This window comes from Millisia brevis NBRC 105863, from assembly GCF_001552615.1.
In the GTDB taxonomy this organism is placed as follows: domain Bacteria; phylum Actinomycetota; class Actinomycetes; order Mycobacteriales; family Mycobacteriaceae; genus Millisia; species Millisia brevis.
Window position 1 is genome coordinate 1 of the sequence record NZ_BCRN01000007.1, and the last position, 115,343, is coordinate 115,343.

100 protein-coding genes and 1 pseudogene are annotated in these 115,343 nt (G+C 70.3%); 40 read left to right on the forward strand and 61 right to left on the reverse strand.

Translation table 11 applies throughout. The features are described 5' to 3' along the window. The gene (gene dnaE, locus MB1_RS11490; protein WP_084351571.1) at positions 1–3,552 is read right to left on the reverse strand and encodes a DNA polymerase III subunit alpha; all 3,552 of its coding nucleotides are present in this window, start codon (positions 3,550–3,552) and stop codon (positions 1–3) included. Between the two features lie 290 nt (positions 3,553–3,842). Continuing rightward, positions 3,843–4,802 (reverse strand): EamA family transporter RarD, encoded by a 960-nt coding sequence (gene rarD / locus MB1_RS11495; protein WP_084351573.1) that lies wholly within the window; start codon positions 4,800–4,802, stop codon positions 3,843–3,845. A 174-nt stretch (positions 4,803–4,976) separates the two neighbouring features. Between rarD and MB1_RS11500 the strand changes: the two genes are divergently transcribed. Next, positions 4,977–5,534, forward strand: a complete 558-nt coding sequence (locus MB1_RS11500; protein WP_245650143.1) for a DUF971 domain-containing protein — start codon at positions 4,977–4,979, stop codon at positions 5,532–5,534. Positions 5,535–5,722: 188 nt separating this feature from the next. On the opposite strand, the gene MB1_RS11505 is transcribed toward MB1_RS11500, so the two are convergent. The 3 genes and pseudogenes from MB1_RS11505 to lspA all read right to left on the reverse strand — a co-directional run. Next, entirely contained in the window at positions 5,723–6,445 is a 723-nt protein-coding gene (locus MB1_RS11505) for a hypothetical protein (RefSeq protein WP_066906945.1), read from the reverse strand. 2 nt (positions 6,446–6,447) lie between these two features. Further along, a complete protein-coding gene (locus MB1_RS11510; protein ID WP_066907381.1) occupies positions 6,448–7,356 on the reverse strand; it encodes an RluA family pseudouridine synthase in 909 nt (302 codons plus the stop codon). A 293-nt stretch (positions 7,357–7,649) separates the two neighbouring features. After that, positions 7,650–8,195 (reverse strand): annotated as a pseudogene (lspA, locus tag MB1_RS25080) (signal peptidase II); the annotation flags it as partial. A gap of 231 nt (positions 8,196–8,426) precedes the next feature. On the opposite strand from lspA, the gene MB1_RS11520 reads away from it, so the two are divergent. After that, a complete protein-coding gene (locus MB1_RS11520; protein ID WP_157084025.1) occupies positions 8,427–9,353 on the forward strand; it encodes a hypothetical protein in 927 nt (308 codons plus the stop codon). A 32-nt stretch (positions 9,354–9,385) separates the two neighbouring features. On the opposite strand, the gene MB1_RS11525 is transcribed toward MB1_RS11520, so the two are convergent. Beyond that, positions 9,386–10,336: a carbohydrate kinase family protein gene (locus MB1_RS11525; protein ID WP_066907384.1), complete on the reverse strand. Its 951-nt coding sequence runs from the start codon at positions 10,334–10,336 to the stop codon at positions 9,386–9,388. A 155-nt stretch (positions 10,337–10,491) separates the two neighbouring features. Between MB1_RS11525 and MB1_RS11530 the strand changes: the two genes are divergently transcribed. Next, the gene (locus MB1_RS11530; protein ID WP_066907387.1) at positions 10,492–11,520 is read left to right on the forward strand and encodes a sugar-binding transcriptional regulator; all 1,029 of its coding nucleotides are present in this window, start codon (positions 10,492–10,494) and stop codon (positions 11,518–11,520) included. Between the two features lie 23 nt (positions 11,521–11,543). On the opposite strand, the gene MB1_RS11535 is transcribed toward MB1_RS11530, so the two are convergent. From MB1_RS11535 to MB1_RS11545, 3 genes are all read right to left on the reverse strand, one after another. Continuing rightward, on the reverse strand, positions 11,544–12,749 hold the full coding sequence (locus tag MB1_RS11535) for an SfnB family sulfur acquisition oxidoreductase (protein ID WP_066907390.1): 1,206 nt from the start codon (positions 12,747–12,749) through the stop codon (positions 11,544–11,546). A gap of 140 nt (positions 12,750–12,889) precedes the next feature. Beyond that, positions 12,890–13,999: a dimethylsulfone monooxygenase SfnG gene (sfnG, locus tag MB1_RS11540; protein ID WP_066906950.1), complete on the reverse strand. Its 1,110-nt coding sequence runs from the start codon at positions 13,997–13,999 to the stop codon at positions 12,890–12,892. A 62-nt stretch (positions 14,000–14,061) separates the two neighbouring features. Further along, on the reverse strand, positions 14,062–15,189 hold the full coding sequence (locus MB1_RS11545; RefSeq protein ID WP_066907393.1) for an LLM class flavin-dependent oxidoreductase: 1,128 nt from the start codon (positions 15,187–15,189) through the stop codon (positions 14,062–14,064). Positions 15,190–15,648: 459 nt separating this feature from the next. On the opposite strand from MB1_RS11545, the gene MB1_RS11550 reads away from it, so the two are divergent. The 4 genes from MB1_RS11550 to MB1_RS11565 all read left to right on the forward strand — a co-directional run bounded on the left by MB1_RS11550 (position 15,649) and on the right by MB1_RS11565 (position 19,928). Continuing rightward, entirely contained in the window at positions 15,649–16,938 is a 1,290-nt protein-coding gene (locus MB1_RS11550; RefSeq protein WP_066906952.1) for an acyl-CoA dehydrogenase family protein, read from the forward strand. 18 nt (positions 16,939–16,956) lie between these two features. Further along, positions 16,957–18,288 carry a styrene monooxygenase/indole monooxygenase family protein gene (locus tag MB1_RS11555; protein WP_066906954.1) on the forward strand — a complete coding sequence of 444 codons (1,332 nt, stop codon included), beginning with the start codon at positions 16,957–16,959 and terminating at the stop codon, positions 18,286–18,288. A gap of 81 nt (positions 18,289–18,369) precedes the next feature. After that, positions 18,370–19,140, forward strand: a complete 771-nt coding sequence (locus tag MB1_RS11560) for an MBL fold metallo-hydrolase (RefSeq protein ID WP_245650145.1) — start codon at positions 18,370–18,372, stop codon at positions 19,138–19,140. A gap of 20 nt (positions 19,141–19,160) precedes the next feature. After that, positions 19,161–19,928 carry a sensor domain-containing protein gene (locus MB1_RS11565; protein WP_169801642.1) on the forward strand — a complete coding sequence of 256 codons (768 nt, stop codon included), beginning with the start codon at positions 19,161–19,163 and terminating at the stop codon, positions 19,926–19,928. Between the two features lie 198 nt (positions 19,929–20,126). On the opposite strand, the gene MB1_RS11570 is transcribed toward MB1_RS11565, so the two are convergent. Together MB1_RS11570 and MB1_RS11575 are read right to left on the reverse strand one after the other, a co-directional pair. Next, complete coding sequence (locus MB1_RS11570; RefSeq protein WP_369406863.1) at positions 20,127–20,627, reverse strand: WKL family lipoprotein; 501 nt, start codon at positions 20,625–20,627, stop codon at positions 20,127–20,129. 237 nt (positions 20,628–20,864) lie between these two features. After that, positions 20,865–21,431, reverse strand: coding sequence for a TetR/AcrR family transcriptional regulator (locus MB1_RS11575; RefSeq protein ID WP_066906964.1), 567 nt, complete (start codon positions 21,429–21,431; stop codon positions 20,865–20,867). 91 nt (positions 21,432–21,522) lie between these two features. Here MB1_RS11575 and MB1_RS11580 point away from each other — a divergent pair, with 91 nt between their 5' ends. Then, positions 21,523–23,079 carry an MFS transporter gene (locus tag MB1_RS11580; protein WP_084351583.1) on the forward strand — a complete coding sequence of 519 codons (1,557 nt, stop codon included), beginning with the start codon at positions 21,523–21,525 and terminating at the stop codon, positions 23,077–23,079. A 53-nt stretch (positions 23,080–23,132) separates the two neighbouring features. Here MB1_RS11580 and MB1_RS11585 read toward each other — a convergent pair whose 3' ends face one another. The 21 genes from MB1_RS11585 to mraZ all read right to left on the reverse strand — a co-directional run bounded on the left by MB1_RS11585 (position 23,133) and on the right by mraZ (position 49,514). Continuing rightward, entirely contained in the window at positions 23,133–24,596 is a 1,464-nt protein-coding gene (locus MB1_RS11585) for a DNA polymerase IV (RefSeq protein WP_281190007.1), read from the reverse strand. A gap of 4 nt (positions 24,597–24,600) precedes the next feature. Then, entirely contained in the window at positions 24,601–27,780 is a 3,180-nt protein-coding gene (gene ileS, locus MB1_RS11590) for an isoleucine--tRNA ligase (protein ID WP_066907399.1), read from the reverse strand. Positions 27,781–28,108: 328 nt separating this feature from the next. Beyond that, the gene (locus MB1_RS11595) at positions 28,109–28,312 is read right to left on the reverse strand and encodes a hypothetical protein (RefSeq protein WP_066906970.1); all 204 of its coding nucleotides are present in this window, start codon (positions 28,310–28,312) and stop codon (positions 28,109–28,111) included. A gap of 139 nt (positions 28,313–28,451) precedes the next feature. Then, a complete protein-coding gene (gene wag31, locus MB1_RS11600; protein WP_066906973.1) occupies positions 28,452–29,315 on the reverse strand; it encodes a DivIVA-like cell division protein Wag31 in 864 nt (287 codons plus the stop codon). A 235-nt stretch (positions 29,316–29,550) separates the two neighbouring features. Further along, complete coding sequence (locus tag MB1_RS11605; RefSeq protein WP_066906976.1) at positions 29,551–29,838, reverse strand: YggT family protein; 288 nt, start codon at positions 29,836–29,838, stop codon at positions 29,551–29,553. A 166-nt stretch (positions 29,839–30,004) separates the two neighbouring features. Then, positions 30,005–30,658 (reverse strand): cell division protein SepF, encoded by a 654-nt coding sequence (locus MB1_RS11610; protein WP_066906979.1) that lies wholly within the window; start codon positions 30,656–30,658, stop codon positions 30,005–30,007. Further along, the gene (locus MB1_RS11615) at positions 30,655–31,530 is read right to left on the reverse strand and encodes a YggS family pyridoxal phosphate-dependent enzyme (protein WP_084351585.1); all 876 of its coding nucleotides are present in this window, start codon (positions 31,528–31,530) and stop codon (positions 30,655–30,657) included. The genes MB1_RS11610 and MB1_RS11615 overlap by 4 nt, the downstream gene beginning before the upstream one ends. Further along, the gene (gene pgeF / locus MB1_RS11620; protein WP_066907402.1) at positions 31,527–32,231 is read right to left on the reverse strand and encodes a peptidoglycan editing factor PgeF; all 705 of its coding nucleotides are present in this window, start codon (positions 32,229–32,231) and stop codon (positions 31,527–31,529) included. The genes MB1_RS11615 and pgeF overlap by 4 nt, the downstream gene beginning before the upstream one ends. A 63-nt stretch (positions 32,232–32,294) precedes the next feature. Further along, positions 32,295–33,518 (reverse strand): cell division protein FtsZ, encoded by a 1,224-nt coding sequence (gene ftsZ / locus MB1_RS11625; protein WP_066906986.1) that lies wholly within the window; start codon positions 33,516–33,518, stop codon positions 32,295–32,297. Positions 33,519–33,788: 270 nt separating this feature from the next. Continuing rightward, positions 33,789–34,445 (reverse strand): cell division protein FtsQ/DivIB, encoded by a 657-nt coding sequence (locus MB1_RS11630; RefSeq protein WP_245650146.1) that lies wholly within the window; start codon positions 34,443–34,445, stop codon positions 33,789–33,791. Positions 34,446–34,447: 2 nt separating this feature from the next. After that, a complete protein-coding gene (murC, locus tag MB1_RS11635; protein WP_084351587.1) occupies positions 34,448–36,067 on the reverse strand; it encodes a UDP-N-acetylmuramate--L-alanine ligase in 1,620 nt (539 codons plus the stop codon). Beyond that, positions 36,064–37,176, reverse strand: coding sequence for an undecaprenyldiphospho-muramoylpentapeptide beta-N-acetylglucosaminyltransferase (murG, locus tag MB1_RS11640; protein ID WP_066907408.1), 1,113 nt, complete (start codon positions 37,174–37,176; stop codon positions 36,064–36,066). The genes murC and murG overlap by 4 nt, the downstream gene beginning before the upstream one ends. Before the next feature lie 94 nt (positions 37,177–37,270). Then, on the reverse strand, positions 37,271–38,773 hold the full coding sequence (gene ftsW, locus MB1_RS11645; RefSeq protein WP_066906992.1) for a putative lipid II flippase FtsW: 1,503 nt from the start codon (positions 38,771–38,773) through the stop codon (positions 37,271–37,273). Beyond that, positions 38,770–40,377 carry a UDP-N-acetylmuramoyl-L-alanine--D-glutamate ligase gene (gene murD, locus MB1_RS11650; RefSeq protein ID WP_084351589.1) on the reverse strand — a complete coding sequence of 536 codons (1,608 nt, stop codon included), beginning with the start codon at positions 40,375–40,377 and terminating at the stop codon, positions 38,770–38,772. The genes ftsW and murD overlap by 4 nt, the downstream gene beginning before the upstream one ends. A 72-nt stretch (positions 40,378–40,449) precedes the next feature. Next, positions 40,450–41,535, reverse strand: a complete 1,086-nt coding sequence (gene mraY / locus MB1_RS11655; RefSeq protein ID WP_066906994.1) for a phospho-N-acetylmuramoyl-pentapeptide-transferase — start codon at positions 41,533–41,535, stop codon at positions 40,450–40,452. A 6-nt stretch (positions 41,536–41,541) separates the two neighbouring features. Next, entirely contained in the window at positions 41,542–43,158 is a 1,617-nt protein-coding gene (locus tag MB1_RS11660; RefSeq protein ID WP_066906996.1) for a UDP-N-acetylmuramoyl-tripeptide--D-alanyl-D-alanine ligase, read from the reverse strand. Continuing rightward, positions 43,155–44,744 (reverse strand): UDP-N-acetylmuramoyl-L-alanyl-D-glutamate--2,6-diaminopimelate ligase, encoded by a 1,590-nt coding sequence (locus MB1_RS11665; RefSeq protein WP_066907411.1) that lies wholly within the window; start codon positions 44,742–44,744, stop codon positions 43,155–43,157. Before MB1_RS11665 ends, MB1_RS11660 begins: the two co-directional genes overlap by 4 nt. A 154-nt stretch (positions 44,745–44,898) precedes the next feature. Beyond that, positions 44,899–46,806, reverse strand: a complete 1,908-nt coding sequence (locus MB1_RS11670) for a peptidoglycan D,D-transpeptidase FtsI family protein (RefSeq protein ID WP_084351591.1) — start codon at positions 46,804–46,806, stop codon at positions 44,899–44,901. After that, the gene (ftsL, locus tag MB1_RS11675) at positions 46,803–47,825 is read right to left on the reverse strand and encodes a cell division protein FtsL (RefSeq protein ID WP_066906998.1); all 1,023 of its coding nucleotides are present in this window, start codon (positions 47,823–47,825) and stop codon (positions 46,803–46,805) included. The genes MB1_RS11670 and ftsL overlap by 4 nt, the downstream gene beginning before the upstream one ends. Continuing rightward, complete coding sequence (gene rsmH / locus MB1_RS11680; RefSeq protein WP_066907000.1) at positions 47,822–48,850, reverse strand: 16S rRNA (cytosine(1402)-N(4))-methyltransferase RsmH; 1,029 nt, start codon at positions 48,848–48,850, stop codon at positions 47,822–47,824. Before rsmH ends, ftsL begins: the two co-directional genes overlap by 4 nt. 220 nt (positions 48,851–49,070) lie before the next feature. Continuing rightward, complete coding sequence (mraZ, locus tag MB1_RS11685) at positions 49,071–49,514, reverse strand: division/cell wall cluster transcriptional repressor MraZ (protein WP_066907003.1); 444 nt, start codon at positions 49,512–49,514, stop codon at positions 49,071–49,073. Between the two features lie 889 nt (positions 49,515–50,403). Between mraZ and MB1_RS11690 the strand changes: the two genes are divergently transcribed. The 4 genes from MB1_RS11690 to MB1_RS11705 are packed head-to-tail and all read left to right on the forward strand — an operon-like array spanning position 50,404 to position 54,083. Further along, entirely contained in the window at positions 50,404–51,468 is a 1,065-nt protein-coding gene (locus MB1_RS11690) for an ABC transporter substrate-binding protein (protein ID WP_066907006.1), read from the forward strand. Positions 51,469–51,521: 53 nt separating this feature from the next. Next, the gene (locus MB1_RS11695) at positions 51,522–52,358 is read left to right on the forward strand and encodes an ABC transporter ATP-binding protein (RefSeq protein ID WP_066907009.1); all 837 of its coding nucleotides are present in this window, start codon (positions 51,522–51,524) and stop codon (positions 52,356–52,358) included. Next, a complete protein-coding gene (locus tag MB1_RS11700; protein ID WP_066907012.1) occupies positions 52,348–53,184 on the forward strand; it encodes an ABC transporter permease in 837 nt (278 codons plus the stop codon). The genes MB1_RS11695 and MB1_RS11700 overlap by 11 nt, the downstream gene beginning before the upstream one ends. Next, complete coding sequence (locus tag MB1_RS11705) at positions 53,184–54,083, forward strand: ABC transporter permease (RefSeq protein ID WP_066907015.1); 900 nt, start codon at positions 53,184–53,186, stop codon at positions 54,081–54,083. Before MB1_RS11700 ends, MB1_RS11705 begins: the two co-directional genes overlap by 1 nt. 259 nt (positions 54,084–54,342) lie before the next feature. Here the strand turns inward: MB1_RS11705 and MB1_RS11710 are convergent, their stop codons facing one another. Both MB1_RS11710 and MB1_RS11715 read right to left on the reverse strand, forming a co-directional pair. Continuing rightward, positions 54,343–54,753: an SCO2097 family morphological protein gene (locus MB1_RS11710; RefSeq protein WP_066907017.1), complete on the reverse strand. Its 411-nt coding sequence runs from the start codon at positions 54,751–54,753 to the stop codon at positions 54,343–54,345. 262 nt (positions 54,754–55,015) lie between these two features. Continuing rightward, positions 55,016–55,432, reverse strand: a complete 417-nt coding sequence (locus MB1_RS11715; protein ID WP_066907018.1) for an SAV_6107 family HEPN domain-containing protein — start codon at positions 55,430–55,432, stop codon at positions 55,016–55,018. Positions 55,433–55,631: 199 nt separating this feature from the next. On the opposite strand from MB1_RS11715, the gene MB1_RS11720 reads away from it, so the two are divergent. The 5 genes from MB1_RS11720 to MB1_RS11740 all read left to right on the forward strand — a co-directional run bounded on the left by MB1_RS11720 (position 55,632) and on the right by MB1_RS11740 (position 60,824). Continuing rightward, positions 55,632–56,240 carry a GNAT family N-acetyltransferase gene (locus tag MB1_RS11720; protein ID WP_066907020.1) on the forward strand — a complete coding sequence of 203 codons (609 nt, stop codon included), beginning with the start codon at positions 55,632–55,634 and terminating at the stop codon, positions 56,238–56,240. Between the two features lie 11 nt (positions 56,241–56,251). Then, on the forward strand, positions 56,252–57,853 hold the full coding sequence (locus MB1_RS11725) for a phytoene desaturase family protein (protein ID WP_066907022.1): 1,602 nt from the start codon (positions 56,252–56,254) through the stop codon (positions 57,851–57,853). Continuing rightward, entirely contained in the window at positions 57,850–58,764 is a 915-nt protein-coding gene (locus MB1_RS11730) for a carotenoid biosynthesis protein (RefSeq protein WP_084351593.1), read from the forward strand. The genes MB1_RS11725 and MB1_RS11730 overlap by 4 nt, the downstream gene beginning before the upstream one ends. A gap of 62 nt (positions 58,765–58,826) precedes the next feature. Continuing rightward, positions 58,827–59,480, forward strand: coding sequence for an LppM family (lipo)protein (locus MB1_RS11735; RefSeq protein WP_066907420.1), 654 nt, complete (start codon positions 58,827–58,829; stop codon positions 59,478–59,480). Positions 59,481–59,669: 189 nt separating this feature from the next. Then, the gene (locus tag MB1_RS11740; RefSeq protein ID WP_245650147.1) at positions 59,670–60,824 is read left to right on the forward strand and encodes a glycosyltransferase family 2 protein; all 1,155 of its coding nucleotides are present in this window, start codon (positions 59,670–59,672) and stop codon (positions 60,822–60,824) included. Here MB1_RS11740 and MB1_RS11745 read toward each other — a convergent pair. Next, positions 60,765–61,709 carry a methylenetetrahydrofolate reductase gene (locus MB1_RS11745; RefSeq protein WP_245650159.1) on the reverse strand — a complete coding sequence of 315 codons (945 nt, stop codon included), beginning with the start codon at positions 61,707–61,709 and terminating at the stop codon, positions 60,765–60,767. The genes MB1_RS11740 and MB1_RS11745 overlap by 60 nt on opposite strands. Before the next feature lie 201 nt (positions 61,710–61,910). Between MB1_RS11745 and MB1_RS11750 the strand changes: the two genes are divergently transcribed. The 3 genes from MB1_RS11750 (at position 61,911) to MB1_RS11760 (ending at position 66,295) form a co-directional block, all read left to right on the forward strand. After that, entirely contained in the window at positions 61,911–62,984 is a 1,074-nt protein-coding gene (locus MB1_RS11750) for a polyprenyl synthetase family protein (protein ID WP_066907025.1), read from the forward strand. Continuing rightward, positions 62,981–64,498 (forward strand): phytoene desaturase family protein, encoded by a 1,518-nt coding sequence (gene crtI, locus MB1_RS11755; RefSeq protein WP_066907028.1) that lies wholly within the window; start codon positions 62,981–62,983, stop codon positions 64,496–64,498. The genes MB1_RS11750 and crtI overlap by 4 nt, the downstream gene beginning before the upstream one ends. 162 nt (positions 64,499–64,660) lie before the next feature. Continuing rightward, positions 64,661–66,295, forward strand: a complete 1,635-nt coding sequence (locus tag MB1_RS11760; RefSeq protein ID WP_169801644.1) for an alpha-(1->6)-mannopyranosyltransferase A — start codon at positions 64,661–64,663, stop codon at positions 66,293–66,295. A gap of 35 nt (positions 66,296–66,330) precedes the next feature. Here MB1_RS11760 and MB1_RS11765 read toward each other — a convergent pair whose 3' ends face one another. Next, positions 66,331–66,699: an Rv2175c family DNA-binding protein gene (locus MB1_RS11765; protein WP_066907429.1), complete on the reverse strand. Its 369-nt coding sequence runs from the start codon at positions 66,697–66,699 to the stop codon at positions 66,331–66,333. 218 nt (positions 66,700–66,917) lie between these two features. Here MB1_RS11765 and pknB point away from each other — a divergent pair, with 218 nt between their 5' ends. Next, entirely contained in the window at positions 66,918–68,837 is a 1,920-nt protein-coding gene (gene pknB / locus MB1_RS11770) for a Stk1 family PASTA domain-containing Ser/Thr kinase (protein ID WP_084351654.1), read from the forward strand. A gap of 42 nt (positions 68,838–68,879) precedes the next feature. Here pknB and MB1_RS11775 read toward each other — a convergent pair whose 3' ends face one another. Together MB1_RS11775 and MB1_RS11780 are read right to left on the reverse strand one after the other, a co-directional pair. Then, entirely contained in the window at positions 68,880–70,265 is a 1,386-nt protein-coding gene (locus tag MB1_RS11775; RefSeq protein WP_066907034.1) for a class II 3-deoxy-7-phosphoheptulonate synthase, read from the reverse strand. 183 nt (positions 70,266–70,448) lie between these two features. Continuing rightward, positions 70,449–70,931, reverse strand: coding sequence for a polyadenylate-specific 3'-exoribonuclease AS (locus tag MB1_RS11780; RefSeq protein ID WP_066907037.1), 483 nt, complete (start codon positions 70,929–70,931; stop codon positions 70,449–70,451). Between the two features lie 34 nt (positions 70,932–70,965). On the opposite strand from MB1_RS11780, the gene MB1_RS11785 reads away from it, so the two are divergent. Then, positions 70,966–72,246, forward strand: coding sequence for a glycosyltransferase 87 family protein (locus MB1_RS11785; RefSeq protein ID WP_066907040.1), 1,281 nt, complete (start codon positions 70,966–70,968; stop codon positions 72,244–72,246). Here the strand turns inward: MB1_RS11785 and MB1_RS11790 are convergent. From MB1_RS11790 to MB1_RS11840, 11 genes are all read right to left on the reverse strand, one after another. Then, positions 72,182–72,949: a lysophospholipid acyltransferase family protein gene (locus tag MB1_RS11790; RefSeq protein ID WP_066907042.1), complete on the reverse strand. Its 768-nt coding sequence runs from the start codon at positions 72,947–72,949 to the stop codon at positions 72,182–72,184. The genes MB1_RS11785 and MB1_RS11790 overlap by 65 nt on opposite strands. A gap of 137 nt (positions 72,950–73,086) precedes the next feature. Beyond that, positions 73,087–74,118, reverse strand: a complete 1,032-nt coding sequence (locus MB1_RS11795) for an ROK family protein (protein WP_066907044.1) — start codon at positions 74,116–74,118, stop codon at positions 73,087–73,089. Beyond that, positions 74,099–74,671: a hypothetical protein gene (locus MB1_RS11800; RefSeq protein WP_066907047.1), complete on the reverse strand. Its 573-nt coding sequence runs from the start codon at positions 74,669–74,671 to the stop codon at positions 74,099–74,101. Before MB1_RS11800 ends, MB1_RS11795 begins: the two co-directional genes overlap by 20 nt. Further along, on the reverse strand, positions 74,668–75,885 hold the full coding sequence (locus tag MB1_RS11805; protein WP_084351595.1) for an ArsA family ATPase: 1,218 nt from the start codon (positions 75,883–75,885) through the stop codon (positions 74,668–74,670). The genes MB1_RS11800 and MB1_RS11805 overlap by 4 nt, the downstream gene beginning before the upstream one ends. A gap of 9 nt (positions 75,886–75,894) precedes the next feature. Beyond that, a complete protein-coding gene (locus MB1_RS11810) occupies positions 75,895–76,365 on the reverse strand; it encodes an SRPBCC family protein (protein WP_066907052.1) in 471 nt (156 codons plus the stop codon). A 66-nt stretch (positions 76,366–76,431) separates the two neighbouring features. Beyond that, on the reverse strand, positions 76,432–76,806 hold the full coding sequence (locus tag MB1_RS11815; RefSeq protein WP_066907061.1) for a polyketide cyclase / dehydrase and lipid transport: 375 nt from the start codon (positions 76,804–76,806) through the stop codon (positions 76,432–76,434). A gap of 71 nt (positions 76,807–76,877) precedes the next feature. Further along, the gene (locus tag MB1_RS11820; RefSeq protein ID WP_066907064.1) at positions 76,878–78,005 is read right to left on the reverse strand and encodes a glycosyltransferase family 4 protein; all 1,128 of its coding nucleotides are present in this window, start codon (positions 78,003–78,005) and stop codon (positions 76,878–76,880) included. Between the two features lie 43 nt (positions 78,006–78,048). Then, a complete protein-coding gene (locus tag MB1_RS11825; RefSeq protein WP_157084026.1) occupies positions 78,049–79,380 on the reverse strand; it encodes a hypothetical protein in 1,332 nt (443 codons plus the stop codon). Positions 79,381–79,424: 44 nt separating this feature from the next. Beyond that, positions 79,425–80,486, reverse strand: coding sequence for a C40 family peptidase (locus MB1_RS11830; protein ID WP_066907071.1), 1,062 nt, complete (start codon positions 80,484–80,486; stop codon positions 79,425–79,427). Between the two features lie 286 nt (positions 80,487–80,772). After that, positions 80,773–81,333: a C40 family peptidase gene (locus MB1_RS11835; protein ID WP_245650148.1), complete on the reverse strand. Its 561-nt coding sequence runs from the start codon at positions 81,331–81,333 to the stop codon at positions 80,773–80,775. 332 nt (positions 81,334–81,665) lie between these two features. Further along, on the reverse strand, positions 81,666–81,959 hold the full coding sequence (locus MB1_RS11840; RefSeq protein ID WP_084351597.1) for a hypothetical protein: 294 nt from the start codon (positions 81,957–81,959) through the stop codon (positions 81,666–81,668). A 135-nt stretch (positions 81,960–82,094) separates the two neighbouring features. Here MB1_RS11840 and MB1_RS11845 point away from each other — a divergent pair, with 135 nt between their 5' ends. Then, a complete protein-coding gene (locus MB1_RS11845; protein WP_439646937.1) occupies positions 82,095–83,813 on the forward strand; it encodes a DEDD exonuclease domain-containing protein in 1,719 nt (572 codons plus the stop codon). A gap of 19 nt (positions 83,814–83,832) precedes the next feature. Here MB1_RS11845 and trpD read toward each other — a convergent pair whose 3' ends face one another. Continuing rightward, positions 83,833–84,897: an anthranilate phosphoribosyltransferase gene (gene trpD / locus MB1_RS11850; RefSeq protein ID WP_066907080.1), complete on the reverse strand. Its 1,065-nt coding sequence runs from the start codon at positions 84,895–84,897 to the stop codon at positions 83,833–83,835. 79 nt (positions 84,898–84,976) lie between these two features. Continuing rightward, positions 84,977–85,495 carry a hypothetical protein gene (locus tag MB1_RS11855; RefSeq protein ID WP_439646938.1) on the reverse strand — a complete coding sequence of 173 codons (519 nt, stop codon included), beginning with the start codon at positions 85,493–85,495 and terminating at the stop codon, positions 84,977–84,979. 178 nt (positions 85,496–85,673) lie between these two features. Between MB1_RS11855 and ctaE the strand changes: the two genes are divergently transcribed. The 4 genes from ctaE to qcrB all read left to right on the forward strand — a co-directional run bounded on the left by ctaE (position 85,674) and on the right by qcrB (position 90,078). Continuing rightward, complete coding sequence (ctaE, locus tag MB1_RS11860) at positions 85,674–86,285, forward strand: aa3-type cytochrome oxidase subunit III (protein ID WP_066907086.1); 612 nt, start codon at positions 85,674–85,676, stop codon at positions 86,283–86,285. A 92-nt stretch (positions 86,286–86,377) separates the two neighbouring features. Then, positions 86,378–87,211 carry a cytochrome bc1 complex diheme cytochrome c subunit gene (qcrC, locus tag MB1_RS11865; protein ID WP_066907089.1) on the forward strand — a complete coding sequence of 278 codons (834 nt, stop codon included), beginning with the start codon at positions 86,378–86,380 and terminating at the stop codon, positions 87,209–87,211. Further along, positions 87,208–88,398, forward strand: coding sequence for a cytochrome bc1 complex Rieske iron-sulfur subunit (qcrA, locus tag MB1_RS11870; protein ID WP_066907092.1), 1,191 nt, complete (start codon positions 87,208–87,210; stop codon positions 88,396–88,398). The genes qcrC and qcrA overlap by 4 nt, the downstream gene beginning before the upstream one ends. A 3-nt stretch (positions 88,399–88,401) precedes the next feature. Beyond that, positions 88,402–90,078 carry a cytochrome bc1 complex cytochrome b subunit gene (gene qcrB / locus MB1_RS11875; protein ID WP_066907095.1) on the forward strand — a complete coding sequence of 559 codons (1,677 nt, stop codon included), beginning with the start codon at positions 88,402–88,404 and terminating at the stop codon, positions 90,076–90,078. A gap of 92 nt (positions 90,079–90,170) precedes the next feature. Here the strand turns inward: qcrB and MB1_RS11880 are convergent, their stop codons facing one another. Beyond that, positions 90,171–90,770 carry a TetR/AcrR family transcriptional regulator gene (locus MB1_RS11880; protein WP_066907098.1) on the reverse strand — a complete coding sequence of 200 codons (600 nt, stop codon included), beginning with the start codon at positions 90,768–90,770 and terminating at the stop codon, positions 90,171–90,173. 76 nt (positions 90,771–90,846) lie between these two features. Here MB1_RS11880 and MB1_RS11885 point away from each other — a divergent pair, with 76 nt between their 5' ends. Next, positions 90,847–91,575 carry a hypothetical protein gene (locus tag MB1_RS11885; RefSeq protein WP_157084027.1) on the forward strand — a complete coding sequence of 243 codons (729 nt, stop codon included), beginning with the start codon at positions 90,847–90,849 and terminating at the stop codon, positions 91,573–91,575. A gap of 84 nt (positions 91,576–91,659) precedes the next feature. Here the strand turns inward: MB1_RS11885 and MB1_RS11890 are convergent, their stop codons facing one another. Both MB1_RS11890 and ctaC read right to left on the reverse strand, forming a co-directional pair. Beyond that, complete coding sequence (locus tag MB1_RS11890; protein ID WP_066907105.1) at positions 91,660–92,076, reverse strand: cytochrome c oxidase subunit 4; 417 nt, start codon at positions 92,074–92,076, stop codon at positions 91,660–91,662. A gap of 28 nt (positions 92,077–92,104) precedes the next feature. Further along, the gene (ctaC, locus tag MB1_RS11895) at positions 92,105–93,196 is read right to left on the reverse strand and encodes an aa3-type cytochrome oxidase subunit II (RefSeq protein ID WP_245650149.1); all 1,092 of its coding nucleotides are present in this window, start codon (positions 93,194–93,196) and stop codon (positions 92,105–92,107) included. Between the two features lie 316 nt (positions 93,197–93,512). Here ctaC and asnB point away from each other — a divergent pair, with 316 nt between their 5' ends. Next, positions 93,513–95,441: an asparagine synthase (glutamine-hydrolyzing) gene (gene asnB, locus MB1_RS11900; RefSeq protein WP_066907108.1), complete on the forward strand. Its 1,929-nt coding sequence runs from the start codon at positions 93,513–93,515 to the stop codon at positions 95,439–95,441. A gap of 109 nt (positions 95,442–95,550) precedes the next feature. Here asnB and MB1_RS11905 read toward each other — a convergent pair whose 3' ends face one another. Further along, positions 95,551–96,519, reverse strand: a complete 969-nt coding sequence (locus MB1_RS11905) for a carbohydrate kinase family protein (RefSeq protein WP_066907111.1) — start codon at positions 96,517–96,519, stop codon at positions 95,551–95,553. Positions 96,520–96,717: 198 nt separating this feature from the next. After that, positions 96,718–97,080, reverse strand: coding sequence for a HesB/IscA family protein (locus MB1_RS11910; protein WP_066907114.1), 363 nt, complete (start codon positions 97,078–97,080; stop codon positions 96,718–96,720). A gap of 240 nt (positions 97,081–97,320) precedes the next feature. On the opposite strand from MB1_RS11910, the gene MB1_RS11915 reads away from it, so the two are divergent. The 4 genes from MB1_RS11915 to MB1_RS11930 are packed head-to-tail and all read left to right on the forward strand — an operon-like array spanning position 97,321 to position 100,645. Next, entirely contained in the window at positions 97,321–98,025 is a 705-nt protein-coding gene (locus MB1_RS11915) for a DUF3043 domain-containing protein (protein WP_084351601.1), read from the forward strand. 1 nt (position 98,026) lies between these two features. Continuing rightward, entirely contained in the window at positions 98,027–98,656 is a 630-nt protein-coding gene (locus MB1_RS11920) for a bifunctional adenosylcobinamide kinase/adenosylcobinamide-phosphate guanylyltransferase (RefSeq protein ID WP_369406864.1), read from the forward strand. Positions 98,657–98,699: 43 nt separating this feature from the next. Then, a complete protein-coding gene (gene cobT / locus MB1_RS11925; RefSeq protein WP_066907117.1) occupies positions 98,700–99,845 on the forward strand; it encodes a nicotinate-nucleotide--dimethylbenzimidazole phosphoribosyltransferase in 1,146 nt (381 codons plus the stop codon). Beyond that, a complete protein-coding gene (locus MB1_RS11930) occupies positions 99,842–100,645 on the forward strand; it encodes an adenosylcobinamide-GDP ribazoletransferase (RefSeq protein WP_245650150.1) in 804 nt (267 codons plus the stop codon). Before cobT ends, MB1_RS11930 begins: the two co-directional genes overlap by 4 nt. 125 nt (positions 100,646–100,770) lie before the next feature. Here MB1_RS11930 and MB1_RS11935 read toward each other — a convergent pair whose 3' ends face one another. The 3 genes from MB1_RS11935 to MB1_RS11945 all read right to left on the reverse strand — a co-directional run bounded on the left by MB1_RS11935 (position 100,771) and on the right by MB1_RS11945 (position 104,736). Further along, entirely contained in the window at positions 100,771–101,943 is a 1,173-nt protein-coding gene (locus MB1_RS11935; RefSeq protein WP_066907120.1) for a MerR family transcriptional regulator, read from the reverse strand. 108 nt (positions 101,944–102,051) lie between these two features. Next, a complete protein-coding gene (locus tag MB1_RS11940) occupies positions 102,052–103,161 on the reverse strand; it encodes a branched-chain amino acid aminotransferase (protein ID WP_066907123.1) in 1,110 nt (369 codons plus the stop codon). Between the two features lie 90 nt (positions 103,162–103,251). Then, on the reverse strand, positions 103,252–104,736 hold the full coding sequence (locus MB1_RS11945; RefSeq protein WP_066907126.1) for a sugar porter family MFS transporter: 1,485 nt from the start codon (positions 104,734–104,736) through the stop codon (positions 103,252–103,254). A 341-nt stretch (positions 104,737–105,077) separates the two neighbouring features. Between MB1_RS11945 and MB1_RS11950 the strand changes: the two genes are divergently transcribed. After that, positions 105,078–105,410 (forward strand): excalibur calcium-binding domain-containing protein, encoded by a 333-nt coding sequence (locus tag MB1_RS11950; protein ID WP_369406865.1) that lies wholly within the window; start codon positions 105,078–105,080, stop codon positions 105,408–105,410. A gap of 84 nt (positions 105,411–105,494) precedes the next feature. On the opposite strand, the gene gcvT is transcribed toward MB1_RS11950, so the two are convergent. Then, positions 105,495–106,601 (reverse strand): glycine cleavage system aminomethyltransferase GcvT, encoded by a 1,107-nt coding sequence (gene gcvT, locus MB1_RS11955; RefSeq protein WP_066907132.1) that lies wholly within the window; start codon positions 106,599–106,601, stop codon positions 105,495–105,497. Between the two features lie 112 nt (positions 106,602–106,713). Here gcvT and MB1_RS11960 point away from each other — a divergent pair, with 112 nt between their 5' ends. From MB1_RS11960 to MB1_RS11980, 5 genes are all read left to right on the forward strand, one after another. Further along, a complete protein-coding gene (locus MB1_RS11960; protein WP_439646939.1) occupies positions 106,714–108,249 on the forward strand; it encodes a leucyl aminopeptidase in 1,536 nt (511 codons plus the stop codon). A gap of 217 nt (positions 108,250–108,466) precedes the next feature. Further along, positions 108,467–110,266 carry a 2-oxoglutarate dehydrogenase, E2 component, dihydrolipoamide succinyltransferase gene (sucB, locus tag MB1_RS11965; protein ID WP_066907135.1) on the forward strand — a complete coding sequence of 600 codons (1,800 nt, stop codon included), beginning with the start codon at positions 108,467–108,469 and terminating at the stop codon, positions 110,264–110,266. Positions 110,267–110,345: 79 nt separating this feature from the next. Continuing rightward, positions 110,346–111,110, forward strand: a complete 765-nt coding sequence (lipB, locus tag MB1_RS11970) for a lipoyl(octanoyl) transferase LipB (protein WP_066907138.1) — start codon at positions 110,346–110,348, stop codon at positions 111,108–111,110. 43 nt (positions 111,111–111,153) lie between these two features. Next, the gene (gene lipA, locus MB1_RS11975) at positions 111,154–112,185 is read left to right on the forward strand and encodes a lipoyl synthase (RefSeq protein ID WP_439646940.1); all 1,032 of its coding nucleotides are present in this window, start codon (positions 111,154–111,156) and stop codon (positions 112,183–112,185) included. 133 nt (positions 112,186–112,318) lie between these two features. After that, complete coding sequence (locus MB1_RS11980; protein ID WP_066907447.1) at positions 112,319–113,062, forward strand: DUF4191 domain-containing protein; 744 nt, start codon at positions 112,319–112,321, stop codon at positions 113,060–113,062. Between the two features lie 126 nt (positions 113,063–113,188). Here the strand turns inward: MB1_RS11980 and MB1_RS11985 are convergent, their stop codons facing one another. After that, on the reverse strand, positions 113,189–113,653 hold the full coding sequence (locus tag MB1_RS11985; RefSeq protein ID WP_066907450.1) for an RDD family protein: 465 nt from the start codon (positions 113,651–113,653) through the stop codon (positions 113,189–113,191). 209 nt (positions 113,654–113,862) lie between these two features. On the opposite strand from MB1_RS11985, the gene glnA reads away from it, so the two are divergent. Next, on the forward strand, positions 113,863–115,299 hold the full coding sequence (gene glnA / locus MB1_RS11990; RefSeq protein WP_066907144.1) for a type I glutamate--ammonia ligase: 1,437 nt from the start codon (positions 113,863–113,865) through the stop codon (positions 115,297–115,299). The last annotated feature ends 44 nt before the right edge of the window (positions 115,300–115,343 follow it).

Consider the following 115,343-nt stretch of genomic DNA (forward strand, 5'->3'; position numbering starts at 1 on the left):
CTACACCGCCAAACAGCTCGGACCGAGCAACGCTTTGAGATCCCCCATCAACGCCGACGTCGGGTCGACCCGCAGGGACTCGTCCAGCCGCAACAGGGTGACGCGGTCGTTAGCGGCGATGAGGCGGAGGTGGACTTCGGATTGGCCGGGGTGGCCGGTGAGGACGCGCTTCAACGCTCCAACGTTGTCGGGGGTGCAGAGGCGGGTGGGGAGGCTGATGGCGAGGGGGCGGCCGACGCCGTCGATGGAGAGGTCGGGGACCACCAGGTCGTTGGCGATGAGGGAGATGCGGTCGTCGCGTTGCGACACCCGGGCCTTGACGAGCACCACGGAGTCTTCGATGACATCCGCTCCGTAGACGGAGTAGCTCTGGGGGAAGAACAGCACCTCGATGCCGCCGCTGAGGTCCTCGATCTGCGCCGAGGCCCAGGTGAGGCCGTTTTTGTTGATGCGGCGGTTCACCGCGGCGAGGATGCCGCCGACGGTCACCTGGGTGCCGTCTTTGATGCCGCCTTCGAGGATCGCGGGGATGGGGGTATCCGCCTTCGCAGACAGGATGTGTTCGACACCGTTCAACGGGTGGCCGGAGACGTAGAGGCCGAGCATTTCGCGTTCCAGCGCGAGGCGGTGTTTGGTTTCCCATTCCTCGTCCGGCACCTTGACGGAGAACACCGAGGCGACCGACTCGTCCGCGCCTTCGCCGCCGAAGAGGTCGAATTGGCCGATCGCTTCGGCTTTCTTCGTACCCATCACCGAATCGATCGCGTCGGCGTGGATCAGCATCAGGCCCTTGCGGGGGTGGCCGAGTGAGTCGAAGCCGCCGGCCTTGATCAGGGACTCCGTCACCTTCTTCGAGCAGGCCACCGTGTCGATCTTGTTCAGGTAGTCCGAGAAGTCGGTGAACTTGCCCTTCGACGTCCTCGCCTCGATGATCGAGCCCACAACATTGGCGCCGACATTGCGCACCGCGCCCATGCCGAAGCGGATGTCCTCCCCCACCGAAGCGAAGTTGACCTCGGACTCGTTGACATCCGGTGGCAGCACGGTGATTCCGAGGCGGCGGCAGTCGGCCAGGTACACCGCGGCCTTGTCCTTGTCGTCACCGACGGACGTGAGCAGGCCGGCCATGTACTCGGCGGGATAGTTGGCCTTGAGGAACGCCGTCCAGTAGGAGACCAGGGCATACGCTGCGGCGTGGGATTTGTTGAACGCGTAGCCGGCGAACGGAAGAATCGTGTCCCAGAGCGCCTTGATGGCGGGCGTCGTGAAGCCGTTGGCCTTCATGCCGGCTTCGAAGCCCTCGAACTCGGCGGCCAGGACCTCGGCCTTCTTCTTGCCCATCGCGCGGCGCAGAATGTCGGCTCGACCGAGCGAGTAGCCGGCGACCTTCTGCGCGACGTGCATGATCTGTTCCTGATACACGATCAGGCCGTAGGTCTCCCCCAGGATCTCCTTGAGCGGCTCCTCGAGCTCCGGGTGGATCGGCTTGACGTCCTGTCGGCCGTTCTTGCGGTCGGCGTAGTCATTGTGAGCGTTCATGCCCATCGGGCCGGGCCGGTAGAGCGCGCCGACGGCGATGATGTCCTCGAACGACGTGGGCGCCATGCGGCGCAACAGATCTCGCATGGCGCTGCCATCGAGCTGGAACACGCCCAGGGTGTCGCCGCGGGCCAGCAGCTCGTAGGTGGGGGTGTCGTCGAGACCGAGGGTGTCGAGGTCGATCTCGACGCCGCGGTTGGATTTGATGTTGTCGACCGCGTCACCGATGACGGTGAGGTTGCGCAGGCCGAGGAAGTCCATCTTGAGCAGGCCGATGGCCTCACACGACGGGTAGTCCCAGCCGGTGATGATCGCGCCGTCCTGCGGCCGGCGCCACAGCGGGATCGCGTCGACCAGCGGCTCGGACGACATGATCACCGCGCAGGCGTGCACGCCGGCGTTGCGGATCAGGCCCTCGAGGCCCTTGGCGGTGTCGTAGATCTTTGCGACATCCGGGTTCGTGTCGATCAGCTGCCGGACCTCGGCGGCTTCCTTGTACCGCTCGTGGTTCGGGTCGGTGATGCCCGACACCGAGATGTCCTTGGCCATGATCGGCGGCGGCAGCGCCTTGGTGATCTGGTCGGCGATAGCGAAGCCGGGCTGGCCGAACTGGACGCGGGCGGAGTCCTTGATCGCGGCCTTGGTCTTGATGGTGCCGAAGGTGATCACCTGGGCGACCCGGTCGGTCCCCCACCGCTCGGTGGCGTAGCGCACCATCTCGCCGCGGCGGCGGTCGTCGAAGTCGATATCGATATCGGGCATCGACACGCGCTCGGGGTTGAGGAAGCGCTCGAAGAGCAGGCCGTGCGGGATCGGGTCGATATTGGTGATACCCAGCGCGTAGGCGACCAGCGAACCGGCGGCCGAACCACGGCCGGGGCCGACGCGGATGCCGACCTCGCGGGCGTGGGAGATCAGGTCACCGACGACGAGGAAGTAGGCGGGGAAGCCCATCTGTCGGATGACGCCAACCTCGTAGTCGGCGCGCGCGACGTACTCCTCGGGCACGCCGCCGGGGAAGCGCCACTTGAGGCCTTCGCGGACCTGCTGGTGCAGGTACTCGCCCTGGTCGCCGCCGCCGGGGACCGGGAAGATCGGCATCCGGTCGCGGTGGCGCCACACCTCTTCGTAGGACTCGACGCGCTCGCCGATGGCGACGGTGTTGTCGCAGGCGCCGGGCAGTTCGTTGTCCCAGATGGCGCGCATCTCGGCGGCGGACTTCAGGTAGTAGCCGTCGCCGTCGAACTTGAAGCGCGTCGGGTCGGTGAGGGTCTTGCCGGTCTGGATGCAGAGCAGCGCCTCGTGGTTGAGGGCGGCGTCCTTGGTGACGTAGTGGCAGTCGTTGGTGGCCAGGGCCGGGATCTCGAGGATGCGGCCGATCTCGATGAGGCCCTCGCGGACGCGGCGCTCGATGTCGAGGCCGTGGTCCATCACCTCGAGGAAGTAGTTCTCCTTGCCGAAGATCTCCTGCCACTTGGCTGCGGACTCCAGAGCCTCCTGGCGCTGGCCGAGGCGCAGGCGGGTCTGCACCTCGCCCGACGGGCAGCCGGTGGTGGCGATGATGCCCGAGGCGTGGCGGGCGACGAGGTCATCGTCCATGCGGGGCCACTTGCCGAGCTGACCCTCGAAGGAGGCCAGGGACGACAGGGCGAAGAGGTTACGCAGGCCGGTCGCGTTCTCGGCGACCATCGTCAGGTGGGTATAGGCGCCGGAGCCGGAGACGTCGTCGGACTTCTGGGAGCGATCGCCCCACTGGACGCGCTTGGTGTCGAAGCGGGAGCCGGGGGCGACGTAGGCCTCGATGCCGATGATCGGCTTGATATCGGCCTTGCGGGCCTCGTTGTAGAACTCGCTGGCGCCGAACATGTTCCCGTGGTCGGTCATGCCGACGGCGGTCATGCCCAGGCGCTGGGCTTCTTTGAACATCGGGGCGATCTTGGCGGCGCCGTCGAGCATGGAGTACTCGGTGTGGTTGTGCAGATGGACGAAGGATCCTGTCGAAGAATCAGCCACGTGCGCCTCTCTCGTCTTCGGTGGATCTGCCGTCCCCGGTCCCGTGCGGGCACAGACCTGGTGCCGGGCGCGGGAGTCGGATGGGTTCCCACTGTAGGCCGCTCCACCGACAGGGTTTCGGACGCCGGGTGCGTGTCCGGAGGACTCGAGGGTGGTGCTACGGGTGGGGCTGATGGGGTCGCCGGCCTCTGCAGCGAGAGAGGCGGCGGGGCGACGGTTGGGTCGCCGGGCGAGGCAGCGCCGGCATGGGTCGGGCGGCGGGGAGTTGAGGCGGCGCGGGACGGGTGGCGTCAGGCGGGTTCGGCGGGGCGGGGTGCGCGGGTGGAGCGGATCGCGCCGATGGTGAAGATCGACAGGGCGAACCAGATCAGGCCGAAGCCGATCCATTCGACACCGCTGACGGTCTCCCCCGCGACCAGGACCGCCCAGGCGAACTGGCCGATCGGGGTCAAGTACTGCAGGAGCCCGAGGGCCACGAGCGGGATGCGCTGGGCGGCGATACCGAACATCAACAACGGAACGGCGGTGACCGGACCGGCGAGCAACAACAGCACGGTGATACTCAGGCCGCTGCCGAAGACGAGGCCGCCGGTGGCGATCAGCCAGATCACGATGCCGATCATCAGCGGCGAGAGCACCAACGACTCGGCGGTCAGCGTCACCCGAGGGTCGGCTCGCACGATCTTCTTGACCGCCCCGTACGCCGCGAACGACCCCGCGAGCAGCAACGACAGATAGGGCGGATGGCCGTAGTCGACGGTTAATACCCCGACGGCGAGCACGCCGATCGCGACCGCCGCCTTCTGCCAACGGCTGAGGCGTTCTCCGAAGAAGATCAGGCCCATCGCCACGCTGACCAGCGGGTTGATGAAGTAGCCGAGGGCGGCCTGGACGATATTGCCGCTCAGCACCGCATAGAGATAGAAGAACCAGTTGATGCCGATCAGGATCGACGCGGTGATCACCAGTACCCAGGTGCGGCGGTCGAAGCGACGAAGATCACCGAGGCGGCCGACGACAGCGAGGACCACCAGCATGGTGACCGCCGCCCAGATGACCCGGTTCGCCAGGATCTCGCCGGTGGACGCGGCCGACACCAGACCGAAGTAGGCGGGGAACAGACCCCACAGCCCGTAGGCGGTCACACCGGCGACATAACCGAAGGTCGAGCGTTCCGCGGAGGCCGCGGGCGAGGCGTCGGAGCCGGGTGCCGGACCTCCGCTGGACGGAGATTCACCGGGCGAGGACACCGGCCAACCATACTGTGGCGCGCGGCGATTCCGGCCGGCGCGGCGGTCCGGATCACCCCGCGCCGGCGCAAACGTCCGGTTCGCGGATTCGTTCGGACATCACATGAACGAATCCGGACATTTACTGCCGGGTCACCGCACACGGAGGGGGTTGAGTGTTCTACGATTTCCCGCGTGATCGACGAGCACGTCTCCGAATCATCCGCTACCACCGACACTCTCGAGGCTCCCCGGCAGTGCGACTGGTGTGCCTCACACGATGATCTTGCTCTGCTCCGCGACGAGTGGCGTTGCGCCACCTGCCGCGGCCACGAGCAGGTCATCGCGCATGCGCGCGCCTTCGTCGAGATCCACGGGCTGCGCCCGCTGGGTCCGTCGACCGCTTCCGACGACGAGGAAGAGGAGCAGCTGCGCATCGACGCACGCGCCGCGCGGGTCGCCCTGGCCGAGAGCCGGGTCGCCCGTCCGACCGTTCGCACGGCGAAGCGCTCGCCTCGTCCGCAGGCCGGTCGCCCGGCGCCGCGGCGTTCGAGCCGCGCCGCGACGACGGTTCCGGACGCCGCCCGCGCGGTCGAGCTGTTGGATCGCCTGTCCGCCATCGACTCGGAATTGGCCGAGATCGGTGAGCCGGCGAGCCTTCCCGCTCGCGCGCGTCGCAGCGACCTCGAGAACCGTCGGGCCACCATCCTGCGCACGCTTGCGGCGCTGGAGAAGGCGCGGCGGAACAACTGAAGCCGGGCCCACCCGCCGAGCCAATGTGCTCGCGGGTGGGTGCCGCGCGCCCATAGGCGGTGTGTGTACCCGCAGGTGGTGTCTTGTACCCGCAAACGGTGTGTGCACCCGCAAGCGGAAGGGCGCCGCACGACCCGGCGCGGATCTGCCCGGCCGGGTGCGGCGCGGCGGGTAAGGCGCTGGGAGTGTTATTCGGCGGGTAGCGGACCGTCGTCGGGCAGCGGTCCGGCGACCTGTTGGCCCGGGATCGGGGCGGATACCGCGAAGCGGCCGTAGACCGCGTCGGCGGCCAACGCCTCGACCGCCCGCACGCGCGGGTCGGCCGCCAGGGCGCGCAGCTGGTCCCCCTCGGCGCGCACCGTCAGCGCGATGACACACGCACAGTCGGCGGCCAGGCGGTCGCGCCCGAGCTCGTAGGTGCGCGTCGTCCGCTCGGTCGCCGCCGACCCCGCCCATTGCACCGCACCGGCCCAGCGGCTGGCCGCGGTGATCGGCGTGGTCGCGATGGTCCGCGGATCGGCGGGCACGTCGACGGCGAGAATCGGCACCGACACCCGGTCGAACGGCACCCGGAAGTAAACCTGCGAGACCCGCACCCCCTCGGTGGGCGGCGAAGCGGTGGCGGCCAGGGTGTCGATCCCCTCGAACCAGGTCGCGATCTCGCCGGCGGGCAGCGGCTCCCGCAGCGAGACCAGCGCCCAGCGGGGCGCGTCGTCGGTCACCCGGTCGAGGCTGCTCGCGGCGTCCGCGACGTAGGTGTCGATCGACATGCCGTCGGTCGGGCCGAGGCGATCGTCGGAGGGCAGCATCGTCGGCGGCGGGGCGATCGCGCCGAGCCACACCACCCCCGCGACGGCGAAGGCGCCGAATGCCGCCGCCGGCCACCAGTCGGGCAGGGACGGTCGGGCCACGATCAGCCGGCCCGCAGGACGTCGAGGGCGTGTTGCAGATCCTCCGGGTAGTCGCTGGTGAACTCGACCCAGCTGCCGTCGGCCGGATGGTGGAAACCGAGCTCGACCGCGTGCAGGAACTGCCGCTCGAGGCCGAGCCGCTTGGCCAGCTTCGGATCGGAGCCGTAGAGCGGGTCGCCGCAGCAGGGGTGGTGCAGCGCGGCGAAGTGAACCCGAATCTGGTGGGTGCGACCGGTTTCCAGATGCACATCGAGCAGGCTCGCCGCGGCGAACGCCTCGATGGTGTCGTAGTGGGTGACGCTGGGCTTGCCGTCGGCGGCGACGGTGAACTTCCACTCTCCGCCGGGGTGCCGCCCGATCGGCGCGTCGATGGTGCCGCTGGACGGATCGGGATGTCCCTGCACGAGGGCGTGGTACCGCTTGGTGACGGTGCGATCCCGGAAGGCATTCTTCAGCGCGGTATAGGCCCGCTCGGAGGCCGCGACCACCATCACTCCGGAGGTGCCGACGTCGAGGCGCTGCACGATGCCGCGCCGTTCCTGGGCGCCGGACGTCGAGATCCGGAAACCGGCCGCCATCAGGCCGCCGATCACCGTCGGGCCGGTCCAGCCGACCCCGGGATGGGCGGCGACACCGGCCGGCTTGTCGACCACGATCAGATCGTCGTCGGAGTAGAGAATCCCCATCCCCTCGACCGGCTGCGCCTCGATGGTCGGCACCCGCGGCGGTCCGGGCAGGACCACCTCGAGCCACGAACCTGCCGACAGCCGATCCGACTTACCGGCGGGCGAGCCGTCCAGGACGACGGAGCCCTCCTCGGCGAGCGCCGCCACCTGCGAGCGGGACAGACCGAGCAGGCGGGACAGGCCCGCGTCGACGCGCATCCCGTCCAGGCCGTCGGGGATCGGCATCGAGCGGGATTCGCGAGCGGTATCGGTCGGGCCGGTCACGTGCGGGGCCCCGAGCCCGACCCCTCGGTCGATGCCGACGAGGTGGCTTCACCGGCCGCTGTCGCTCCCGACGTCGCGGTGCCGGCAGAGTCCAATGCAGAAGAGCCCGGTGCGGAGGAATCCGGTGCGGCGTCGGGCGGGTCGCCCGGCGATGAGGCTCCCGCGCCCGGGGGTTCGGCGGATGTCGGAGTGCCACCGTCGGTCGGCAGGTCGGTCGCCGAGTCGGGAGCCGTGGTGGTGTCGGTCGAGGCGGGCTTCGCGGGGCGGCCGGTGAGCAGTTCGGCCGGGCCGCCCGGGTCGACGTTGAAGATATTGAGCGCGACGATCAGGATCGCGCCGCAGACCACGGCGGAGTCGGCGATATTGAAGATCGGGAACCAGCCGACGGAGAAGAAGTCGACCACGTGGCCGCGCATCGGGCCGGGCGAGCGGAAGATGCGGTCGATCAGGTTGCCCAGGGCGCCGCCGAGGACCAGACCGAGACCGAGGACCCACCACCGCGACCGCAGGCGACCACCGATGCGGATCACGACGATGGTCACCACGACCGCGAGGATCGTCAGCAACCAGGTCATCCCGGTCGCCATCGAGAACGCCGCACCCGGATTGCGGATCAACCGCAACGTCACCACATCGCCGATGATCGACACCGGCTGCCGCGGATCGAGGTAGGCGACCGCGGCCACCTTGGTGATGATGTCGAGGATCAGCACGGTCGCCGCGATGCCGAACAGCAGGGTCCGCCGGGGTGGGCCGGACGTCTGCGCCTCGGTCGTGTGGTTGGCCATGCCGACCATCATCCCATCGTGGCTTCGGCCGACCGGCGAGCGTCCCGACCCGGGCCGGTGACGGACACGCGCGGGGTCGGTTCGGGCGGGCGCGGGGGCAGATCGTGCGGGAGCCGAAGACGGGCACAGCGGATGGTTCGGGTAGCAGCCACAGGCGGGTACGGCGGGTGATTCGGAGAGGCGCCGGCGGCGGGCACGGACGACCGGCGGAGCGGCCGGCGACGACCAGTAGGGTCGATCCGCGTGACCCCCTTTTCGCGGCCGCGCGGGGTGCGCGGCGCCGCCGCCCTCGCCGCAATGCTGATCCTGGTGGCCGGGTGCGGATCGAGCGGCGGTGACTCCTCGGGCGGGCAATCCGACGGCCCCGCCCTCGGCGATACCGTCACCCTCCCGATCCCGTCGACCGAGCTGACCCTGCTCGATCCGGGGGCCGAGCCGCGCACGATTCTCGGCGGCCCGCTGCCGGATGCCGCGTCCTCGGAGGTGCCGGTGTTCAGTTCGGTCGATGTCCATCAGACGATCGACTCCGATCCCGAACAGGACTTCTCCTCCCCCGCCGTCACCATGAATCTGTCCGCGACCGCGGGCGCCGACGGGGCGATCGACATGCGCATCCACAATCCGTCGTCGCCCGATCCCGGGCTGGCCGACGTCATCGGATCGGCCGAGGGGGCCGAGCTGTCGGTGACCGTCGATGACCGGCGGGCGATCTCCGAACTGCGGATCACCCCGACCGCGGACAGTTCCGATACCGTCCGCGCGACCCTGGAGCAGGCGATCTACCAGATCGTGTACCGCTCGGTCGCCGTGCCGGAGGACCCGGTGGGCGTCGGGGCGCGGTGGGAGTTCACCCAGACCGTCGACAGCGGCCTGATCCTGAGCCAGACGACCACCGCGACCGTCCGGGAGATCGACGGCACCTCCGCGGTGATCGACCTGGTGGTCACCCAGCGGCCCACCTCGGATACCTGGACGCTGCCGCAGGACGCGGGGACGCTGCGCGTCGACAGCTACACCACCAGCGGCACCGGCAGCGTGACCCTCGACGCGCAGCAGCCGCTGCCGACGGCGGGGAACATCAGCCTGCAGGGCGAGCAGGTCTTCAGCGACCCGAACTCGACGACGAGGCTCCAGCAGCGCACCGCCAATGTGCTGCGTTACGGCAACTGAACCCGGCCGGCGAGGCCGTCACGAACGGCGGGCTATCGACGGGCGCCGAAGAACCGGTCGACGGCGTGGTCGCGGTCCGCGCGCCGCGGTGGATCGGCGCCGGGCCGTTCGACGGTGAGCGCCGCGGTCGCGGAGGCGTAGCGCAGCAGGGCGGTCAGGTCCGCGTCGTCGATCCCGTTCAGCGCATCACGTCGGTGCGCGCCGAGCAGGCCGCGCTCCCAGAGGGCGTCGATCAACCCGGACATGAAGGCGTCGCCCGCGCCGACGGTATCGGCGACGGTCACCGCGGGCGCCGGGATCTCGACGGTATGGTTCGCGGTCACCGCGACCGCGCCGGCGCCGCCGCGGGTGACGACCACCAGCGCCGGGCCGAGGGTGAGCCACTCGCGGGCGATCGCGACGTCGTCGCGGTCCGGATCGAGCCAGCGCAGGTCCTCGTCGCTCGACTTGACCACGTCGGCCAGCGCCACCATCTCGCGGATGCGGGCCCGCGCGGCGTCCGCGTCGGCGATGAGGGCCGGCCGCGGATTGGGGTCATAGGTGACGGAGGTGGTCGCCCGCAGTCGACGCACCAGGTCGACCACGTCGGTGCCGCCCGGTTCGAGGGTGACCGCGATCGACCCGGTGTGCACCACCAGCGCGGGCGCGGGGGCAACATCCTCGGGTAGCGACCACGTCAGGTCGAAGGTGTAGTGCGCGACCCCGGCGTCGTCGACGGTCGCGTCGGCGGTCGAGGTCGGCCCCGCCACCACGCTGCCGGCGACGACCTCCACCCCCGAGGCGGCGAGGTGGGCGCCGATCCGGTCGCCGCGCGCATCCGACCCGATGCGGCTGAGCAGGCGCACCGATCGACCCAACCGGCCGAGGCCGATCGCGACGTTCATCGGGCTCCCACCCGGAAATTCGGTCGAATCGGACAATAAATCGGACGACCGGACGATATCGATCAACGCCTCGCCCACAACGAGGGCACCCGCGTTCACGACGCGCCAAATGGTGTTGTACACATCACAATTCAAATGATACCGTCGCGAACATACGTTCAGTTCAGAGCAAAAGTTCAACAATCGTTGGGGTGAGGAGAGGCGTGCCGGACGTGACGTCGACCATCGGTGGCGAGAGCGATCACCTGCCCGATGTGGACCGCAGGCTGGCCGGCGACGGCGATCGGGACCGGAAGATCGACGATCTGCGGCTCGCCTTCCGCGCCGCCACCTGGTACTACCTCGACGGGTTGACCCAGGCCGAGATCGCCTCCCGCCTCGGTGTTTCGCGCCCCACCGCCGGGCGGCTGGTCGCCCGGGCGCGCGACCGCGGACTGGTCCGCATCGAGGTCGAGTTTCCCAGCGATATGTCCGGCGACGTGCACGCCGATATCGAGCGCGCCCTGGAGCACCGCTTCGGGCTGACCGAGGCGGTGGTGGTCGGCAGCCGCGTCGACGACATCGGGCCGGTCGGCATGCCGCGCTCGTTCACCCCGTTGGCACGGGCCGCGGCCGGGGTGATCACCCGGCGCCTGCGGCCGGACGACGCCCTCGGCTTCACCTGGGGGCCGGAGACGATCGCGGTGGCGGACGCGCTCGGTCGCAGCACCGCGGGGTGCCGCACGGTCGTGCAGCTCGACGGGTCGCTGACCACCGGCGCCTATCGCACCGGCGCGGAGTACGTGCTGGCCCGCGCCGCCGAGCATCTGCAGGCCGATCCGATCCGCCTGCCGGTCCCGCTGTACGCCGACCCGGCGACCGTCGCCTCGATGCGCGCGGATTCGACGATCTCGACGGTGCTGGCGGCGGGCCGGCGTGCCGACGTGATGGTCTTCGGTACCGGCGCGGTCGCCGTCGACACCACCCTGGTCGCGGGCAGCTTCCTCGACCACGCCGATATCGAGGATCTGACCGCCCGCGGTGCCGCCGGGGAGATCGGTGGCCGTTTCTTCGACGCCGCCGGCGTCCCGCTCGAGGGGCGCCCGAACGATGTGGCGATGTCGGTGGGTCTCGACGACATCCGCGACTGCCCGACGACGGTATTGATCGCCGGCGGCGCCTCCCGGCACTCCGCGACGCTCGGCGCGATCCGCGGCGGCTTCGCGACCGTCCTGGTGTGCGATATCGAGTGCGCCCGTTGGCTGCTCGCCGCCGCTGCGGAATCGGCCGACGCTCCGGCCTGATCGCCGGTCCGGACGGCGACCGCTCAGATCACCCCGTGCAGCGGGGGCGCTTCCCCACGCAGAACCCACCGGCCCAGATGCTGGTACTTCCAGCGCACCGGGTCGTGCAGGGTATGGGTGCGTCCATTGCGCCAGAAGTGATCGAGGCCGGAGCCGGCCACCGCGGAGCGGGTTCCCGCGACTTCGAAGAGCGCCGAGGGGATCTCGGTGGCGGCCCGGTCGGCGAGCACCTTGGCCGCGGCGACCGCGAGCGACGCGTCGGCCGAGGTTTGCTCGCCCGGCACGGCGACGGCCCGGTCGACCGCGCGTCCGGCCGCGTCGAGGGCGGACCGCGCGGCGACCAGGGTGACCTGCAGTTCGCCGAACCGCTGCACCGTCAACGGATCATCCACGGCCCGTTCGACATCCGCCTCGAACCACGGGCGCGACTTCTCGCGAACGAATGCGGCGGCGGCGGCCAGCGCGCCCTCGGCGATGCCGACATCGATTGCCGCGTGCAGCAACTGGGCGAAGGCACCGTAGCCGGACGGCGCCGACACCGCGGCGGTCCTCGGGATCAACGCATCGGCGCCGACCCGGACGTCCCGGAAGCGGATCGTGCCGCTGGCGGTGGTGCGCTGCCCCAGGGCATCCCAATCGTCCTCGATCACCACCCCGGCCGCGTCGGCGGGAACGATCGCGACGTATTCCCCGGCCGGCAGCCCGTGCGCGTCCTCGGTCGAGCGGGCGAGCACCGCCAGGATGTCGGCGAAAGCCGAACCGGTGCAGTAGAACTTGTCGCCGTTCAGGAGGAACCCGGAGCCGGCCTCGGCCGACGAGTGGTCGGGGGTGAGGGTGGTCGCGATGGCGGCGACGGTTGCCCCGCCGCGCTCCGACTGGGCGTTGGCGATCTGCGAGCCGGCCAGAATCGCCGCGTTCACCCGCCGCCGCAGCGCCTCCGGGGCGGCGAGGCGCACCAGGTTGAGGTACACGAAGTGGCTGTGCGGGATCTGCGCGACGTTCGGGTCGGCGGCGGCCAGGATGGCGGTCACCGCGGCGACGGTGCTCGGCGGCAGGCCCGGCCCGCCGTCGACGGCGGGCACGGTGATCGCGAGCAGACCGGCGGCGCGCAGATCGGCGAGCTGCCGCGTCGGCAGGAGTCGGTCGCGGTCGCGTTCGGCGGCTCCGGCGGCGATGTCGGTCGCGAGGCGCGTCGCGCGGGCCACGGCCTCCTCGGTGGTCGTCGGCACGTCGAGAGCGTACCGCTCGGCACCGCCGTGATCGGGCCGTTCGGTACCGCCGGGGTCCGGCTGATCGGCACCACCGGGGTCGCGCCGGTCGGCTCCGGGCCCCGGCCGGTCGGGCGGGGCCGTTCGCGTCGGGGCGGTGGTCACGAGACGGCCAGGTTCTCGGCCGCCTCCAGCTCGCGCACAAGCGGCAGCACCCGGCTACCGAAGTACTCGATCTCCTCCTGGAAGTGCAGGAAGCCGCCGAGGATCAGGTCGACGCCGAGCTTCTTGTAGGCGACGATGCGCTCGGCGACCTGCTCGGGGGTGCCGATCAGACGGGTGCGGAAACCGTCGTTGTACTGCACGAGGTCGTCGAAGGTCGAGTCCGCCCACATGCCGCGACCGTCGGAGGTCGACCTACCGGCCTGCTGGACCGCGTCGCGGAAGCCCTCGACGGCGGGCTTGTTGGCCTTCGCGATGATCTCGCGCAGCGTCTCGTGCGCTTCTGCCTCGGTATCGCGGGCGATGATGAAGCCGTTGAGGCCGAACTTGACCTCGCGGTCGTGGGCGCGGGCGACGGCGCGCAGATCCTCGATCTGCTCGGTGACCCCGTCGAAGTCCTTGCCGTTGGAGAAGTACCAGTCGGCGTAGCGGCCGCCGTTGTTGCGGGCCGCCGTCGAGTTACCGCCCTGGAACAGTTCCGGATTGGGCCGCTCCGGGGTGTTCAGCGGCTTCGGCTTGAGGGTGAAATCGCGGATGCGGTAGAAGTCGCCGGCGTACTCGACATTGTCCTCGGTCCAGATCTTGCGGATCACCTCGAGGAATTCCGCGCTGCGCCGGTAGCGTTCGTCGTGCTCGAGCCACGGCTCGCCGAGGGCGCGGAACTCGCCGGCGAACCAGCCGGAGACGACGTTGATCGCGAAGCGGCCGTTGGACAGGTGATCCGCGGTCGCGCCCAGCTTGGCGAGCACGGCCGGATGCCAGAGGCCCGGGTGCACCGCGGCGATCACCTTGAGCCGCTCGGTCGCACCGAGCAACGCCAGGCTGAAGGAGGTGGACTCGTGCTGGTACTCGGCGCCGTAGGAGGCCATGTACCGCACCTGCGAGAGGGCGTACTCGAAGCCGTTGTTCTCCGCGGTGCGGGCCAGGCGCTTGTTGTACTCGAAGTCCCAGCCGGTGCGCTGCTCGATGTCGCTGGTGACCAGCCCGCCGGAGACGTTGGGCACCCAATAGGCGAACTTCACGGCGTCGGAGATGTTTTCGGTGGTCATGGCGGACCTTTCGTCGAAGCGGTCGCGGGCGATATCGCCGTCGCAGGAGCGGTGTCGGTGGGTCAGGAGGTGCGGCCGGCGCTGGGCAGGAAGGCGCCGCGCACCGGTTCGTCGGCGGCGGCGGTGCCGGGATGCCCGGCGTCGAGCCCGCGCGCGGCCAGCAGCGGGCGGACCCCCTCGCCGAAGCGGTAGGCCTCCTCGAGATGCGGATAGCCGGACAGTACAAAGTGGGTGATCCCCAGGGCGGCGTACTCGGCGATCGAGTCGGCGACCTGCTCGTGTGAGCCGACGAGCGCCGTTCCGGCGCCACCGCGCACCAGTCCCACCCCGCTCCAGAGCCCGGGATGGATCTCGAGGGCGCGGGCGGAGACCCCCGCGTGGTAGGCGCTCCCCCCGCCGTGTAGTTCGCGCATGCGGCGCTGCCCTTCGGATTCGCTGCGGGCCAACGACTCCTGCGCGGACCGGACCGTGCGGGGGTCGAGGGCGGCGAGCAGGCGATCCGCTTCGGCCCATGCCTGCTGCTCGGTATCGCGGCTGATCACGTGCAGCCGGATACCGTATTCGAGGCGGCGCCCCCGCCGATCGGCCAACTCGCGGATCCAGGACAGCTTCTGCGCCACCCGATCCGGCGGTTCACCCCAGGTCAGGTAGGCGTCGGCGTGCGCGGCGGCGACCTCACCGGCGGCGGGTGAGGAGCCACCGAAGTAGATCGGCGGGGCCGGTCGGGGCCGACGTCCGAGCACCGCGTCGTCGACACGAATGTGCTTGCCGGCAAACGACACCGGGCGATCGTCGCGCCACAGCTCGCGCACGACGGTCAGGAATTCGTCGGCCCGCTCGTAGCGGGCATCCTTGTCGAGATAGTCGCCGTAGGCGCGCTGCTCGGACGATTCGCCGCCGGTGACGACGTTGAGCAGCAATCGGCCCGACGACTGCCACTGGAAGGTCGCGGCCATCTGGGCCGCCAGGGTCGGGCTGAGCAATCCCGGCCGCAGGGCGACGAGGAATTTGAGCCGTTCGGTGGCGTCGATCAGCAGGGCGGTGGTCAGCCAGGCGTCCTCACACCACAGGCCGGTCGGGGTCAGGACCGATTCGAAGCCATTGGCCTCGGCGGCGCCTGCGATCAGCTTGAGGTTGGCAAGGGTGGCGGGCCGGTCGCCGGACATCAGCGATCCGTGTCCGCCGGCCATCAGATTCCGAGAGTCGCCGTAGGTGGGTAGGAACCAGTGCAGCACCACCGGCGCGGCCCCGTCTCCGGTCGGTACCGGGGCGGCGACGGATCGCCGATCCGCAGCATCGGACATCTACGATCCTCTCGTCGGTACCGAACTCGGTGGCATTCGCCCGGTCCCGCGAGCGGGACCGGCTTCGAGACGCGCCCGCGCACGCGGGACCGGCATCACTCGGCCCCGCGCGCTGCGGGCACCACGCGCCGTAGGCCATTGGAACCGGCCCGTCCGACCGACGCCAGGGTTGTAACCACGGGTGTTGTAAGTGCCACCCGGCGCCGGGTTCGCGGGTATCGGGACCACCCCGCCACCCGATGAATGGCCGCAATAGCATTCGCGCTGAGCACAATTGGTACCGACCGCGGCGGATCGTGTCAGGGTCGGCGACACCTCAATCGCCCTTCGTGCAGGAGTACCCCGATGACCTCCACCCTCGGCCGCGCGAGCAGCGCCTCCCCTTCCACCGACAGCCTCGAACCCACGGGTGTCGTGGCGAACGACGCCGACCTGCGGGAACGGTTCGCACCGTTGTTCGCGCAGATCGCCGCCGGCGCGCTCGACCGCGAGCGCAGCGGCGAGCTACTCGACGAGCAGGTGCGCAGCCTGGTCGCCGACGGATTCACCGCACTGCGCGTCCCGGTCGCGCTCGGCGGATCCGGTGCGACCAACCGGCAACTGTTCGACCTCCTGGTCGACCTGGCCGCCGCCGAATCGAACCTTCCGCAGGCCCTGCGCGTGCACTGGAACTTCGTCGAGGACCGGTTGCTCGCGGGCGACGAGGCCTGGCTGCGGGCGATCGCCGACGGGAAGGTCGTCGGCAATGCGATCACCGAGCCGGGCGTCGGCGCGGCGGACCGGTACCGGACCACCCTGACCCGCGGCGACACCGGCTGGGTGCTCAACGGCACCAAGTACTACAGCACCGGCAGCCTGTACGCCGACCACATCCTGGTCGCCGCCGACCGCGACGGCGAGCGGATCGCGGTGCTCGTCGACGCCGACGCGCCCGGGGTGCGGCAGGTCGACGACTGGGACGGCTTCGGGCAGCGCCTGACCGTCAGCGGGACAACGGAATTCGTCGACGTCCCGGTGGCCGAGGAGCGGATACTCGGGCCCGGGTACGGCGCTCCCGGACGCACATGGGGTACCGGATACCTGCAGTTGGTGCAGCTGTCGGTATTGGCCGGAATCGCGCAGCGCGCCCTCGACGACACCGTGGCGTGGGTGCGCGACCGCACCCGCACCTTCACCCACGCCGCCGCCGATCTGCCGCGCCACGATCCGTTGGTGCAGCAGGTGATCGGCAAGCTCTCCGCCGCCGCCTACGGAGCCCGCGCCCTGGTGCTGGCCGTCGCCGACGATCTCGACCGGATCCTGCCGCAGCAGGCGGACGACCCGGAGGCCCTCGACCGGTTCGAGGCCGACGCCGGACGCGCCCAGTCGGTGGTGATCGGACTGGTGCTCGACGCGACCACCGAGCTGTTCGAGGTCGGCGGCGCCTCGATCTCGTCCGCCGGATACGGCCTCGACCGGCACTGGCGCAATGCGCGCACCATCTCCGCCCACAATCCGCTGATCTTCAAGCAGCGCGCGATCGGCGCGCACCTGCTCAACGGCGATCCCCTGCCCTACCAGTGGAGCGCCGGCCGTCGGGCCGCCGACAACACCCCCGCCGACGCCGCCACCCCCGCCGACACCGCAACCGCCTGAACCGGATCGAGGACACCCATGTCACGTACAGCCGCCGTCATCGGAGCGGGCCTCGCCGGCAGCTCCGCCGCCCTCGGACTGGCGAGGGCCGGCTTCCGAGTGACCCTCTACAGCGATCGAGAACGCGCGGACCTCCGGGATGCGCTGCCCGCCACCGGCACCGCCGTCTACTTCGGCAACGACGCGCGCGCCGCCGACGCGCGGGTCGCCGAGGACCACTACGCCGACAGCCACCACTCGCTGGGCAACTCTGTGCGCATCCACGCCGCCGACGGGAGCCCGGCGATCGCCTTCGACGGCGCCTTCACCTATCGCGCCCAGGCGGTGGACGTCCGGCTGCGCACCGACGACCGGATCGGCGACTTCCTCGACGCCGGCGGCACCTTCGAGGTCCGCCCGATCGACCCGGAGGCCCTCGACCGCATCGCCGCCGACGCGGACCTGACCGTCGTCGCCACCGGCAAGGGCGCACTGGCGTCGCTGTTCCCGGTCGACGAGCAGCGGTCGGTCTACCGGACCCCGCAACGCCAATTGCTGACCGTCACCCTCGCGGGTCTCGACTACTCCCCCGAGCCGTGGGCGTACCGCACCGACCGCGGCGGCGACTACAACCTGTTCAATATCCATGCCACGCAGGGCGAGATCTGGATCGGACCGTATCTGCACAAGGACGCCGGCCCGGCGTGGAGCCTGCTCGGATGGGCGCGACCGGACGGTGAGTGGCCCGCGCGATTCGACCGGGCCACCGACGCCGCGAGCGCCCGACAGGTCTTCGTCGACCTGATCCGGGACTACTTCCCCGACGACCTGCCGACCGTGGAGCGGCTGCAGGTGATCGACGCCGACCCGCAGTCCTGGCTGCGCGGGGCGGTCACCCCGACGGTGCGTCGGCCGGTCGGCAGCACGGCGAGCGGGCATCCGGTCGCGGCGATCGGCGACACCGCGATCGCCTTCGACCCGATCACCGGGCAGGGCGCGCAAAACAGCATCATCCAGGTGGCCGATCTGGTCGAGGCGGCCGCCGACCACACCGGGCCGTTCACCGAACAGTGGCTGCGCGAGCAGTTCGACCGGCATTGGGAGCGGCGCGGTCTCGGCGCGAGCGAGGTCACCCGGCTGTATCTGGGCGACCCGGACTACGCCGTCCACGCCGAACTGGCGTTCCCGGCGGCGGCGGTCAGCCCGGCGGTCGCGCAATCGCTGTTCACCCTCCTGGATGTGCCGAACCCGATCCTCGACGTGCGCACCCGCGAGGAGGTCCTCGGTTTCATCGGGGCGGTCGCCGGTGAACCGGCCGAGGACGTGCTGGCCCGCTTCGAGCCCGGCTTCGCCTCCGCGGCTCGCCTGTAGACCGGGCGCTCCCGGACCGCCGGCGCCGTCCGGCGTCGGTGATGTTTGCGTCGGCGCCGGCGGTCCGGGACCATCCGACAGGTGGCGGGGACGATGGCGGTGGTGCAGGCGCAGCGGGATGTCTTCCACGTCCGCGGACACGCGGTCAATTGGATCCTGCTGCGCGACGGGCGGGATCTGACCCTGATCGATACCGGCTACCCCGGTGATCTGGCCGCCGTCGAGGAGTCGATCACCCGCATCGGGCACCAGCCGCAGGACCTCCGGGCGATCCTGATCACCCACTGCCATATCGACCACGTCGGCGGAGCGTCGCGGCTGGCCGCCCGCTACGGCATCCCCGTATACGTGCACGCACGCGAGGTGCCGCTCGCGCGTGGTGAGGTACGCGAGCAGGCGTCGCCCCTCGACGTGGCCCGACGCTGTTGGCGGCCGCGGGTCGCCCGGTGGGCGCTCGAGGTGGTGCGTGCGGGCGGCACCCGTCCCCCGGTGGTGCCAGAGGCGGCGGCATTGCCTGGCGATGGCCCGCTCGATCTGCCGGGGCGGCCGACTCCCCTGCCGAGCCCCGGCCACACCTCCGGACATTGTGGCTATCTGATCCCCGACGCCGGCGCGGTGGCCACCGGCGACGCGCTGGTCACCGATCATCCGACCGGTCCCGGCCCCGGACCGCAGGTCCTCGCCGCGATGTTCTGTCACGCCCCGGGCGAGACCCTGGCCGGGCTGGAGGTCTTCGCGGAGGCTCCGGCGGACCTGCTGCTGCCCGGGCACGGTCCGCTCTGGCGGGGCGATCCGCGCCGGGCGGTCGCCGAGGCCCGGGCGCACGCTCCCGCCGGCTACCGCCCGGGATGAACGTCTACAGTCGAAGCATCGTGCGCCTGCCTGCCGACTGCGCCCAGTCGACCCCCGAGTCCCGTTGCCGCCGACCGCTTCGAGCCGCGGTCGCAGCGGCCGCGATCGCCGTCCTGGCAGCCTGTTCGTCCGGTGACGGCTCGTCCGATCAGCCGCTGACCACCGTCGCCGTGCCCGACGGGGCGAGCGGCTCCGCACCGACGGCCGAGCAACTCACCGCCGCCCTGCTCACCCGCACCGATCTGCCGGCCGGATTCGAGCCGACCCCAACGTTGGCCGATTTCGGACTGCCCGAGACCGGCGGTCCGGACCTCGCGAGCACCGATCCGACGGTCTGCGCGGCGGTGCTGGCCCCGGTGGCCGCCCAGGTGACCGACGTCTCCGGATCGGCCGAGGCCTCCTTCACCGGGAGCGACTTCCTGACCGTCGACCAGACGATCGCCGGGTACGCCCCGGACGCGGTCGGCCCGGCCTTCGACAAGATCCAGTCGAATCTGTCCGCCTGCCCGCGGTACAGCGGCACCGACGCCGACGGGGTTCCGGTCGACTACCAACTCTCCGGCGGGCCGACGTTGACCAACGTGCCGGACGCCGCGGACGCGCTGGTCACCTTCCGGCTGTCGACCTCCAGCGAGGGGGTCACGCTGGTCACCGACGCGGTGGTCGCCGTGGTGGGCAACAGCATCCTGCAGATCAGCGCCGGCGGACTCGACCCGATCGGCGACGACGTACTCTCGGCGATCACCGCGATCGCGATCGAACGGGCCGCCGCCGTCCCCGAAGCCTGAGGTCCCGCCCCGCCGAACCCGTCCCTGTTGGACCCCATTTCTCGACCCCGCCCCCTTGCCGGCCCCGGCCCCTGTCGGCCCCGGCTCCTCGTCGACTCTGCCGGGCGCCGGGTGGCGGATGCCGGGGCCTCACCGGACCGAGACGCCGATGGCCGCACCCCCCAGCGGGACGCGGCCATCGGACGAGGTGAAGCGGTGTCAGGAGGCGGGAGCCGCGGCCGGGCAGGCCGGCGACTGGATCTGCGCCAGGTTGACGATATTGCACGCGTCCTGCTGCGACAGCTTCCAGATGCCGTCCTCGGCGATGAAGGTGAACACCAGCGGGTTCGGCTGATCGTTGATCGTCATCGTGGCGTTCGCGCTCAGGGTGCCGTTGCCCAGGTCGGTCACATTGTCGACGGTGACGACGGCGTTGTTGACGCGAGCGGCCTCGGCGACCTTGTTGATCAGGTCGGGGTCGATCTCGGCGCCCTGGACCAGACGCACCTTCTCGTCGAGCGGGACATTCGGGTCGAAGCCGCGGCTGAGCTCCGCGTTCAGATCCGCAGCGGTGGGCACCGGCGGCAGGTCGCCGGTGGCGGCGGCTTCCTCGGTGGTGGTGACGGCAGCGGTCGTCGTGGTGGCGTCGGAGCTGCTCGAGTCGGAGCTCGAGCACGCGGTCATCGCCATCGCGGCAGCCAGGGCAAAACCGGCAACCACTACACGTCCGGACTTCCGAAGGTTCAAGTCACCATTCCTATTCGTGTGGGTCGGTGTACGGGATACAACCCGTACTAACGCCCGGTCTCGGGCGTCGAACCTTATCGACGATACCGACCGTCGGTACCGCCGATGGCGACCCCCCGGACCCTCCGACCGGGCCGCCGCCCGCCGGGCACGGACGATCCGGTACGCGAAACCGCTGTGAGCGCGGCTTTCGGTACCCGAACGCGACAATCAGGGCGCGGTGGCGCGGGCGATGAAATCGAGCAAACCCTCGTAGGAGTCGGCCGGATCCATGAACGGCGGGGCGGCTTGCTCGAGTTCGAGACTGACCGCGCCGTGCACCGTCGACCAGATGTACAGCGTCAGCGCGACCGGATCGTCCGCCCGAATCACGCCCGCGGCCTGCCCGTAGGTGATCACGTCGACCATCGCCATGAACGTGCCGAGGGCCACCTCGGTGGTGGCGCGGGTCTTGCCGGAGAACATCATCCGGTAGATCGTCGGATTCTCGATCGCGAACTGCCGATAGCGGTACCCGGATTGGCGGAACCGCGCCATCGCATCGACCTCGCGGCCGCGGAACTGGTCACCCAACCGCCGGAAGCCGTCGTCGATCACCTCGACGAGCAGGCCGTCCTTGCCGTCGAAGTGGTTGTAGACCCCCATCGGAGCCACCCCGGCCTCGGCCGCAACCGCGCGGACGGTCAGTCCGCGCTCCCCGTCGCGGGCGAGCACCCGATGCGCGGCAGCGGTCAGCAGCGACCGCACTTCCGCCGCCGGCGTCCGCTTCGACTTCATATTCACGGTTGACAGCCTACTGGGACATTGTTCTCATGTATTAGAACGTTGTTCTTCAATTGTAGTACGTCGTACCAGAAAGGAGTGGGCCATGCCCAAGCCGTCCACGATCGACAACGCCGCACCAACGGACCCGGGACAGCGCGGCGGTGCACCCTGGGGGGCACTCGCCGCCCTGTGCTTCGCGGTCCTGGTCGTGATGATCGACAACACGATCGTCAACGTCGCATTGCCCACCATCAGTCGAGACCTCGGCGCCGGAACCTCGGGCCTGCAATGGGTTGTCGACTCCTACACCCTGGTTTTCGCCGGATTGCTGCTCGCCGGCGGACATCTCGGCGACCGCTTCGGCCGGCGCGGGGTTCTGCTGCTCGGGCTGGCCGGATTTGCGGCCGTCTCGATCCCTGCCGCGCTGTCCACCTCGCTCGTCCAACTGATCGCCGCCCGCGCCGGCCTCGGCGTCTTCGCCGCGCTGGTCTTCCCCGCGACGCTGGCGATCATCACGACGATCTTCACCACCCCGACCGCCCGCGCGACCGCGGTGGGCATCTGGGCCGCGACCTCGGGCATCGCGGTCGCGATCGGGCCGGTGCTCGGCGGCTGGCTACTCGAACACTTCTCGTGGTCGGCGGTGTTCTGGGTCAATCTGCCGATCGCGGCGGCGGCGATGGTCGCCATCGTGGTCGCAGTGCCGCGAGTGCCGGTCGAACACGATGCGGGCCGGCTGGACGTCGTCGGCGCGCTGCTGTCGATCGCGGGTCTGGCGCTGCTGACCTACTCGGTGATCGAGGGCCCGCACCACGGCTGGACCAGCGCGGCGACGATCCTCGGATTATCCGGTGCCGCAGCTCTTCTGGCGCTGCTGGTGGTGTGGGAGCTGCGGATCCCGGCGCCGATCATCGACATGCGTCTGTTCGCGAACGGGCGATTCTCCGCCGCCGCGGGCATCGTCTCGCTGGCCTTCTTCGCGCTCTTCGGATTCATCTTCCTGATCACCCAGTACTTCCAGGCGGTCCAGGGGTACAGCCCGCTCGAGGCCGGGGTACGGACGCTGCCGTTTGCGATCGTGATGGCGGTGGTCTCCCCGATCGCGATGCTCGCGGCGAAGACGGTCGGCCACGGCCGGGTGACCGCCGTGGGGGCGGTGATCATGGGGACCGGGTTCCTGCTGGTTCAGCGCACCGAGATCGACTCGTCCTATTGGGGATTGGTCGTCTGGTCGATGTGCCTGATGGCGATGGGCCTGGCCTGCATCTCGGGGCCCGCCACCGAGATCATCATGAACGCGCTGCGGCCCGACCAGGCGGGCGCCGGATCGGCGGTCAACGACACCACCCGCGAGATCGGCGGCACGCTGGGCGTGGCGGCGCTCGGGTCGATCCTGACCTCGGCCTACGGTCCGCGACTGGCGGATGCGCTCGCCGGTACGCCGCTGCCGGAGGAAGCGCGGGCCGCCGCCCAGACCTCGGTGATGGCCGGTGTCGAGGTGGCCCGGTCGGTGCCCGCGCCGTTGGGCGATCAGGTGCTGCTGGTGGTCCAGCAGTCATTTGTGACCGGCCTGCACCACGCGTCGTGGCTCGCCGTGGCCGCCTGCTGGATCGCCGCCCCGATCGTCTGGGTCATGCTGCGCACCAAGTCCCACCCCTGACGATTGGGCACCGTTACCCGCGGCAGGCGCGGGTAACGGTGCCGGATCGTTGCTCAGTCCAGGGAGTCGAGGGGGTCGGCCGGGGTCAGGAGGGGGTCGGTGGTGGGGAAGGTAACGGTGGGACCGGGGCCGGTGGAGCGAGTTTCGAAGCGGACGGTCACGACGCCGTGGCCACTGCCCTGGACCCACCCGAAGCCGTGGTCGGGATGGGTGAGGTCGGCACCGGGATACCAGCCGTCGCGACCGGCGGCGCGGGCGGACACGGGTACCGCTTCGTCGCTGTCGTCGGGGGTGACACCGTCGGCGGCGGGCAGGTGCTCGGCATCGGAGGCGGTCGACGCTCCGCCGGAGACGCCGGCCTCGGCCGGGTCGTCCTCGTCGAGGCGGGTGATCACCGGCTCGGCGTCGAGATCCGGGAACAGCGCGTCCTGGTAGGCGCGGGTCAGCCCGGACAGACCGATGCCGGCCAACCGCACCGCGCCGATCGTCGCCGGGTCGGGGGCGAGGCGGTGCGCGGTGGTGACCACGACGGCGCGGTCGGTGGTCGGGGTCGCCAGGGTGGCCGACCGGGTGATGATGCTCATGTCGGTCAGCCGCAGCTTCACCACGACCGTGCGCGCCGACCGGCCGTCCTCGCGCAGCCGTTCGAGCGCCGAACCGGCGAGATCGGCCAGGGCCTGGCGCAGTTGGGCAGCGCTGGTCAGATCGCGGGCATAGGTCGTCTCGACGCTGATCTGCTTCGCGTCGCCACGCTCCTGGACCGGCCGCTCGTCGAGACCGCGGGCGAGCCGGTGCAGGGCGGTACCCACCGCGCCGCCGAGCAGAGCGGTGACCTCCGGTGGGTCGAGCGCGGCGAACTGGCCGATCGTCTCCACCCCGATCCTCCGCAGCCGTTCCTCGGCGACCGGGCCGATCCCCCACAGCTTGCGTACCGGCAACGCGGCCAACATCTGTTCCTGCTGCGCCGGGTCGACGACGACGATCCCGTCGGGTTTGGCCATACCGGAGGCGATCTTGGCCAACTGCTTGCCGCTGCCCGCCCCGATCGAGGCGGTCAGTCCGGTCTGGTCGAGGATCCGGCCGCGCAACCGCTCGGCGTAGCCGCGCACCGCGTCGGGGTCCGCGCCGACAAGCTCGACCGGCTCGCCGAAGGCCTCGTCGAGCGAGAGTTGCTCGATCACCGGGATATCGGCGCGCATGACGGCGAAGACGCGCCGACTCAGTTCCGAGTAGAGCCGACCGCGCGGCGGCAGCACCACCGCGGCCGGGCCCACCAAGTGGCGGGCCCGGACCATCGGCATCGCGGAGCGGGCGCCGAAGACCCGCGCCTCGTAGCTGGCGCCGGCGACGACGCCGCGGCTACCCGACCCACCGACCAGCACCGGGCGGCCGCGCAGGGTGGGGCGGGTCAGCTGCTCGACCGACGCGAAGAACGCGTCCATGTCGAGATGCAGGACCCACCGGCCCCCTGCTCCGCCGGCCGATCCGGTCCTGCCGGGGACGGGCGGGCGGGTCACCGACCTAGACCGGGCGCAATTCCGCGCGCACCCCGCCGCCGACATCGACGGCGTCGGCACCCGGCTCGCCGACCTCGAGGGTGGTCGCGAGGATCTCGCCCGCGATCAGATCGCGGTGGGCGGTGAAGGCGTCGAGGTGCTCGGTCGGCACCTCGACCACCACGGTGATCCGATCCGACACATTGAGGCCGGCGGTGCGCCGCGCGTCCTGCAGTTCGCGGATGCGGTCCTTCGCCCACCCCTCGGCCTCGAGCTCCGGGGTGACAGCGGTGTCGAGCACCACCAGTCCGGCGCCGTCGGGCAGCGCGGCGGTCGAGTCCGGTTCCTTGGCGACCAGGCGGCGGGTGTACTCGCCGTCCTCGAGCACCACGCCGGCCGCCTCGACCGTGCCGTCGGCGGTGGTCGACCAGTCGCCGGCCTTGACCGCCTTGATCACCTGCTGGACCTGCTTGCCCAGCCGCGGTCCGGCGGCGCGCGCGTTGACCGCGAGTTCGAAGGTGCCGAAGGCGTCGACGTCGGTGCTCAGGTCGACCTCGCGGACGTTGACCTCCGCGGCGATCAGGTCGACGTAGGGCTCGAGGTCGGCCACGTGCGGGCCGGCGACGGTCAGCCGCGGCAGCGGCAACCGCACCCGCAGCCCCCGGGCCTTGCGCAGCGACAGCGCCGAGCTGCAGACGTCGCGAACCTCGTCCATCGCGGTGGCGAGGGCGGCGTCGGCGGGCACCTCGTTCTCGGAGGGCCAGTCGGTCAGATGCACCGACCGCTCCCCCGTCAGCCCGCGCCAGATCGCCTCGGTGGTCAGCGGCAGCAGCGGCGCCGCCAGCCGGCTGGTCACCTCGAGCACGGTGTGCAGGGTGTCGATCGCGTCGCGATCCTCGTCCCAGAACCGCTGCCGCGAGCGGCGGATGTACCAGTTGGTCAGCGCCTCGCTGAAGGTGCGCAGCAGGTCGCAGGCCCGGCCGATATCGCAGTCGTCGAGCGCGCCGGTCAACTCGTCGCGCAGCACCGCCAGCTTGGCGAAGATGTAGCGGTCGAGCACGTGGGTCGAGTCGGTGCGCCAGGTGCCGGCCTGTCCGGCGTAGAGCTTCAGGAAGCTCCACGCATTCCACAGCGGCAGCAGCGCCTGCCGAACACCCTCGCGGATGCCCTGCTCGGTCACCACCAGGTTGCCGCCGCGCAGGATCGGAGACGACATCAGGAACCAGCGCATCGCATCGGAACCGTCGCGGTCGAAGACCTCGCTGACGTCCGGGTAGTTGCGCTTGGACTTGCTCATCTTCTGGCCGTCGTTGCCCAGCACGATGCCGTGCGCGGCGACGGTCCGGAAGGCCGGCCGATCGAACAGGGCCGTCGCCAGGACGTGCAGCGTGTAGAACCAGCCGCGGGTCTGGCCGAGGTACTCGACGATGAAGTCGCCCGGGAAGTGGCCGTCCTTGCCGCCGCCCCCGTCGAACCAGTCCTTGTTCTCGAACGGGTAGTGCACCTGCGCGTAGGGCATCGAGCCGGAGTCGAACCACACGTCGAGGACGTCCGGGATGCGGCGCATGGTCGAGCGACCGGTCGGGTCGTCCGGATTCGGGCGGGTCAGCTCGTCGATATACGGGCGGTGCAGATCGTCCGGGCGCACCCCGAAGTCGCGTTCGAGCTCGTCGAGGCCGCTGTAGACGTCGATGCGCGGATAGGCCGGATCATCGGACTTCCACACCGGGATCGGCGTGCCGAAGTACCGGTTGCGGGAGATCGACCAGTCCCGGGCACCCTCGAGCCACTTGCCGAATTGGCCGTGCTTGACGTGCTCCGGGTACCAGGTGATCTCCTCGTTCAGCTCGACCATGCGGTCGCGGAAGTCGGTGACCCGCACGAACCACGACGACACCGCGCGGTAGATCAGCGGGTTGCCGCACCGCCAGCAGTGCGGATACGAGTGCTCGTAGGTCTCGTGCCGCAGCAGCACCGGCTGATTGGCCGCGGCGCCGCCGCTGCCGCGCCGGATATCGCGCACAATCTCGGCGTTGGCGTCGAAGACCAGCTGCCCCTCGTAGTCCGGGACGGTCGCGTCGAAGCGGCCGGCGGCGTCGACCGGGGTGGCCGGGGTGATGCCCGCGGCGTCGGTGACGACCTTGTCCTCCTCGCCGTAAGCGGGAGCGATGTGCACGATGCCGGTGCCGTCGGCGGTGCTGACGTACTCGGCGGGCAGCACGGTATGCGCCCGCGCACCGTTCTCCGCACCCTCGAAGTACGGGAACGGCGGCACATAACGCAGCCCGAGCAGCGCCGAACCGAGGTAGGTCTCGATGACGTCCGGGGTCTCGCCGAGCTCGCGGGCGTAGGCGGGCAGCCGGTCGACGGCCAGCACGAAGCGGCGCTCCGGGGACGAACCGGACGCCGGCACCCGTACGACCGCGTACTCGACGTCGGGGTGCACGGCGACGGCCTGGTTCGACGGCAGCGTCCAGGGCGTGGTCGTCCAGATCAGCAGGTAGGCGCCGGACAGGATGCGGTCGCCGATATCGGCGATGCGGAAGCCGACGGTCGGCGCCGGGTCCTGACGGCTGCGGTAGACGTCGTCGTCCATGCGCAGTTCGTGGTTCGACAGCGGGGTCTCGTCGCGCCAGCAGTAGGGCAGCACGCGGTAGCCCTCGTAGGCGAGGCCCTTGCGGTGGAGCTCGGAGAAGGCCCAGATCGTCGATTCCATGAAGGACGGATCGAGGGTCTTGTAGTCGTTGTCGAAGTCGACCCAGCGGGCCTGCCGGGTGACGTAGGCGCGCCACTCGTCGGTGTACTTGAGCACCGAGGCGCGGCAGGCGGCGTTGAACGCGGCGATGCCCATCTTGTCGATCTGCGACTTGTCGGTGATGCCGAGTTGGCGTTCGGCCTCGAGTTCGGCGGGCAAACCGTGCGTATCCCAACCGAAACGGCGTTCGACGCGATAGCCGCGCATCGTGCGGTAGCGCGGGACGATGTCCTTGACGTATCCGGTCAACAGGTGGCCGTAATGCGGCAGACCGTTCGCGAAGGGCGGGCCGTCGTAGAAGACGTATTCGGGAGCGTCGCGCCGCTGCTCGATCGAGGCGCGGAAGGTGTCGTCGATCGCCCAGTAGGCGAGCACATTCTCCTCGAGCGTCGGGAACTCCACCGAGGTGGACTCCCCGGTGTGATCGGCCAACGGATACCGCCGCTTCATGGTGCTGCCGTCCTTCTTCGTCGTCACTGCCGGGCCTGGTTTCGTCGGCACGTCGGACGTGCCGCGAAGGAAACGCTGGGCTCGGGGACGACGACGAACGCACTGGCATGCGCCGCGGCCGCGGTACCACCCCGCTTGCTGCCGGACGTGCTGCGACGTCGCGACAACCGCTCGATGTGGGCTGTGACGGGCCCACCCGTTCGGGTCTAGTGAGTCGAACCGCGTCCCGTCCAGGACGCGGCGGCCGACCGTTCTTCCGAATGCTCCCCGGTGATGGCCGGATCAACGCCTGATCGAGTGTACGCGCCGGTTTACCCGGCGGTCACGTCTATATTCCGTCGTCGCCGGGCTCGCCGGCGACCTGCTCGGCCGATGCGGACCGACTCGACATCAATGTGGTGAACAACAGAACCAGGGCGCCGACGATGCACGCCACGATGCAGGCCCAGGCGAACAACGTCTGCCCCGTGATCAGCGCTGTGATCAACAGAACAAAACCGAGACCCGCCAGGACCAACACGAGAACCACCATGAGGGACCCGCCTACCCACGACCGACCATTACCGACCGGACCGGGGCGCACCGGTCATCCGAGGCGCCCCGCGTTCCGACAACGGGGACCGTACGGTCCCCGTCCGACCGTGCCCGCCCCCGCGAGGGGCGGGCAACCGTCAGTTGTTGCCCTTGCCGTAAGTCTGTCCGTAGCCCACCGGGGCACCGTTGCTGCCGTTGGTGGTGGTCGACCCGTTTGCCGGGCTGCCGTTGGTGTAGCCACCCGAACCGACGGGGCTCTTCTCCGCGGGCAGGGCCGGAGCGCGCTGCTCGAGATCCTGCAGCTGCGATTCCAGGTAGGACTTCAGGCGCACCCGGTACTCGCGCTCGAACGTCTTGAGGCGCTCGATCTGCCCCTCGCGGGACGCCTGCTCCTGGTTGATGCTGGCCATGATCTCGGTGTGCTTGCGCTCGGCGTCACCCTTGAGCGCGTCGGCCTTCTCCTTGGCCTGACGCAGCTGGGTCTCCGAGCGGGTCTGCGCGTCGGCGAGCAGGCTCTCCGACTTCTGCCGTGCCTCGGACACCATCGCATCGGAGCGGGTGCGGGCGTCGGAGATCATGCGCTCCGAGTTGGCGCGAGCCGAGGCGAGCAACTGCTCGGACTCGTTCTTCGCATCCGAGGTGAGGCGGTCGGCCATCTCCTGCGCCAGGCCGAGAACCTTGGCGGCCTGGAGGTTGGAGTCCTCGTTGGAGGCGACGACCGGCGCGGGCGCCGGAGCCGGGGGCGCCTGCTTGATCGGCTCGGGCTCGGGGGCCTTCACCAGCGACTGCTGCGCGGCCGGGCGGCCGGACTTGGCTTCGGCAAGCTCCTGGTCGAGCTCCCCGACGCGCTGGCGCAGGTCGGCGTTCTCCTCGATCAGACGGGAGAGTTCCTGCTCGACCAGATCGAGAAATGCATCGACCTCGTCCTCGTTGTAGCCGCGCTTGCCGATCGGCGGCTTACTGAACGCGACGTTATGCACATCAGCGGGCGTCAGCGGCATCGAAGGGTCCCTTCACACGTTAGTTGAGCGGTGGAGCTCGTCTTCAGTTGTGTATCGGCACTCGGTTCGCCGTACCGACTCGCCCTCGACAACCGAGCAATATCGGACCGCTTGGATCTCGGACCGATCACGGCACGGAGCACGTGACTAGCTCCCCACAGCACTCGAGCATTCTCATTCTCGCATATTGCGGGCGACACCCGACCGGTAGGCGTCGTGAAGATCGATAATGCCCTCACATCAATGATTGCACCACGTTCATGAGCACGAACATCACAAAAAGCAACGCCATGATCGACAGATCGAGGCGAACGCCGCCCAACGATACAGACGGAATGATCCGGCGGAAGAGTTTCACCGGCGGATCGGTGATGGTGAATATCGCCTCCAGAACCACGACCATGAAGCCGGTCGGCCGCCAGTCGCGGGCGAAGGCCCGGACGAATTCCACGATCACACGGGCGATCAACAGCAGCCAGAAGATGAACAGCAGCGTATGGACGATGCCGAAGACGGAGGTCACCCCCACACTGTGCCGTACGGGGACCGCTAATGCGAATATTGCGGGAAGTTGATCGCCGAGAGCACAAACCGACCCATCGGACACGCCGATCGGGCTCGGCGAACCCCCTGCGGCCGCCGAGAGACCGTGCGACCGTCATCCCGCTACCCGATCCGATCGCGAGCCGTCAGCGGCTCTGGAAGCCCTTGGCCGCGAGCTTGCGGCGGTCCTCCGCGGAGACCTCGACGTCGGACGGCGAGAGCAGGAAGACCTTGGTGGCGACCTTGTCGAACGAGCCGTGCAGGGCGAAGGCCAGGCCCGCGGCGAAGTCGACCAGCCGCTTGGCGTCGGCATTGCTCATCTCGACGAGGTCCATGATCACCGGGTTGCCGTCGCGGAAGCGCTCGCCGATCGTGCGGGCCTCGCTGTAGTCGCGCGGGCGCAGGGTGGTGATCGTCGCCTGCGAGACACCCTCCTCGAAGAGGGATCGACGCGACGGCGGCTCGGGGCGCGAGTCGATCGCCAACGCGCCGCGGCTGGTCGGCCGCTCGGCGGAGGCCCGCACCGGGCGCGCCTCGGAGATCGAGCGCGGGCTCTCCCGACGCACCTCGTCGTCGGCATCGCGGCGGGCGTAGCCGACGCTCTCCCGGCGGGCGTACTCCTTGCGGCGCGAGATGTACTCGGGGTCGTATTCGCGATCGATGTCCTCGTCACGCTCCGCATAGCCGCGACCGCCCCGCGCCGGGCGGGATTCGGCGACCTCGTCGACGTATTCGTCCTCGTACTCGTCGAGCGGGACCATGCCGAAGTAGGCCTTGAAGCGATGCAAGGTGCTGCTCATCGGTCGACCTTCCGTTCATCCCTTGGCCCGGATTCTCGGGCTTCGCCGGTCGAACCACTGTTACCAATGTTTCGACTGTTCACTTGTGAGGTTATCGGGCGTTCGCCCAGGATTGCCGTTCCGACACGCACGCAGGTCGACCCGTGCCGGATCGCCGGCTCCAGGTCGGCGGTCATTCCGGCGGACCGTTCGACCGCGTCCGGATGGTCGGCGAGCAGACGTTCGTGGATGCTCGCGAGCCGGTCGAAGGCCGCGTCCGGGTCCGAGCCGAGCGGCGGAACCGCCATCACCCCGGCCAGCCGCAACTCCGGGAGCGCGACGATCGTGTCGGCCAGGTGGGCGAGTTCGTCGACCTCGACCCCACCGCGGTGGGTGTCGCCGTCCAGGCTGATCTGGACCAGCACGTGCACCGGTTCGGTCCGCTCCCCTGCGTCGAGCGCCTGCCGCGCACCGCGGGCGATCATCGCCGGCAGCCGCGGATCGTCGACCGAGTGGATCGCGCTCGCCCAGCGTCCGACACCCGCGGCCTTGTTGCGCTGCAACCGCCCGATCATGTGCCAGGCGATCGCGGGCCTCGCGGCATCCGGGTCGACGGTCGCGTCCGCCCGCTCGGCCAGCCACGCGGCGATCTCGGCGACCTTCCGCTCGGCGTCCTGCGCCCGCGACTCGCCGAAATCGGTACAGCCGAGGGTGACGAGGTGTTCGACATCGGAGGCCGGGAAGAACTTGGTCACCGGCAGGACCCGGACCTCGGCCGGATCCCGGTCGACCGCGCGACAGGCCGCGGCCACCCGGTCGGTGACCGCGGTCAGACCGGCCGCCAACTGCGCCCGCCGAGCGGCGCCGATCGAGCCCGGATCGCCGGCGGTCACGACGGCATCCAGATCACCGAGGCCAGCCGCCCGGTCGGCGCGCCGCGGCGGTGGCTGAAGAGGGTCGTATCGGTGATCGTGTCGCGCGGATCCTGAGCGACGGCGGCCACCCCGGCCTCGAGCAACTGGCGGCGCAGTCCGGCCCGCAGGTCCAGCCCGGTCGTACCGGCGGTGGTCCGCACGGAGCTGCCGGGCAGGTGCTTCTCGACGTCCGCCTGCATCTGCGGCGGGACCTCGTAGGACTCGCCCGCGGCGGCCGGTCCGAGGAAGACGCCGATGCGGGAGACCTCGGCCCCCTTGGCGACCATCGCATCGAGGGCGCGCAGGGCGATGCCGATGCGGGCGCCGACCCGTCCGGCGTGGACCGCGGCGACGATCCCGGCGGTCTCGTCGGACAGCAGGATCGGTACGCAGTCGGCCGTCATCACCACCAGAGCCAGATCGCGCTGCGCGGTGACCACCCCGTCGGTGCCGGGGATCGTCTCGGCGACCGGGCCGTCGACGGTGGCGATCGTGCGGCCGTGGATCTGATCCATCCAGACCAGACGCTCGGGCGGCAGCTCGATCGCCTCGGCGAGCCGACGACGATTGGCCGCGACCGCCGCGGGATCGTCGCCGACGTGGTCGCCGAGATTGAACGAGTCGTACGGAGCCCGGGAGACCCCGCCGGCGCGGGCGGTGACCACCCGTCGCACGCGCACGGGCGACGGGCCGACGGGCGCGCTGCCCGTCGGCCCCGATGCCTCCGGTCCGGTCACCGCCGCCTAGTTCCTCATGAAGGACGGGACGTCGACGTCCTCGTCATCGTCGACCACCGCGTCGCGGGACGACCGGTCGGAGCCGCCGTACCCGTTGCTCTCCTCGCGGCGCGAGACCGGCTCCTCGCGCCGGGGGCTCGCGTCCTCCCGCTGGGCGGCGGGCTCCTCGATCCCCGCGGTGGGATCCGTTCGCGGCGAGCCGATCTGGCCGGCGCGTGCGGGTCCGACCGTCGCGGCGCCGTTGGCCCGAGCGGCGCGAGGTTCCATCTGGTTGCGCGCCGGGCCGCTGCCGTCGAAGCCGGCGGCGATCACCGTGACGCGCACCTCGTCGCCGAGCGAGTCGTCGATCACGGTGCCGAAGATGATGTTCGCCTCGATATGCGCGGCCTCCTGGACCAGCGAGGCCGCCTCGTTGATCTCGAAGAGGCCGAGATCCGAGCCGCCGGCGATCGACAGCAGCACGCCCTTGGCGCCCTCCATCGACGCCTCGAGCAGCGGCGAGTTGATCGCGGACTCGGCCGCCTTGACCGCGCGACCCTCGCCGCGGGCGGAGCCGATGCCCATCAGCGCGCTGCCCGCTCCGGACATCACGCCCTTGACGTCGGCGAAGTCGACGTTGATCAGGCCGGGGGTGGTGATCAGGTCGGTGATGCCCTGGACACCGTTGAGCAGCACCTCGTCGGCGCTGCGGAAGGCGTCCATCAGGCTGACCGCGGCGTCGCCGAGCTGCAGCAGCCGGTCGTTCGGAATCACTATCAAGGTGTCGCAGGATTCGCGCAGCGACGTGATGCCGGCGTCGGCCTGGTTGCCGCGCCGCTTGCCCTCGAAGGAGAAGGGGCGGGTGACGACACCGACGGTCAGGGCGCCGAGCTTGCGGGCGATCGACGCGACCACCGGCGCACCGCCGGTGCCGGTGCCGCCGCCCTCACCGGCGGTGACGAAAACCATGTCGGCGCCCTTGAGCACCTCTTCGATCTCGTCCTTGTGGTCCTCGGCCGCCTTGCGGCCGACCTCGGGGTCCGCGCCGGCACCGAGACCGCGCGTCAGTTCCCTGCCGACGTCGAGTTTGACGTCGGCATCGCTCATCAACAATGCCTGGGCATCGGTATTGACCGCGACGAACTCCACGCCTTTGAGGCCCTGTTCGATCATCCGGTTGACGGCATTCACACCGCCGCCGCCGATACCGACGACCTTGATCACGGCAAGGTAATTGTGCGGGGGCGTCATGGGCGTCGCCTTCCGTGTAGCAGTCCAATGAGTTCTCCGCCGAACAGAACCCTCAACCTCAACCATAGAGTCATAGTTATGTCAAGTGCTCGACTGCAGGCCACGTTAGGCATCAGCCGCCACACTCTGGACTAGGCGCGCCGAACGACATCCAACAATCGTTGTGAATCCCGCTGCGCACCAGGCGCCTGCCGAACGCGGCCGCGGACACAGCCGAAAGCGCCTCCGGCGGTTACCGAAACGCGAGGTCACAGGCGAACCGACCGCGGGTCAGCGAATGGTCGGCAAATCCGGACTCGAGACGTCGTAGACGCCGCCGGGTTGGGTCAACAGCGCGCGGGCGACGTCCGCCTTGTACCCGGAGTCGTCGGCACTCCCCCAGACCAGCGTGCGATTGTCCGCCAGTACCAACGAGATTGCCGTGTCGGTGGGCGCCTCGACCCGCACGACCTGCGGCCGCAGGTCCGCGGGCAGCCCGGCGAGCACCGAGACCGCGTCCTCGGTGGTGCGATCCCCCGTTCCCGGTGTGGGGGTGATCAATTGGATGACACCCTCGGGCGGCGCCTCGACGGCGAAGTCGGCCCCGTTGCGGTCGATCAGATGGGTGCCGTCCGCGGCGTCGACGAAGACGACCGCCACCCGCTCGACCACGGTGATCGTCACCGTCGACGGCAGGCTCCGCTCGACGGTGGCCGACTCGACCCGCGGGATCTGCTCGATCTGCGCCTCGGCGGCACCGGTGTTCACCCGCAACAGCGGTGTGCCGATCGGCACAGCCGCCTCGACCTGGCCGGTCAACGCCTCGGGTACCCCGCTGGTGTCGACGGTCCGCACCGCGAGCAGCGGCGTGACGTACAGCGCGACGCCGCCGCCGACCAGCAGCACGATCGCGAGAACCAGCGCCACCCCGAGCCGGCTGCGCAGCACCCTCAGGTCCCGGACCCGTCGGTCGCAGCGATGTCGGTCTGTGGTGCCGCGGTCTGGGGTGCCGCGGTCTGGGGTGTGTCGGTGGGGGGTGTCTTGGTGGAAGGCAGGTCGGCAGCGGCCGGGGCGTCGTCCGCCGGATGCCGCGGCCCGATCACACGCAGCGCGTCGAGGATCTGGCTGCCGAGCATCGTCACGTCGCCGGCGCCCATGGTGATCACCACGTCGGCGGGGCGGCTCATCGTCGCGATCTGCATCGGCACCGCGGACATATCGGTCTGGAAGTGCACCGAGCCCTTCATCGCGCCGGCGATCAGGGCGCCGCTCACGCCGGGGATCGGCTCCTCGCGCGCCCCGTAGACGTCGAGCACGATCGTCTCGTCCGCCAGGTCGAGAGCCTCGGCGAACTCGGCCGCGAAGGCCTCGGTCCGCGAGTACAGGTGCGGCTGGAAGACCACGATCACCCGGCCGCGTCCGGTCGCCGGCACCGGGCCGGCCGCCACCAACTCCTGCGCGGCGGTCAGCACCGCCCGCACCTCGGTCGGATGGTGGGCGTAATCGTCGAAGACGCGGATACCGCGCTCGCGGCCCCGGATCTGGAAGCGGCGGTGCACCCCACCGAAACCGGAGAGCCCCTCGACGATCTCGTCGACCCCGGCGCCGGCGGCGCGGGCCGCCAGCACCGCACCGAGGGCATTGAGCCCCATATGCCGGCCGGGCACGCCGAGCCGGATCGTGCGCAACCGCTGCTCGTCGGACAGACCGAACTGCAGGACGCCGCCGGTATCGCGCGGCTCCCACCCGCGGAACTGCGCCGCCGGCGCGATCTCGCGGGCCTGCTCGGTGCCGTAGCCCAGCACGGTGATGCGCTCACCGTGTCCGGCCAGCGCGCGGGCGGCCAGATCGGCCGAGCCCGGATCGTCCAGGCAGCAGATCAACACGCCGCCGTCGACGATCCGCTCGACGAAGTCGTCGAAGACCCGCACATAGGCCTCGGTGGTACCGAAGTAGTCGAGGTGATCGGCCTCGACATTGGTCACCACCACGACATCCGGGGTGTACTGCAGCAGCGATCCGTCGCTCTCGTCGGCCTCGGCGACAAAGACGCCGCCGCTGCCGTGATGGGCGTTGGTCCCCGACTCGTTCAGCTCGCCGCCGACGGCGAAGGACGGGTCGACACCGGCCTGCTGGAGGGCGACGATCACCATCGAGGTGGTGGACGTCTTGCCGTGGGTGCCGGCGATCAGCACGGTGAACGAGCCCTGCATCAGGCTGGCGAGCACCGCCGGTCGCAGCAGCACAGGGATGCCGCGCCCGTGGGCGGCGACCAGTTCGGGGTTGGTCCGGGGAATCGCGGCGAAGGTGGTCACCACGGCGGTCGGGCCGCCGGGCAGCATGTCGAGCGCGGACGCGTCGTGGCCGATGCGGATCTGCGCACCGCGGGCGCGCAGGGCCCGGATGACGCGGCCCTCCTTGGCGTCGGACCCCGACACCTGACCACCGCGGGAGAGCAGCAGCCGGGCGAGGCCGGACATGCCGGCGCCGCCGATGCCGATCATGTGCACACGGGCGAGTTCGGGCGGCAGATCGGTGGTGCCGGCGGCCGCCTGCGGGGCGTCGATCATCGGGTACCTCCCGCCGCGACCTCGAGGCCGACCTTGGCGACCGCGAGCGCGGCGTCGCGGCTGCCGGCCGTGGTCGCCTTCTGCGACATCAGGCCCAGCCGCTCCGGGTCGGTCAACAGCGCCACGACGCTCTCGGCGACATAAGCGGGGGTCAGATCGGCATCGGCGACCAGGACTCCGCCGCCGGCGCGGACGACCGGCTGGGCGTTGAGCGCCTGCTCGCCGTTGCCGTGCGGCAGCGGAACGTAGAAGGCCGGCATGCCGACCGCGGATACCTCGGCGACGGTCATCGCACCGGACCGGCAGACCGCCGCGTCGGCGGCGGCGTAGGCGAGGTCCATCCGGTCGAGGTAGGGCACCGCGACGTAGGGAGCGGCCGGGTTGTATTGCTCGACGGTGACGGAGTTCTTCGGGCCGTGCGCGTGCAGCACCGAGACGCCCGCCTCGGCCAACTGCCGCGCCGCACCGGAGACCGCCTCGTTGAGCGAGCGGGCCCCCTGGGACCCGCCGAAGACCAGCAGGACCGGCCCCTCGGCGGGCAGGCCGAAGGTCTCGCGGGCCTGCGCGCGCAGCGCCGGACGGTCGAGTTCGGTGATCGAGGCGCGCACCGGGATGCCGACGACCTCGACGTCGCCGCCGCGGCCGGTGATGCCGGAGCCGGGCACCGCGGCGAGCACCCGGGTGGCCAGCCGCGCGCCGATACGATTGGCGATCCCGGCGCTGGCATTGGCCTCGTGGACGACCACCGGGATGCGGCGACGGCCGGGGCGGCCGAGCGCGGCGAGGTAGGCGGGCAGGGCGACGTAGCCACCGAAGCCGATGACGACGTCGGCGTTCGACTCGTCGAGCACCTGGCGGGTGCGCCGCACCGACCGCACGACGCGGGCCGGCAGCTTCAGCAGATCGACGGTGGGCTTGCGCGGCAGCGGCACCGGCGGGATCAATTCCAGCGGGTAGCCGCGGGCCGGCACCAGCGTGGTCTCCAGGCCGCGCTCGGTACCCAGCGCCACCACCCGCGCGGTGGGTTCGAGGGAACGGACGGCGTCGGCGACCGCCAACGCCGGTTCGATATGTCCGGCGGTACCCCCGCCGGCGACCACTACCGAGATCACTCGCCTACGCCCTCACCACAGTCGGCCATGTCGCGTCCTCACCCTTCCGGTCGACGTCTCTCGGTTCGACGGATCTCGGCCGGTCCGACGCTTATCGACGCCGTGTCGTGCCCCCTTGTCGCGGGCGCGGACGGTCGGAATATGTCGTACGACCGGCACGCGGCGAGGATACTCGGCCGGACCCCGCGGCGCGGCTGACGGGTCGTTCGCCACGTGTGATCTCGATCCTCGGCAACGCGGGCATCCCGAAGGGCATCGGCATCTCGCGCGGGACCCGGCTGACCGCCGACGTCGGTGCGGGCAGCCGCAGCAGTCGACCGAAACGTCCGTCGCCGCCCTGCTGGAGCGCGGCGACCGCCTCCGGTTCGTGTCGGGCCGCGTTGGCCAACAACCCGAGCGCGCCGAGGGTGATCGCCGTCGAGGTGCCGCCGGCGGAGATCATCGGCAGCTGCAGTCCGGTGACCGGCAGCAGTCCGACGACGTAGCCGACGTTGATCACCACCTGGGAGACCATCCAGACGGTCAGCGTCGCGGACAGCAGGCGCAGGAAGGGGTCGATCGACCGCATCGCGATCCGCATACCGGCGAAGACCAGCAGGCCGAAGAGGGCGAGCACCGCGATGCATCCGATCACCCCGAGCTCCTCGCCGATGATCGCGAAGATGAAGTCGTTGTGGGCGTTGGGCAGGTAGCTCCACTTGGCGCGGGACTGGCCGAGCCCGCGACCGAACCAGCCGCCGTCGGCCAGCGAGAAGAGCGCCTGGCGGGATTGGTAGCCGGCGCCCTCCGGGTCGGCGGAGGGGTTGAGCCAGGACTGGATACGCGCGGAACGGTAGCCGGCCGCCAGACCGAGCGCGATCGCGGCGAGACCGAGGCCACCGGACGCGGTGAGGAATAGCCGCAACGACAGCCCCCCGTACCAGAGCAGGGCCATCAGGATCGTGGCGACCGCGACGGTCTGGCCGAGGTCGGGCTGCAGCACGATCAGGACGAAGATGACCATCGCGACCGGGAGCAGCGGGACGAGCACCTGTCGCGGGTCGCGCCGGTTCGGCGGCAGCGTCGCCAGGACGTGGGCCCCCCAGATCGCGAAGGTGACCTTGGCGAATTCGGACGGCTGGAAGCTCAGGCCACCGACCGAGAACCAGCCGCGGGTGCCCTGGGACAGCGTGCCGATACCGGGGATGAGCACCAGGACCAGCATGAGGATCGAGATCGCCACCAGCGGGCGTGCCGCAGCGCGCAGCCACGTCGGGGGGATCCGCATCGCCAGATAGAAGCCGACCACGCCGACTGCGGTGAAGATCGCCTGCCTGGTGAACATCGAGTACGCCGAACCGTCGACGGCGTAGGCGCTGACCGACGAGGCGGACAGCACCATGACCAGGCCGAGCACCGTCAGCAGCGCCGCGATCGTCACCACCAGGTGGAACGAGGTCAGCGGCCGCGACAGCCAGGCACGGATGTGACCGCGCGCCGAATCGGAGCGCTGCCGTACCCCGGATCGGGGGCGCGAGGTCCCCGACGAGCCCCCGCCGGGCCGACGACGACCGGCGGCCGACCCCGAGGGGCCGGCCGTCCGGGTCGCGGTCACCGCTCGGCGCCCCGGGTCGCACGGGCGACCGCCGGCGTTGCGAGGGCGGCTACCGCCGGCGTTGCGAGGGCGGCTACCGCCGGCGTTGCGAGGGCGGCTACCGCCGGCGTTGCGAGGGCGGCTACCGCCGGCGTTGCGAGGGCGGCTACCGCCGCGGCGAAGCTGTCACCCCGCTGCTTGTAGTCGGCGAACATGTCCAACGACGCCGCGGCCGGGGCCAGCAGCACGGTGTCCCCCGCGCGCGCCGCGCCGCGGGCGGCGGCCACGGCCGAGCGCATCACGTCATTCACATCCACAACAGTAGACGCGCTCTGAACATCTGCACCACTAGTCACATTCGTATCGTGCACCTCGGAGGCCCAGAGCACGGGGACATCGGGTGCGTGTCGGCGCAACGCGTCCGCGATATGTGGGGCATCGCGTCCGAGAAGGACCGCGGCGACCAGTCGGGAGCGCACCTCGATCACCAGATCGTCGACATGGGCACCCTTGAGCAGTCCCCCGGCCACCCAGACGATCGAGTCGTAGGAGCGCATCGACGCGAGGGCGGCGTGCGGGTTGGTCGCCTTCGAGTCGTCGACGTAGCGCACCCCGTCGATCTCGCCGACCGTCGCGCCGCGGTGCGGGCCGACGTGGAAGGAGGCGAGCCCGGCGGCGATCGCCTCCGGGGCGATACCGATCGCCCGGGCGGCGGCCGCGGCGGCGGCGGCGTCGAGTCGGCCGGCGGGTCCGGGCGGTTCGATGCCCTCGACCGGGGCCAGGACGGTGCGGGCGTCGGCGTCGGGGAAGGCGCGGTCGACCAGATACCCGTCGGCGATACCCACCCGATCGGGGCCGGGCTCACCCGCGGTGAAGCCGATGGTGCGCGCGGCCGGCGAGCGGTCGAGCAATGCGGCCGAGCCCGGGTCGTCGACGCCGACGACGGCGACCGCGCCGCCGAGGGCCCGCAGTTTCGCCGCGACGTAGCCGTCCATCCCGCCGTGCCAGTCGAGGTGGTCCTCGGCGATATTAAGGACCGCGCCGACCGCCGGGCGCACCGACGGCGCCCAGTACAGCTGGAACGACGACAACTCCACCGCGAGGACCCGCGCGGGCGGCTGTCGGTCGGCCTCGCCTCGCCGCAGCGCCTCGATGACGGTCAGCCCGATATTGCCGCAGGCGACGGTGTCGATCCCGGCCGCGGCGACGATCGCCTCGACCATCGAGGTCGTGGTGGTCTTGCCGTTGGTGCCGGTGATGACCACCCAGGTGCGGGTGGGGCCGTAGACGGCGGCGGCGTCGAGGCGCCAGGCCAGTTCGACGTCCCCCCAGACCGGTACCCCGGCGGCGGCCGCGGCGACCGGGATCGGGGCATCGGGGCGTACCCCCGGGCTGACGACGACCAGGTCGATGTCGTCCGGCCAGGCCGCCGCGAGTTCCGCGCCGACCGCGGTGGCCACCCGTCCCTCGGCCGCGAGCCCGGCGAGTACCGCCGGGCGGTCGTCGGCGATCGTCACCGCCGCACCGAGGTCGACCAAGGCGTCCGCGGTCGCGCGTCCGGCCACCCCGGCGCCGACGACCAGGACCCGCTCCCCCGGCAGCACGTTCGATCCCGCAGTTCCCATGTCCGCCTCCTGCTGTTCCGGACCCGTGGTCCCTCGGCGGTCACGGGTCGACTGTCACCAACCCGATGCGGGTCAGTCCCCGATCACTGCCAGATATTCGCTGTAGAACAAGGCCATGCCGACCGCCGACGAGATGGCGGCGAGCAACCAGAATCTGATGATGACCGTGGTTTCCGCCCAACCACCGAGTTCGAAGTGGTGGTGGAACGGAGCCATGCGGAAGACCCGACGCCGACTCGACCGGAAGACGGCGATCTGGATGGCCACCGAGGCGGCCTCCGCGACGAAGAGCGCACCGATGACCACCATCAGCAGTTCGGTGCGGGTGGTGATCGACAGACCGGCGAGCAGACCGCCGAGCGCCAACGATCCGGTGTCACCCATGAAGATCTTGGCCGGCGCGGCGTTCCACCACAGGAAGCCGATGCAGGCGCCCGCCGCCGCGGCGCACAGGACCGCGAGGTCGAGCGGATCGCGCACCTCGTAGCAGCCCGGTGCCGGACCGCGCGGGGCGGTGCAGGACTGCCGGTACTGCCAGAAGGTGATCACCGTGTAGGCGCCGACCACCAGGGTCATCGAGCCGGCGGCGAGCCCGTCGAGACCGTCGGTCAGGTTGACCGCGTTCGACCAGGCCGCCACCAGGAAGTAGACGAAGAGCACGAAGACGGCCATCGGCAGCGTGATCGTGGCGATATCGCGCACATAGGACAGCTGCAGGCTGCCGGGCGTGATGCCGTGCATATCCGGGAACTGCAGGACCAGCACACCGAAGAGCAGGGCGGCGACCAACTGGCCGACCAGCTTGGAGGTCTTGTTCAGGCCGAGGTTGCGGTGCTTGCGGATCTTGATGAAGTCGTCGAGGAAGCCGACGATGCCGAGCACGGTCGCCAGGCCCAGGACCAGCAACGCCGATGCCGACGGCGGGTCGGCGTCGTACATGATGCCGAGCAGATGGGAGCCGAGATAGCCGACCCACATGCCGGCGATGATCGCGACACCACCCATGGTCGGGGTTCCGCGTTTCGATTGGTGACTCTGGGGCCCCTCGACCCGAATCTCCTGACCGAACCCCTGCTTGGTGAACAGCTTGATCAGTAATGGAGTGACCAGGATCGCCACGACCAATGCGATGCCGCCGGCGAACAGAATCTGCCTCACGGTCCGTCAAGCCCCCTCATCGACACCACCGGATGTCGTCGATCCCCTACCGGCCGAGCCGGTCGATTCCAGAAGCGCCTCGCCGACGCGCCACAGTCCGATCGACTGGGACGCCTTCACCAGGACCACATCGTCCGGTGCGACCGAGGAGGACAACAGTGCGATCGCGGCCTCGGCGTCGGGGACGAGCACCGACTCCTCGCCCCACGACCCTTCCATCACGGCGCCCTGATGCATCGCCCGCAGGGGTCGGTCGGTGCCGACGACCACCAGGCGGTCGATATCGAGGCGCACGACCAGGCGGCCGATGCGATCGTGCTCGCGGATCGATTCGTCGCCGAGTTCGCGCATCTCGCCGAGCACCGCCCAGGCCCGCGGGCCCGCCGGGCGATCGGCGAAGGGATCGTCGGCGAAAGGGTCGGTGGCGAAGGGGTTGGTGGGGCCGGCGTCCGGGGAGGTGGACGCCGCCGCATCCCGCCGGGTGCGCACCATCGTGGCCAGCGCCTTGAGTGCGGCGGCCACCGACTCGGGGTTGGCATTGTAGGAATCGTCGACCACGGTCAGCCCGTCGGCGCGGGTGGCGACGGCCATCCGGCGGATCGACGCGGCCTCGGCCGCGGACAGCGCCGCGGCGATCACCTCGAGATCGAGGCCGCAGGCCCGACCGACCGCCGCCGCGGTCAGCGAGTTGGGCACCTGATGCTCGCCGTGGACGCGCAGCCGCACCGGCACCCGCCGGCCGTCGGCGACCAGGGTGAACGCGGCGCGGGCGGACTCGTCGACCGTGACGTCCTCGGCCCGTACGTCGGCGTCGGCGCCGCGACCGACGCGCACGACCGCCGCGGCGGTTCGGTCGGCCATCGCCGCCACCAGCGGGTCGTCGGCGTTGAGGATCGCGACCCCGCCGTCGGCTGCCGCCGGGAGCGCCTCGACCAGCTCGCCCTTGGTGCGGGCGATCGCTTCGCGGGAGCCGAACTCGCCGAGGTGCGCGGAGCCGACGTTGAGCACCGCGCCGATGCGCGGGGCGACGATGCGGGTGAGGTCGCGGATATTGCCCTCGTGCCGGGCGGACAGTTCGAGGACCAGGAAGCGGGTCTTCTCGTCGGCGCGCAGGGCGGTCCAGGGATGGCCGAGTTCGTTGTTCATCGACCCGGGCGGGGCGACGGTCGGGCCCTCGGCACGCAGGACCGCGGCGATCAGGTCCTTGGTGGAGGTCTTGCCGGCCGATCCGGTGACGCCGACGACGGTCAACCCGTCCTCGATCAACCGGTCGGTGACGTACCGGGCGAGCCGGCCGAGCGCGGCGAGCACCGCTGCGCCGGAGCCGTCGGTATCGGATTCGAGGGCCATCGCCCGCGAGTCGGTCGGCACCGGGTCGACGACGATCGCCGGGACGCCGACCGGGCGGGCGGCCAGCACCCCGATCGCGCCGGCGGCGACAGCGCCCGCGGCGTGATCGTGACCGTCGACGCGGGCCCCGGGCAGGGCGAGGAAGAGATCGCCGGGTGTGATGACGCGCGAGTCGAACTCGACGGCGCCGGTGACCGTGGCCGAACCGTCGCCGGCGTCGGCGAGTCGACCGCCGATCACCGCGGCGATCTGCGCCAACGTCATCGGGATCATGCGTGCTCCCGCCGCAGTTCGAGGGCTTCGGCGACCACGGTGCGGTCGTCGAACGGGTAGACCGTATCGCCCACCTTCTGCCCGGTCTCGTGCCCCTTGCCGGCAATCAGGACGATGTCGCCGCTGCGCGCCCAGTCGATCGCCGCCTGGATCGCCTCGCGTCGCGAGCCGATCTCGCGGATCTCCGCGTCGCCGCCGACCGAATGGGCGCCGGCGAGGACCGCGGTGCGGATGGCGGCCGGCTCCTCGCTGCGCGGATTGTCGTCGGTGACCACGACCAGATCGGCGACCGCGGCCGATGCCGCGCCCATCAGCGGGCGCTTCTCCCGGTCCCGATCGCCACCGGCGCCGACGACGATCGCCAGCCGGCCGGAACCCTGCTGCCGCAGCGCTCCGAGTACCGATTCGATAGCGGCCGGCTTGTGCGCATAGTCGACCACCGCCAGGAAGTCCTGACCGGCGTCGATGCGCTCGAGCCGACCGGGCACCCGCACCCGGGCGATCGCGTCGAGGGCCACCGCCCGGTCGACGCCGACCGCGTCGACCAGCGCGAGGGCGGTCAGCGCGTTCGCGACGTTGAAGCGGCCGGGAATCCCGACGCTGCCGGTCGCGGTGTAGCCGTCCGGCCCGTGCACCCCGAAGCTCTGCACCCCGGCGTCGTCGACGCGGGCGTCGCGCACCCACCAGTCGGCGTCGTCACCGGTCGTCGACACCGTGACCGCGCCGCCGGCGAGATCGGCCATCCGCCGACCCCATCGATCGTCGACGCAGACCACCGCGGAGCGGGCGTGGACCGCCGAGACCGGGTCGAATAGCCGGGCCTTGGCGGCGAAGTAGTCCTCGAAGCTGTGGTGGAAGTCGAGGTGATCCTGCGACAGGTTGGTGAACCCGGCGGCGGCGAAGATCGTGCCGTCCGCGCGGAAGAGCGCCAGCGCGTGGCTGGAGACCTCCATCACGACGCTCTCGACACCCTGTTCGACCATCCGGGCGAACAACGCGTGCAGGTGCGGGGCCTCCGGGGTGGTGAACGCGCTCGGGAAGACCTGCCCGTCGATGCGGGTCTCGACGGTGCCGATCAACGCGGTGCGGTGGCCGGCCGCGCGCAGCGCCGCCTCGACCAGGTAGCTGGTGGTCGTCTTGCCGGAGGTCCCGGTGACGCCGATCACCGACAGTCGCTCGGTGGGACGCCCGTAGATATCGGACGACATCGGCCCGAGCACCGCGCGTGGATCGGGATGGACCAGGACCGGGATCCCGGCCGGCAGATCCGCCGCCGCCAACAGCGCGAGACCGGCGGCGTCGGTCAGGATCGCGGCCGCACCGTTGTCGATCGCCGCGCGGCCGAAGGACGCACCGTGCACCGTGCTGCCGGGAAGGGCCGCCCACAGGTCGCCGGGCAGCACATTCTGCGCGCGCAGGTCGACCCCGGTGATCCGCACGTCCGCAATCCCGGCGGGCACGTCGGAGCCACCGATGGTGCGCAGCGTCGCGGAAGCGCTGCGGGCCAGGTCAACCGGCGAGAGGCCGGGTGTTCCGGAGGGCCGCAGCGAGGCCGGGGAGGAAGACGGAACAGAGGTCACGGGCAACGTCGGATCACTTCTGGTCGTGGATCGGATCGGCTCGGCGAGCAAACCCCCGTGCATCGGGATCCGGTTGTCCGTCACGACAACCGCTCACCGGACGCAGCGTCGTGCACACTACCGCCTCCCCCGCGAACCGCCCCTGCCACCTCGCGCATGCCTAGTCGGCTTGCAGCAACAGCGGAGGCGCCTCCGGGGACAGCGGCACCGCATCGCGCCGCAGCAACCACGACGCGATGTCGTGGAACAACGGTGCGGCGGACTGACCGCCACCTCCGTCGGAACTGCGGGTCGGCGCGTTGAGCATGATGCCGATCACATATCGGGGATCGTCGGCCGGCGCGATGCCCGCAAAGGTAATCCAATAGCGGGACGACGAGTAGCAGCCACACGCCGGGTCGACCTGCTGGGCGGTGCCGGTCTTGCCGGCGATCTGATAGCCGGCGACGGCGGCCTGCGGGCCGGTGCCCTGCTGATTGCCGGTATCGGACTGGACGACCGCGCGGAACATATTGCGGACCGCGGCGGCGGTCTCCGGGGAGACCACGCGAATCCCCTCCGGGGCCGGCTCCGGGGTGCGGTTGCCGTTCGCGTCGATCGTCGCGTCGATGATGCGCGGCGGCACGCGCACCCCGTCGTTGGCGATCGTCTGATAGATATCGGTCATCTGCAGCAGCGTCATCGACAGACCCTGACCGATCGGCAGGTTCGCGAAGGTACCGCCGGACCACTGGTCGCGGCTGGGCACCATGCCGGCGCTCTCGCCGGGCAGGCCGACGTCGGTGCGCCGGCCGAGCCCGAAGAGATTGAGCATCTGGGCGTAGCGATCCTCGCCGACCCGCTGGGCGAGCATCAGGGTGCCGACGTTGGACGACTTGCCGAAGATGCCGGCGACCGTATACGGCAGCAGACCGTGCGCCCACGCGTCGTTGACCGTGATACCGGACATATAGATACTGCCCGGCACCTGCAGGACCTCGTCGGGTGTCGCCACGCCGTCCTCGATCGCCGCGGCGGCGGTGATGATCTTGTTGACCGAGCCGGGCTCGAAGGGGGTGGTGACCGGCAGGTTGCCGAACTCGGCGGTGGTGGGGTTCGCGGCGACACCGACCGACGGGTCGAAGGTCGAGTCGTTGGACATCGCGAGGACCTGGCCGGTATGCGCGTCGAGAACCACCGCGGAGACATCCTGGGCGCCGGAGAGGTCCTTGGCCCGCTGGACCTGCTGCTGGACGTAGAACTGCACGTCGCTGTCGAGGGTCAGCTCGACCGAGGAGCCGTTGATCGCGTCCTGCTTGTCGCGCTCGCTGCCGGGGATGACCGAGCCGTCGGAGCCGCGGTCGTAGGTGACCTGACCGTCGGTACCGGCGAGCACGGAATCGAGGGAGCTCTCGAGGCCCATCAGACCGGGGCCGTCCGAGCGGGTGGTGCCGACGATATTGGCGGCCAGGGCGCCCGCCGGGTACTGGCGCACGTCCTGGTTCTCGCGGCCGACCTCGGGGAAGTCGGACACGATGCGGTCGGCGATCTGCGGGTCGACGCCCTTGGCCAGGTAGGCGAAGGTGCCGTCACCGGTGATCGTGTCGAGCAGGTCGTTGCGATCGACCGCCGAGCCGAGTTCCGAAGCGATGCCGTCGGCGATCTGCTTCAGGCGGGTATCGGGGTCGGGGGCGCTCGGGTCCTTCTCCTTCGCGGTCTCGAGCCGGTCGCGGACGAACTGCGGCTGGAAGGTCAGCGCATATGCCGGGGTGGTGAACGCCAGCGGTTCGCCGTTGCGGTCGTAGATGGTGCCGCGGGTCGCGGCCAGGACCGTGGTGGTGCTGCGCTGGCCGGCGGACTCCGCCGACAACGCCGGCGCGCGCAGCAACTGGATGTTCAGCAACTGGATGATCGCGATCGCCAGCAGCGCGAACATCACCGTGCCGCCGACGCGATGCCGGAAGCGGAAGCCGTCGCCCGCGGAGGCAGGGCGCAACGGATGGCGCCCGCTGCCGGTCCCCCGGCGCGCCGGAGTCGACGTGCGCGCACGGGTCACCGGTCGCTCGGTGCGGGAGCGCTGCGTGGTCATTGGCCACCTCCGGTCGTGACGGCGGTCAGCGGAGACTCGGCGATCACCGGCGCTGCGGGAGCCGCGGCGAGCTGCGCGGCCGGGTCGACGCCGGCCGTTTCGGTGGTCGGTGCCGGCGCCGTGTCCGCCGGGGTCAACGGGGATTCCCCGCCGGTCGTCCCCGGCTCGGTTGTCGCCGGCGGTTCGGCCGCGGGATCGCCGGTCGCCGGCGGTTCGGTCGTCGACGCTTCGGTCCCCGGCGCCGGGGTGGTCGAGGCGGCGGCCGGGTCGGTCGGGATCGTCTCGTTGGACTGCGAGACCAGGGCCTCGTCGGCGACCGCCCCGCTCGGCGTCCGCACGACGGCCGACCCGCCGGCGGGCGGGGTCAGCCGAAGCCGCACCTCGCCGTTGCCATTGGCCGGAACCAGCGTCGGCTGCGGGGGCCCGGCGGCGGGCGTCGGATCGCCGACGACGGTGACCGAGTTGTCCTCCCCCACCACCAGCCGGGCGACGGTTCCGGCCGGGACCATGCCGAGCTCGGTGGCCGCGCGGGCCAGGACGGGCGCCGAACGCGCCGACTCGACCTCGCGGCGCAGGCTCTGCGCCTGGTGCTCGAGCGCCCGGTTCGAATCCTGGAGGGCACCGAGCCGATAGGCGTTCTCCGCCGACCGGGTGGTCAGCAGCAACGTGAGGGTCAACCCCATCACCAACATGCCGATGATGACGGCGACAAACGACAGCCGACCGACCGCGGACGCCCCGGCCGCGGTGCCGAGGACCGCGGCGCGGCGGCCCTTGCGCCGATAGGCCCGCTCGGCGGCGGCCGATCGGGAGCCGCCCGCAGCCGCCCGGCGCGGAGCGGGCCGCGGCGAGGCCTTCGTCGTTCCCGAGCTGCGGGTGGACCCGGACGTGCGCGAACGGGTGGTCGTCTCGCGCGTGGTCCGCTTCGAGGACGTCGAGGACACGGTCGATCGACCGGTCGCGGTGCGGCCGGAGGATCGCTTGTCGCCACCCCGCCGGGCGGACGCCGGGGCGCTCACGCGGCCCTCCGATTCACCCGTTCGATCGCCCGCAGGCGCACCGGCGCCGAGCGCGGGTTGATCCGCTGCTCCTCCTCCGTGGCCTTCTCGACCCCGCGGGTCAGAAAGGTCAGCTCGGCCTCGTGGCCGGGCAGGATCGTCGGGAAATCGTCCGGAACCGACGGCTTGGTCAACGGCGTGACAATCCGTTTGATCACCTTGTCCTCCAGGGACTGGTAGGACATGAACACCGCGCGGCCGCCGACGGCCAACGCGTCGATCACCCGCGGAACAGCGTGCTCGAGCGAGTCGAGTTCGCCGTTGACCGCGATGCGCAGCGCCTGGAAGGTGCGCTTGGCCGGATGGCCGCCGGTCCGCCGGGTGGCGGCCGGGATCATCTTGTAGAGCACCTCGACCAACTGGCCGCTGCTGGTGAACGGGGTCCGCTCGCGCACGCGGACGATCTCGGAGGCGATCCGCCCGGCGAAGCGCTCCTCGCCGTAGGTCGACAGGATGCGCGCGATCTCGCCGTGCGAAGCGGTGTTGAGCAGATCGGCGGCCGTCGGCCCGGTCGTGGTGTCCATCCGCATGTCCAGCGGCGCGTCGACCGAGTAGGCGAAACCGCGCTCGACCGAGTCGAGCTGCATCGACGAGACACCGAGGTCGAGCAGGATCGCGTCGACCGAGTCGACCGCCGGTCGCCCGGCCGCCGCGAGGGCCTCGGGGATGTTGTCGTAGGTCTGGTGGACCGGCGTCAGGCGGTCGCCGAAAGCGGCGAGCCGCTCGGTCGCGATCGCCAGCGCACGGGTGTCGCGGTCGATACCGATCACGTGCAGCCAGGGGAAACGTCGCAGGAACTCGGCGCTGTGCCCGCCGAGTCCGAGGGTGGCGTCGATCATCACCGCGCCGGCGCCCGCCGGATCGTGTCGGGTGATCGCCGGTCCGAGCAGGTCGACCGCCCGTTCGAGCAGTACCGGGACGTGCCGGGGGGTCGGAGCCCCCGGCTCGCCGGTCGCCGCGTCGTCGTGCACCGGCCCGTCGTCCATGATTGTGTCCTCCGAATTGCTCGACGGATCCGGTCGGGCGGCCGCGGCGGTGAGAGCGGTCAGGTCTTCGCCCGAGTGTCGGCCTGGCGCCGGGGAAGTGGCGTCAGGACGATGCGGTGCTACCTGGCGTTGGGGAAGAACGTCAGGGCTCACCCCCGCCGATGACGGCGGGTGGGTCTCGGGCGAAGGCCTCGCGGCTCTCACCGCGTCGCGTGGCGGCTCACACCATCCCTTCCAGCGATTCGTCGATCGCCTCGGAGAAGTCCTCTTCGTGGGCACTCGAGTACTCGTGCCATCTCTGCGCATCCCACACCTCGAGAAAGTTGACCGAGCCGACCACGACACATTCCTTGGTCAGGCCGGCGTACTCGCGGTGCGCGGAGCCGATGGTGATCCGGCCCTGCGCATCGGGTCGCTGCTCGTCGGCGCCGGCCGCAAGGCTGCGGATGTAGGCGCGAGCGCGCGGGTTGGATCGGGATTTCTCCGCGATCCGCGCCGCTCGTTCGATGAAGACCGCGCGCGGATAGACGGCCAGGCTGTGGTCCTGCCCCTTGCTGACCATCACACCTCCCGCCAGGTCTTCCCGGAATTTCGCCGGCAGGGTCAGCCGGAACTTGTCATCGAGCTTGGGCGTGTAGGTGCCGAAGAAGTAGTACTCGGGCATCGAGTGCTCGACACCTCCCTCGGCTCCAACGGGGCCCACTGTACCCCACTTTCCCCCACTTCCATCCACCTCGGGGGCTCCGCTTTCGGTTCTACCAGGAACAAATAGCGGTGAACAGGGCTTTTGCCAGTGGGGCGCCGTGGAGCGCCGAATTCCTTCGGCGCGTCGCGATGGAGTCGACCGGGAATCCCCACCCGTCCCCCACGACTATTCGAGTACCAATAGCCACATCGACCTGCGGCTTTCCTGCCACGTCGACGGATGGAAGGGATGGCGGGGAGGCCGATGTGGGGTGAAGTGGGGAGCTCGGAGCGATTCGGGGGTGGCGGTGGGGCCGGAGTGGGGCGGCGGGGCTCGCTGGGCACCGGTGGGGCGGAGTGGGGGGCGGCGGCGGCGAGCGGAGGCCGGAATGGGGCCGAGGGCGGCGGGCGGAGCCGAGCCCGGGCGGCGGAGCGGGGACCGGACCGGCCGGGGAGAGGGGGCGGCGGGCCGGGGCATGGTCGACGATTCGTGGGAGCGGGGCGGCGCGGCGATAATCTCCTCGGCACTGCGCTGCGGAAGGCCTACGCACAGCACCCACCCGCCGACCCGGCCACTACCGGGGTCGAGAGGGGAAACCGGGGGCCGGACGGCTTTGTGAAGCGGAAGAGGACGGCGGTGACGCCGCAGCGCCGGAACCGCGTCCGACGATGGTCACAACCGCAGCGGACATACCGCCGGAATCACAAATTGTGCAGCCGCGTCACGCTACCGTCGACCCAGCCGTAACACGCCGGAAACAACTGTGGATGTACGTGAAATCTGCACCTCCTAGCGTGTGCGGTATTACTGCACCGGCCGAGCGCTCGACGGGTCTTCCCGCGCGGGCACCTCAGGGAGACACCTGCACATGACACTCACCTCACGACTGATCCGCCGCGCCACGACGGCCGTCGCGGTCACCGCGGTAGCCGCGCTGACGCTGTCCGCCTGTTCGTCGGGCTCCGATTCCTCCTCCAGCGAGGCGTCGACCGACGGCTTCGGCGACATCACGGTTCAGTTGAGCTGGATCAAGAACGAGGAGTTCGCGGGCGAATACTTCGCCGACTCCGAGGGCTTCTACACCGACGCCGGCTTCGGCAGCGTCACCCTGGTTCCCGGGCCGTCGACGGGCGCGGCCGAACTGATCTCCGGAAGCGCCGACGTCGCGCTGTCGGATGCGGTCTCGATCGGCTCGGTCGTCGCCGGCGAGGGTGCGCCGCTCAAGATCATCGGCACCACCTTCCAGAAGAACCCGTTCACGATCCTGTCGCTCGCGGACGGTGGCAACATCGCCACCCCCGAGGACCTCAAGGGCAAGCGGATCGGCGTGCAGGACTCCAATACGCCGCTGTTCCAGGCGCTGCTGTCCGCCAACGGCATCGACCCGTCCGAGGTCACCGTCGTCCCGGTGCAGTACGACCCGGCGCCGCTGATCAACGGTGAGGTCGACGGCTTCGTCGCCTACCTGACCAACGAGGCGATCACCGTCGCCTCGCAGGGCCTGACGGTCACCAACCTGCCGTTCGCCGAGAACGGTCTGCCGTTCGTCGCGGAGACGTTCACCGTCACCCAGGACGCGATCGACAACAACCGCGAGATGCTCAAGGCCTTCCTGGTCGCCGAGATCAAGGGCTGGTCGATGGCGGTCAACGACCCCGAGGCGGGCGCGCGTCTGGCCGTGGAGAATTACGGTGTGGACCTCGGTCTGAACCTGGAGAACTCGATCGCCGGTGCCACCGAGCAGAACACCCTGATCGTCTCCGACGAGACGGTCGCCAACGGTCTGTTCACCATCTCCGACGCCCTGCAGGCCGCCACGATCGAGAGCCTGGCCGGCGCCGGCATCACTCTCGAGGCGTCCGACCTGTTCGACATGTCGCTGCTCAGCGAGGTCTACGAGGAAAACCCCGACCTGGTGAACTACGCAGCCTGATTCACCCAGCACCATCGGATTCACGCACTATCGGAGCAACCCGGGAGAACACGATGGCCGAGAACGTCGTCATCACCAAGGGCACGACCCCGGCGGCGACCACCGTCGGCGGCACCGGCCTGGACATCAGCGGCCTGAACAAGGTGTTCACCTCGGGACGGAAGTCCGTGGTCGCCCTGCAGGACGCCAACCTGCACACCGACCGCGGTACCTTCCTGTCTCTGCTGGGCCCGTCGGGATGCGGAAAGTCGACGATTTTGCGCATCCTGGCGGGCCTCGAGGAGCCCACCAGCGGGTCGACCCGCGTCGACGGCAAGAGCCCGAAGGAGCTGCGCAGCGACAACAAGCTGGGCATCGCCTTCCAGGACTCCGCCCTGCTGCCCTGGCGCAGCGTGTTGTCGAACATCAAGTTGCCGTTCGAGATCGCGCGCACCCAGGTCGACAAGGCCTATGTCGACGAGATGATCGCGCTGGTCGGGCTCAAGGGCTTCGAGAAGGCCAAGCCGGCGCAGCTGTCCGGCGGTATGCGCCAGCGCGTCTCGATCGCCCGCTCGCTGATCATGAAGCCGCAGGTCCTGCTGTTCGACGAGCCGTTCGGCGCGCTGGACGATATGACCCGGCAGAAGCTCAACCTCGAGCTGCTGCGGATCTGGACAGAGAAGCCGTCGACCACCCTGCTGGTCACCCACGGCATCTCCGAGGCGATCTTCCTGTCCGACCAGGTCGCGGTCATGAGCCCGCGGCCCGGCCGGGTCAAGGAGGTCATGACGATCGACCTGCCCCGTCCGCGGGTCCCGGAGATGATGCGCTCCCCCGAGTTCCACGCCTACGTCGACGAGGCGTCGGAGCTGCTCTTCGGCGAGGGGGGCGCGGCCGCCGATGACCACTGACACCGCAACGACGGCGTCGACCGATTCCCAGCGGCGCCTCTCGATCCCGCCCTGGGCGACCGGTCTGGCGGGCGGGCTGCTGTTGATCGGGTTGTGGTGGCTGCTGGCGGCCACCGTCTTCTCGAGCGTCGGTCCGGCCGGGGTGCAGGCGATCCCCACGCCGCCCGATGTGGTGCGCAGCTTCGCGGACGACGGCTGGAGTTTCTACGTCAACAACTTCCGGGTCAGCCTCACCGAGGCCGGCATCGGATATCTCTGGGGCAACGGGCTGGCGCTGGTACTCTCCGCGCTGGTGCTGGTGATCCCCCGCCTCGAGCCGGTGATCATGCAGGTCGCGATCATCACCTACTGCATCCCGATCGTCGCGATCGGCTCGCTCGCGGTGGTCATCATCGGTGCGCCGGATGTGGGCAGCCCCTCGGGTACGGCGATCTTCCTGGCCGCGCTGTCCTGCTTCTTCACCACCGTGGTCGGCGCCCTGCTCGGTCTCAAGTCGGCCGATCGGGCGAGCCTGGACCTGATCACCGTCTACGGCGGCACCAAGCTGACCCAGCTGGTGAAGGTGCGGATGATCGCGGCGCTGCCCGCCACCCTCAACGCGCTGCAGATCGCCGTACCCGCCGCCTTCCTGGGCGCGGTGCTCGGCGAGTTCTTCGGCAAGGTCGAGATGGGTGTCGGTGCGGCGATGGTCATCGCCCAACAGCAGCTCAACGCGCCGCGGGTCTGGGCGTTGGCGTTGGCCAGCGGTTTCGTGGCGTTGCTGTGCTTCATGCTCGTCGGGTTGATCGCCCGGGCGATCGCCCCCTGGTCACGGGGTGAGGGCTGATGACCGGCGCGGTCGAGACCCCCACCCCGGGCGGCAGCAGTGAACCGTCCGTGGAGGTCCGGTTGTCCGAATCACCGTCGCCGGCGCGCCGCACGATGACGCGCAATGCACTCAAGGCCCTGTGGTCGGGGCTGCTGACCTTCGTGCTGACGATCGTCACCGTGCTGGTGTTGTGGGTCGGCGCGCTGTCGGTGCTCGACATCTCGCCCCTGATCGCGAAGGGGCCGGTCGACGTCTGGAATTACCTGTTCACCGTGCCGGCCGCCGAGGCGAACCGGACGATGATCCTCGGGAACCTGTGGACGACGCTCGGCAACTCGGCGATCGGCTTCATCGCGGGCCTGGTCGCGGCGATGGCCGCGGCGACGGCGTTCCAGTTGAGCAAGGGTGTCGAGGCCGCGTTGATGCCGGTCGCGATGCTGCTGCGGTCGGTCCCCCTGGTGGCGATGGCCCCGGTGATCATCCTGATCTTCGGGCGCACCACCTGGACGGTCGCCGTGATCGGCGGCATCGTGGTGCTCTTCCCGGCGCTGGTCAACATCGCCTTCGGCCTGAAGTCGGCGCCCAAACAGATGAACGATCTGCTCGAGGTCTACGGCGGCGGTCCGTGGGCGAAGCTGACCAAGGTCGCCTTCCCGATCTCGCTGCCGGCTTTCTTCGCCGCGGTGCGCATCTCGGTGCCCGGTGCGATCACCGGCGCCCTGCTGGCGGAGTGGCTCGCCGTCGGCGGCGGTATCGGCGGCAGCATCAACGGCTACATCCCGTCGGCGCAGTTCTCCGCGCTGTGGACGTCGGTCATCGTGATCACGGTCGTCTCGCTGGTGCTCTACAACCTGGTGCAGATCGTCGAGGACGTCGTGCTGGCCCGCATGGGAATGCACCCCCAGCGCACGCTCTGATCCCGCTCCCCACCGTTCCCCCGAACAACCCACCCGGCCCCGGCCCGCGGCGACCTCGCCCCGGTCCGGGGCCGCGGTCATGTCGGGGACCGCGGGCTGTTCCGGTCGGGCGGGTCGGGGATGTACCCGCCGGGGCGGCGGGGCTGTACCGGTCGGGGCGCATCCCGGACACGAAGAAGTCGGGCCGCTTCGAAGCGGCCCGACCTTCGCTATGCACACGTTTTGTTGTCGCCTCGGGAGCCCGAGGTGACCGGGAGATTTATTCGAAGCGCTTCCGGAAGCGGTCTTCCATCCGGGCGGTGAAGCTCTTGCCGGAGGGACGCTTCTTCGGAGCGGCAGCCCGCTCCGTCGATCCCGCCTCGCCCGCCGTCCCGGCGGAGCGGCCCTTACCGCCCAGCAGGATCAGGACTCCCGCACCGAACATCAGCAGGAAGCCCAATAGGCTGACAAGTAGGAATAGCTGACTCTGCGTCGACAGCGGTATACCCGCGACGAGCAACACAAGCCCAACAACGAACAGGGCAATCGCCTGCAGCTTGCGAGGGCCCTGCGCCGAACGAATCCCGCCTCCGCCGCCTCGGCGTACCGCAGAGGCGAACTTGGGATCCTGAGCGTAGAGATCTCTCTCAATCTGATCGAGCATGCGCTGCTCGTGCTCGGAGAGTGGCACAGTACCTCCCCTGGCACACGCCGTAGTGGGTCGCCCGCATCCGCGCGCGCGACAGATGATCACGTTCCGACTGACCACCCGGCTCCCATGATACGAGCAGTGGGCGAAGTAGACCACATCCAGGCGGTAAGCCGAGTGTCAAGTCTTGACTCATTCTGCCGGCTCCGCCTCCGGTTCCGGCCGCGGGGCCGCTCCGCCGGAAAAGTCGGGTGCCCGGGAACCGTGTTATCGAACGATCACCCGCACGCGAATCGGGCGGCGATCAGGCGATCAGCCCCATCTGCCCGGATACCGGCTCGCCGCTGGTCGCGCAGGCTCGCTCGACCTGATCGAGGAACTCGCCGACACAACCGAGGAACTCGTCGGCCGCCGCCTCGGTGACCTCGCGGCTGATGCCGGCCTCGAGCGCCGCCCGCAGGTCGGATCGGCCGGCGAAGTAGTCCGCCCGGGCGGCGAACTCCGGGCCGACCCGCCGCAGCTGCTGCCAGGCGTTGCGCGAGCGCCCCGGTCCCCCGACCAACGCCGCGGTGATCGCCCCGGCGCCGCGCAGGGCCGCGAGATAGGAGATCCGGAACCGCTCGTCCGGGGCCGAGGTGACCGCGGCCTCCATCAACAATGCGTCGGCGCGGCGCAGCAGCTCGCGCGACCGCGCGGTGGGAACGATCGTCGGTGATGCCATCTGCTCTACCTCCCTGGAGACCTCGTAACTGCGGACGCGCCGACGGCGGTGTCGATACCGCGACGCGGGCGCACTATCGTTCTCGAGTAGTCCGGCGAGCGGATCGCATCCCCTCGACCCGCCCGCCGAACACGTTCTTCGAACGCGAGTTCGATGGGCGTCACGCTACCGTCACCCACCGACACGTTTCTCGAACGAGGTGAGAGCCGTAACTGCCCACGCCCGATCCGCACGCGTGGTCGAGTTGCGCCCGGACGAGATGCGGGCGCGGCTCCCGCAGGCCCTGAGCGTCTACGTCCGGGCGATGGGATACCCCGACGGCACCGATCGGCACCGCGCGCCGATGTGGGTCGAGCACTCCCTGCGACCGGGCTGGCGCGGGGTCGCCGCGATCAACCCGGACGACCGACTGATCGCGGTCAGCTACGGCTATCCCGGTTCGTCCGACCAGTGGTGGTACCGCCAGGTCCGCGACGGGATGCGCCGCGGCGGCGTACCAGCGGCGCGGATCGACGAGCTGCTCGCCGACTACTTCGAGCTGACCGAGCTGCACGTCGACCCGACCGAGCAGGGTTCGGGAATCGGCCGCGCCCTGCTGCTGCGGCTGCTCGAGGGGGTCGGCTCCCAGCGGGTGCTGCTGTCGACGCCGGAGGTACCCGAGGAGGCCAACCGGGCCTGGCGGCTCTACCGCAGCCTCGGCTTCGACGACGTCGTGCGCCGGTTCACCTTCTCGGGTGATCGCCGCCCCTTCGCCGTCCTCGGCCGGCCGCTGCCGATCGAACCGCCCGCCGTCGGACCGGTCGACTGAGCGAACCGAAGATGCCGACCTCCCATGACACCGACACCATCGTGGTCGGTTCCGGCCACAACGCACTGATCTGCGCGGCCTACCTCGCCAAGGCCGGGCGGCGGGTGCTGGTGCTCGAACGCGACAGCGTGATCGGCGGGGCGGTCTCGACCGTCGAGCGGTTCCCCGGATACGCGATCGACCGCGGCTCGTCGGCGCATCTGATGATTCGCCATACCGGCATCCTCGAGGATCTCGACCTGGCCTCGCACGGGCTGCAGTACGTCGACTGCGATCCCTGGGCGTTCGCGCCCGCGGCGCCCGACGACGATCGTCCCCCGCTGATCTTCCGACACAACCTCGACGACACCTGCGAGTCGATCGAGGCGGCTTGCGGGCCGCGCGATGCCGACAACTACCGCCGCTTCGTCGCCTGCTGGCAGCCGCGCACCGAGCGGGTGCTCGCCGCCTTCGGTCGCGCGCCGAGCGGCCCGGAGCTGTTGCGGTCGTTCTGGGGGTTGCCGACCCCGGACGGCGGGTCGGCGTTGGGCCGCGAATTCCTGATGACCGGGGACTTCCTGCTCGACCGGTGGTTCGAGGACGAGCGGCTCAAGGCCGCGCTCGCCTGGTTCGCCGCCCAGTCCGGTCCGCCGATGTCCGAGCCGGGGACCGCACCGATGGTCGGCTTCGCCGCGGCGATGCATCTGATCCCGCCCGGCCGCGCGATCGGTGGCAGCGGCAGTCTCACCCGGGCGCTGGCCGCACTGATCACCGACCGCGGCGGCGAGGTGCGCACCTCCTCCCCCGTCGTCGAGATTCGCCGGGTCTCCCACGGACTGGTGGTGCGGACCGGCGACGGTGTCGAGATCACCGCTCCGACGGTGGTCGCCGGCTGCCATATCTCGACCACCCTCGATCTGCTGGCCGCCGGCGGCGCCGACGAGAACACGATCGCCGACCGCCGCGACGCGATCCGGGTCGGCAACGGCATCGGCATGGTGGTGCGGATCGGCGCCGGCGAACTGCCGCGCTATCGGGGTATCGACGATCCGGCGGTCACCGCGACCGGCCTGCAACTGCTGGTCACCGACCGCGCCCAGTTGCACCTGGCGCACGGCGCCGCATCGGCGGGGCAACTGCCGCCGAGACCGGCCGTCCTGGCGATGAGCTTCAGCGCTGTCGATCCATCGATCAGCCCGCCCGGCAAACAGCAGCTGTCGTTGTGGTCGCAGTGGCATCCGTATCGGCTCGCCGACGGCCGGCGGTGGCGCGGGGGTGCGGTCCGCGATCTGGCCGAACTCGAGGCGGACCGGATCGTCGGTGAGCTCGACCGGTACGCGCCCGGCTTCGCCGACACGATCGAGCACCGGTACACCCAGAGTCCGGAGGATCTCGAATCCGAGCTCGACCTGCGGGCGGGCAACGTCATGCACATCGACATGAGCCTCGATCAGATGATGATGTGGCGGCCGACGGCCGACCTGTCCGGCTACCGCGTGCCGGGCACCCCCGGCCTCTATCTGACCGGCGCATCGACCCATCCCGGCGGCGGGGTGAATGGGGCCTCCGGCCGGACGGTGGCGCATCTGGTCCTGCTCGACGGCCGCCGACGGCGCATGCGCCTGCTGCGATGATCGACGCGGCCCGGCGGACGGGCGCCAGGCTGCGGGGTGGATCGGCACGGCGATACGGGGCGGGCCGGTTCGGCTGGGCCGCCGCGGTGGCGATCACCGCGACCGCGATCGGCATCCAGATCGTGTACCCGCTGACCTCCGGTTCGACCCGCGATGTGGTCACGATTCTGGTGGTCGCGGCCTCGGCGACGGCCTGCCTGGTGCACGCGGCGACCACCCTCGGACCGCGCGCCGCACTCGGGATGCTGATCGCCGTCGCCGGTATCGGCGGGATTTCCGAGGCGATCGGCCTGGCCACCGGTCTGCCGTTCGGCTGCTATACGTACGCCGCCGAGCGGCTGGGCCCGGCGGTCGCCGGGGTTCCGCTCGTGGTCGCGGCGGCCTGGTGGAGCGGCTTCTACCCGATCGCCTGGATCACCCACCGAACGATCCGCCGACGCCTGCTGCGCATCCCGGTCGCCGCGGCGGCGATGGTCGGTTGGGACCTGTATCTCGATCCGCAAATGGTCGCCGACGGGATGTGGATCTGGTGTTCGACCGCGCCGACCCTGCCGGGTCTGCCGAATATCCCGGTGACCAACTTCCTCGGTTGGTTGGTCGTCGCGACGGTGATCGCGGTGGCGATCGATCGCGCGCCGATCCCGTCGATCCACGGCGCCGACCGGACGCCGCCCGGCCGGGACGACATCGTCCCGGTGGTGCTCTTCTGCTGGACCTGGCTCGGTTCCGCCCTCGCGCACGCGGTCTTCCTGGACACCGCGGCGATGGGATGGTCCTGGGCGTACGGCTTGGTCGGCATGGCGGTCGCCGCCCCCGCGCTGCTGCGACTGTGGCCGCGCGGCCACCGCCCGGGGCGCCCGACCTCCCGCGACGACGATCCAGCCGGCAGGATGACCGGGTGCCCGACGTGATCACCTCCCGCGCCGATGCCCCCGCCTCCCCACGCCGATCCGGAAGAATCCGGCGCCTGGTGATGCTGGTCGGCATGTTGGCGGTAGCCGTGCCGCTGCTGACCGGCTGCCTGCGGTTGCAGGTGTCGATGGGCGTATCCGAGGACGACCGGGTCTCCGGCCAGATCGTCGCGGCCACCGTGCAGACCTCCGATACCGACCTCGGACCGCAGCTGACCCCGCCGGATTCGCTGGGCAACCGCGTGCGCGTCGAGGAGTACCGCCAGGACGGGTACGTCGGCACCCGGGCGTTCTTCTCCGATCTGACCTTCGGTGACGTCCAGTCGTTGCAGGCGATGGCCCCCGAATCCGGCGGGTCCTATCAGCTCGAATTCCAGCGGTCGGGCGATGTGGTGACCCTCTCCGGGCAGGTCGACCTCAGCTCGCTGCCCGCCCAGGGCAGCGACGTCCAGCTGACCGTCGCCTTCCCCGCCCGGGTGGCGACCACCAACGGCGTCCGGGACCAGGACAATGTGGTCACCTGGAAGCTGCCGGCGGGCGAGAGCACGATGGTGCGGGCCGAGGTCCGCTACCCCGATCCGGGTACCCGCAGCTTCGTCGGCTGGGCCGGCATCGTCGGCGGCGTGACGATCGGTGTCGCCGCGATCATCGGCGCCATGGCCTACCTGGCCCGCAATCCCTCGGTCCAACGGTCGAAGCCGACCGACCAATCGTAGAAGCCGACCGGCGAGGCCATTTTCCGAGTGCGGTGGACGAGGGCTGTGCACAACCCGCAGGTTTTCGGGGTGCCGAGGAGACTATTGTCTTCGCACCCGAAAAACGGTCGGGTACGCACAGCCCCGCCGACGCAACCTTCTCCGGATAGCACCGGCGGGCGTGGCCGGTGGGCGTTCATCGCCACGACGGTGTCGGTGGCGGCCGCCGCGACCGCGGTGCTCAACGCCCGTACCGCACGGCTCGACCGCGCCCTCGGGATCGCCGACACCACGACCGAGGTGGTCGCGATCTGCATCCCGGCCCGCGACGAGGCCGACACCCTGCCGCACCTGCTCGACGATCTGCGCGCGCAGACCGGCCCGCACCGGCTGCGGGTGATCGTCGTCGACGACGGGTCGACCGACGGCACCGCCGCCATCGCCCGCGCCCGGGTGGCCGGCGATGATCGCTTCCGGGTCGAGACCGCACCGGCCGAGGTGATCGGCAAGACCGCGGCCTGTCGGTGGGCGGTCGCGAGGCTCGAAACGGCAGCCGATGCCGGGGCGGGTGCGGCCGATACCGCCGACGTGTCCGGGGATGCGCCGACGGTGCTGATCTTCGTCGACGCCGATGTGCGGCTCGGCCCGGAGGCGATCGCGGCCGGCGTCGCCGAACTGCGGCGTGCCGACGCGGAGTTGCTGTGTCCGTGGCCCACCCAGGCGGCCGACGACCCGCTCGGCGCCCTGCTGCAACCGCTGCTCGCCTGGTCCTGGTCGACCACCCTGCCGCTACGCCCGTCCGAGGCGCTCGGACTGCCGTCGATGGCCGTCGCGTGCGGGCAGTTCCTGGTCTTCGACGCCGCGCACTATCGGCGGATCGGGGGACACGACAGCGTCGTCGGCGAGGTGGCCGAGGATCTCGCGATCGCCCGAGCGGTCCGCCGATCGGGCGGCCGCACGATCGTGCGGTACTCCCCCGCTCTGGCCCGCTGCACGATGTACCGATCCGCCGGCGATGTCCGGACCGGCCACCGCCGGTGGTTGGCCCCCTCCACCGGTGGAGCGGTCGGGGCGCTCGGCGCGGCGGCCCATCTGACGACGACCGGCCTGTTGCCGGTGATCGCCCTGCTGGTCGGCGGCGACGCGCGAGTGCGGACGTTCGGTGCGATCGGTTACGCGGCCACGGTCGCCGGTCGGCTGGTGGTGCGGCGGGCCGAAAGCGGTCGGCGGCCCGGGCGGATCGACCTGCTGTCCGCACTGGGCCACCCGGTCGCCGTCATCGCCGAGTTGGCCCTGCTGGCCGATTCAGCGCGCGCTCACCGGTTCGGCGACGTTGAGTGGAAGGGCCGCCGGCTGGGCCGGTAGCTCGACGGTATAGCCGAGATTGGTCAACACCTCGCGGGTCGCGCGGGCGAAGTTCATCGTGATGAAGTGCAGCCCCGGCACCCCCTCGGCGATCAACCGCTCGCACAGTTCGGTCGCGATCTCGATGCCGGCCGCGCGCACCGCCGCACGGTTGGCCTCCGGATCGTCGCCGGCGGCCCGCTCGAGCCGCTCGACCAGCGGGGTCGGCATCGGCGAGCCCGACAATTCCGCCATCTTGGCGACCGTCCGCATCGAGGTGATCGGCATGATCTCCGGGATGATCGGCTTGGCGCCCTGTTCCGGATCGTGCGCGGCCAACCGGTCGCGGAGGCGCAGGTAGTCCTCCGGATCGAAGAAGACCTGCGTGATCGAGTAGTCGGCGCCCGCGCGCAGCTTGTCCGCCAGGTGGCGGGTGTCGTCGGCGAGGTTCGGCGAGCGGTGATGGCCCTGCGGGACGCAGGCGACGCCGACGTGGAAGGAGCCCAGCTCCTTGACCAGGCGAACCAGCTGTTCGGCGTAGGTCAAGCCGTCCGAGCGCGGAATCCACGGTCCGAGCGGGTCGCCCGGTGGGTCGCCGCGCAGCGCGAGGATGTTGGTGATGCCGCGGTCGGCGTAGGCGCCGATCATCGCCCGCAGGTCGGCCACCGAATGCCCGACCGCGGTCAGATGCGCCAGCGGCAACAGCGTGGTCTCCTCGGCGATCCGACCGGTGACCCGGACGGTGCGATCGCTGGTGGAGCCCCCTGCGCCGTAGGTGACCGACGCGAAGGCCGGCCGCAACTGCTCGAACTGGCGCAGGGCACGCCAGAGCCGCTCCTCGGCCACCGCGTCGCGTGGGGGCAGGAACTCAACCGAGAACGGGGGCCGCCCGTCGACCGAGCGCAGAGCATCGACGACCGACCCGCGACGTACGGACGAGACCGACCGGCCCGGACGCGGGGTCGACAGGGGTCGACGCGGCCGCGGAGCGGTCGGATGAGCGTTATGGGGGTCGGGCACCCGTCCAGGATAGAGTCCGGCACTTCACATCCCACCGGCCGATGTCCATCGGGCGACCTCGACGGGCCTGCCGGTACAGTTCGACGGGTGACGTCGCCGCCGGTTGAAATCGTTCCTGCGGTCGAACGCGCGTTGGCCGACTTCATCGATTGCCGACGGGACCTCGTCGACGCGGTCGGGCCGGTCTTCCGTGACGGCACCGACAGTCTGGAACGCTTTGTCCTCAACGGGGGCAAGCGCATTCGGCCCTCGTTCGCCTGGTTGGGGTGGCTGGGCGCGGGCGGTCGCAGCGAGCGTGGCGACGCGGTGGTGACCGCATGCGCCGCGCTCGAATTCGTCCAGGCCTGCGCACTGATCCACGACGACATCATCGACTCGTCGTCCACCCGTCGCGGGGCCCCGACGATTCACGTCGATCGGGCCCGTCGACATGCGCAGAACGGCTGGGACGGCAGCGCCGACCAGTACGGGATATCGGTGGCGATCCTGCTGGGCGATCTGGCCCTGGCCTGGGCCGATGACATGTTCGTCGGCGCCGGACTCGACCCGGAGGAGCTGCATCGCGCCGCGCCGACCTGGTCGACGATGCGCACCGAGGTCCTCGGCGGACAGATCCTCGACGTCACCGCGGAGGCGGCCGACGACGGCACCGTCGACACCGCCCTGCGGATCAATCGCTTCAAGACCGCCGGCTATACGGTCGCCCGCCCCCTCGAATTCGGCGCCATGCTCGCGGGCGCCGACCCCGCCGTGCTCGACGGCTACCGGGCCTTCGGCATCGACATCGGCGTCGCCTTCCAGCTGCGGGACGACCTGCTGGGCGTCTTCGGCGATCCGGCGGTCACCGGCAAGCCGTCCGGCGACGACCTGCGCGAGGGCAAGCGCACCGTCCTGGTCGCGGAGGCCCGCGTCGCGGCGGCGGCCCGCGCGGACGGGTCGACCGACCGGCTCGGCGAGCTGATCGGGGTGACGCTGTCCGACGAGGAACTGGCCGAGGCGCGCGCCCTGCTGGTCGAGCTCGGCGCGGTGGCGGCGGTCGAACGGCAGATCGACGAACTGCGCAGCCGGGCGTTGAAAACCCTCGACGACCTGGACATCGTGCCGGAGGCCGCCGAACGGCTGCGCTCGCTCGCCCTGGCGGCCACCAAGCGGGAACTGTGAGCATCGGCGGGGCCTGCGCGGCTCCGATCGTGGTGGTCGGCGCCGGCCTGTCCGGGCTGTCGGCCGCCCTGCAGCTGCGCGGCGCCGGGCACGAGGTGCTGGTCCTCGAACGAGCCGACGAGGTCGGCGGCCGCGTCGGGGTGGCCGGGCCCGAGGGCTACGCCTACGACGTCGGCGCCAGCGTGTTGACGATGCCCAGCCTGATCGACGAGGCCCTCTCGGCGGTTGGATCCGACCGCGACCGGGTCGATCTGCGGCTGATCCCGATCGAACCGGCCTACCACGCTCGCTACGCGGACGGCAGCACCCTGGACGTGTACGCGGACGCCGACGCGATGGTCGACGAGGTTCGCCGGGTCTGCGGGCCGGAGGAGGCGCAACGTTATCTCGATCTGCGCCGCTGGTTGACCGAGATCTACGAGGCGGAATACGACAGTTTCATCGACGGCGACCTGACGGCCCGCTCGGCCGGCGACCCGCGGGTACGCCGAGCCGCCGCCGATATCCTGCGCCTCGGCGGCACCGGAAGCCTGGGTCGACGGGTCCGCTCGCTGGTCCACGACGATCGTCTGCAACGGCTGTTCACCTTCCAGGCGCTCTACGCGGGCGTCTCCCCCACCCGGGCGCGCGCGATCTACGGCGCGATCCCCTATATGGACACGATAGGCGGGGTGTCCTTCCCCATCGGTGGGATGCGGCGGGTCCCGCGGGCGATGGCCGAGGCGTTGGTCGCCGCGGGCGGGCGGATCCGGACGTCGGTGACGGTGACGGGACTCGAGGCTTCGGGTCGCACGATCGTGGCGGTGCACACCGCCGATGGGGAGCGACTGGAATGCTCCGCCGCGGTGCTGACCCCGGATCTGCCGGTCGTCGACCGACTGCTCGGGACCGTCGGCGTGCCGGCTCCCCGCCGGCGGCGGCACTACTCCCCGTCGGCGGTGGTCATGCACGGACTGGTGGCGACCGACGTCGTCGAGCGCTGGGATGTCCGACATCACACGATCGACTTCGGCGCGGCCTGGACGACCACCCTCGACGAGTTGGTCGCATCCCGCGGGCGTGCCCGGCCGATGACCGATCCGTCGCTGCTGATCACCACGCCGGCGTTGACCGATCCCGGTCTGCGCCGCACGATCGACGGCCGCTCGTACGATCCGATCTCGGTCCTGGCGCCCTGCCCCAATCTGGATGTCGCCCCCCTGGATTGGCGACTGCTGACCGAGCCCTACCTCGCCGAACTGCGCACGGTCCTGCGGCGGCGCGGCTACGAGGGCATCGAATCGATGCGCGTCGAGCATGTCGACACCCCGGCGACCTGGGCGGCGGCCGGCCTGGCCGCCGGTACCCCGTTCTCGCTGGCACACCGCCTCGATCAAACCGGTCCGCTGCGCGTCCACCGCGGCACTCGCGCCTTCGACAATGTCGAGGTGGCCGGCTGCGGGACGACGCCGGGTGTCGGGATCCCGCCGGTCCTGATCTCGGGCAAGCTCGCCGCCCGACGTCTGATCGCCTGATCGCCCGATCGCGGCGGGGTCGCGCCGCTTCCCGCCGCAGTATCGCCAGGCAGTAAACTGTTCACGCGGCGGAGGCCGTCGCCGCGGAACGACGTGTCCATCCGGGCCTTTTCGCGGCAGGCAGATCTGCGGCCGAGGGCGAGAAGGAGGGGGCGAGCGACGATGGCGTCCGACGTTCCGGTCCGCCCCGGCTCCTCCCCGGCGCACGATCCCGATTCCTCCGACCCGACCGCACACGTCGACGCGGTCGAGGTACGGACCTCCGAGATCCCCTCCGGCCGGCGACGCCTGCGCACGCGGCTCGGCGCCCCCGGTCCCCTGGGAACGATCGGCACGACCCTCGTCGCGGTCGGCGGTCTCGGTGTCGGCGCGATCACCCGCACCGACCCGGTCCTCGAAGCGGCCAACCTGTCCTGGCTGCGCTTCGGCCACGGCCTGATCATCGCGATCATCCTGTTGTGGACCGGTGTCGGACTCAACCTGATCGCCTGGGTGCGATTGGGTCGGGCGTTGCCGGACGGCGGGTACCCGGTGCGCCGGCTGTGCCGGATCGGCGCGGCGTGGATGGCGCCGTTGATGGTCGCGGTGCCGCTGTTCAGCCGGGACGCCTACTCCTATCTCGCGCAGGGCGCGCTGCTGCGCGACGGATTCGACCCCTACCTGGTCGGACCGGTCGCGAACCCCGGCCTACTGCTCGACAACGTCAGCCCGGTGTGGATCGCGACCACCGCGCCCTACGGCCCGGCGTTCCTGCTGCTCGCGCAGGGCGTCACCACCGTCTTCGGCGACAACATGATCGCCGGCACGATCGCGATGCGCTTCCTGATGCTGCCGGGCCCGATCCTGACGGTCTGGGGCATCGTGCGGATCTGCCGACACTTCCGCACCGATCCGAGGACGGTCGTGTGGTTGGCGGTGCTCAACCCGCTGGTGCTGATCCACCTGGTCGGCGGGGTGCACAACGAGATGCTGATGGTCGGCCTGATGACCGCCGGCATCGCGCTGGCCCTCGACGGCAAGCACAGCGCCGCGGTCCTGACGATCACCCTCGGCGTCGCGGTCAAGGCGACCGCCGCCGTGGCGTTGCCCTTCGTCGTGTGGATCTGGGTCGCCCATCTGCGCGAACGCAAGGGCAATACCACCGCGACGCCGGTGCTCTTCCTGCGCGCACTCGGCTCCTCGTTGGCCCTCTTCGGCGTGGTCTTCGTCGCGGTCTCGCTGGCCGCCGGCGTCGGTATCGGCTGGCTGACGGCGCTGTCGGGGTCGCAGAAGATCATCAACTGGCTGTCGCTGCCGACGATCCTGGCCCATATCGTCACCGTCGGGACGTCGTGGTTCGCCGATCTGCACCTCGAGCAGGTCCTCGACGTCACCCGGCTGATCTGCGGGGCGATCCTGCCGGTGGTGATGGTGTGGGCGTGGTGGCGTTTCCGCGGCACCCCCCTGGACGCGACCCGCGGCATCCTGGTCTGCCTGGTCGCCGTGGTGATCCTGTCGCCGGCGAGCCTGCCCTGGTACTACTCCTGGCCGCTGGCACTGACCGCCTGTGTGCCGCTGACGCCGCGCACGCTGACGATCCTGGTGGGCCTGTCGACCTGGCTGATGGTGATCTTCAACCCCGACGGTTCACACGGGCTCTACTCGCTGCCGCATGTGCTGGTCGCGACCGCTGTCGCGGTGCTCGCCGCGCGCTCGCTGCATCACGTCGACCCGCTGCGGTTGCGGCGCCTATTCGGAACCGCCCCGCAGGAACCGGACCGCTCGGACGCCGACCGCTCGGCGCCCGTCGGCGGATAGACGACCCGGCGCGAAAGAAACCGCGACCGGATCGGTCAGAACGCCATCACCTGGGCGCGTCGGATGACGTCGCGGGCGAGCTGGCTGTGCAGGACCGAGACCGGGGTCGCCCCGAGGACGTCGTCGGGCCGGTAGATCCAGGCGAGGATCTCGCTGTCCTCGAAGCCACCGTCGCGCAGGACGGTGATCACCCCGGACAGATGCTTGATGAATTCGTAGTCGTCGTCGAGCAGGGTGCGCGGCACCCCGACGATCCGGTCGCGCCGAATCGCCAGCCCCTTGCCGTCCCGAATCATCTGGTGGACCCGACTGACCGGCAGTCCCATGCGGGCCGCGATATCGGTCAACGGAACAAGTTCCTCGTCCGGGGACAGCACGTCCTCACAGACCGGCAATGGACTCACACCTGCCACGTTAGCGTCCCGCCGGCCGTCGCGGGAATCGCCGATGCCCGCGACCGGGCGACACGCCCGCAGGCCGTACCGCTCGTTCCCCGCGCCCGCGGTCGGTGCCGCCGGCTACGATCGTTCCAGGGGGTCGCTCTCGTCGACCGAACGTTAGGGCCCCCATGCGTCAGGACACCCACAGCTTCGGCGAACGAACAGAGAGCGCTCCGCAGACGATGACAGCGAGCCGAGGACTCGTCGGCACCCTGGTGGATGGTCGGTATCGCATCGACGAACTGATCGCCCGCGGCGGCATGTCCACCGTCTTTCGCGCGCTCGATGTTCGGCTCAATCGGCCGGTGGCGATCAAGGTGATGGATCCGGCGTTTGCCGCCGACCCGCAGTTCCTGGCCCGGTTCGAGTTCGAGGCCTTGGCGGTGGCCCGGCTGCACCATCCCGGTCTGGTGGCGGTCTACGACCACGGCCGCGATCACGACCTGGCGTTCATAGTGATGGAGCTGGTCGAGGGCGGCACGCTGCGCGAATTGCTGCGTGAGCGCGGGCCGATGCCGCCGCACGCGGTGGTCGCGGTGATGCAGCCGGTGCTCGACGCCCTCGCGGTGGCGCACCGGGCGGGTCTGGTGCACCGGGATATCAAGCCGGAGAACGTGCTGATCTCCTACGACGGCGCGGTCAAGGTCGCCGACTTCGGTCTGGTGCGCGCGGTGGCCGCGGCGAATGTGACCTCCAACAGCGTCATCCTCGGCACCGCCGCCTATCTGTCGCCGGAGCAGGTGTCGTCCGGTCGGGCCGACGCCCGCAGCGACGTCTACTCCGCCGGCATCCTGACCTACGAGCTGCTGACCGGGGAGACCCCGTTCGAGGGCGACTCGTCGTTGGCGATCGCCTTCGCCCGCATCGACCGGGAGGTGCCGCCGCCGAGCAGTGCCGCGCAGCAGGATGTGCCGGAGTTGTTCGACGACTTCGTCCTGCAGGCGACGGCCCCCAATCCGGAGGATCGTTTCCCCGATGCCGGGGCGATGTCCGCGGCGCTCGGTTCGATCACCCAGCAGCTCGAGCTGCCCACCTATCGGGTACCGGCGCCGATGCGCATCGCCCAGCGATTCGCCGACTTCGACGACGGCACGATCCCCCCGCCGGTCCATCGGGTGCGCCCGCGCGCCGGCGCCGAACCGCCGGCGGAGGAGGACCGCCAGTCGGAGCAGCGCTCGACCCAGCTGCGGCGCGGCGACAACCGCAAGGTCCCCCGGCCGCGCGAACCCGACTTCCTGGAGAACCGACGGCGCGGCCGACAGGCGATCGCGATCTGGCTGGCGGTGGTGTTCATGCTGGCCGCCGGTCTCGCCGTCGGCGGCTGGTATCTCGGCGTCGGCACCTTCCAGGCGGTGCCGCGGGTGAGCAATATGGACCCGGGAACGGCCGCGTCGACGCTGCAGTCGGCCGGCTACGACAGCCGGCAGCGCGAACAGTACGACAACACCGTGCCCGCGGGCTGGGTGATCGGCACCGATCCGCGCGAGGGCACCCGCACCACCCGCTCGACGATCGAGATCCTGGTGTCGAAGGGGCGGCCGACCGTGCCGCAGATTCAGGGCACCCCGAGCACCGACACCGTGCGCGATCTGCTGACCGAGCGCGGGCTCAACGCCGTCGACGGTGAACGACGGGTCAGCCCCGGCGTGCCGGACGGCGTGGTGGTGGCCCTCGATCCCCCACCGGGGACGACGGTCGACGTCGGCAGCGAGGTGCGACTGGTCCTCAGCGGCGCCCCGGAGACGACCCAGTCGGCGTCGGCGCCCGCCACGCGGGCCGAGCCGAACACGCAGCAGGAACCTGCCACACAGAATGCGGCGCCCGAGCCGGTGACAACGGAGGCTCCGGTACCGGTGGAGACGCAGGCGCAGGGGCAGCAGCCGACCGTCGAGGCGGCCGCCATCGCGGTGGCGGTGCCGAGCCTGCGGGGCCTCAACACCGACGACGCGCGCTTCGCGCTCGAACTCGAACAGCTCACCTCGGCCGGGGAACGGATCGTCCCGGCGGCCGACGTCACACCCGGCCGAGTGACCGGTTCGGAGCCGTCGGCCGGGACGATGGTGGCTCCCGGAACGGCGGTGACGATCCTGGTCGCCGGCTGATCGCGTTCCGGCCGGGCGCGTGACCCGACCGGAACGGCGGGTCTAGCCGCGCAGCATCTCCGCGACCAGGAAGGCCAGCTCGAGGGACTGCTTGGTGTTCAGCCGCGGATCGCAGGCGGTCTCGTAGCGGCCGGCCAGGTCGAGGTCGGAGATGTCCTCGGCGCCACCGAGACATTCGGTGACGTGCTCACCGGTCAGCTCGACGTGGATGCCGCCGGGGTGGGCGCCCAGGCCGCGCATCACCTCGAAGTAGCCCTGCACCTCGTCGACGATCCGGTCGAAGTGGCGGGTCTTGTAGCCGGTGGACGACTCGTGGGTGTTGCCGTGCATCGGATCGCACTGCCAGATCACCCGGTGGCCGGTGGCCTCGACCTTTTCGACGATCGCGGGCAGCACGTCGCGCACCTTGCCGTTGCCCATCCGCGAGATCAGCGTCAGGCGGCCGGGCTTGTTGTTCGGGTCGAGGCGCTCGACGTACTCGACGGCCATATCCGGGGTGGTGCTCGGGCCGATCTTGAGGCCGATCGGGTTCGCGATCAGCTCGGCGAGGGCGATGTGCGCGCCGTCGAGCTGGCGGGTACGGTCACCGATCCACAGGAAGTGCGCCGACAGGTCGTAGAGCTTCTGCTCGGTGCCGTCGTCCTTGAGGCGCAGCATCGCGCGCTCGTAGTCGAGCACCAACGCCTCGTGGCTGGCGTAGATGGTGGCGGTCTTCAGGTTCGGGTCGACGACGCCGCAGGCGTCCATGAAGCGCAGACCGCGATCGATCTCGGCGGCGAGGTCCTCGTAGCGGGCGGCGGCCGGCGAGGAGTTGACGAACTCGCGGTTCCAGTCGTGCACCTTGTGCAGGTCGGCCTGTCCGGCGCTGCTCAGGGCGCGCACCAGGTTCATCGCGGCGCTGGCGTTGGCGTATGCGCGCACCAGGCGGGAGGGGTCGTGGACGCGGGTCTTCTCGTCCGGAGCGAAGGAGTTGACCATGTCGCCGCGGTAGCTGGGCAGGCCGAGGGAGTCGAGATCCGCCGAGCGGGGCTTGGCGTACTGGCCGGCGATGCGGGCGACCTTGACCACCGGCATCGAGGCGCCGTAGGTCAGCACGACCGCCATCTGCAGCAGGGTGCGGACATTGCCGCGGATATGCGGCTCGGTGTTGTCGGCGAAGGTCTCGGCGCAGTCGCCGCCCTGGAGCAGGAAGGCCTCTCCGTTGGCGACGGCGGCGAGCTGGTCGGACAGCTGCTCGACCTCCTCGGCCACCGTGATCGGCGGTACCGATTCGAGCACCGTGCGCATCGACGCGGCCTGACCCGGATCCCAACTCGGCTGCTGTACGGCCGGGCGGGAGAGCGCGTGATCGAGGCGCTTGCGAAGCTCCGACGACAACGGCGGCAGCTCGGGCAGGGAATCGATTGGCACGTCGACGGTCCAGTTCACGGGACCAGGATACGCACCGCCCGATCGGCGAATCCCCAGTCCCCGTGCGCCACCCGACCGCCGGGGCCCGGCCGGCGGGATTCGCCCCGCGGAGCCGAACCGGTCGCACGGCCGGTTCGGCGGGCTCGTGCGGGCCGGGCCGCACACGCCGAGCGGCCATCCACCGGCGCCACGCCGCGACGACTACCAGCGCCGCGCCGCGACGATCGCCTGGTACTTGGCGAGGTTGTGTCGCGCGTCGGCGAGCGCGTCGTGGGCGTCGAGGGGCGGCCGGGGCAGCTCCGGTCGGCCCGCCTCGTCCCACAGTTGCTTGAGCTCGCGGGTATAGCGCGGGAGCTGTCGGGGCAGGTCGACCATCGACCCCCAGAGCTGGCACAACGCGACATGGTCGTACGCGGCGACCCACGCCCACAACTCGGGCTGACCGTCCGCGGTCAGGAACTCGTGGAGTTCGTCGCGGATCCGGCTGCGGCTGCGGTACAGCGGCGACGCCGGCGACGGGAGTTTCGAGAGCACATTGGCGCGCACCCACGGACCGGCCCGACCGGGGTCGAACTCCGTGGAAATCGCGTAGTACTCGCTGCCGTCCTCTCCGACCACTCCGATCGATACCAAGTCGATTGTGCGACCATCCTCGATGAACTCGCAGTCGTAGAAAAAGCGCACCGAACGACCATAATGTCCCGGCGAAGGAATTGATGTGCAGACCCCCGTCCTCGGCCGGATCCGGGTACCCACCGCCCTGCTGGCCCTCGCCGTGGTGGTCATCGCCGGTGCGGTGATCCACAGCCTGGTCGGCCTGCCGCCGCTGCGGGTGTGGGGTATCCCCTACCGCATCGACGTGGACGTCTACCGGCTCGGCGCCGGGATGCTCGCCGACGGGAATCCGCTCTACGGGCAGTTGCCGCCCACCCGGGTCGGCCTGGGGCTGCCGTTCACCTATCCGCCGATCGCGGCGATCCTCTTCCTGCCGTTCGCGTGGATGCCGTTGGCCGCCGCGAGCGTGCTGATCACCGTCCTGTCGCTGATCGCCCTGGCCCTGGTGGTCGCCCTGGTCGTGGCCGCCGTCGGCGTCGATCCGCAGGATCGGTGGCGGGTCGGGACGGTGGTGCTGGCGGTGGCGTTGCTGCTCGAGCCGGTCGTCTCGACGCTCGACTTCGGACAGATCAATCTGCTGTTGATGCTGATGATCGTCGCGGACTGTCTGCTGCCGCGCACGCTGTGGCCGCGGGGTCTGCTGCTGGGTATCGCCGCGGCGATCAAGCTGACGCCGCTGACCTTCGTGCTGTTCTTCGTGCTGCGCCGGGATCTGCGCGCGATCGTGATGACCGCCGTCGGATTCCTCGCGACGACCGCCCTCGCGGCGGTCGCGCTGCCGTCCGACACCGTCGAATACTTCAGCCGCACCCTGCTCAATTCCGACCGGATCGGCACGCCCGCCTACGTCACCAACCAGTCGATCACCGGCATGCTCGCCCGGATGGACATGCCGGAACCGGCACGCACGATCGTCTGGTTCGTGCTGTGCCTGGTGGTGCTGGCCGTGACGATCGTGGCGGTGCTGCGCTGCTTCGCCGCCGACCGTCCGGTCCTGGGCCTCGGCGCGGTCGCCCTGGCCGGGCTGCTCTGCTCCCCGGTCTCGTGGTCGCACCACTGGGTATGGGTGATCGTGCTGATCGTCGCGCTGCTCGCCGACGCGCGCAGCACCGGGCGGCGCTTCCCCGCCGTCTGGGCGGGTGTCTGGGTGCTGGCGACCACCTTCGCCCCGCACGTGATCCTGTCGCGCTGGGAGCCGGGCCGCGACCTGGGGTGGCCGCTGATCGGTCAGCTGACCATCGGCACCTATGTCCTTCTCGGCGTGCTGACGCTGGTCCTGCCGGCGACCGGCGCCCTGATCGGGCGGCCGGCCGATCGGGTCAGCTCGCCTTCGTCTCCGGCAGACGATCTGCCGTCGGCAGATTCAGGGGCTGCTCGGGCGTAGCCGAGGTCGCCGAAGCGCCGTCCGCATCCTTGGGGCGGTTCTTCAGGGTGGACGCGTAGACGTCCACGTACTCCTGCCCGGACAGCTGCATCAGCGCGTACATCACCTCGTCGGTGACCGCGCGCTCGACGAAGCGGTTGCCGCCGAGGCCCTGGTAGCGGCTGAAGTCGAGCGGCTCGCCGATCTTGATGGTCACCTTGTGCCGGTGCCAGCGGAACGGTCCGGGGGGCGAGACCTTGTCGGTGCCGATCGCGGCCACCGGGATCACCGGGACACCGGTCTCGAGGGCGACGCGGGCGAGCCCGGTCTTGCCCTTGTACAGCCTGCCGTCGGGCGAGCGGGTGCCCTCGGGGTAGAGGCCCACCAGCTTGTCCTCGGCCAACAGCCGGGTGGCGGTCAGCAGGGCGTTCTGCGCGGCGTCGGCGCCGCTGCGGTCGATCGGCACCTGTCCGGCTCCGCCGTAGAAGATCCGCTGCAACCAGCCTTTGAACCCCGGGCTGGTGAAGTACTCGCTCTTGGCGAGGTAGGTGATCCGGCGCGGGACCATCAGCGGCACGAACAACCAGTCCGCGATCGACAGATGGTTACCCGCCAGCAGCGCCGGCCCGTCCTTGGGGATGTTCTCGAGCCCCTCGACGGTTGGTCGGTTGCAGACCGAGATGAATGGTCCGACAAAGGCGTACTTCAACAGCCAATACAACATGGGCGATTCCTCCGGCCGTTCGGACCCGTGCCGACGACCAGCGAGGTCGCGGCCGCACCGTCACTGTAGACAGTACCGATCGAATGACAGTCCGGCCCAGTCCTCGATCACGAGGGGGGCCGATTGAGACCGGGGTCTCAGCCGGCGGCCGTCACCGACGGGCCGCCGAAACGCGCCGCGGCGAGGTCGGCGGCACCGATCAGACCCGCGGTCTCCCCCAACATGCCCAGGCGCACATCGGGAAGCGGACGGTGCGCGCCGCCGGTCGCCAGGGGGCGCAGCCGGGCCTGCACGTCGCCGAGTTCGCGGATCGATCGACGTGCCATCCCACCGCAGAGCACGATGCAGTCCGGGTCGAAGACGTCGACCACCGACGCCAGGCCGACCGCCAGCCAGTCACCGAAGCGGTGCATCGTGTCGACACCGAGCGGATCGCCCGCGTCGGCGGCGGAGACGACATCCCGGCCGACGACACCACCGCGAGCGGCGCGCAGGGTCTGCGCGAGCGGTCCGGCGTAGTCGCCCTCGAGCGCCAACTCGGTGGCCGTGTCGACCAGGGCGGTTCCGCTGCAGTACCGCTCGAGGCAGCCGCGCTTGCCGCAGGGGCAGCGCCGACCGCCGGGGACCACCTGGAGGTGACCGAGTTCCGGGGCGACGCCGTGCGCGCCGCGGAAGAGTTCGCCGTCCACCAACAGCGCCGCACCGATGCCGGTGCCGATCGTGACGACCACCCCGACCCGGGCCCCGGCCGCCGCGCCGTGCCGATACTCCGCCCACCCGGCGGAGTTGGCGTCGTGTTCCAGCAGGACCGGCAGACCCCAACGGTCGGCCAGGATCTCGCCGACCGGCCGGTCGACCCACGGCAGGTGCGGGGCGAAGCGCACGATGCGACGATCGCGATCCAGGAAGCCGGCGACCGCCAGGCCGACCCCGACGACCGTCCCGGCGGGCTGGTCGGCGACCAGCCGTTCGATGACGACGGTCAGGGTGTCGTCGAGTTCCTTCACCGTGTCCGGTGTCGCCTCTGCGATCACCGTGTGGACCGCGCCGACCGAGTCGACCAGCGCACCGCGGATATTGCTGCCGCCGATATCGACACCGATCGACAGACGCGTCGTCGCGTCGGTCGGGATGTCGGTTGTCGGCCGGTCAGACTCCGGCCGAGCCATCGTCGATCGTCACCTCAATCGGTTCGTAGCCGGCGCTGCCCGGCGGTTCGGTATACCTCGCACCCGCGGTCGCGGCGCCGTTGGTGGCGCCCGGTCCGTGCGAACGGTCGGTCGGCGCCTCGTCGGGGTCGCGACCGGTGGACCGGACATCGCCGGCGTGATTCGCCCCGTCCGCGAACGGCCCGGGCGGCGTGGCCGCGTACGGCGGGGCCGCGTGGGGGTCGGACGGCGCGGCGGCGTAGGGATCGGACGGAGGTGCCGCGTGGGGATCGGACGGCGCGAATCCGTGCGCCTCGGCGGCATGATCGTGCAGCAGGGCGCGCAGGACGGTCAGCAGATGCTCACCCTCGCGCGCGAGCACGGTGATCAGCGGATGCCGCTCCCCCTTGACCAGCGCGGCGGCGGCGCACAGCGGACACCAGGTGCAGCCCTGCCAGGGCTCCCCGGCGGCCGGGTCGTCCTCCGCGCCGCGCAGCAGCGGTTCCATCCGTTCGAGCGCCGCGCGGGCGAGCGCCCGGAACTCGTCGGCGAGGTCGGCATGCGGGGTGGTCACGTCGGCCAGACCTGCGGATCGGGGCGGAAGTAGATCTCGAGCATGCCATCGGCGAAGTGCGCACCGTCGACTCGGCACCGACGCAGTACCGACGCCAGGCGGATGCGTCGACGAATCTCGCCAGCTGACACGATCACCTCATCCTCCACTCGCCCCACGCGCAACGACGGCGAGTCGACCATCGGCAGCGGTATGCACATCGCGTACCGGGACTCCAGGCCCGAGCCGGACACCAACCGTACGGTGATGCCTCCGGCGCCCGGTCCGTCGCCGGCCGGCTCCGCCAGCGGCACCAGCCGATCGGCGAGGGGCTCCAGAAGGGCCAACCCTACCGGCTCGTATGCGGACAGCTCCAGGGAGACGACCTCGGCGAAATGTCGACCGGCCCGCTCCGGGTCGAGACCGTGCGAACGATCGGTCCGAATGGCCTCGTACCAGAACACCGCGGGATGGGCGCCGACCAGCGGCACGCTCGCCCCCGACAGGTTGGGCAGGACCCGGTTGATCACCGCCCCGCGCAAGGTCATTCCGTAGAGGCCGGCGGCGGAGGCGAGGATCGCGCTCTCCGATCGCGCGGCCCGCTCGCCGGTGGTGACCAGCACCGCCTCCGCGCGCGCCAGCATCGCCACCACCCGGTCGGCGGCCTTCTTGATCTGCTCGAGGACGGCGACCAGCACGATGGCGCGCACATCGGTCCCCACCCCGGCGGCCACCCGAAGATGTTGCGGCCAAATGCCTTCCAGGTAGCCGACGACCGCCTCGGGGACGGCGACCAGGGTCAACCACTGCTGGGTGGGCGGCGCGTCGAGGATCACCAGATCCCAGCGGTCGTCCGCGACGCAGCCGGCCAGTCGGTCGAGTGACGCGAGGTCGGCCGCCCCCGGTGCGACGATCAACTCGCGCGGATCCGGCACGCGAACGCCGAGTCGGTGGTGGGCGGCAGCCGGGGCGAGCATCCGATGCACCGAACGATAGAGATCATCGACAACGGCGGTCGGATCGATGCGCAGCACGTCGACGTTCTCGGTCACCGGGACGACCTTGGCGCCGGTGGCGACCCCGAAGATCTCCGCGACAGAATGCCCGATGTCGAAGGAGACCACCAGAACTCGCTGCCGGCGTCGCGCGGCCGCGAGGGCGAGAGCAGCCGCGACCGTGCTCTTGCCGACGCCGCCCTTGCCGATGACGACGCACAGGCGGCCGGTATTCGTCAGCCGTCGACCTCAGGCTTCCGCATCGGCCTCGGACGTCGGCTGTCCGAGGCTCTCCACACGCTTCTTCAGCTCTTTCAGGGCGGTATCGGTGATCACCTTCTCCGCCTTGCGCTTGAACATGCCGATCATCGGCACGGTCAGATCGACGGCGAGTTCATAGGTCACCTCGGTGCCGGCGTCGGTCTCGACCAGGGTGTACGAGCCGTCCTGGGACTTCTGCATCCCACCGGATACCAGCTTCCAGGAGACCTTGCACCCGTCGGAGGCCCAGTCGTATTCGAGTTCGAAGGTGTCCTTGACCATCCCGGCGTCCAGCACGAAGCGCACGCGGTGCGCGCGCCCGTCCGGCAGGGTGTCCAGGACCTCGACGGTCGACGCGGCATTCACCCAGTCCGGGTAGGCCGGGAAGTCGGCGATGACCGCCATGACCTCCGGGGCGGCCGCGGCCACCACAATCGACCTGGTCGTGCTCTCGGCCATCGTCGCCTCGATCCTCCTCGTTCTCGCCGGCGGCACAGCGTGCGGGAGACGCGCTCCCGAACGTCCTTACCCTACCGCCGCCGGCTCGCCTGCCGCCCGACCGTCCTCGAGGATTCGCTTGGCTCCGAAGGACACCCGCTTTCCGGCGATGCGGCGCCGGCGCACGTCCGCCACCGGGTCGGCCAGCGGTGCAGCCGGTTCGGCATGGACGAAGTAGTGGAAGATCACGCCGTCGAGGATCGGTTCGAGCCAGACCTCCATCGTGCCGTCCAGGGCGCCCCCGACCGACCAGCGGATGCCTGCCGGGCCGCGGTCCTCCCGGACGCTGAGCACCAGATCGGGCCACCACCGCGCCCACCGGGACCGATCGGCGACATAGGCGGCGACCGCGGCGGCGGGCGCGGCCACAAAGGTCTGGTCGGCGATCTGAATCGTGCTCATCGGTGCAGCTTGGCATACCGCGGCGGCCGCCCGCGGGCGAACCCCCGACCGGGTTGCCGCCGGCGAACCGCTCAGAGCATGCGTTCGAGCCGCGCCGCCAGGTCGGTCCACCGCCAGCGGTCGAGCACCCACTCGCGTCCGGCGGCGCCCATCTTCGCGGCCCGCTGCGGGTCGAGCAGCAGATCGACGATCGCCGAGGTGATCTCCTCGACATCGCGCCCATCGACCACGGTGCCGGTCTTCCCGTCGACCACCGCCTCCGGGGCGCCGCCGGAGTCGCCGGCCACCACCGGCACACCGGTCGCGGACGCCTCGAGGAAGACGATGCCGAGACCCTCGACGTCGAGGCCGCCGCCGCGGGTGCGGCAGGGCATCGCGAAGACGTCGGCGATCGTGTGGTGAGCGGCCAACTCCTCGGCCGGGACCCCACCGGTGAACACGACGTTGTCGTCGTCGAGGTGGTGCTCGGCGGCCAGCGCCCGCAGGCGGTCGGCGTCCGGCCCGCCGCCGACGATGACCAGCACGGCGTCCGGCACCCGGGAGATGATCTGCGGCAGGGCCCGGATCAGCTGGTCCTGGCCCTTCCGGCGGACCAGCCGAGACAAACACAGCACCGTGGGGCGATCGCCGAGCCCGTAGCGGGCGCGCAGCCGCTCGCGCGCCTCGGGATCCGGATGGAAACGGTCGGTGTCGACGCCCGGCGGCAGATACTCCAGCGCCGCATGGCGTCCGAAGGCCGAGGCGAACCGGCCGCGGGTATATCGGCTGACGTAGGTGATCACGTCAGCGGTGTTGCCGATCCGGCGCAGCACCGCTCGCGCCGGCGGGATCATCGACCAGCCCACCTCGTGACCGTGGGTGCAGGCGACCACCCGCTGCGCCCCGGCCCGCCGCATCGCGGGGCCGAGCACCGCGAGGGGGGCGGCCGCACCGAACCAGACCGTATGGCAGTCGTGTTCGCGCACCAGTCGCGCCGCACGCCGCGCCACCGACGGCTCGGGCAGCATCAGCGTCGTCGGATGCCGGACGACCTCGAACTTCTGTTCGGCGTCGAAGCGCAGGTGGCTGTCGCCGCGCCAGCGCGGCGCGTAGACAACGAGCTGCTCGGGCGGCAGCAGCGACGCGAAGCTGTGCAGATAGGACTGAATCCCGCCCGGTCGCGGCGGGAAGTCGTTGGTCACCAGCAACGTACGGTGCACGAGGACCGACCGTACTGCCCGGCCGCCGAAGCCGCGACGCGGGTCAGTTTCCGATGGCGGCTTCCGCGGCGACCCGGGCGCCCCAGTCGGCCACGAATCCGCGCGCGGTGGTGCCGAAGAGGCGTTCGAGGGTGGCGTCGAAGACGGCCGGGTCGAGCGGGCCGCGGGCGAGGGAACGGTAGAGGTCGAGCAGCGAAGCCTCCGAATAGCGCTGCGCCACATAGTCGGCGACCGACCAGGCCGACTCGTACGCCAGGGCGGCGGCCGTCCCGCCGGCGCCGAAGGCGGCATCGTTGGGCAGCACGGTCGGCGCCCCGTGCTCGCGCACCACCCCGCGCAGGGTCGGGGCGATCTCGGCGAAGTCGAATCCTCGACCGCGGTAGGCGGTGTAGTCGGCGAATCCCTCCAGCAGCCACAGCGGCGCCCCCTCGCCGGTGGCCGACCGCGCGGCGACATGGGTCAGTTCGTGGCGCAGGACCGTCGCACGGCTGCGGTCGGTGAACTCGTCCGCCGCCCGGGGTCCGAAGACGATGCGCTGCCCGGTGGGCGCGGTGCCGGGGGTGATCGGGTCGGTGATGGTCGCCGCGGCAAGCGACGCATCGGTGCTGCCGTCTCCGCCGGAGACGAGCCCGTCGAACTCCTCGGGGGTCGAGGCGACGAAGACGACCGCGCGCTGCGCCCAGTCGGTCCCCCACATATCGGTCACCGCGGGGACCGCGGTGGTCAGCTGCGCGGCGAGGGCGTCGATCTCGGCCTGCCGGTCGGCGTGTCCGATGATCGTGGACACCTCGCCGTCCGACCCGGGCGCCGGGACGCGTTCGACGACCACCGGGCCGAAGTCCCAGGGCGCGGGGTGGGTCCGGCGGCCGTAGTCGTCGAGGGCGGAGTCCGACAGCAGATACCAGCGGTCGCCGTGCCGGGTGACGACCGGGGCGACCGGCAGGGCGGCGGGCGCCGCGTCGCTGCCGGCGATCGCGTAGTCGAGCCGAATGTCGGGGGCCCAGAGGTCGGTCGCCGATACTCCGGCGGCGATCGGCGGCGGCACCGGGATCTCCGGGCTGTCGACGATCGCGTAGGAGAAGCTGTCGAAGTCGACGGCGGTGAGCGCGTCCGCGCGCGCGAGTTGTTCGTCGACGAACTGCGGGGAGGCCGCCGGATCGATCAGATCACGGATGCCGTCGTGGTCCGCCGCGCGCAGCGCCGTCGCCCACCGGTCGAGCAGGTCCTCGACCCCGGCCCGCCGGTCCCGCTCGAAGGCGGAGACCTCGGTGGTGGTCTGCTCCGCCGTGGTGGAGTTCGAGGCAGCTGAGTTCGAGGCAGCGGAGTTCGGGGCGGTGGAGGTCGGGGCGGTCGCACCGCAACCGGTCACCGTCACGGCGATCACCAGGATCGCCGCCGTCGGGACACGTCCCGGACGGATCAGTACCGCCGTGCGCTGTTGAACGGCATGCCGGCCATCGACTGCACCTTGACCGGAACGCCGAAGGTCGACGCGTGCACGATGTTGCCGTTGCCGGCGTACATGCCGACGTGGGTCTGGCCCGGATAGAACACGACGATGTCGCCCGGCTGCAGGTCGGCCTGGCTCACCGGGATGCCACCGGCGGCCTGCGCCTGGCTGGTGCGCGGGATCTGCTTGCCCACCTGGGCATAGGCCCACTGCATCAGTCCGGAACAGTCGAAACCGTCCGGCCCCGTGGCACCCCAGACGTACGGCTTGCCCAGCTGGGTCAACGCCGCCTGCAGGACCGAGGTATTCGCGCCGGGCATCAGCCGGCCGAGGATGTCGTCGACGTTCACCCCGGGCGGCACGAGGGTGCCGGCGTAGGCCGCCTGCTGATCGCCGGTCAAGGCCGCATAAGCCGCGATGACCTCGGCGATCTGCCCGTGCAACTCGTCCTGCTTGGCCTGCAATTCGTCCGCGGTGCGCTGTGCGGCTTCCGTGGCCACGCGGGCGGCGTCGGCCGAGGCCTGCGAGGCGTCCTCGGCGGCGCGCGCATCGCTGGACGCCTGCGCGAACTGTGCCAACTGGGAGGTCACCCGGTGGGACACGACGTCGAGGACCGACATCTGGTCGAGCAGCTGCTGCGGCGAATCGCTGACCATGACCGCGAAGAGGCGGTTGGTGCGCGCGCCCTGGTAGTTCGCGGCGACGATGCGATCGATCTCGGGCCGCATCTGCTCGATGCGGGCCCCGGCGTCGGCCACCGCGGCCTCGTCCGCCGCGAGCTGATCGGTCGCCCGCTGCTCGTCGTCGCGGGCGGCGGTCAAACGGTCCTGCGCCTGCAGCAGTTGTTCATTGGTCGTCGCGGACTCGTGACCGAGTTCGGCGAGACGATCGGTGGCTTCCTGAGCGCTGTCGATCGCGACCGGCTGGGCGCCTACAACCGGCGCATGGACGATGCCGGTGGCAGAAATCGCCAGGATCGCCCCCAGGACGCCGACGCGGGCGGCGCTGCGCCGCGTGCCCGAAGCACTCACTGAAGGCTGACTCCGATCTTCACTCACCGAGACGTCATCGACGACAACATCTCTTCCGACCACCGAGCCCCCACGGTGCTTGTCGGACCTTAGCAAAGCGACATTCGGCCCACGGGCGGCACCCGGCGGTCACACCGGGAAGTGGGGCGAATCGCGCACCGGTTCACCGATATGCGGACGATGCCCGAACGCGCGGAACGTCCACGCCGGGATAAACCGACAGCGAACCCAATTCCGGAGGCAGCACTCACCAACCGGCCGAAGATCGGACCCGGTCGAGGCGCGATCAGAAGCGGACGGCTCCGTCGGCGGGCATCGACGACAGCGGGGCCGTCTTGACCGGGACTCCGGAGGTCGAGGCGTGCACAACCATGCCGTTGCCGATGTACATCGCGCTGTGGCCACCGTTGTAGAAGGAGACCACGTCACCGGGCTGCAGGGACGAGAGCGAGACCGGGGAACCGGCGCGCGCCTGGTCGTAGCTGGTGCGCGGGATGCTCAGACCGGCCTGCTGGTACGCGAACTGCATGAGGCCGGAGCAGTCGAAGGCGTTGGGGCCGTTGGCGCCGTAGACGTACGGCTTGCCGACCTGCGCCATCGCGGCATCGACGGCGCGCTGCGCGATCGTCTCGATCGGAGGCGCGGCGATCTGGGGCGCGGCAAACGGGGCCGGGGCACCGGGCGCGGCGGGAGGCTGGATCGACTGAATCGCACCGGCGATCTCGTCGGGAACCTCGATCGTCCCGAAAGGCGTGTCGACCGGGGCGGCAACCGCGGGAATGGCAGCGGTCGTAGCCGCGCCGGCGGTCAGGGCACCAGCGAACAGGGCCTGGCGGACAGGTCGCACTGTCGCACTCGGTTTGCGGTGTTTACCCACGAAAGGAGCACTCCGTTCTCTTCTCGAGCCGCCGACCGTTCGGATGTCACGAGAGGGTTCCGGTTGGATCCCTCTCCCGCATCGCCCGACGATCACTCAATCGTGATCGCCGGAATGTACCCCATTCATGAATGGAATACCGGTCCGCCGCGCCCTTCCCCGAGCGCGCCGGTGAGGCGGTGACCCTCGGGCATCGACGGATCGTCGATGCGTCACCCGGAAGGTCTCGAAAAGGTTACGAAAGAGGGATCGGCTTTGTCGAGCCTCTCCCCCGGCGTGGCGCACGGAAACCTTCCATCGGTCTAGCCGATGCGGCGTGTTCGTCCTTTTGCCCGTGGCGCAACGCATTCCGTAGTCGCATCCGGTTCGGTACGGGTGACCAGCCGCAGGTGCGGGACCAATCCTCCCTCGGCCAGAGCGGCCATCGCATCGCGTTCGTCCTGCTGAAGCGGCATCGCGGGATACCACGAGCCGGCGGCCGACGGGGCCCCCTCCTCGGCCCCCGACACCACCTCGGGAACGCCGAGCAGCACACCGACGACACAGTCGGCGCACGCCTTGTTACGCATCACGCAATCACCACAGTCGACAATCATGTGATCCTCGTCTCACTCTACGAATCTCCGGCGTTGACCGGACGAACGAGACCGTATCGGGCACCTCCGACAGACAACCGGCTGCCGATTCCGCCGAGAAACTTCTCGTCGGTGGCCACGCCTACCGTGACGCGAGTGACGCCCGGGGCCCAGCGACGACGAGACGGCGGCCAATTGGCCTTCGACGATCTCGACGAGTCGCTCTTCCACACCACCTTCGTGGTCGTCGACCTGGAGACGACCGGCGGCAGCCCGACCGCCGACGCGATCACCGAGATCGGCGCGGTCAAGGTTCGCGGCGGCGAGGTGATCGGCGAGTTGGCCACGCTGGTCGACCCGCAGCGCGCCGTTCCGGTCCACATCACCGAGCTGACCGGCATCGATACCGCGATGGTGGTCGGCGCGCCGCGCATCGAGCAGGTGCTCCCCTCCTTCCTGGAATTCGCCCGCGGCGCCGTCCTGGTCGCCCACAACGCCCGGTTCGACATCGCCTTCCTGACCGCCGCCGCCGGGGCCATGGGGCTGCCCTGGCCGAAACCGCGGGTCCTGTGCACCGTGCGGCTGGCCCGGCGGGTGCTGACCCGCGACGAGGCGCCCTCGGTGCGGCTGTCGGCGCTCTCCCGGCTGCTGCGGGCCCGGACCGAACCGAACCACCGCGCGCTGGCCGATGCCCGGGCGACCGTCGACGTCCTGCACGCATTGCTCGAGCGGGTCGGCAATCAGGGCGTGCACAGCTACGCGGAGTTGGTCGACTATCTGCCGGCCGTGGGGCCGCGGGTGCGCTCGAAACGCTTCCTCGCCGCCGACCTACCCGCCGCACCGGGTGTCTACCTCTTCCGCGGTCCCGGCGACGAGGTGCTCTACGTCGGTACCTCGACCGATCTGCGGCGGCGGGTGCGTACCTACTTCACCGGTTCGGAGACCCGGGGACGGATGCGCGAGATGGTCGAGCTGGCCCAGCGGGTCGACCACGTCGAATGTGCCCACTCGCTCGAGGCGGCCGTGCGCGAGCTGCAGTTGATCAGCGCTCATCAGCCGCCCTACAACCGGCGGTCCAAACGGCCGCGGCGCGGCTGGTGGGTCGCGCCGACCGACGAGCGGCTGCCGCGGCTGCGCACCACCCGGACGCCGGAGGTCGGCGGCCTCGGGCCGTTCCGCGACCGGGCGGCGGCCGCCGATATCGCCGCACTGCTGTCCGAGCGGCTCGGATTGCGCACCTGCCGCACATCGCCCCGCTCGATGGCCGGCCACCGGTGCCCGACCGCCCCGGTGGGCGGCTGCCCGGCGGTCGGCCGCGACGACGAGCAGTATCGGGCGGCGCTCGACGCCTTCGCGGCATTGGTGGCCGGTACCGACGACGCCGTTCTGGCCGATCTGGTCGGCGGCCTCGACCGGCTCGTGGCGGGCGAACTGTTCGAGAGCGCCGCGCGGCTGCGCGATCGGGTGACAGTACTGACGCGCACGCTCGGCCGCCTGCACGGGCTCGCCGCGCTCGCGCAGCTCTCCGAGTTGGTCGCCGCGCGACCGGTCGGCGGGGGCTGGGAGTTCGCGGTGATCCGCTACGGCCGACTCGCCTCCGCCGGGGTGGCGCCGGTCGGCGTCGCACCGATGCCCGTGGTCGAGCTGTTGACCGCGAGCGCGCGCACGATTCGCCCCGACGACGGACCGCTGCGGGGGGCAACGGTCGAGGAGGTCGCGATCCTGCGGCGCTGGATCCTCACCCCGGGCACGCGGATCGTGCGCAGCGAGCCGGGCTACCTGGAACCGATCCGTTCGGCCGAGCGCCGCCGTGCCTGGTGTGATCGCGCCGCGGCCGCCGCGTCGATCGAACGCGAGCGCGACCGGGCCGACTGATCGCGACCCGGATGCGGGCTCAGCCGACCGCGACCCACTTCTTCAACAGCGCGTCGGCTGCTCCGGAGTCGATACTGTCCGCCGCCCGCGCGATGCCCGCGGCGATATCGGCCACCGGGTCCCCGGCGAGCCCGCCGGCCGCGGCGATCGCCGCACCGGCGTTGAGGATGACCGCGTCGCGCACCGGTCCGGTCTCCCCGGCGAGCAGCCGCCGAGCGATCTGCGCGTTCTCGTCGGCGTCGCCGCCGCGCAGCGCCTCGGGCGTCGACAGCGGAATACCGACGACGGTCGGGTCGAGGGTCAGCTGATCGACGCGCCCGTCGTGCACCACCTTGACCGTGGAGGTCGTCGTCGTGGTCAGCTCGTCGAGGCCGTCATCGCCGCGCACCACCAGCGCCGATGCCCCGCGCGCCGCGAAGACCCCGGCGATCGCGTCGAGCAGATCGGGGAAGGCGCAGCCGATCAGGCCGGCGGCGGGCCGCGCCGGATTGGTCAGCGGACCCAGGACGTTGAAGACGGTCGGCACGCCGATCTGGCTGCGCACCGGGCCCGCGAACCGCAACGCGGGGTGGAAGACCTTGGCGAAGCAGAAGCCGATACCTACTTGCTGCAACGACGCGGACACCGCCTCGGCGTCCCGGTCGATGCGCACGCCGAGCGCCTCGAGGGTGTCGGCGCCACCGCTGCGCGAGCTGGCCGCACGGTTGCCGTGCTTGACCACGCCGACCCCGGCTCCGGCGGTCACGATCGCCGCCATCGTCGAGATGTTGACCGTATTGGCCCGGTCCCCACCGGTGCCGACGATGTCGACGACCGGCCGGTCGGTCCGCACGGGCACGGCATGCGCCAGCATCCCCTCGGCCAGGCCGGTCAATTCCGCGACGCTCGGGCCCTTCATCTTGAGGGCGACGGCGAAGGCGGCGATCTGGGCGTCGGTGGCGCGGTCGGACATGATCTCGTCCATCGCCCACGAGGCGGCGGCGAGGTCGACGTCCCGGCCCGACGTCAGCGCGCCGAGAACCTGCGGCCAGGACCACTCGATCCCGGTCGTGCTCTGGTCCCGACCGACCTGACTGTCGCCCATTGCTGCCTCTCCCCTGCCGATTCGACGGTGCGATCCTATCCGCCGGCCGGCGGGGTCGGTGCGGCCGGCGGCCGGGCGGTCAGCGTCCGGGCGGCACCGGCGGCTGCAGGGCCAACCAGCCCAGCACGGTTCCGCCGCGGCGCTGCGCGAGGCCCGCCATCCGGGAGCGCTCCTGGGAACAGTGCAGCGCGTCGAGGATCTGGACACGTTCGAAGATCACCCGCTGTCCGTCCGGGGTCGATCCGGGCGGTGCGGCCGAGTCGCTTCCGGGGTGCGGGTCGGGGCCGCTTCCGGGGTGCGGGTCGGGGCCGGCGGTCGCCGGGTCGGCCGGGGAGATCCGGTAGCCGTCCTGGGCGACCGTCGCGGCGGCGTCGTCGATCGCATCGCCCGGCAGCACCAGCAGATGCCGCAGTACCACCGGGCGCTCGGCGATCCAGCCCGTCGCCCGCGCCAGGCTCGTCGAGCAGGCCTCCGCGTCGTCGAACCCGGAGGCGACCACCACCAGGTCGGCCCGGTCGGGGTCGAGCCGGTTCGATCCGCCCGCCCCGCGCAGCCGGGCCCACAGTCGCCGCATCGCGCCGTCGCCGGTCGCCGTCATCCGCCGCATCCTGCCGATTTCATCCGTTCAGCCTGCCGGCCGCCGCGGCCGATCACACCCGATACGCCGACCGTCGGGGCCCATCGCGAACGCTCCCGGACCGGGTCACGACATTTGCGACGCACCGTTCTTCCACCCGGGTGGGCTTTTCGTACTACGACAGGTCATACTTCTGGGTGTGACGAGCGCGGTAGGTACTCCGGGGTCGGCGATGACGCAGCGAATTCACTCGCTGAACAGGCCGAATATGGTCAGTGTCGGCACGATCGTGTGGTTGTCGAGCGAATTGATGTTCTTCGCCGGCCTCTTCGCGATGTACTTCGTGGCGAGAGCCCAGGCGGTGGGTGAATGGCCGCCGCCGCCGACCCACCTGAATCTGATGTTGGCGGTACCGATCACCACGGTGCTGATCGCCTCGTCGTTCACCTGCCAGCTCGGCGTTTTTGCCGCCGAGCGCGGTGACGTCTTCGGGCTGCGGCGCTGGTACCTGATCACCCTCGCCATGGGCACCTTCTTCGTGCTCGGCCAGGGCTACGAGTACTACGCGCTGGTCCAGGAGGGCACCACCTTCGCCGGCTCGGCCTACGGCTCGGTGTTCTTCGTGACGACCGGCTTCCACGGTCTGCACGTCATCGGCGGTCTGATCGCGTTCGCCTTCCTGATCGCCCGCACCATGGTCAGCAAGTTCACGCCCGCTCAGGCCACCTCCGCGATCGTCGTGTCCTACTACTGGCACTTCGTCGACATCGTGTGGATCGCCCTGTTCGCGACCATTTACTTCATTCGGTAGTGCCTGCAGCAGGTACCGCCGTGTCGTATGTCCACCAGCCCCGCGATCGGTCGCTTCGTCGGTCCGATCCCGACCCACGACAGGGACAGTAGATGAGTTCATCTCCCCCATCAGGAGCCGGCGGCCGCATCCGGCAGCGGCGTTCCCGCCGCCGGATCAGCAGCTTCGTGTTGTTGCTCGCCGGTCTGCTGGCCGCCGGGTTGCTCGCTACCGTGCTCACCCCCAAGGCCCAGGTCGCGCAGGCGAACCAGGATTCCGCCGCCCTGATCCGTGAGGGTCAGCAGCTCTACGCCACGTCGTGCATCACCTGTCACGGTATGAACCTCGAAGGTGTCGAGAACCGGGGTCCGAGCCTGGTCGGCGTCGGCGAGGCCGCCGTCTACTTCCAGGTGTCGTCGGGTCGTATGCCGATGATGCGTCAGGAAGCCCAGGCGCAGCGCAAGGAACCGAAGTTCAACGCCGCTCAGATCGACGCCCTCGGCGCCTACATCCAGGCCAACGGTGGCGGCCCGACCGTCGTGCGCGACGAGAACGGCGAGATCGCCCAGTCCTCGCTGCGCGGCGACGACATCGCCCGCGGTGGTGAGCTCTTCCGGATGAACTGCGCGTCGTGCCACAACTTCACCGGTGAGGGCGGCGCGCTGTCCTCCGGCAAGTTCGCACCCCCGCTCGGCCCCGCCAGCGAACAGCAGATCTACCTGGCGATGCTGACCGGCCCGCAGAACATGCCCAAGTTCTCCGATCGGCAGCTGACGCCCGAAGAGAAGATGGACATCATCGCCTACGTCAAGCAGGCGCAGGAAACGCAGGCGCCCGGCGGCTTCGGCCTCGGCGGGTTCGGCCCCGGTACCGAAATGCTCGCCATGTGGGGCATCGCCCTGGTCGCGATCATCGGTGCAGCGATGTGGATGGGAAGCAGGACATGAGTCAGGACACCAGCTCCGGCGGGACGCCGTCGCCCGCCCTGGACCCGCACCGCGAGTACACCACCGACGAACTCGACGCGATGAGCCGCGACGAGTTGGTCGCCCTCGGTACCGCTCGTGACGACGTCGAGATCGCCTACCGCCGCGAGCGGTGGGCGGTCCCCGGCACCCGCGCCGAGAAGCGCGCCGAGCGTCAGGTGGCGTTCTGGTTCGGTCTGGCCGGCATCGCGGCGATCGCGTTCATCGGGGTCTTCGTCTTCTGGCCGTGGGAATATCAGTCGATCGATCAGCCGAACTACTGGTTCTACACGCTGTACACCCCGCTGCTCGGTCTGACGATGGGTCTGGCGATCCTCGCGCTGGGTATCGGCGTGGTGCTGTTCACCAAGAAGTTCATCCCCGAGGAAATCTCGATCCAGCAGCGCCACGAGGGCCGCTCGTCGGAGGCCGACCGGCGTTCGACGGTCGCCCTGATGGACGACGCCCTGGACACCTCGACGATCGGTCGTCGCAAGCTGATCCGCAACAGCCTGATCTTCGGTGGCGGCGCGCTCGGCGTCATGGCGGTCGTCCCGCTCGGCGGCATGGTGAAGAATCCGTGGGCCGAGGGCGACGACTCGCCGCTCTGGCGCACCGGGTGGAGCCCCAACTTCCCCGGCGAGACGATCTTCCTGCGGCGTGACACCGGACGGCCCGAGGACGTTGTCCTGGTTCGCCCGGAGGACCTCGACGCCGGCGGTATGGAGACGGTCTTCCCGTTCCGCGAGTCCGATCGCGGCGACGAGCACGCCCTGCTGATGGGTCTGCGCGGCGTCCGCAACGCGGTCATGCTCATCCGCCTGCGCCCGGCCGACACCGCCAAGGTGATCAAGCGCCGCGGCCAGGAGAGCTTCAACTACGGCGACTACTTCGCCTACTCGAAGATCTGCACGCACATGGGTTGCCCGACCTCGCTCTACGAGCAGCGGACCAACCGCATCCTGTGCCCCTGCCATCAGTCGCAGTTCAACGCCCTCGAGTTCGCCAAGCCGATCTTCGGACCGGCCGCGCGCGCGCTTCCTCAGCTCCCGCTGACGGTCAACGAGGACGGGTTCCTGGTCGCCAACGGCGACTTCATCGAGCCGGTTGGCCCGGCGTTCTGGGAACGCCCGGCCGGGGTGCACACCCCCGACGAAACGGAGGCGTGAGCGATGCCATCGATCGCCACACTGGCCGCCAAGCAGGCCGACGAGATCGATTCGCGGTATCACCTCGCTCCGGGGATGCGCCGCCAGATCAACAAGGTCTTCCCCTCGCACTGGTCGTTCATGCTCGGGGAGATCGCGCTCTACTCGTTCATCATCCTGCTGGTCACCGGCGTCTACCTGACGCTGTTCTTCGATCCGTCGATGACCGAGGTCATTTACGACGGCCCCTACGAGGCGCTGCGCGGCGTTCCGATGTCGCGTGCGCTCGAGTCGACCCTCGAGATCTCCTTCGAGGTGCGCGGCGGCCTGTTCATGCGCCAGATCCACCACTGGGCGGCCCTGCTCTTCGCCGCCTCGATCATCGTGCACATGATGCGCATCTTCTTCACCGGTGCGTTCCGTCGCCCGCGTGAGGCCAACTGGGTCATCGGCTGCCTGCTGCTGATCCTGGCGATGTTCGAGGGCCTGTTCGGCTACACCATCCCGGACGACCTGCTCTCCGGCATCGGCCCGCGCGCCCCGATCAGCTCGATCACCCTGAGCATCCCGGTCATCGGTACCTGGCTGCACTGGGCGGTCTTCGGCGGCGACTTCCCCGGCATCATGATCATCCCCAGGTTGTACGTGCTGCACGTGCTGCTGTTCCCGGCGATCATCCTGGCGCTGATCGCGGCTCACCTGGCGCTGGTCTGGTACCAGAAGCACACCCAGTTCCCCGGCCCGGGTCGCACCGAGAACAACGTCGTCGGCGTTCGGATCATGCCGGTCTTCGCCATGAAGGGTGGCGCGTTCTTCGCGATCGTCACCGGTGTCCTGGCGCTGATGGGTGGTCTATTCCAGATCAACGGCGTGTGGAACCTGGGCCCATACAACCCGGCTCAGGTGTCCGCGGGTTCACAGCCGGACTTCTATCTGCTGTGGACGGACGGTCTGGCTCGAATATGGCCGGCCTGGGAGATCCTGATCGGCAACTACATGATTCCGGCGATCTTCTGGCTCGCGGTGATCATGGGTCTCGTCTTCGGCGTGATGATCGCCTACCCGTGGATCGAGAAGAAGCTGACCGGTGACGATGCGCACCACAACCTGCTGCAGCGTCCGCGCGACGTTCCGGTGCGCACCGCGATCGGCGCGATGGCGATCACCTTCTACGTCGTGCTGACGATCTCCTGCGTCAACGACCTGATCGCCTTCAAGTTCGATATCTCGCTCAACGCGACCACGTGGGCCGGTCGTATCGGTGTGCTGATCCTGCCGCCGATCGCGTACTTCCTGGCCTACCGGTTCTGCATCGGTCTGCAGCGCAGTGACCGCGCGGTGCTCGAGCACGGTATCGAGACCGGCGTCATCACCCGCCTGCCGCACGGCGAGTACATCGAGATCCACCAGCCGCTCGGACCGGTCGACGATCACGGCCACCCGATTCCGCTGGAGTACCAGGGTGCGATGGTCCCGAAGAAGATGAACAAGCTGGGTTCGGCCGGCAAGCCCGGCCGCGGCAGCCTGACCCGCCCGGATCCCCGGGACGAGGCCGAGGCGCTCGATCACGCCGAGCACGAGGGTGAGATGAAGCAGCTGGCGATCCTCAAGGCCCGCCAGGACGCCAACTCCTCGAACGGTCACGGCGAGAGCCACGACAGCCGAGGCGAGTTGACCTCCTCGGAGCACGGCTCCGACTGATTCACCCGCACACGAGGGGCCCGTACCGATCAGGTACGGGCCCCTCGTCGTTTCGGCCCCTCCCCTCCCCCACCGGCCGGCGGGGCGCCGCGTCAATCGTGGGCGAGGGACCGGGCCTGCGCGATGGCCCGTTCCACGTAGGTCGATATATCCGCCGCGGTGATCGGCTCCCCGGTGACCAAGACCCGGAAGTAGACCGGAGCACAGACCTGTTCGAGGAGCGCTCGGATATCGGTCGTGGCCGGAACCTCTCCTCGCTCGACGGCGCGCTCGACGATGACGCCGGTCCGCCGGAACCGCTCGTTCCAGAACTGCGAGCGAGCGTGGCCCAGATCGGATTGCGGATCGACACCGGCCGAGAACGCCAGCAGGGACACAACCGCCGGCCGACCGAGCAGACCCCCGAGGTCATCGACCAGAGCCGTCAGATCGTCGCGCAGACTGCCCGTATCGAGATCGGGCAGGTCGTGATCGCTGATCGACAGCACCGCCCGGCCAACGAGATCGGCCTTCGAGGGCCACCGGCGATAAACGGTGGTCTTGTTGAGCCCCGCTCGGCGGGCCACATCCGCGAGTTCGAATCCCTCATAACCCACCTCGGCAACAAGTTCGAGAACCGCCCGATGGGCTGCGGCGACCACCCGGGCCGATCGACCTCCGGGACGCGAGTTTCCGCCCGTCCGAGTTGTCATGCTGTTCCTTCCCGTGGCACCCACCTATGTCTACGCTGATCACTAAAGCAACCAGAGTAGCTTTAAGGAGATATTCGTGGGCATCGTCGCAGAGTTCGGTGGTCGCACGCATACCCGTGCAGACATCCTGGGGTGGGAGGACCGGCGCATCGACCGCGCCGCGCACAAGCTCGGCGTGCGCCCGCCCGCAACCGGCGACATCTCCGTGCGACGCGCAGCGCTTCTGGGTCGAAAGCTCGACCTGCAACCCAACGAGATCCGCCATCGGCTTCGCCGCGATCTCGCCGTCAGTGGTTTCGCCGCCTCGATCCCTGCCCGGTTGAGCTCCCGGCGACGGCTCAGCGTGGTGGATATCCGCGCGGACGGCATCGGTGCGGCCGAGTTCGTCACCTGGTTCGACGCCGCCGCCAGGACCTCCGATCTTCCGACCATGGTCGGCGCCTCGCCCGACCACTTCGACCTGCGATTCGGCCCCGGTGGCCAACACGTCATCGAGACCACCGGCGGAAGCCCGGTCGCATCGTCCTTCCTGGTGAACTACGAGGACACGGACACGCTCATCACTGCTCCGGATCCCATCTTCCCCCACCAGCTGGCGGGCGTGGCGCGCAGCGAGTCGGGAATAGCAATCGGCGGGGTCCGACATCAGTTTCGCGATACCGAACGGGGACTTCACGGCCGATTGGTGGTCGAGTTCCCGTTCGGCACACCGTCCCGGATGACAACCGGGCACTGCCTCCACCTCGCCTGCGAATTTTCCAACTGGATCGAATTCTGCATCGGCTCCACGTCGCCGTCGGGGTAGCGATCTCCCGCACCGGGAGGGGGGAGAACCCTCAATACGCAGAAGAGCCCCGTACGCGTGGCGTACGGGGCGCTTCCGGGTGGATCAGTGCTTCTCGGGTCCCAGGTGGTACTCGAAGACCAAGCCGAAGGCTGCGGCAATCACGAGGATCGCACCGGTGACCAGGACCCACGGGACGAAGGTCGCCAGGCCGAGGGCGGTGATCGCGGCCGCGATCGCCAGCAGGAACGGCCAGTAGCTGCCCGGGCTGAAGAAGCCCAGGTCGCCGGCACCGTCGCTGATCTCGGCCTCCGGGTAGTCCTCCGGGCGGGTGTCGATGCGGCGGGCGACGAACCGGAAGTACGTGCCGACCAGCAGCGCCAGGCAGGTGGACAGGACGATCGCGGTCAGACCCGCCCATTCGATACCGGTCCGGGAGAACCCGGTGGCGATGCCATACACAACGCCGACCACCAGGAAGAACACGGTGAGGCCTTCGAAAATCCGTGCTTCGATCTTCATCGAAAGTGCTCCTCGCAGATCAGTCGGATCAGTTCTGGCCGGTGGCCGCGATCTCGTAGCGGGTCGGGAACGGGCTGGTGGAGGTCGCGATGGGCGACTCACCGATCGACGCGAGGGCTTCGGCGTTGGTCAGACCCTGTCCGCCTTCGGCCACGGGAGTACGCGCCTCGATGTACTGCTGGAACGCTTCGGGAGAGACCGCGCGGACCTCGAAGTTCATCATCGCGTGGTAGGTGCCGCACATCTCGGCGCATCGACCGACAAACGCACCTTCACGGTCGATCTCGGAGATCTGGAAGACGTTGTGCGAGTTGTTGGCGTCCGGATGCGGCATCACGTCGCGCTTGAACAGGAACTCCGGCACCCAGAAGGCGTGGATGACGTCGGCGGAGTTGAGGATGAACTCGATCCGCTTGCCGGTCGGGAGCACCAGCACCGGGATCTCATCGCTGGTGCCGACGGTCTCGATGGTGTCGAAGTTCAGGTAGGACAGGTCCTCGGAGGCGCGGTTGGCGATCGGGCCGACCTCGGCGCCGTGCTCGGACTCGCCCTCTTCGGAGACCGGCGGCGTACCGGCGGCCTCGGCGGCAGCCTCTGCCTCGGTGTCGACACCGTCGAAGGCGAAGTTGCTGTCGGAGTAGGCGACCTCGCGGTAGCCGAACTTCCAGTTCCACTGGAAGGCGGTGACGTCGACGACGACTTCCGGATCACTCTGGACGTCGTTGACCTTGTTCTGCACGACGACGGTGAAGTAGAAGAGCACGACCACCGCGATGAACGGCACCACCGTGTAGAACATCTCCAGCGGGACGTTGTACGCGGTCTGGCGCGGGAACTCGGGCGAGTCCTTCTTCTTGCGGTGGAAGGCGACGACCCAGAAGGTCAGGCCCCAGACCAGGACGCCGACCGCGAGCGCGGCCCAGACCGACCAGATCCACAGTGTGCGCATGCTCTCGGCCTCGGGAGTGATTCCCATCGGCCAGCCGAGCCGCACCCACGAGCTTTCCGCGGAGCATCCCGACAGCAGGAGAGCGGACACGAACAGCACGGCGCTGAGGCCGATCCGCCGCAATCCGTGCCGCCGAGAGCCGAGGCCGGTTCCCACCCCACGCTTCGCCACGTTCACGCCTTCCTGGTCGCACTAACCGTGCACAGCAACCTCACACCGACCGGGCCGGTGCATGTACTACGCAGCGTAGACCAAACGGGCCGGCAAATTCGCCCCGGGGCGACAGGCCGGTCGAATCGGATACGACAGGGCCCCCGCGAGGGACCGAAAGATGTGGTTCGACCTGCGATTCGTCCGGTTGGATGACCGTTGTGCCGGACACGCCGAATCGGCGTGCCCACCCGGGGCCGCATCACAGTTGCGGCGGCGGCATACTGCTTGTTCAGCCGATTTCGTTCGCCGAACAACCCGAGGGGCAGTAGCGACTGTGTGTGGACTGCTGGGAGTCCTGACCGCGACCGTCGATACGGCGGAGGTGGTGCCCGAATTCGAGACCGCGATGCAGCAGATGCGCCATCGCGGCCCCGACGAGCCCGGCACCTGGCGCGACGACAACATCGTCTTCGGGTTCAACCGGTTGTCGATCATCGACATCGAGCACTCGCACCAGCCGTTGCGCTGGGGCCCGCCGGAGAACCCGGAGCGGTACGCGCTGGTGTTCAACGGCGAGATCTACAACTATCTCGAGCTGCGCGAGGATCTGACCGCCCGCTTCGGCGCGCAGTTCCGCACCTCGGGTGACGGCGAGTCGATCGTCGCGGCGTACCACCACCTCGGCCCGGCCGACGCCCTCAAGAGCCTGCGCGGCATGTTCGCGTTCGCCATCTGGGATACCGAGAAGCGAGAACTGTTCCTCGCCCGCGACCCGTTCGGCATCAAGCCGCTGTTCCTGGCGACCGGCCCGGACGGGACCGCCTTCGGCAGCGAGAAGAAGAGCCTGCTCGATCTGGCCGACACGATCGGTATCGGCACCGAACTCGATATCCGCGCGCTCGAGCACTACACCGTCCTGCAATACGTGCCGGAGCCGGAGACGCTGCACTCCGATATCCGCCGCCTGGAATCGGGATCGTTCGCTCGCATCACCCCGGGCGCCGAACCGGTGATCGAGCGCTACTTCCATCCGACGTTTCCGGTGCGCCCCTTCGCCGCCGGCAGCGAGACCGCCCGCTACGCGGAGATCACCGCAGCGCTCGAGGATTCGGTCGCCAAGCACATGCGCGCCGATGTCACCGTCGGGTCGTTCCTGTCCGGCGGCATCGACTCGACCGCGGTCGCCGCGCTGGCGATCCGGCACAACCCGGACCTGATCACCTTCACCACCGGCTTCGAACGAGAGGGCTACTCGGAGGTCGACGTGGCCGCCGAGTCGGCCGCGGCGATCGGCGCCCGCCACATCGTCAAGGTCGTCTCCCCCCGCGAGTTCGCCGACGCGATCCCGCAGATCGTCTGGTACCTCGACGATCCGGTCGCCGATCCGGCGCTCGTCCCGCTGTGGTTCGTCGCCCGCGAGGCCCGCAAGCACGTCAAGGTGGTGCTCTCCGGTGAGGGCGCCGACGAGCTCTTCGGCGGGTACACCATCTACCGCGAACCGCTCTCCCTCGCCCCGTTCGACAAACTGCCGAAGGGTGTGCGGCGGGCGGCCGGACGGCTCAGCGAGCGCATCCCGGACGGGGTGCGCGGCAAGAGCCTGCTGCATCGCGGGTCGCTGACGCTCGAGGACCGGTACTACGGCAACGCCCGCAGCTTCTCCGACGCCCAGCTGCGTCGGGTACTGCGCGAGTTCCGCCCGGAGTGGACGCATACCGACGTCACCGCCCCGATCTACGAGCTCTCCCGCGGCTGGGATCCGGTCGCTCGGATGCAGCATCTGGACCTGTTCACCTGGTTGCGCGGCGACATCCTGGTCAAGGCCGACAAGATGACGATGGCCAACTCGCTCGAACTGCGGGTGCCGTTCCTGGACAAGGCGGTCCTCGAGGTCGCCGAGCAGCTGCCGGTGGGCCAGAAGATCACCCCGGAGACCACCAAGTACGCGCTGCGGCGGGCGCTGGAGCCGATCGTGCCGGCGCACGTTCTGCACCGCGCGAAGCTCGGCTTCCCGGTGCCGATGCGGCACTGGTTGGCCGGTACCGAGCTGTACGACTGGGCCGTGGATCAGATCGAGCAGTCGAAGACCGATCACCTGCTGGACAAGGCGGCGATCCGGGCGATGCTCACCGAGCATCGGGAGGGGCGCAGCGACCACAGCCGTCGACTGTGGACGGTTCTGGTGTTCATGGTGTGGCACGGCATCTTCGTGGAGAACCGCATCGTGCCGCAGATCGAGGAGCCGGTCTACCCGGTCCACATCTGACCGAGCGGCGGCCGATCGCCCAGCTTCGGATCACGCAGGGTCGAACCACGCGGCGTCCGATCGGGTACTGCCCGATCCGACGCGGTGGCCGCGTCCCGCGAAGGACCGGTCAGGCGCGCAGCAGGGCTGCCAGGTCCGCGGCTGCCTCGCCGCCGTAGGCATCGGCGATCCGGCCGAGGGCGGCGTCCTGGTCGAGCTGCCATTCCTGGGTGCCGGTGGTCTCCAGAACCAGCACGGCGATCAGCGAACCGAGTTGGGCGGCCCGCTCGAGCGGCAGCCCGGCGCGCAGCGCGGTGAGGAATCCACCGCGGAATCCGTCGCCGACGCCGGTCGGGTCGACGCGGGCGATCTCCGGAACGACCGGAACGGCAAACGACTCGGTCCGGGTGGTGATGCGCACCCCCTCCGACCCGAGTGTCGTGATTCGGGTATCGATCAGATCGCCGATCTTGTCCTCGTCCAAGCCGGTCTTGTTGAGGATCAGACCCCACTCGTACTCGTTGGTGAACAGGTAGCTCGCACCCTCGATCAGCCGCAGCACGTCCGGCCCGTCGAACCGGGGAAGCTGCTGGGAGGGGTCGGCGGCGAAGGGCAGACCCAGCGATCGGCAGATATCGGTATGCCGCAGCATCGCCTCGGGCGCGTCGGCGGCGATCAGGACCAGGTCGACCCCGTCCCCGGCGATGTCCTCGAGCCGGATCTCCCCGGCCTCCCCCATCGCCCCCGGGTAGAACGACGCGATCTGCGCCATGTCGACGTCGGTGGTGCACACGAAGCGGGCGGTATGCGACACCGCCGAGACCCGCACGGCCCCGCAGTCGACCCCGACCGCCTCGAGGTGGCCGCGGTAGTCCGCGAAATCCTCACCGACCGCGGCGACCAGTCGCGGCCGTTCCCCGAGACGTCCGAGCGCGAAACAGACGTTGCCGGCCACACCCCCGCGGCGGATCTCGAGGTCGTCGACCAGGAAGCTCAACGACACCTTGTCGAGCTGATCCGCCAGGAACTGCTCGGCGAATCGGCCGGGGAATCGCATCAGGTGATCGGTGGCCACCGATCCGCATACCGCTATGGTCATGCTGCTTCGACCTTCCCGAGATCGACCGCGGCCGACCCCACTCCCACCGTCCCCGCCCACGCGAACGAGCACCCGCACGACCCAACCACTCGTGACGGAACCACGCGAGACACCAGCTCGTGACACAACAATGGCGACAGCACATGCTGTCGCCATGTCGCCGTAGGTGTCTACGTTTCGCTCAGCCGGGAGGCAATCTCAGTTGAACGAGTCCCCGCACGCGCACGATCCCGTGGCGTTGGGGTTGTCGATGGTGAAACCCTGCTTCTCGATGGTGTCGACGAAGTCGATCGAGGCGCCGTCGACGTACGGGGCGCTCATCCGGTCGACCGACAGCTTGACGCCGGCGAAGTCGACGATCAGGTCGCCGTCGAGGGCACGATCATCGAAGTAGAGCTGGTAGCGCAGGCCGGCACAACCACCGGGCTGCACGGCGATCCGCAGCGACAGGTCGTCGCGCCCCTCCTGATCGAGCAGGGCCTTCGCCTTGGCGGCGGCGGCTTCGGTCAGAACCACACCGTGCGTCGCGGTGGTCTCGGCAGAGACGTTCTCCACAGTCATGGGCTCTCCTGTCCTGGCGGCACCAAACGTGCACGCGAGTGAGGTCAACTGGTGCGGCTCGACCCGCGATTACTCCAACGGTACGCCTGTGCGGCTTATTCCTCACCATGGCTCGCTGCCGACAGGTGCGCCGGGCGGCCACCTCGGCGCCATCTCGGTGTCATCGATCCGACGTCGGAGCGAGGTAACGATTGGTGCCCGCCACCGGCGGGAAGGAAGCCATCCCATAGTCTGGTAGCTGTGAAGTCGCTGCGTTTGGGTAAATCGGAACCATCGGACTCCGGCGCGCCGGACGCGACCGTCGAGGTCACGGACGCCGACGGTGTCGATTCCAGCGGTGTCGATTCCACCGACGCGACGGGCACCGATACCGTGGCGCCCACGCCCGGCAAGGGCCGTCCCACCCCGAAGCGCCGCGAGGTAGAGGCCCGCAAGCGCGGCCCGGTGGCCCCGGCGCCGATGACCTCCAAGGAAGCCCGCGCCCGCAAGCGCAGCAACAAGGGCACCAAGGAGGAGCGTCGCAAGGAGTCCGCCGAGCGTCGCGCCGAGGCCAACCGCCGCCGCGAGCGGATGCTCGCCGGCGATGAGAAGTACCTGCTCCCCCGCGACCGCGGCCCGGCCCGCCGGTACGTCCGCGACCTGGTCGACTCCCGCCGCCATCTCATGGGCATGTTCATGCCGACCGCGCTGGTGCTGATGGTCGGCACGCTCTTCGCGCCGCCGCAGGTCGCCGCCCTGGTGACCCTCGCGATGCTCGCGATGGTCGCCGTCCTGGTGATCGAGGGCATCTTCCTCGGACGTCGGGTCAACGCCGCCGTGCGCGAGCGTTTCCCCAAGGAGGAGGGCACCGGCTTCCGGCTCGGGTGGTACGCCTTCGTGCGCGCCTCCCAGCTGCGCCGTATGCGCGCCCCGAAGCCGCAGGTCTCCCCCGGCGACGCCGTCTGACGTGTCGCGCCGCCCGGTCCGTACCCGACGGTCGACCTCGATCGTTCGAAATCGTTCGCAGTCCGGAGCGGCGCGCGGCGCCACCGGTAGGGTTCTGGTGCTCGGCGGCGCCCGGTCGGGCAAGTCCGCGTACGCCGAGGAACTGGTCGGCGGCGGCAGCCCGGTCGACTACTTCGCCACCGGTACCGTGCCGGCCGCTCGCCCGACCACCATCGACGAACAGCATTGGCGCGACCGGATCGAGTGGCATCGCCGCCGGCGGCCCTCCCATTGGCAGACCCTCGAATTCGCGTCCGCGCGCGACGTGATCCCGCAGCTGCGCAGCCGTCCGCCCGGCACCGCCTGTCTCGTCGATGATCTGGGGACCTGGTTGACACGGGTGATCGACGAGACCGGTGGCTGGTCGGGCCTGCTCGACCCCTCCCGCGCGTCCGCGCGACAATTGATCACAACGGTCGCCGAGCGCCGGGATGTCGTCCTGGTGTCGCCGGAGGTCGGCCTCGGTGTGATCCCGTCGTCGCGCGCGGGCTCGATCTTCCGCGACGAGTTGGGCATCCTCAACGCCGAGATCGCCGCGATCTGCGATCGGGTGGTGCTGGTGGTCGCCGGCCAACCGATGACGGTCAAGTAGCGTTTGCCAGCGGTCACGTTCTCGAGCCGAAGGAGCCTGCCGCGTGCTCTACGATCGCCCGTTCTCGGTGGAACCGCCGGACCGTGAGGTCTACGCGGAAGCGGAGCGCTACCAGCTGCGATTGACCAAACCCGCGGGCTCGCTGGGGCGGCTCGAGGAGTTGGGCTGCTGGGTGGCGTCCTGTCAGGGAGTGTGTCCGCCGCGGCCGATCACCTCGCCGCGCATCGTGGTCTTCGCCGGTGACCACGGTGTCACCGGCCGAGGCGTCTCTGCCTACCCGTCCGAGGTGACCGCCCAGATGGTGGCCAATATGCGCGCGGGCGGTGCGGCGATCTCGATCCTCGGGGCCGCGGCGGGTGCCTCGGTGCGCGTGGTCGACATCGCGGTCGACACCGCGCCGGACGGTAGCGGCGGTGCCGGCGACGGGACCGACGGCAGCGGGGCCGACGAGGACGATCCGACCAGGTACAAGATTCGCCGGTCGAGCGGCTCGATCGACACCGAGGACGCGTTGAGCCCGGAGGAGCTGATCGCCGCGATCGACGCCGGGCGGGCGATAGCCGCCGAGGAGATCGACGCCGGCGGGGATCTGCTGGTCGCCGGCGATATGGGCATCGGCAACACCACGATCGCGGCGGTGCTGATCGCCGTGCTCACCGACAATGAACCGACCGCGGTGATCGGTCGCGGTACCGGCATCGACGACAACGCCTGGATGCGCAAGGCGGCGGTGATCCGGGACGCGATGTGGCGGGCGCGGGCGGTGCGCAGCGATCCCGGCGCCCTGCTGGCGGCGGTCGGCGGCGCCGACTACGCGGCCATGGCCGGCTTCCTCGCCGAGGCGGCCGCCCGGCGGGTCCCCGCGATCCTCGACGGGGTGGTGGTGACCGCCGCGGCGATGATGGCCGATCGCCTCGCCCCCGGTGCGCGCCGGTGGTGGGTCGCCGGGCATCGCTCGGCCGAACCTGCCCACACCTTCGCGCTCGAACGGCTCGATCTCGAACCGCTGCTCGACTACGGGATGCGGCTGGGTGAAGGTTCCGGCGCCGCGCTGGCCATCCCGATCGTGCGGGCGGCGGCCGCGGTGACCGCATCGATGGCGACCTTCCCCGAGGCGGGGGTCAGCGAGCGGGCCGCGGACGACGTCGGTGCGACGCCCGACGGCCGGGATCTGCTCGACGCGACGTGACCGACCCGGACGGCGCTTCGACGACGCCGGCGCGCCGATTCGGGGCACCGCTGGTCGGGCTGCGGCTGGCGCTGTCGTGGTTGACGGTGCTGCCGATCTCGGGACCGGCGGATATCGACCGCTCGGCCGCCGGTCGGGCGATGGTCGCGACGCCGCTGGTCGGTCTGCTGCTCGGCGCGTTGATGGCCGCGGTGGCGTTCGCCGGTTCCACTATCGGGCTCGGGATGGTCGTCGCGGGCGGTCTGGCGGTGGCCGCGCACGCGCTGGCGACCCGCGGTATGCATATCGACGGTCTGGCGGATACCGCCGACGGGTTGGGCAGTTACGGACCGCCCGAGCGGGCCCGGCGGATCATGCTCGCCGGGGACTGCGGGCCCTTCGGCGTGGCGGCGATCGCCCTGGTGATATTGATCGATGCCGCCGCGATCGCCCGGGCGGTCGAGGTCGATCTGCTTCCGGCGATCGTTGCCGCCGCGGTGATCGGCCGCCTCACGGTGGTGCTCATCTGCGCGGCCCCATTCGCCCCGGCGGCGCCGACGGGCTTCGGCGCCCTGGTCGCCGGGACGGTGTCCCGGCCGGCCGCGGCGGCCTGGGTGGTGATCGCCGCGGCCGCGGCGTCGGTGGTGATCGAGGGCCGCTGGTGGCAGGGGCCGATCGTGGTGGTGACGGTGGCGGCCGTCGTGGTCGCGGTGGCCCGGCATGCCGTTCGACGGACCGGCGGGCTCTCCGGAGACATCCTCGGCGCGGCGATCGAGATCGGCTTCGTACTGGCGATGATCGGGCTGCTGATCGGGTCCTGAACCCGGCGGCGGTGGCGGCTCGGCATGCTCCCACCCGGCACCTTCACCGCACACCGGTGGGCCGCCGACACACCCGCAGACGGCCCCGGCACCGACGGCCCGGCCCCGGTGTCGGTGTCGGCCGTTCAGCCCCGCACGGGCATCACGAGACTCAGCACATCACCGGGGTCGGCGGAGCGCACCCGGATCGGTTGTTCGGGGCCGATGATGTCGAGCACCAGATCCGGTCCGACCGCCGCCTGGATCGCCGGGTGGAGCGTCACCGGGTCCACCATCAGGTCGATGGCCGGGCCGTCGACACGCGCGGGGATGTCGGCTGCGCCCAGAGTGAATCGACCGTCGGCGGCGGACATCCGTACCGCCCGCCCCGACAGGGCGGCCTCGACCAGGTCGACCATCGAACGACGGTCGACGATCGCCCGGCTCGGTGGGTCGGCGAGCCCGGAGAGCAACACCCGGTGGTCCGGATACCGCCCGGCCAGGCCGGCACACGACAGTCGGCCGGCGGAGATCCTGTGGTCGCCGGCGGCGTCGGTCCTGTGGTCGCCGGCGGCGTTTATCCTGTCGTCCTCGACGGAGTCGGTCCTGTGGTCACCGACGAGGTCGATCCCGTCGCAAACGACGAAGTCGATCCCGTCGCCGACCGGTTCCGCCCGCAGCGGGCCGCGACGCCGCAGGCGCGGCAGCAGTCGTGCGACCGCCTCGGCGTCGAGCGTGCGCGACCATTGCTCGGCGGCGCCGGGGGCCACCAGGGTGCGGGTGGTCAGACGGTAGCGGTCGGTCGCGGTGACCGTCACCGTGGCGGGGTCGACGTCGACCCGGACGCCGGCCAGCAGCCGCAACTCCCCCGCGACCGCCGTCGGGTCGGCCGCGGCGGTCGCCACCCGCTCGATGGTGGTCGCCCAGATCGCTCCCGGCAGGATCGGCCCGCGCGGGCTGCCGGTGGTCGCCGGGACCGGCGGGCCGCCGAGCAGTAGGTCCGCGACCTGCCCGGCCCGCTCGGCGCGATCCCGCAGACCGGCGGTGTGCCGGTCGAGCAGTCGGCGGCGGTCGGTCGGGGGCGCGTCGAGGTAGTCGCCGATCCCCCCGAGGGCGAGGTCGATCTCGCGCAGTCGGCGGATCGTTCGAGCCGTGTCCGCCTGGTCGAGCGAGTAGTACCGGTAGCCGGAGGACGGATCGACGCGGGCCGGCCGCAGCAGCCCGACGTCGTCGTAGAGACGCAGAGCGCCGGCGGTCAGTCCACAGAGCCGCGCGAACGCTCCGATCGTCAGCAGGTCGCGGGAGTCCTCGTCGTTCATGCCATCACCGTCGCCCCTCCGGCTACCGGAAGGTCAACCCCTACGGATCTCCCGAACCGGACGTCACCGGGACACCCGAAGTCGGCCGGGGTGCCGGATAGCGCGGTATCAGACGGCGCGCAGGGGCGTCATCCACCCGTGGGTGTCGGCGACCGTGCCGTTCTGGATGCCGGTGAGGGTCTTGCGCAGCGCGAGGGTGACCTCGCCGGGAACGCCGCCGCCGATGACGAACTCGCCCTCGGCGTGCTTGACTCGGCCGACCGGGGTGATCACCGCGGCGGTGCCGCAGGCGAAGACCTCCGTCAGCTCTCCGCTCTCGGCCTTCTTCTGCCATTCCTCGGTGCTGATCCGGCGCTCCTCGACGCCGTAGCCCGCCTCGGCGGCGAGGTCCAGCAGCGACTGGCGGGTGATGCCGGGCAGCAGCGAGCCGGACAGCGACGGGGTCACCAGGCGCACATCGTCACCGGATCCGAAGACGAAGAACAGGTTCATCCCGCCCATCTCCTCGACCCAGCGACGTTCGATCGCGTCGAGCCAGACGACCTGATCGCAGCCCTCGTCCTTGGCCTGGGCCTGGGCGAGCAGCGAGGCGGCGTAGTTGCCGGCGAACTTCGCCGCGCCGGTTCCGCCGGGGGCGGCGCGCACGTACTCGGTGGACAGCCACACGTCGACCGGCTGGACGCCGCCGGCGAAGTAGGCACCGGCCGGGGAGGCCATGAGGATGTAGCGGTAGCTGGTGGCGGGGCGCACGCCGAGGAATGCCTCGGTGGCGAACATGTACGGGCGCAGGTAGAGCGATTCCTCGCTGCCCGCGGCGGGCACCCACTCGTGGTCGACGTCGATCAGTTGACGCAGCGACTCGGCGAACAGTTCCTCGGGCAGTTCGGGCATCGCGATGCGGCGGGCCGAGGCCTGCAGCCGCTTCGCGTTGGCCTCCGGCCGGAAGGACGCGATCGATCCGTCGGCGCGCCGGTAGGCCTTGAGCCCCTCGAAGATCGCCTGCCCGTAGTGCAGGACGTTCGCGGCGGGGTCGAGGGTGATCGGCCCGTACGGCCGGACGACGGCGTCGTGCCAGCCGCGGTCGGCGTCGTAGTCGATGGTGACCATGTGGTCGGTGAAGTAGTTGCCGAAACCCGGATTCGCCAATACCGCCGCGCGATCCTCGGCGGAGGTCGGAGCGGGGTGCGGCAGGCGATCGAACTGCAGGTCTTCGGACATGGAGGTCATGGTAGTCGGCGGTTACGGGGTGCGGATGCGGACCCGGGAACCCGCTGTGCACGTCCCCGGGTCCGCCTCGACCGGTCCTGCCTACCGCTTGTGCGCGACCCTTCGCGCCGACTTGCGGGTCAGCGCCATGTCGTCGGTCATCGCCTCGAGCTCGAGCCCCTTGGTCTCGGGTATCCGGAAGTAGACGAAGACCAGCGACAGCAACGCGAAGAAGGCGTAGAAGCCGTAGGCGAACGACAGCCCGATATTCGAGAACACCGGGAAGGTCGTCGAGACGAAGAAGTTCGACAACCACTGGGCGGCCGCCGCGACGGCGAGCGCCCAGGCGCGAATGTTGTTCGGGAACATCTCCCCCAGCAGCACCCAGACCAGCGGACCCCAGGTGGCGCCGAAGGCGACGACGAAGGCGTTGGCGCTGATCAGCGCGACCGTCGACCACGGCTGGGCGAGACTCACACTCGTCGAACCGTCGGCGGCGACGACCTCGGTGGCCTGCGAGAAGGCGATCGCCATCAGCCCCAACGAGATCGCCATGCCGGCGGAGCCGACCAGCAGCATCGGCCGCCGGCCCACCCGATCGACCAACATGATCGCCACGATCGTGACGACGATATTGGTCACCGAGGTGATCACCGTGATCAACAGCGCATTGGATTCGTCGAAACCCACGGAGCGCCAGAGGGTGGTCGAGTAATAGAAGATCACGTTGATGCCGACGAACTGCTGGAACATCGACAGCAGAATGCCCAGCCAGACCACCGGCTTGAGACCGAGCAGACCGCCTCGCAGGTCACCCAGCTTCTGGGTCTTCTCGTGGGCGAGAGTCTGACGGATCTCCTCGATCTTGAGGTTGATCTGGTCGGCGCCGGTGAAGTCGTGCAAGACCTGCGCAGCTCGGTCGACATCTCCGCGGGCCACCAGGAAGCGCGGCGACTCGGGTAGCCGGAAGGCGCAGGCGCCGTAGACGACCGCCGGGATCACCTCGGCCAGGAACATCCACCGCCAGGCCTCGAGGCCGAACCACAGGGTTTCGGCGGCGCCGCCGGCGAGTTCGGCGAGCAGCGCGTCGGACAGCAACGCCACGAATATGCCGAGCACGATCGCCAACTGCTGCAGGGAACCGAGCCGACCGCGCACGGACGCCGGGGACACCTCGGCGATGTACGCCGGGGCGATCACCGACGCGGCGCCCACTCCGAGGCCACCGATCACCCTCCAGATGATCAGGTCGGTGACGCCGAAGGCCAGACCCGAGCCGATCGAGGAGATCAGGAACAGCAGCGCAGCGACGAGCATGACCGGGACGCGCCCGAATCGATTGGCGATGGGAGCGGCGAACCAGGCGCCCGCGGCGCAGCCCAGCAGAGCCGACGACACCGCGAACCCGGACAGTCCCGGGCCGAGCGAAAACTGGTCGGTCAACGCATCGACGGCGCCGTTGATGACGGCGGTATCGAATCCGAACATGAAGCCGCCCAATGCGGCGGCTGCTGCAATTCCGATGACGCGAATGTTCAGGCGACTCGGCGGGTGATTGACAATCTCGGCCACGAGATCCTCCAACATTTCGACCCGGCCTCTCCGACCGGTCCGGCGCTGAACGACAAGATGATTGAGCCGAGGCTAGCCCCGATCGAGGACACCTCGGAAGGTTTTTCCGAGCGAACTCGAAGCGACCGGTCAGACTGGACATCCACCTGCCGGTTTGGACCGCTTTGACCGTTTCGAGACCGGACCGTGACGCGGCCTGTCATTCGGTCGATGCAATCCGGCGTCGCCTCCACACCGAAGCCTCCTCCAACGTGCATGATGTTCGCGGCTCATCAACCATTCTTATCGGAGGCAAACAAATGGCCCGCTCCACACTTATTGTTCGATCGCTTCTGCCGTTCGCGGCGGCAGCCGCAATGGTGGTGGGAACGGCGTCGGTCGCGAGCGCGGACCCGCTCACCGATCTGCTGTGCAATGTCGGCTCGGCGCAGTTCTGCGCACCCGCCGAGACCCCCGCACCCGGCGAGGTCGCCCCGGCTCCCGCTCCGGCCCCGCAGGCAGCCCCGGCACCCGCCCCTGCCCCGGCTCCCGCGCCGCAAGCCGCGCCGGCACCGGCGCCGCAGCAGTCGACCTTCCAGTACCGCAACTGCAGCGAGGCGCGGGCCGCGGGTGCGGCTCCGGTCCTGCGCGGTGAGTACGGCTACGGCCGCCACCTCGACCGCGACAACGACGGCATCGGCTGCGAGTGATCCCGCCCGTTCACCCCACTCGGATCCGGGTGGGGTGAACGGCCGTCGGGTGTGGCACCCGCCGGTGCGGATGGGCGCGGTGGGTCAGCGGGTATGGGCGGGGACGAACGGCAATTCGGCGACACGGGCGGGGACCGCGCGTCCACGAATCTCGACCTCGACGTCCGCTCCGATCGGCAGCGCCGCGGCCCGGTCGACCAGGGCCAGCGCGATGCCGATCGACAGGCTCGGCGAGAAGGTACCCGATGTGGTGGTACCGACGACCGCTCCGTCCAGCAGGACCGGCGCGTCGGCCCGCAACACTCCCCGACCGGTGGCCGCCAGCCCGACCAGGGTGCGCGGCGCGCCGTCCTTCTTCTGCTCGCGCAGTACCTCGTGGCCGCGGAACTCGGGCTTGCGCCAGCCGACCGCCCAGCCGCACCGGGCCTCGACCGGGGTGATCGTCGGCGACAGTTCGTGTCCGTGCAGCGGATAGCCCATCTCGGTGCGCAGGGTGTCGCGGGCGCCGAGGCCGGCGGGCGCTCCCCCGACCTCGGACAGCGGGGCGAGCAGCGCCCGGATCAGATCGGCGGTCGCAGCGGCCGGGGCGACGATCTCGAAGCCGCGCTCGCCGGTATATCCGGTCCGGCAGACGCGAACCGGTCCGGCGGGCCCGTCGGCGTCGACGAAGGCCATGTAGTCGAGTTCGGTCGGTAGCCCGACCGCGGCGAGCACGTCGGCCGATCGCGGCCCCTGGACGGCGATCACGCCGTAATCGTCATGCTGATTCTCGATCTCGACACCGGCCGGTGCGGCGGCCCGCAGATCCTCCACGACGGCCGCGGTGTTGGCGGCGTTCGGCACGAGGAAGACCTCCTCGTCGGAGACGAGGTAGGCGATCAGGTCGTCGATCACGCCGCCGGAGTCGTTGCAGTACAACGTGTACTGCGCCTTGCCGGGAGCGATCCTGCCCAGATCGTTGGTCAGCGACCGGTTGACGAAGTCGGCCGCGCCCGGTCCGCGGACCACCGCCTTGCCCAGGTGGCTGACGTCGAACAGGCCGGCCGCTTCGCGGGTGGCCTTGTGCTCGGAGACCGTGCCCGCATACGACAGCGGCATCGACCACCCCGCGAAGCTCGCAAACTTCGCACCGAGCTCGCGGTGGACCTCGTGGGCCGGTCCGGGCCGGTCGGTTGCCTGATCGTCGCTCATGGCACGACAGGGTAGCCGGGCGGCGCCGCCGCGAGGCATCGATACGATTGCTCGCCGAAGGATCGTCGACCCCCGTCGGTCCATTCCATCGCCACATCCCGAGGAGCTCCGCGTGACGTCGACACCGCCCGAATCCACCGATTCCGGCCAGGAATTCATCGTCACCGGACGGCCCGGCGAGGTCGAGGTCCTCCTGCTGGGGTTGCTGCCGGGTGACGACGGGCCGACGCTGGTCGGCGGCGAGATCCTCGGCCCGGCGGCCGAGGCGATCCTCGCCTCGCTGATCGCGGTCGGCGCAACCGGCAAGACCGACAAGTTCACCCGCATTCCGACCCCGCCCGGCTCCCCGGTCGCCTCGATCGCGGCGATCGGCCTGGGCTCGGCCGAGCCGGACGACGACGCGGTGCGCTGGGCGGCGGGCGTCGCTGCCCGCAACCTGGCCGGCGTCGCCTCGGTGGCCACCACCCTGTCGCTGCTGGCCCCCGGTCCGACCGCGGAGGGCTTCCACCTCGGCGGCTATACCTTCACCGCGTTCAAGACCGCCGCCTCGTATACCGCCAAGCCGGAGACCAGCCCGGTCGAGTTGATCGTCACCGACCCGCAGGACCCGCAGGTCGCCGACGAGGTGCGCCGCGCCCTCGCGGTCGCCCGGGCGACGACGACGGCCCGCGACCTGGTCAACACCCCGCCGAGTCACCTGTACCCGGCGGCGTTCGCCGAGCGCGCCGCGCAGCTGGCCGCGCCGGTCGGCGTCGAGGTGGAGATCCTCGACGAGGCCACCCTCGCCACGGAGGGCTACGGCGGCATCTTCGGAGTCGGCCAGGGCTCGGTGCGGCCGCCGCGGCTGGTGCGGCTGACCTACCGGTCCGCCGCGGCGGACGCCAAGACCGTCGCGCTGGTCGGCAAGGGCGTGACCTTCGACACCGGCGGCATCTCGATCAAGCCGGCCGCGGGCATGGAGAACATGACCTCCGATATGGCGGGCGCCGCCGCGGTGATCGCCGCGACCCTCGTCGCCGCGGCCCTCGCGCTGGACGTCACCGTCATCGCGACCGTGCCGATCGCAGAAAACATGCCCTCCGGCACCGCGATCCGCCCCGGCGACGTGCTGACCCATCTGGACGGCTCGACCGTCGAGGTGATCAATACCGACGCCGAGGGCCGGCTGATCCTGGCCGACGCGCTCGTGCGGGCCGCCCGCGACGAACCCGACTACGTCATCGACGCCGCCACGCTGACCGGCGCCCAGATGATCGCGCTCGGCACCCGCACCCCCGGCGTGCTCGGCACCCCCGAGTTCCGCGACCGGGTGGCGGCGTTGTCGCAGGAAGTCGGCGAGAACGCCTGGCCGATGCCGCTGCCGGCGCACCTGAAGGCCGACCTCGATTCCAAGATCGCCGACCGCACGAACGTCACCCCGCACCGCTACGGCGGGATGCTCTCCGCCGGCTGGTACCTGCGCCAGTTCGTCCCGGAGTCGATCCCGTGGGTGCACCTCGATGTCGCCGGCCCGGCGTACAACACCGGCGGCCCCTACGGCTACACACCCAAGGGCGCCACCGGCGTTCCGGTCCGCACGATCGTCGCGGTCCTCGAGGACATCGCCGCCGAGACGGCCGAGCCGGAGGAATCGCCCACCGCGGGCTGATCCGGTTCCCACGACATCCGGGCCGCGGCCCGGACATTCGTCGCCGGTGCAGCCGTCGGGATTCCCCCGACGAACGCCCCGACAATCCCCTACGACACTCATTGGGCCCTTAGCTCCCGCGATCAGCGCCCGAGTGACAGGATGGGGTGCGAGCGGGCGGCGACACGATCACCTCCCCCGAATTGACCGACCCACAACCTGTCGAGGAGTCAACACAATGGCCTTCTCCGTCCAGATGCCTGCGCTCGGTGAAAGCGTCACCGAAGGCACCGTTACGCGGTGGCTGAAGCAGGAGGGCGACACCGTCGACGTCGACGAGCCGCTGCTGGAAGTGTCGACCGACAAGGTCGACACCGAGATTCCGTCACCGGTGGCCGGCGTGCTGTTGAAGATCACCGCGCAGGAGGATGACGTCGTCGAGGTCGGCGGCACCCTCGGCGAGATCGGTGAGGAGTCCGAGGCCGGCGCGTCGGACCCCGCGCCCGCCGCCGAGCCCGAGACCAATGGTCAGGCCGCACCGGAGCCCGAGCCCGAGCCCGAGCCCGAGCCCGACGAGGCCACCATCGCCGCGGCCGCACCCGACACCACCGCCGCCGCCCCCGCGACCACCGATGGTTCGGGCGAGGGCACCGAGGTGACCATGCCCGCCCTGGGCGAGTCGGTCACCGAGGGCACCGTCACCCGCTGGCTCAAGGCTGTGGGCGACGAGGTCGCCGAGGACGAGCCGCTGCTCGAGGTCTCCACCGACAAGGTCGACACCGAGATCCCCTCGCCCGTCGCCGGCACCCTGCTGTCGATCGCGGCGCAGGAGGACGACGTCGTCGAGGTCGGTGGCCTGCTGGCGACGATCGGTTCCGGCTCCCCTGCCGCGCCGGCCGCCGAGCCTGCCCCCGCACCCGAACCGGAACCGGCTCCCGCCCCCGCCCCCGCACCGAAGCCGGAGCCGAAGGCCGAGGCCCCCGCTCCGGCACCGGAGCCCAAGCCTGCCCCGGCCCCGGCTCCTGCACCCGCTCCGGCCGCCGCGGCGCCGGCCCCCGCCGCCGAGTCCGACGGCGCGAGCCGCTACGCCACCCCGCTGGTGCGCAAGCTCGCCAAGGAGAACAACATCGACCTGGCGACGGTGTCCGGGTCCGGTGTCGGCGGACGCATCCGCAAGCAGGATGTGCTCGCCGCCGCCGAAGCGGCCAAGGCCCCGGCCCCGGCTCCCGCTGCCGCACCGGCCGCTCCCGCCGCCGCGGCTCCGGCCGCCGCGGGCCCGTCGGCTCCGAAGGGTGTCCGCCCGGAACTGGCGGCGCTGCGCGGAACGACCCAGAAGATCAACCGCATTCGCCAGATCACCGCGCAGAAGACCCGCGAGTCGCTGCAGACCTCGGCCCAGCTGACCCAGACCTTCGAGGTCGACGTCACCCGGATCGTGAAGCTGCGGGCGCGCGCGAAGGCCGGTTTCGCCGAGCGCGAGGGCGTCAACCTCACCTTCCTGCCGTTCTACGCGCTGGCCGTCGTCGAGGCACTGAAGCTGCACCCCAACGTCAACGCCAGCATCGACGAGGGCAAGAAGGAGATCACCTACCACAACGCGGTGAACCTCGGCATCGCCGTCGACACCGAGCAGGGACTGCTCTCCCCGGTGATCCACAACGCCGGTGACCTGTCGCTGGCCGGTATCGCCAAGGCGATCGCCGACATCGCGGCGCGGGCCCGGACCAACAAGCTCAAGCCCGACGAGCTCGCCGGCGGCACCTTCACGATCACGAACATCGGATCGCAGGGCGCCCTCTTCGACACCCCGATCCTGGTTCCGCCGCAGGCGGCCATGCTCGGCACCGGCGCGATCGTCAAGCGTCCGGCGGTGATCACCACCGACGACGGCGGCGAGGCGATCGCGATCCGGTCGCTGTCCTACCTCCCGCTGACCTACGACCACCGCCTGATCGACGGCGCGGATGCGGGCCGCTTCCTCACCACGATCAAGCACCGCCTCGAGGAAGGCGCCTTCGAGGCCGACCTCGGTCTCTAGGGACTGGTCTCCGGGGACTGGTCTCCGGGGACTGGTCTCCGGGGATTCGCCTCAGCCGGGTTGTAATCGTCTGCAACGGATGGGCCACGATCGGCCGCGCGGTAGCGTGGCGGTCGTGGCCCCTTCGTCTTCTCTGCGCACCTCCGACGGCGCGATGGACATCCGCCGCCTCGGCACCATCGACTACGCCGAGGCGCTCGATCTGCAGCGCGAGTGCGCCGATCGACGAGCCGCCGACACCGGTGACGACGTGCTGCTGCTGCTGGAGCATCCGTCGGTCTACACCGCCGGGCGGCGCACGGAACCGTCGGAGCTGCCCACCGACGGCAGCCGGGTCATCCCGGTCGACCGCGGCGGCAAGATCACCTGGCACGGGCCCGGTCAGCTGGTCGGCTACCCGATCATCCGGCTGGCGGAGCCGATCGACGTCGTCGCCTATGTGCGCCGGCTGGAGGCGGCACTGATCGCGATCTGCGCCGAGCTGGGCCTGGCCTGCGGTCGCATCGACGGGCGCTCCGGGGTCTGGTTGACCGAGCCGGAACGCAAGATCGCCGCCATCGGGGTGCGGGTCGCCCGGTCGGTGACCCTGCACGGCTTTTCCCTCAACTGCGACAACTCCTTTGCCGGCTTCGACGCGATCGTGCCCTGCGGCATCGCCGACGCCGGGGTGACCTCGCTCAGCCGTGAACTCGGCCGCGACGTCCCGGTGGCCGAGGTGCTCGAGCTCGCCGCGCGGATCGTGCCGGACTTCCTCGACGGCGCCGCCTCCGTCGAGGTCCCGCTGCTCGGCGCCGCGCCCGATCCGCTGCGCGCCCGCGTGCACCCGGCGATCCCGAGCCTCTGAAACGCGTCGGGCTGGGCCGCGACCGTTATGTCCGGCGCGTAGCATCGGACGGGTGACTGTCGCACCCCCGTCCGGCCGCAAGCTTCTTCGGATCGAGGCGCGCAACGCGCAGGTTCCGATCGAACGCAAGCCGGGGTGGATCAAGACCAAAGCCACGATGGGCCCGGAGTACAGCGAACTCAAGGGCCTGGTGAAGCGCGAGGGTCTGCACACCGTCTGCGAGGAAGCCGGGTGCCCCAACATCTTCGAGTGTTGGGAGGACCGGGAAGCGACCTTCCTGATCGGCGGCGAGCAGTGCACCCGACGGTGCGACTTCTGCCAGATCGATACCGGTAGACCCGAGGAACTCGACCGCGACGAGCCCGAGCGGGTCGCGCGCAGCGTCCAGGCGATGGGGCTGCGCTACTCGACGGTCACCGGCGTCGCACGCGACGATCTCGACGACGGCGGCGCCTGGCTGTACGCGGAGACCGTGCGGGCGATCAAGCGCCTGAACCCCGGCACCGGCATCGAACTGCTGATCCCGGACTTCAACGCCGTCCCCGCCCAGCTCGCCGAGGTCTTCTCCTCACGCCCGGAGGTGTTGGCGCACAACGTCGAAACCGTGCCGCGCATCTTCCGTCGCATCCGTCCGGCGTTCCGCTACGAGCGCAGCCTCGCCGTGCTCACCGCTGCCCGCGATGACGGCCTGGTGACCAAGTCGAACCTGATCCTCGGCATGGGCGAGACCCCGGACGAGATCACCGAGGCGATCGACCAGTTGCACGCCGCCGGCTGCGACATCCTGACGATCACCCAGTACCTGCGCCCGTCGCCGCGCCACCATCCGGTGGAGCGCTGGGTCAAGCCGCAGGAGTTCGTCGAGCATTCGCAGTACGCGGAGAAGATCGGCATCGCCGGGGTGATGGCCGGACCGTTGGTCCGCTCCTCCTACCGCGCCGGACGGCTCTACGCGCGGGCGATGAACCACCACGGTCGCGCGATCCCGGAGCAGTTGGCCCACCTGACCGAGGAGGGCACCGCCGCCCAGGAGGCGGGCGCCGTGCTCGCCCGCTTCGGCCCCGCCGACGCCTAGCTCGGGTACCCGCCGCGCGGGGCTGCCCGAGCGGTAGCCCTGCTGCGGTCCGGACACGGCAATCGGACCCGTTTCGCGCCCGGCGATCACCTCCCTGCCGATTCGCCGTATGCGTACGGATATCCTCGTCGGTATGGCGAAGAGCAGTGCCGACGCGGCGAAGAAGGAAGCAAAGGCTGCGGCGAAGGCTGCCAAGAAGCAGGCATCGAAGCAGCGGCGCCAGCAGATCTGGCAGGCGTTCCAGATGCAGCGGCGCGAGGACAAGAAGCTGCTGCCGATCATGATCGGTGTGGTGCTCGCGTCGATCGTCGTCTTCGTGATCATCGGCTGGCTGCTGAACATGCCCTGGCTGTTCGCGCCGCTGGGCGTGGCGGTCGGCGCGCTGGCCGCCGTCGCGATCTTCGGACGCCGGGTGCAGAGCAGCGTCTTCCGCAAGGCGGACGGTCAGCGCGGCGCCGCGGGCTGGGCGCTCGAGAACCTGCAGGGTTCGTGGCGGGTGACCAACGCGGTCGCCGGCACCACCCACTTCGACGCGGTGCACCGCGTGATCGGTCGGCCCGGCATCATCCTGGTCGCCGAGGGCGCCCCGCACCGGACCAAGGGCCTGATCGCCCAGGAGAAGAAGCGCATCTCGCGGCTGGTGGGCGACACCCCGATCTACGACCTGACCGTCGGCAACGAGGACGGCCAGGTTCCCCTGGCGCAGCTGCAGAAGTACCTGCGCAAGCTGCCGAAGAATATCGACAACAAGCAGATCGACTCGATCGAGTCGCGCCTGGCGGCGATGGCCGCCAAGACCGGACCGGCGATGCCGAAGGGCCCGATCCCCGGTGGCGCCAAGATGCGCGGTGTGCAGCGCACCGTCCGCCGTCGCTGAGCGACACCCCGCGGATACCGCGAACCCCCGGCCGGGATGGGCAACCATCCGGCCGGGGGTTCGTCGTTGTGGGAGGGCGCCGACCCGGGTGGTCGGTACAACCGGATCAGCCTCGGCGCACCCGAATCAGCGCACCCGAATCAGCACGGTTCCGGTGGCGCGGTCGTGCATACCGCGGTTGTCGCCGTCGGTGATCACCGCCGGGACCACGAACGACAGGAAGATCTGTCGCACCAGGGCGCGCACGAAGCCGACCCGCATATCGCCCTCGATGCGGGCGACCCGGATGCCGGCAACGAGCTGACCGGGTGTGAACGAGAAGAACGTGACGGCCAGAACGCCGACGGCGAACCACACCAGGAAGGTCACCGTCGCCCACCCCGATCCGTCGCCGGCGGGCAGGTAGGCGGCCAGGCCCATCGCGATCAGCCAGTCGACGAGCAGACCCAGCGTCCGCCGCCCGAACCCGGCGACAGAACCGGGGCCGTCGGCGGGAAACCCGAAGGCGGCACCGGGATGCGTGCTCCCCCCTTCCGGGGTGGGCAACGCCGAGGAGGGGCCGGAGAGCCAGGAACCGGTAATGCGGGCCATCCGTCCATAGTAGGACCCGCCGGTTGGACCCGCGTCGGGCCTGTTCAGCACGGAATCGACCGCCGGCATGCGGCTTCCGACGATCGGACGTAACCTTTCCGAAACGAGGCTATGACTTGGCCGCAATACCGGCTTCATAGCGTCCAGAAGCGATGACCGCCGTCCGGGTGGCCATCGAGCCGACGTAAGAGCACCTAAGGAGCATTCGCGTGGCGTTCACCACGGCCGAAGAGGTCATCGATTTCATCGCCAAAGAGGGCGTTGAATATGTCGATATCCGGTTCACCGACCTTCCCGGTATCCAGCAGCACTTCTCGATCACCGCGGCGGCCTTCACCAAGGACACGATCGAGGAAGGGCTTGCCTTCGATGGTTCCTCGGTCCGCGGCTTCCAGTCGATCCACGAGTCGGACATGCTGCTGCTGCCGGATTACGGCACCGCGCGCATCGACCCGTTCCGCGCTGCCAAGACGCTGAACCTCGACTTCTTCGTCCACGACCCGTACACCCGCGAGGCGTACAGCCGCGACCCGCGCAATGTCGCGAAGAAGGCTCAGGACTACCTGATCAGCACCGGCATCGCCGACACCGCCTACTTCGGTGCCGAGGCCGAGTTCTACATCTTCGACTCGGTCCGCTACGACTCGTCGATCAACAGCTCGTACTACTACATCGACTCGATCTCGGGCGCCTGGAATACCGGCGCCGAGTACGAGGAGGACGGCAGCCCGAACCGCGGCTACAAGGTCCGCACCAAGGGTGGCTACTTCCCGGTCCCGCCGTACGACCACTACGTCGACCTGCGCGACGACATCTCGACCAACCTGACCAAGGCCGGGTTCGAGCTCGAGCGCGCCCACCACGAGGTCGGCACCGGCGGCCAGACCGAGATCAACTACAAGTTCAACACCCTGCTCGCCGCGGCCGACGAGCTGCAGCTGTTCAAGTACATCGTCAAGAACACGGTGTGGCAGGCCGGCAAGACCGCCACCTTCATGCCCAAGCCGCTCTTCGGCGACAACGGCTCCGGTATGCACGTCCACCAGTCCCTCTGGAAGGACGGCAAGCCGCTGTTCTACGACGAGAAGGGCTACGCCGGTCTGTCGGACCTGGCGCGTCACTACATCGGCGGCATCCTGCACCACGCTCCGTCGCTGCTGGCGTTCACCAACCCGACGATCAACTCGTACCACCGCCTGGTGCCCGGCTACGAGGCCCCGATCAACCTGGTCTACTCGGGCCGCAACCGCTCCGCCGCGGTCCGCATCCCGACCACCGGCAACAACCCGAAGGCCAAGCGCCTCGAGTTCCGCGCCCCCGACAGCTCGGGCAACCCGTACCTGAGCTTCGCCGCGCAGCTGCTCGCCGGCCTGGACGGTATCCAGAACAAGATCGAGCCGCCCGCCCCGGTCGACAAGGACCTCTACGAGCTGCCGCCCGAGGAGGCCAAGGACATCCCCCAGGCCCCCACCTCGCTCGCGTCGGTGATCGACGCCCTCGAGGCCGATCACGACTACCTGACCGCCGGTGGCGTCTTCACCGAGGACCTGATCGAGACCTGGATCGCGCTCAAGCGCGAGAACGAGATCGCCCCGGTCAACCTGCGTCCGCACCCGTACGAGTTCGAGCTCTACTACGACGTGTGATCGGTAGCGTGACCTGCGCCCACGCGTAGGACCGCGATCGCTCC

Excerpts from the sequence above, each read along its gene's own strand:
- MB1_RS11510 (WP_066907381.1), bottom strand. The coding sequence starts at position 7,356 with ATGCCGATCCCCGACGGCCTGGACGGGATGCGCGTCGACGCGGGCCTG.
- sfnG (WP_066906950.1), bottom strand. The coding sequence starts at position 13,999 with ATGACCACCGAAAACATCTCCGACGCCGTGAAGTTCGCCTATTGGGTG.
- MB1_RS11545 (WP_066907393.1), bottom strand. The coding sequence starts at position 15,189 with ATGGCCGGCGGACACGGATCGCTGATGTCCGGCGACCGGCCCGCCACC.
- MB1_RS11550 (WP_066906952.1), top strand. The coding sequence starts at position 15,649 with ATGACCTCCACCCTCGGCCGCGCGAGCAGCGCCTCCCCTTCCACCGAC.
- MB1_RS11555 (WP_066906954.1), top strand. The coding sequence starts at position 16,957 with ATGTCACGTACAGCCGCCGTCATCGGAGCGGGCCTCGCCGGCAGCTCC.
- MB1_RS11575 (WP_066906964.1), bottom strand. The coding sequence starts at position 21,431 with ATGAAGTCGAAGCGGACGCCGGCGGCGGAAGTGCGGTCGCTGCTGACC.
- MB1_RS11580 (WP_084351583.1), top strand. The coding sequence starts at position 21,523 with ATGCCCAAGCCGTCCACGATCGACAACGCCGCACCAACGGACCCGGGA.
- ileS (WP_066907399.1), bottom strand. The coding sequence starts at position 27,780 with ATGAAGCGGCGGTATCCGTTGGCCGATCACACCGGGGAGTCCACCTCG.
- MB1_RS11595 (WP_066906970.1), bottom strand. The coding sequence starts at position 28,312 with ATGGTGGTTCTCGTGTTGGTCCTGGCGGGTCTCGGTTTTGTTCTGTTG.
- wag31 (WP_066906973.1), bottom strand. The coding sequence starts at position 29,315 with ATGCCGCTGACGCCCGCTGATGTGCATAACGTCGCGTTCAGTAAGCCG.
- MB1_RS11610 (WP_066906979.1), bottom strand. The coding sequence starts at position 30,658 with ATGAGCAGCACCTTGCATCGCTTCAAGGCCTACTTCGGCATGGTCCCG.
- ftsZ (WP_066906986.1), bottom strand. The coding sequence starts at position 33,518 with ATGACGCCCCCGCACAATTACCTTGCCGTGATCAAGGTCGTCGGTATC.
- murC (WP_084351587.1), bottom strand. The coding sequence starts at position 36,067 with ATGATCGACGCCCCGCAGGCGGCCGCCGGCACCACCGATCTGCCGCCC.
- murD (WP_084351589.1), bottom strand. The coding sequence starts at position 40,377 with ATGGGAACTGCGGGATCGAACGTGCTGCCGGGGGAGCGGGTCCTGGTC.
- MB1_RS11660 (WP_066906996.1), bottom strand. The coding sequence starts at position 43,158 with ATGATCCCGATGACGTTGGCGCAGATCGCCGCGGTGATCGGCGGTCGA.
- MB1_RS11670 (WP_084351591.1), bottom strand. The coding sequence starts at position 46,806 with ATGACCACGCAGCGCTCCCGCACCGAGCGACCGGTGACCCGTGCGCGC.
- rsmH (WP_066907000.1), bottom strand. The coding sequence starts at position 48,850 with ATGGACGACGGGCCGGTGCACGACGACGCGGCGACCGGCGAGCCGGGG.
- mraZ (WP_066907003.1), bottom strand. The coding sequence starts at position 49,514 with ATGCCCGAGTACTACTTCTTCGGCACCTACACGCCCAAGCTCGATGAC.
- MB1_RS11690 (WP_066907006.1), top strand. The coding sequence starts at position 50,404 with ATGACACTCACCTCACGACTGATCCGCCGCGCCACGACGGCCGTCGCG.
- MB1_RS11695 (WP_066907009.1), top strand. The coding sequence starts at position 51,522 with ATGGCCGAGAACGTCGTCATCACCAAGGGCACGACCCCGGCGGCGACC.
- MB1_RS11700 (WP_066907012.1), top strand. The coding sequence starts at position 52,348 with ATGACCACTGACACCGCAACGACGGCGTCGACCGATTCCCAGCGGCGC.
- MB1_RS11705 (WP_066907015.1), top strand. The coding sequence starts at position 53,184 with ATGACCGGCGCGGTCGAGACCCCCACCCCGGGCGGCAGCAGTGAACCG.
- MB1_RS11715 (WP_066907018.1), bottom strand. The coding sequence starts at position 55,432 with ATGGCATCACCGACGATCGTTCCCACCGCGCGGTCGCGCGAGCTGCTG.
- MB1_RS11725 (WP_066907022.1), top strand. The coding sequence starts at position 56,252 with ATGCCGACCTCCCATGACACCGACACCATCGTGGTCGGTTCCGGCCAC.
- MB1_RS11730 (WP_084351593.1), top strand. The coding sequence starts at position 57,850 with ATGATCGACGCGGCCCGGCGGACGGGCGCCAGGCTGCGGGGTGGATCG.
- MB1_RS11735 (WP_066907420.1), top strand. The coding sequence starts at position 58,827 with ATGCTGGTCGGCATGTTGGCGGTAGCCGTGCCGCTGCTGACCGGCTGC.
- MB1_RS11760 (WP_169801644.1), top strand. The coding sequence starts at position 64,661 with ATGGCGTCCGACGTTCCGGTCCGCCCCGGCTCCTCCCCGGCGCACGAT.
- pknB (WP_084351654.1), top strand. The coding sequence starts at position 66,918 with ATGACAGCGAGCCGAGGACTCGTCGGCACCCTGGTGGATGGTCGGTAT.
- MB1_RS11790 (WP_066907042.1), bottom strand. The coding sequence starts at position 72,949 with ATGTTGTATTGGCTGTTGAAGTACGCCTTTGTCGGACCATTCATCTCG.
- MB1_RS11795 (WP_066907044.1), bottom strand. The coding sequence starts at position 74,118 with ATGGCTCGGCCGGAGTCTGACCGGCCGACAACCGACATCCCGACCGAC.
- MB1_RS11810 (WP_066907052.1), bottom strand. The coding sequence starts at position 76,365 with ATGGCCGAGAGCACGACCAGGTCGATTGTGGTGGCCGCGGCCGCCCCG.
- MB1_RS11815 (WP_066907061.1), bottom strand. The coding sequence starts at position 76,806 with ATGAGCACGATTCAGATCGCCGACCAGACCTTTGTGGCCGCGCCCGCC.
- MB1_RS11840 (WP_084351597.1), bottom strand. The coding sequence starts at position 81,959 with ATGATTGTCGACTGTGGTGATTGCGTGATGCGTAACAAGGCGTGCGCC.
- trpD (WP_066907080.1), bottom strand. The coding sequence starts at position 84,897 with ATGGGCGACAGTCAGGTCGGTCGGGACCAGAGCACGACCGGGATCGAG.
- MB1_RS11855 (WP_439646938.1), bottom strand. The coding sequence starts at position 85,495 with ATGACGGCGACCGGCGACGGCGCGATGCGGCGACTGTGGGCCCGGCTG.
- qcrC (WP_066907089.1), top strand. The coding sequence starts at position 86,378 with ATGAGTTCATCTCCCCCATCAGGAGCCGGCGGCCGCATCCGGCAGCGG.
- qcrA (WP_066907092.1), top strand. The coding sequence starts at position 87,208 with ATGAGTCAGGACACCAGCTCCGGCGGGACGCCGTCGCCCGCCCTGGAC.
- qcrB (WP_066907095.1), top strand. The coding sequence starts at position 88,402 with ATGCCATCGATCGCCACACTGGCCGCCAAGCAGGCCGACGAGATCGAT.
- MB1_RS11880 (WP_066907098.1), bottom strand. The coding sequence starts at position 90,770 with ATGACAACTCGGACGGGCGGAAACTCGCGTCCCGGAGGTCGATCGGCC.
- MB1_RS11890 (WP_066907105.1), bottom strand. The coding sequence starts at position 92,076 with ATGAAGATCGAAGCACGGATTTTCGAAGGCCTCACCGTGTTCTTCCTG.
- MB1_RS11905 (WP_066907111.1), bottom strand. The coding sequence starts at position 96,519 with ATGACCATAGCGGTATGCGGATCGGTGGCCACCGATCACCTGATGCGA.
- MB1_RS11910 (WP_066907114.1), bottom strand. The coding sequence starts at position 97,080 with ATGACTGTGGAGAACGTCTCTGCCGAGACCACCGCGACGCACGGTGTG.
- MB1_RS11935 (WP_066907120.1), bottom strand. The coding sequence starts at position 101,943 with ATGAACGACGAGGACTCCCGCGACCTGCTGACGATCGGAGCGTTCGCG.
- MB1_RS11940 (WP_066907123.1), bottom strand. The coding sequence starts at position 103,161 with ATGTCCGAAGACCTGCAGTTCGATCGCCTGCCGCACCCCGCTCCGACC.
- MB1_RS11945 (WP_066907126.1), bottom strand. The coding sequence starts at position 104,736 with ATGTTGGAGGATCTCGTGGCCGAGATTGTCAATCACCCGCCGAGTCGC.
- MB1_RS11950 (WP_369406865.1), top strand. The coding sequence starts at position 105,078 with ATGGTGGTGGGAACGGCGTCGGTCGCGAGCGCGGACCCGCTCACCGAT.
- gcvT (WP_066907132.1), bottom strand. The coding sequence starts at position 106,601 with ATGAGCGACGATCAGGCAACCGACCGGCCCGGACCGGCCCACGAGGTC.
- sucB (WP_066907135.1), top strand. The coding sequence starts at position 108,467 with ATGGCCTTCTCCGTCCAGATGCCTGCGCTCGGTGAAAGCGTCACCGAA.
- lipB (WP_066907138.1), top strand. The coding sequence starts at position 110,346 with ATGGGCCACGATCGGCCGCGCGGTAGCGTGGCGGTCGTGGCCCCTTCG.
- MB1_RS11980 (WP_066907447.1), top strand. The coding sequence starts at position 112,319 with ATGGCGAAGAGCAGTGCCGACGCGGCGAAGAAGGAAGCAAAGGCTGCG.
- MB1_RS11985 (WP_066907450.1), bottom strand. The coding sequence starts at position 113,653 with ATGGCCCGCATTACCGGTTCCTGGCTCTCCGGCCCCTCCTCGGCGTTG.